102 protein-coding genes, 1 pseudogene, 1 riboswitch and 1 other annotated feature (2 of these 105 cut by a window edge) are annotated in these 115343 nt (G+C 43.6%); of the genes and pseudogenes, 40 read left to right on the top strand and 63 right to left on the bottom strand.

Annotated features, from left to right (window positions below):
* Window positions 1-3682: the beginning of a DUF11 domain-containing protein gene (locus tag OCV24_RS05730; RefSeq protein ID WP_150878288.1), read on the bottom strand. 6713 nt of this gene lie to the left of the window's left edge; only the first 3682 of its 10395 coding nucleotides appear in the window; the start codon lies at window positions 3680-3682; the stop codon falls past the left edge of the window.
* A 309-nt stretch (window positions 3683-3991) separates the two neighbouring features.
* Here OCV24_RS05730 and OCV24_RS05725 point away from each other — a divergent pair, with 309 nt between their 5' ends.
* A complete protein-coding gene (locus OCV24_RS05725) occupies window positions 3992-5851 on the top strand; it encodes a helix-turn-helix domain-containing protein (RefSeq protein WP_150878249.1) in 1860 nt (619 codons plus the stop codon).
* Window positions 5852-6180: 329 nt separating this feature from the next.
* Here OCV24_RS05725 and OCV24_RS05720 read toward each other — a convergent pair whose 3' ends face one another.
* Both OCV24_RS05720 and OCV24_RS05715 read right to left on the bottom strand, forming a co-directional pair.
* A complete protein-coding gene (locus OCV24_RS05720; protein ID WP_150878247.1) occupies window positions 6181-8772 on the bottom strand; it encodes an Ig-like domain-containing protein in 2592 nt (863 codons plus the stop codon).
* A gap of 8 nt (window positions 8773-8780) precedes the next feature.
* Window positions 8781-11174, bottom strand: coding sequence for a DUF1566 domain-containing protein (locus tag OCV24_RS05715; RefSeq protein ID WP_150878245.1), 2394 nt, complete (start codon window positions 11172-11174; stop codon window positions 8781-8783).
* Between the two features lie 222 nt (window positions 11175-11396).
* Here OCV24_RS05715 and OCV24_RS05710 point away from each other — a divergent pair, with 222 nt between their 5' ends.
* Together OCV24_RS05710 and OCV24_RS05705 are read left to right on the top strand one after the other, a co-directional pair.
* A complete protein-coding gene (locus OCV24_RS05710) occupies window positions 11397-12020 on the top strand; it encodes an HD-GYP domain-containing protein (protein ID WP_150878243.1) in 624 nt (207 codons plus the stop codon).
* A gap of 35 nt (window positions 12021-12055) precedes the next feature.
* Window positions 12056-12286 (top strand): annotated as a pseudogene (locus OCV24_RS05705) (isochorismatase); the annotation flags it as partial.
* A gap of 207 nt (window positions 12287-12493) precedes the next feature.
* Here the strand turns inward: OCV24_RS05705 and proX are convergent.
* The 6 genes from proX to OCV24_RS05675 all read right to left on the bottom strand — a co-directional run bounded on the left by proX (window position 12494) and on the right by OCV24_RS05675 (window position 20192).
* Window positions 12494-13501 (bottom strand): glycine betaine/L-proline ABC transporter substrate-binding protein ProX, encoded by a 1008-nt coding sequence (proX, locus tag OCV24_RS05700; RefSeq protein ID WP_017057124.1) that lies wholly within the window; start codon window positions 13499-13501, stop codon window positions 12494-12496.
* Window positions 13494-14597 (bottom strand): glycine betaine/L-proline ABC transporter permease ProW, encoded by a 1104-nt coding sequence (gene proW / locus OCV24_RS05695; protein WP_150878241.1) that lies wholly within the window; start codon window positions 14595-14597, stop codon window positions 13494-13496. Before proW ends, proX begins: the two co-directional genes overlap by 8 nt.
* A 3-nt stretch (window positions 14598-14600) precedes the next feature.
* Window positions 14601-15788 (bottom strand): glycine betaine/L-proline ABC transporter ATP-binding protein ProV, encoded by a 1188-nt coding sequence (proV, locus tag OCV24_RS05690; RefSeq protein ID WP_046223847.1) that lies wholly within the window; start codon window positions 15786-15788, stop codon window positions 14601-14603.
* Between the two features lie 483 nt (window positions 15789-16271).
* Window positions 16272-16484, bottom strand: a complete 213-nt coding sequence (locus OCV24_RS05685) for a TIGR02450 family Trp-rich protein (protein WP_150878239.1) — start codon at window positions 16482-16484, stop codon at window positions 16272-16274.
* Window positions 16485-16627: 143 nt separating this feature from the next.
* The gene (locus OCV24_RS05680) at window positions 16628-19075 is read right to left on the bottom strand and encodes a molybdopterin guanine dinucleotide-containing S/N-oxide reductase (protein ID WP_150878237.1); all 2448 of its coding nucleotides are present in this window, start codon (window positions 19073-19075) and stop codon (window positions 16628-16630) included.
* A gap of 22 nt (window positions 19076-19097) precedes the next feature.
* Complete coding sequence (locus OCV24_RS05675; RefSeq protein WP_150878235.1) at window positions 19098-20192, bottom strand: NapC/NirT family cytochrome c; 1095 nt, start codon at window positions 20190-20192, stop codon at window positions 19098-19100.
* A 307-nt stretch (window positions 20193-20499) separates the two neighbouring features.
* On the opposite strand from OCV24_RS05675, the gene OCV24_RS05670 reads away from it, so the two are divergent.
* Entirely contained in the window at window positions 20500-20775 is a 276-nt protein-coding gene (locus tag OCV24_RS05670) for a nitrogenase-stabilizing/protective protein NifW (protein ID WP_137025435.1), read from the top strand.
* Between the two features lie 134 nt (window positions 20776-20909).
* Window positions 20910-22034, top strand: a complete 1125-nt coding sequence (locus tag OCV24_RS05665; RefSeq protein WP_048614453.1) for a M14 family metallopeptidase — start codon at window positions 20910-20912, stop codon at window positions 22032-22034.
* A gap of 158 nt (window positions 22035-22192) precedes the next feature.
* Here OCV24_RS05665 and OCV24_RS05660 read toward each other — a convergent pair whose 3' ends face one another.
* Window positions 22193-22549, bottom strand: a complete 357-nt coding sequence (locus OCV24_RS05660) for a hypothetical protein (RefSeq protein ID WP_017057118.1) — start codon at window positions 22547-22549, stop codon at window positions 22193-22195.
* A 313-nt stretch (window positions 22550-22862) separates the two neighbouring features.
* Between OCV24_RS05660 and OCV24_RS05655 the strand changes: the two genes are divergently transcribed.
* From OCV24_RS05655 to OCV24_RS05645, 3 genes are all read left to right on the top strand, one after another.
* Window positions 22863-24101, top strand: coding sequence for a DEAD/DEAH box helicase (locus OCV24_RS05655; RefSeq protein WP_077680585.1), 1239 nt, complete (start codon window positions 22863-22865; stop codon window positions 24099-24101).
* A 232-nt stretch (window positions 24102-24333) separates the two neighbouring features.
* Complete coding sequence (locus OCV24_RS05650) at window positions 24334-24555, top strand: hypothetical protein (protein WP_017057116.1); 222 nt, start codon at window positions 24334-24336, stop codon at window positions 24553-24555.
* A gap of 127 nt (window positions 24556-24682) precedes the next feature.
* Window positions 24683-24985 (top strand): thiamine-binding protein, encoded by a 303-nt coding sequence (locus OCV24_RS05645; RefSeq protein WP_017057115.1) that lies wholly within the window; start codon window positions 24683-24685, stop codon window positions 24983-24985.
* A gap of 57 nt (window positions 24986-25042) precedes the next feature.
* Here OCV24_RS05645 and OCV24_RS05640 read toward each other — a convergent pair whose 3' ends face one another.
* Window positions 25043-25210, bottom strand: coding sequence for a hypothetical protein (locus tag OCV24_RS05640; protein ID WP_017057114.1), 168 nt, complete (start codon window positions 25208-25210; stop codon window positions 25043-25045).
* 109 nt (window positions 25211-25319) lie between these two features.
* On the bottom strand, window positions 25320-25583 hold the full coding sequence (locus OCV24_RS05635) for a DUF1289 domain-containing protein (protein ID WP_017057113.1): 264 nt from the start codon (window positions 25581-25583) through the stop codon (window positions 25320-25322).
* A 187-nt stretch (window positions 25584-25770) separates the two neighbouring features.
* Here OCV24_RS05635 and OCV24_RS05630 point away from each other — a divergent pair, with 187 nt between their 5' ends.
* The 5 genes from OCV24_RS05630 (at window position 25771) to OCV24_RS05610 (ending at window position 30696) form a co-directional block, all read left to right on the top strand.
* Window positions 25771-26217, top strand: coding sequence for an META domain-containing protein (locus tag OCV24_RS05630; RefSeq protein ID WP_017057112.1), 447 nt, complete (start codon window positions 25771-25773; stop codon window positions 26215-26217).
* 383 nt (window positions 26218-26600) lie between these two features.
* Entirely contained in the window at window positions 26601-27767 is a 1167-nt protein-coding gene (locus OCV24_RS05625) for an ABC transporter substrate-binding protein (RefSeq protein WP_146443734.1), read from the top strand.
* A gap of 5 nt (window positions 27768-27772) precedes the next feature.
* Window positions 27773-29473 (top strand): ABC transporter permease, encoded by a 1701-nt coding sequence (locus tag OCV24_RS05620; RefSeq protein ID WP_137025440.1) that lies wholly within the window; start codon window positions 27773-27775, stop codon window positions 29471-29473.
* The gene (locus OCV24_RS05615; protein ID WP_050621884.1) at window positions 29439-30089 is read left to right on the top strand and encodes an ATP-binding cassette domain-containing protein; all 651 of its coding nucleotides are present in this window, start codon (window positions 29439-29441) and stop codon (window positions 30087-30089) included. The genes OCV24_RS05620 and OCV24_RS05615 overlap by 35 nt, the downstream gene beginning before the upstream one ends.
* The gene (locus OCV24_RS05610; RefSeq protein WP_048617663.1) at window positions 30079-30696 is read left to right on the top strand and encodes a CDP-alcohol phosphatidyltransferase family protein; all 618 of its coding nucleotides are present in this window, start codon (window positions 30079-30081) and stop codon (window positions 30694-30696) included. Before OCV24_RS05615 ends, OCV24_RS05610 begins: the two co-directional genes overlap by 11 nt.
* An 81-nt stretch (window positions 30697-30777) precedes the next feature.
* Here the strand turns inward: OCV24_RS05610 and OCV24_RS05605 are convergent, their stop codons facing one another.
* From OCV24_RS05605 to OCV24_RS05595, 3 genes are all read right to left on the bottom strand, one after another.
* Window positions 30778-31731, bottom strand: coding sequence for a class I SAM-dependent methyltransferase (locus OCV24_RS05605; RefSeq protein ID WP_050621882.1), 954 nt, complete (start codon window positions 31729-31731; stop codon window positions 30778-30780).
* Window positions 31732-31739: 8 nt separating this feature from the next.
* On the bottom strand, window positions 31740-32438 hold the full coding sequence (locus OCV24_RS05600) for a TIGR01621 family pseudouridine synthase (protein ID WP_017057106.1): 699 nt from the start codon (window positions 32436-32438) through the stop codon (window positions 31740-31742).
* Between the two features lie 274 nt (window positions 32439-32712).
* Window positions 32713-34146 (bottom strand): sodium-dependent transporter, encoded by a 1434-nt coding sequence (locus tag OCV24_RS05595; protein WP_077680592.1) that lies wholly within the window; start codon window positions 34144-34146, stop codon window positions 32713-32715.
* Window positions 34147-34513: 367 nt separating this feature from the next.
* Here OCV24_RS05595 and cls point away from each other — a divergent pair, with 367 nt between their 5' ends.
* Both cls and OCV24_RS05585 read left to right on the top strand, forming a co-directional pair.
* Window positions 34514-35968 carry a cardiolipin synthase gene (cls, locus tag OCV24_RS05590; RefSeq protein ID WP_077680593.1) on the top strand — a complete coding sequence of 485 codons (1455 nt, stop codon included), beginning with the start codon at window positions 34514-34516 and terminating at the stop codon, window positions 35966-35968.
* A 175-nt stretch (window positions 35969-36143) separates the two neighbouring features.
* Window positions 36144-37328 carry a cystathionine beta-lyase gene (locus OCV24_RS05585; RefSeq protein WP_017057103.1) on the top strand — a complete coding sequence of 395 codons (1185 nt, stop codon included), beginning with the start codon at window positions 36144-36146 and terminating at the stop codon, window positions 37326-37328.
* Window positions 37329-37434: 106 nt separating this feature from the next.
* Here OCV24_RS05585 and OCV24_RS05580 read toward each other — a convergent pair whose 3' ends face one another.
* From OCV24_RS05580 to pspA, 7 genes are all read right to left on the bottom strand, one after another.
* A complete protein-coding gene (locus tag OCV24_RS05580; RefSeq protein ID WP_017057102.1) occupies window positions 37435-38001 on the bottom strand; it encodes a DNA-3-methyladenine glycosylase I in 567 nt (188 codons plus the stop codon).
* Window positions 38002-38078: 77 nt separating this feature from the next.
* Entirely contained in the window at window positions 38079-41189 is a 3111-nt protein-coding gene (locus OCV24_RS05575; protein WP_150878233.1) for an efflux RND transporter permease subunit, read from the bottom strand.
* Window positions 41182-42267 carry an efflux RND transporter periplasmic adaptor subunit gene (locus OCV24_RS05570; protein WP_136980508.1) on the bottom strand — a complete coding sequence of 362 codons (1086 nt, stop codon included), beginning with the start codon at window positions 42265-42267 and terminating at the stop codon, window positions 41182-41184. Before OCV24_RS05570 ends, OCV24_RS05575 begins: the two co-directional genes overlap by 8 nt.
* A gap of 1 nt (window position 42268) precedes the next feature.
* Entirely contained in the window at window positions 42269-43303 is a 1035-nt protein-coding gene (locus OCV24_RS05565) for an efflux RND transporter periplasmic adaptor subunit (RefSeq protein WP_136996643.1), read from the bottom strand.
* Between the two features lie 157 nt (window positions 43304-43460).
* Complete coding sequence (gene pspC, locus OCV24_RS05560; RefSeq protein ID WP_136996640.1) at window positions 43461-43847, bottom strand: envelope stress response membrane protein PspC; 387 nt, start codon at window positions 43845-43847, stop codon at window positions 43461-43463.
* A complete protein-coding gene (pspB, locus tag OCV24_RS05555; RefSeq protein ID WP_017057097.1) occupies window positions 43840-44073 on the bottom strand; it encodes an envelope stress response membrane protein PspB in 234 nt (77 codons plus the stop codon). Before pspB ends, pspC begins: the two co-directional genes overlap by 8 nt.
* A 14-nt stretch (window positions 44074-44087) precedes the next feature.
* Window positions 44088-44759: a phage shock protein PspA gene (gene pspA, locus OCV24_RS05550; protein ID WP_060468009.1), complete on the bottom strand. Its 672-nt coding sequence runs from the start codon at window positions 44757-44759 to the stop codon at window positions 44088-44090.
* A gap of 272 nt (window positions 44760-45031) precedes the next feature.
* On the opposite strand from pspA, the gene pspF reads away from it, so the two are divergent.
* The 7 genes from pspF to OCV24_RS05515 all read left to right on the top strand — a co-directional run bounded on the left by pspF (window position 45032) and on the right by OCV24_RS05515 (window position 52277).
* Window positions 45032-46054: a phage shock protein operon transcriptional activator gene (gene pspF / locus OCV24_RS05545; RefSeq protein ID WP_150878231.1), complete on the top strand. Its 1023-nt coding sequence runs from the start codon at window positions 45032-45034 to the stop codon at window positions 46052-46054.
* Window positions 46055-46156: 102 nt separating this feature from the next.
* Window positions 46157-47779, top strand: coding sequence for an ABC transporter substrate-binding protein SapA (gene sapA, locus OCV24_RS05540; protein ID WP_046223828.1), 1623 nt, complete (start codon window positions 46157-46159; stop codon window positions 47777-47779).
* A complete protein-coding gene (locus OCV24_RS05535; RefSeq protein ID WP_046223827.1) occupies window positions 47779-48741 on the top strand; it encodes an ABC transporter permease in 963 nt (320 codons plus the stop codon). The genes sapA and OCV24_RS05535 overlap by 1 nt, the downstream gene beginning before the upstream one ends.
* Window positions 48728-49615: a putrescine export ABC transporter permease SapC gene (gene sapC, locus OCV24_RS05530; RefSeq protein ID WP_017057092.1), complete on the top strand. Its 888-nt coding sequence runs from the start codon at window positions 48728-48730 to the stop codon at window positions 49613-49615. Before OCV24_RS05535 ends, sapC begins: the two co-directional genes overlap by 14 nt.
* The gene (locus OCV24_RS05525; RefSeq protein WP_017057091.1) at window positions 49615-50616 is read left to right on the top strand and encodes a peptide ABC transporter ATP-binding protein; all 1002 of its coding nucleotides are present in this window, start codon (window positions 49615-49617) and stop codon (window positions 50614-50616) included. Before sapC ends, OCV24_RS05525 begins: the two co-directional genes overlap by 1 nt.
* A complete protein-coding gene (locus OCV24_RS05520) occupies window positions 50613-51395 on the top strand; it encodes a peptide ABC transporter ATP-binding protein (RefSeq protein ID WP_017057090.1) in 783 nt (260 codons plus the stop codon). The genes OCV24_RS05525 and OCV24_RS05520 overlap by 4 nt, the downstream gene beginning before the upstream one ends.
* A gap of 81 nt (window positions 51396-51476) precedes the next feature.
* Entirely contained in the window at window positions 51477-52277 is an 801-nt protein-coding gene (locus tag OCV24_RS05515; RefSeq protein ID WP_372219902.1) for a DUF2927 domain-containing protein, read from the top strand.
* A gap of 98 nt (window positions 52278-52375) precedes the next feature.
* On the opposite strand, the gene OCV24_RS05510 is transcribed toward OCV24_RS05515, so the two are convergent.
* Together OCV24_RS05510 and OCV24_RS05505 are read right to left on the bottom strand one after the other, a co-directional pair.
* Window positions 52376-52765, bottom strand: coding sequence for a DUF2750 domain-containing protein (locus OCV24_RS05510; protein WP_150878229.1), 390 nt, complete (start codon window positions 52763-52765; stop codon window positions 52376-52378).
* A 149-nt stretch (window positions 52766-52914) separates the two neighbouring features.
* Window positions 52915-53820 (bottom strand): manganese-dependent inorganic pyrophosphatase, encoded by a 906-nt coding sequence (locus OCV24_RS05505; RefSeq protein WP_017057087.1) that lies wholly within the window; start codon window positions 53818-53820, stop codon window positions 52915-52917.
* A 201-nt stretch (window positions 53821-54021) separates the two neighbouring features.
* Here OCV24_RS05505 and OCV24_RS05500 point away from each other — a divergent pair, with 201 nt between their 5' ends.
* Complete coding sequence (locus OCV24_RS05500) at window positions 54022-55236, top strand: putative manganese transporter (protein ID WP_017057086.1); 1215 nt, start codon at window positions 54022-54024, stop codon at window positions 55234-55236.
* A 291-nt stretch (window positions 55237-55527) separates the two neighbouring features.
* Here OCV24_RS05500 and torA read toward each other — a convergent pair whose 3' ends face one another.
* From torA to torE, 3 genes are read right to left on the bottom strand one after another with little or no spacing between them, the layout of a single operon-like run.
* A complete protein-coding gene (gene torA / locus OCV24_RS05495; RefSeq protein WP_102507180.1) occupies window positions 55528-57990 on the bottom strand; it encodes a trimethylamine-N-oxide reductase TorA in 2463 nt (820 codons plus the stop codon).
* 24 nt (window positions 57991-58014) lie between these two features.
* Window positions 58015-59196 carry a pentaheme c-type cytochrome TorC gene (gene torC / locus OCV24_RS05490; protein WP_017057084.1) on the bottom strand — a complete coding sequence of 394 codons (1182 nt, stop codon included), beginning with the start codon at window positions 59194-59196 and terminating at the stop codon, window positions 58015-58017.
* A 49-nt stretch (window positions 59197-59245) separates the two neighbouring features.
* A complete protein-coding gene (gene torE / locus OCV24_RS05485) occupies window positions 59246-59428 on the bottom strand; it encodes a trimethylamine N-oxide reductase system protein TorE (RefSeq protein WP_017057083.1) in 183 nt (60 codons plus the stop codon).
* Between the two features lie 435 nt (window positions 59429-59863).
* Between torE and OCV24_RS05480 the strand changes: the two genes are divergently transcribed.
* Window positions 59864-60658, top strand: a complete 795-nt coding sequence (locus OCV24_RS05480; RefSeq protein WP_150878226.1) for an ABC transporter permease — start codon at window positions 59864-59866, stop codon at window positions 60656-60658.
* A gap of 287 nt (window positions 60659-60945) precedes the next feature.
* Here OCV24_RS05480 and OCV24_RS05475 read toward each other — a convergent pair whose 3' ends face one another.
* On the bottom strand, window positions 60946-62253 hold the full coding sequence (locus OCV24_RS05475) for an ATPase (protein ID WP_102507182.1): 1308 nt from the start codon (window positions 62251-62253) through the stop codon (window positions 60946-60948).
* 256 nt (window positions 62254-62509) lie between these two features.
* Here OCV24_RS05475 and OCV24_RS05470 point away from each other — a divergent pair, with 256 nt between their 5' ends.
* The 3 genes from OCV24_RS05470 (at window position 62510) to OCV24_RS05460 (ending at window position 64446) form a co-directional block, all read left to right on the top strand.
* Window positions 62510-62740 (top strand): TIGR02647 family protein, encoded by a 231-nt coding sequence (locus OCV24_RS05470; protein WP_010440041.1) that lies wholly within the window; start codon window positions 62510-62512, stop codon window positions 62738-62740.
* 193 nt (window positions 62741-62933) lie between these two features.
* Window positions 62934-63788 carry an NAD(P)H-binding protein gene (locus OCV24_RS05465; RefSeq protein WP_150878224.1) on the top strand — a complete coding sequence of 285 codons (855 nt, stop codon included), beginning with the start codon at window positions 62934-62936 and terminating at the stop codon, window positions 63786-63788.
* Complete coding sequence (locus OCV24_RS05460) at window positions 63781-64446, top strand: YdcF family protein (RefSeq protein WP_150878222.1); 666 nt, start codon at window positions 63781-63783, stop codon at window positions 64444-64446. The genes OCV24_RS05465 and OCV24_RS05460 overlap by 8 nt, the downstream gene beginning before the upstream one ends.
* A 182-nt stretch (window positions 64447-64628) precedes the next feature.
* Here the strand turns inward: OCV24_RS05460 and OCV24_RS05455 are convergent, their stop codons facing one another.
* Together OCV24_RS05455 and cysS are read right to left on the bottom strand one after the other, a co-directional pair.
* Window positions 64629-65207 (bottom strand): thymidine kinase, encoded by a 579-nt coding sequence (locus tag OCV24_RS05455; RefSeq protein WP_017057078.1) that lies wholly within the window; start codon window positions 65205-65207, stop codon window positions 64629-64631.
* Between the two features lie 85 nt (window positions 65208-65292).
* Window positions 65293-66678 carry a cysteine--tRNA ligase gene (gene cysS / locus OCV24_RS05450; protein WP_017057077.1) on the bottom strand — a complete coding sequence of 462 codons (1386 nt, stop codon included), beginning with the start codon at window positions 66676-66678 and terminating at the stop codon, window positions 65293-65295.
* A gap of 191 nt (window positions 66679-66869) precedes the next feature.
* Here cysS and OCV24_RS05445 point away from each other — a divergent pair, with 191 nt between their 5' ends.
* The 4 genes from OCV24_RS05445 (at window position 66870) to OCV24_RS05430 (ending at window position 70202) form a co-directional block, all read left to right on the top strand.
* Window positions 66870-67364, top strand: coding sequence for a peptidylprolyl isomerase (locus OCV24_RS05445; protein WP_017057076.1), 495 nt, complete (start codon window positions 66870-66872; stop codon window positions 67362-67364).
* Between the two features lie 134 nt (window positions 67365-67498).
* Window positions 67499-68245: a UDP-2,3-diacylglucosamine diphosphatase gene (gene lpxH / locus OCV24_RS05440; protein WP_077680607.1), complete on the top strand. Its 747-nt coding sequence runs from the start codon at window positions 67499-67501 to the stop codon at window positions 68243-68245.
* 111 nt (window positions 68246-68356) lie between these two features.
* Complete coding sequence (locus OCV24_RS05435; RefSeq protein WP_029627081.1) at window positions 68357-69574, top strand: EAL and HDOD domain-containing protein; 1218 nt, start codon at window positions 68357-68359, stop codon at window positions 69572-69574.
* Window positions 69575-69689: 115 nt separating this feature from the next.
* Window positions 69690-70202 carry a YchJ family protein gene (locus tag OCV24_RS05430; protein ID WP_017057073.1) on the top strand — a complete coding sequence of 171 codons (513 nt, stop codon included), beginning with the start codon at window positions 69690-69692 and terminating at the stop codon, window positions 70200-70202.
* A 147-nt stretch (window positions 70203-70349) separates the two neighbouring features.
* Here the strand turns inward: OCV24_RS05430 and hisIE are convergent, their stop codons facing one another.
* The 9 genes from hisIE to OCV24_RS05385 all read right to left on the bottom strand — a co-directional run bounded on the left by hisIE (window position 70350) and on the right by OCV24_RS05385 (window position 79606).
* A complete protein-coding gene (gene hisIE, locus OCV24_RS05425) occupies window positions 70350-71000 on the bottom strand; it encodes a bifunctional phosphoribosyl-AMP cyclohydrolase/phosphoribosyl-ATP diphosphatase HisIE (protein ID WP_017057072.1) in 651 nt (216 codons plus the stop codon).
* A complete protein-coding gene (gene hisF, locus OCV24_RS05420) occupies window positions 70997-71770 on the bottom strand; it encodes an imidazole glycerol phosphate synthase subunit HisF (RefSeq protein ID WP_017057071.1) in 774 nt (257 codons plus the stop codon). Before hisF ends, hisIE begins: the two co-directional genes overlap by 4 nt.
* Entirely contained in the window at window positions 71752-72489 is a 738-nt protein-coding gene (hisA, locus tag OCV24_RS05415) for a 1-(5-phosphoribosyl)-5-[(5-phosphoribosylamino)methylideneamino]imidazole-4-carboxamide isomerase (RefSeq protein ID WP_017057070.1), read from the bottom strand. The genes hisF and hisA overlap by 19 nt, the downstream gene beginning before the upstream one ends.
* A 43-nt stretch (window positions 72490-72532) precedes the next feature.
* Window positions 72533-73147, bottom strand: coding sequence for an imidazole glycerol phosphate synthase subunit HisH (gene hisH, locus OCV24_RS05410; RefSeq protein WP_017057069.1), 615 nt, complete (start codon window positions 73145-73147; stop codon window positions 72533-72535).
* 24 nt (window positions 73148-73171) lie between these two features.
* On the bottom strand, window positions 73172-74260 hold the full coding sequence (gene hisB / locus OCV24_RS05405; protein WP_077680609.1) for a bifunctional histidinol-phosphatase/imidazoleglycerol-phosphate dehydratase HisB: 1089 nt from the start codon (window positions 74258-74260) through the stop codon (window positions 73172-73174).
* 127 nt (window positions 74261-74387) lie between these two features.
* Window positions 74388-75428 carry a histidinol-phosphate transaminase gene (gene hisC / locus OCV24_RS05400; protein WP_046223813.1) on the bottom strand — a complete coding sequence of 347 codons (1041 nt, stop codon included), beginning with the start codon at window positions 75426-75428 and terminating at the stop codon, window positions 74388-74390.
* A 9-nt stretch (window positions 75429-75437) separates the two neighbouring features.
* Window positions 75438-76739, bottom strand: a complete 1302-nt coding sequence (hisD, locus tag OCV24_RS05395) for a histidinol dehydrogenase (RefSeq protein ID WP_046223812.1) — start codon at window positions 76737-76739, stop codon at window positions 75438-75440.
* Window positions 76739-77635, bottom strand: a complete 897-nt coding sequence (gene hisG / locus OCV24_RS05390) for an ATP phosphoribosyltransferase (protein ID WP_046223811.1) — start codon at window positions 77633-77635, stop codon at window positions 76739-76741. Before hisG ends, hisD begins: the two co-directional genes overlap by 1 nt.
* A 53-nt stretch (window positions 77636-77688) precedes the next feature.
* Window positions 77689-77824: a sequence feature (His leader region), on the bottom strand.
* A gap of 189 nt (window positions 77825-78013) precedes the next feature.
* Window positions 78014-79606, bottom strand: coding sequence for a Na+/H+ antiporter NhaC family protein (locus OCV24_RS05385; protein ID WP_146443720.1), 1593 nt, complete (start codon window positions 79604-79606; stop codon window positions 78014-78016).
* Window positions 79607-79718: 112 nt separating this feature from the next.
* A riboswitch (Lysine riboswitch) is annotated at window positions 79719-79896 on the bottom strand.
* Window positions 79897-80258: 362 nt separating this feature from the next.
* On the opposite strand from OCV24_RS05385, the gene OCV24_RS05380 reads away from it, so the two are divergent.
* Window positions 80259-80669 (top strand): H-NS family histone-like protein, encoded by a 411-nt coding sequence (locus OCV24_RS05380; protein WP_017057063.1) that lies wholly within the window; start codon window positions 80259-80261, stop codon window positions 80667-80669.
* A gap of 171 nt (window positions 80670-80840) precedes the next feature.
* Here OCV24_RS05380 and OCV24_RS05375 read toward each other — a convergent pair whose 3' ends face one another.
* Window positions 80841-82145: an inosine/guanosine kinase gene (locus OCV24_RS05375; protein ID WP_017057062.1), complete on the bottom strand. Its 1305-nt coding sequence runs from the start codon at window positions 82143-82145 to the stop codon at window positions 80841-80843.
* Between the two features lie 102 nt (window positions 82146-82247).
* The gene (locus OCV24_RS05370; protein WP_010439986.1) at window positions 82248-82517 is read right to left on the bottom strand and encodes a hypothetical protein; all 270 of its coding nucleotides are present in this window, start codon (window positions 82515-82517) and stop codon (window positions 82248-82250) included.
* A 204-nt stretch (window positions 82518-82721) separates the two neighbouring features.
* On the opposite strand from OCV24_RS05370, the gene mnmA reads away from it, so the two are divergent.
* The 3 genes from mnmA (at window position 82722) to purB (ending at window position 86033) form a co-directional block, all read left to right on the top strand.
* Window positions 82722-83858, top strand: coding sequence for a tRNA 2-thiouridine(34) synthase MnmA (gene mnmA / locus OCV24_RS05365; protein ID WP_046223809.1), 1137 nt, complete (start codon window positions 82722-82724; stop codon window positions 83856-83858).
* A 43-nt stretch (window positions 83859-83901) separates the two neighbouring features.
* Window positions 83902-84519, top strand: a complete 618-nt coding sequence (hflD, locus tag OCV24_RS05360) for a high frequency lysogenization protein HflD (protein ID WP_017057060.1) — start codon at window positions 83902-83904, stop codon at window positions 84517-84519.
* Between the two features lie 143 nt (window positions 84520-84662).
* Window positions 84663-86033 (top strand): adenylosuccinate lyase, encoded by a 1371-nt coding sequence (purB, locus tag OCV24_RS05355; RefSeq protein ID WP_150878220.1) that lies wholly within the window; start codon window positions 84663-84665, stop codon window positions 86031-86033.
* Window positions 86034-86344: 311 nt separating this feature from the next.
* On the opposite strand, the gene htpX is transcribed toward purB, so the two are convergent.
* On the bottom strand, window positions 86345-87208 hold the full coding sequence (gene htpX / locus OCV24_RS05350) for a protease HtpX (protein ID WP_029627079.1): 864 nt from the start codon (window positions 87206-87208) through the stop codon (window positions 86345-86347).
* Window positions 87209-87486: 278 nt separating this feature from the next.
* Here htpX and OCV24_RS05345 point away from each other — a divergent pair, with 278 nt between their 5' ends.
* Window positions 87487-87654 (top strand): hypothetical protein, encoded by a 168-nt coding sequence (locus tag OCV24_RS05345; RefSeq protein WP_167514258.1) that lies wholly within the window; start codon window positions 87487-87489, stop codon window positions 87652-87654.
* Between the two features lie 84 nt (window positions 87655-87738).
* Here the strand turns inward: OCV24_RS05345 and bioD are convergent, their stop codons facing one another.
* From bioD to bioB, 4 genes are read right to left on the bottom strand one after another with little or no spacing between them, the layout of a single operon-like run.
* Window positions 87739-88422: a dethiobiotin synthase gene (gene bioD, locus OCV24_RS05340; protein ID WP_150878218.1), complete on the bottom strand. Its 684-nt coding sequence runs from the start codon at window positions 88420-88422 to the stop codon at window positions 87739-87741.
* The gene (gene bioC / locus OCV24_RS05335) at window positions 88419-89222 is read right to left on the bottom strand and encodes a malonyl-ACP O-methyltransferase BioC (protein WP_136996596.1); all 804 of its coding nucleotides are present in this window, start codon (window positions 89220-89222) and stop codon (window positions 88419-88421) included. The genes bioD and bioC overlap by 4 nt, the downstream gene beginning before the upstream one ends.
* Window positions 89223-90434, bottom strand: a complete 1212-nt coding sequence (bioF, locus tag OCV24_RS05330; RefSeq protein WP_150878286.1) for an 8-amino-7-oxononanoate synthase — start codon at window positions 90432-90434, stop codon at window positions 89223-89225.
* Entirely contained in the window at window positions 90421-91473 is a 1053-nt protein-coding gene (gene bioB, locus OCV24_RS05325; RefSeq protein ID WP_150878216.1) for a biotin synthase BioB, read from the bottom strand. The genes bioF and bioB overlap by 14 nt, the downstream gene beginning before the upstream one ends.
* A gap of 159 nt (window positions 91474-91632) precedes the next feature.
* Here bioB and bioA point away from each other — a divergent pair, with 159 nt between their 5' ends.
* Complete coding sequence (bioA, locus tag OCV24_RS05320) at window positions 91633-92910, top strand: adenosylmethionine--8-amino-7-oxononanoate transaminase (RefSeq protein ID WP_150878214.1); 1278 nt, start codon at window positions 91633-91635, stop codon at window positions 92908-92910.
* 101 nt (window positions 92911-93011) lie between these two features.
* Here the strand turns inward: bioA and serS are convergent, their stop codons facing one another.
* From serS to lrp, 5 genes are all read right to left on the bottom strand, one after another.
* Entirely contained in the window at window positions 93012-94319 is a 1308-nt protein-coding gene (serS, locus tag OCV24_RS05315; protein ID WP_137007240.1) for a serine--tRNA ligase, read from the bottom strand.
* Between the two features lie 142 nt (window positions 94320-94461).
* Window positions 94462-95817, bottom strand: a complete 1356-nt coding sequence (locus OCV24_RS05310) for a replication-associated recombination protein A (RefSeq protein ID WP_241908847.1) — start codon at window positions 95815-95817, stop codon at window positions 94462-94464.
* Between the two features lie 64 nt (window positions 95818-95881).
* Window positions 95882-96478 (bottom strand): outer membrane lipoprotein chaperone LolA, encoded by a 597-nt coding sequence (gene lolA, locus OCV24_RS05305; RefSeq protein ID WP_046223800.1) that lies wholly within the window; start codon window positions 96476-96478, stop codon window positions 95882-95884.
* A 75-nt stretch (window positions 96479-96553) separates the two neighbouring features.
* Complete coding sequence (locus OCV24_RS05300) at window positions 96554-99604, bottom strand: DNA translocase FtsK (RefSeq protein WP_150878212.1); 3051 nt, start codon at window positions 99602-99604, stop codon at window positions 96554-96556.
* A 163-nt stretch (window positions 99605-99767) separates the two neighbouring features.
* Complete coding sequence (lrp, locus tag OCV24_RS05295) at window positions 99768-100262, bottom strand: leucine-responsive transcriptional regulator Lrp (protein WP_017057048.1); 495 nt, start codon at window positions 100260-100262, stop codon at window positions 99768-99770.
* 156 nt (window positions 100263-100418) lie between these two features.
* Between lrp and ald the strand changes: the two genes are divergently transcribed.
* Complete coding sequence (gene ald, locus OCV24_RS05290; RefSeq protein WP_017057047.1) at window positions 100419-101543, top strand: alanine dehydrogenase; 1125 nt, start codon at window positions 100419-100421, stop codon at window positions 101541-101543.
* A 157-nt stretch (window positions 101544-101700) separates the two neighbouring features.
* Here the strand turns inward: ald and OCV24_RS05285 are convergent, their stop codons facing one another.
* Window positions 101701-102903, bottom strand: coding sequence for a methyltransferase (locus OCV24_RS05285; RefSeq protein ID WP_077680617.1), 1203 nt, complete (start codon window positions 102901-102903; stop codon window positions 101701-101703).
* A 148-nt stretch (window positions 102904-103051) separates the two neighbouring features.
* On the bottom strand, window positions 103052-104026 hold the full coding sequence (gene cysB / locus OCV24_RS05280) for an HTH-type transcriptional regulator CysB (protein WP_046223797.1): 975 nt from the start codon (window positions 104024-104026) through the stop codon (window positions 103052-103054).
* A 323-nt stretch (window positions 104027-104349) separates the two neighbouring features.
* Between cysB and OCV24_RS05275 the strand changes: the two genes are divergently transcribed.
* Both OCV24_RS05275 and miaE read left to right on the top strand, forming a co-directional pair.
* A complete protein-coding gene (locus OCV24_RS05275) occupies window positions 104350-105114 on the top strand; it encodes a hypothetical protein (protein ID WP_046223796.1) in 765 nt (254 codons plus the stop codon).
* A gap of 143 nt (window positions 105115-105257) precedes the next feature.
* A complete protein-coding gene (gene miaE / locus OCV24_RS05270; protein ID WP_150878210.1) occupies window positions 105258-106013 on the top strand; it encodes a tRNA isopentenyl-2-thiomethyl-A-37 hydroxylase MiaE in 756 nt (251 codons plus the stop codon).
* A gap of 107 nt (window positions 106014-106120) precedes the next feature.
* On the opposite strand, the gene pyrF is transcribed toward miaE, so the two are convergent.
* The 10 genes from pyrF to msbA all read right to left on the bottom strand — a co-directional run.
* Window positions 106121-106816 (bottom strand): orotidine-5'-phosphate decarboxylase, encoded by a 696-nt coding sequence (gene pyrF / locus OCV24_RS05265; protein WP_077680620.1) that lies wholly within the window; start codon window positions 106814-106816, stop codon window positions 106121-106123.
* A 130-nt stretch (window positions 106817-106946) separates the two neighbouring features.
* Complete coding sequence (lapB, locus tag OCV24_RS05260; protein WP_017057040.1) at window positions 106947-108122, bottom strand: lipopolysaccharide assembly protein LapB; 1176 nt, start codon at window positions 108120-108122, stop codon at window positions 106947-106949.
* Window positions 108123-108133: 11 nt separating this feature from the next.
* Window positions 108134-108406 carry a LapA family protein gene (locus OCV24_RS05255; protein ID WP_102506276.1) on the bottom strand — a complete coding sequence of 91 codons (273 nt, stop codon included), beginning with the start codon at window positions 108404-108406 and terminating at the stop codon, window positions 108134-108136.
* A gap of 129 nt (window positions 108407-108535) precedes the next feature.
* Entirely contained in the window at window positions 108536-108820 is a 285-nt protein-coding gene (gene ihfB, locus OCV24_RS05250) for an integration host factor subunit beta (protein WP_010439923.1), read from the bottom strand.
* Between the two features lie 121 nt (window positions 108821-108941).
* Window positions 108942-110612, bottom strand: a complete 1671-nt coding sequence (gene rpsA, locus OCV24_RS05245) for a 30S ribosomal protein S1 (RefSeq protein ID WP_017057038.1) — start codon at window positions 110610-110612, stop codon at window positions 108942-108944.
* Between the two features lie 106 nt (window positions 110613-110718).
* Complete coding sequence (gene cmk / locus OCV24_RS05240) at window positions 110719-111399, bottom strand: (d)CMP kinase (protein ID WP_017057037.1); 681 nt, start codon at window positions 111397-111399, stop codon at window positions 110719-110721.
* A 275-nt stretch (window positions 111400-111674) separates the two neighbouring features.
* Window positions 111675-112421, bottom strand: a complete 747-nt coding sequence (kdsB, locus tag OCV24_RS05235; protein WP_017057036.1) for a 3-deoxy-manno-octulosonate cytidylyltransferase — start codon at window positions 112419-112421, stop codon at window positions 111675-111677.
* On the bottom strand, window positions 112421-112600 hold the full coding sequence (locus tag OCV24_RS05230; protein ID WP_004736429.1) for a Trm112 family protein: 180 nt from the start codon (window positions 112598-112600) through the stop codon (window positions 112421-112423). Before OCV24_RS05230 ends, kdsB begins: the two co-directional genes overlap by 1 nt.
* On the bottom strand, window positions 112581-113588 hold the full coding sequence (lpxK, locus tag OCV24_RS05225; protein ID WP_102506277.1) for a tetraacyldisaccharide 4'-kinase: 1008 nt from the start codon (window positions 113586-113588) through the stop codon (window positions 112581-112583). Before lpxK ends, OCV24_RS05230 begins: the two co-directional genes overlap by 20 nt.
* A gap of 15 nt (window positions 113589-113603) precedes the next feature.
* Window positions 113604-115343, bottom strand: partial view of a lipid A ABC transporter ATP-binding protein/permease MsbA gene (msbA, locus tag OCV24_RS05220; RefSeq protein WP_017057034.1) — the 3' portion only. Its footprint extends 9 nt past the window's final position; 1740 of the gene's 1749 nt are visible here — the last part of the coding sequence; its start codon lies off the right edge, out of view; its stop codon occupies window positions 113604-113606.

Here is a 115343-nt window from a genome sequence, read left to right as displayed (position 1 = left end):
GATTACCTGAATTACCATCTTGTAGCTCCACTGATATGTCGTTAATCAGTTCGTTAACGTCAACGTTATTTCGATAACCGTGTCCGTCTTGAGAGTTGTACTTGATGGTATAAGTCAACTGATCGCCCGGAGAGTAGCGGTTAATGTTAGTTGTGCGAACAACGCCGCCACTGTTATGTACCTGATGGTTTTCAGCCACGGCACGTTTGGCATACTCACAATCGTCAGTACAACCGGTATTATCGTCATGAATCAGCACTGCTTCGTTGCGGATTATGCCGCCGTCTCTGTCAGCGACACCGTTAGATACCGCATTGTCTTTGACATGCGCCTTAATACGCACCGTGACAAAGTCTTTGGCCGGAATTGAAACTGGGAACTCCACATCTTCAGTCGTTTGAGGGCCGAAACCAGAGCCAGTATCAACAGACCAATAGTCAAACGGGTTTTGATTAAGAACATCTTCTACTTCACCATCTTTATCATTCGCTAGCGTAGTAGTGATCTCACTCAATCGATCCATGAAGATAAGGTCAGTTTCGTCGGTATCACCGTTGTTACCAATTATGATGGTGTAAGTAAGGTCTTCACCCGGTGTGTAACGAACTACATCGGTTGTTTTCGACAGAGACACATTGATGTGATAAGCACTGTTCGAGTTGTCTATCTGCGCAGAAGAGCTGTGGTCACGGTCTGTAATAGGATCGTAAACATCAACACGGTTCGATACTTGTTCTTCTTCATAGTCAGACTTAACAATGCCGCTCACCTCATAGTGAACCCACCCTCCGGGAGTAATATCAACGTCGGTATCGATATCAGTGTCGTTAGCAATGTCACCGTAACGAGAACCCGGTTTATCGATGTTGGTCGAACCTACAATTGTCCAGCTATCAAAGAAATTAAGTGCTGAAATGCTATCTTGTACCGTTGCGTCATTTGCGTAGCCGATGCCTCGGTTATAGATATAAATATCGAACGTAGCACGCTCACCTACAACAAAGTCGGAGTTTCGAGCGGTCTTAGCAACCACAAGATTCGGTTCGCTAGGATAGGTGCGTACCGTATCCGATAAGTTAGTATCTGGTCCCGTCACTGTTGCTGTATTGGTGAATGCTCCCCAAAGAATCTCACTGTCTACAGTGCGATCGAGTGTCCCAACAATGGTATAAATAATCGTCGCACCTGGCGGGATCTGAGCGGTGGCATCCAGATCATTGTTATCCGAAAACGATCCAGGGTCAGTCACGGCTTTCACCCACGGAGAGTCTGCTTCTCTTTCTGCACTGATCGTCCACGAAGAGAACACGGGCTTGGTTTCACCCGGCTCGTGAAGTAACTCAGCTTCTATGGTGCTGATTTCATCTTTGACATTGATGTTAGAGGCGAAACCGTTCCCTTCTGGGTTAGTAATACTGATCGTATAAGTGACAGTATTGGTGGCGTCGGTATACGCGTTTTGTTCGTTATGACCATCAACACGCTTATCCAATACTAAGTAGTAATCTCGTGGGTATGAGCCTCTGTCGGAATAAAGCACGCTGTCTACCGTCACTTCATTACGAATTTCATCATCGGCAATGGGGTTTACGACCGCTGCAATGCTATAAACGATCCTATCGTGTGGGGCCAACTTAGCCTTCTCGTCCAAGATAAGTTTATTGCTTTGGTTACCTTCAATTTGACCAGTAAAACCGGGATCACTGTTTGTCGAAATTGAGCCGTCAGAGGCATAGGATTTCGCAGTAATAACCCAGCTCAAATACGCTTTCGCCGGTGTATCGTTAATAGACTGAGTCATGACCGAGACTAAATCATCATAAACCGGTACATCAATCGCGTAGCCATCACCGTTATTCTCTACCGTGATGTCGTAGTTCAGGGTGCCGCCAGCTGAGTAGTAACGCGAATCCACTTCCTTTTGGACTTTTAATTTCGAGTTTGGCATTTGAACGCCAGAGCCCGATTCGCCTAAATTATCCCCTAAGCACAAACCCGCATCGGTACCATCATCAACAATCTGCCCCACACTGGTGTCTGCCACTTTTGCGGTCAGCTTATAATGAACGTAGCCCTCAGGTGCGAGGTCGACTTTCAAATTGATGTCGTTTGTAGTCCAAGTATTGTAATTAAATGAACCATAGTTCGATCCATCGCCACTTCTATCGGCGACTTCTAGCTTCCACTCGGAAAATGCTGAAGCGTTAGAGCCATCCGCTTGCTCTGTCACGATACAAGCAAATTTATCGACAACTTCGATATCGTTGGCGAAAAACTCTGTGTCCTTGTTAGAAATAACAATGTCATAGACCACTTCGTTATCACCGGCTATCCCCGGAACATAAGTAGTATCTTTGGTGTTCTTATTACGTGTAATTTGACTTGATGACGTCGTCAGAACGTCTTTCGAATCGAGAATATTAGCCAAAGCATCGCCAGAATCAGCGAGGCCATCAGCATCAACCACTCGGGCAACAACTTGGGGAATTTGACCAATAGACACAGGGCTAACGTCCACTACAACGGAATAAACAATCTGCTCACCGGGATAGATAGACACTTTGTCTTCTAGTGACTTGTTGGACTCTTTTCCAGATGCATTGAGTTCAGAAAGGCTATTAGAACCGATCGAGGTCACTTCATTGGTCCAAAAATCGTAAGGATTACCAACCGTGTCAGTTGCGTTCTTTTCGTTGCTGACATCGTTACCTAGATCGGTTTCAAGATCCGCAAGAAACTGCTGAACCGAATAATGGTAAGCAATACCGGAGTTTGCTTGATTGGCAACCGTGACCGTATAGGAAAACTCATCGTCGACTAGGTAGTTATCCGATTGGTTCAAGGTATGTGTCAGGGTGATACTAGGCTCAGTGGGTGGAGTGATAACCTCATCAACTGTGACCAAGTCATCGCGTGTTTCAGCAGTTATGTCGTCATTAACAATGTCGCCGACTAAATTGTCGGCAACGGTCGCTTGAATTTCGTAAGTCACTGACCCGCCGATATCAATCGACGCATCACTTACTGCTAAGTCTCCTGATTCGGCGAAGGTACCTGGATCGCTCTTACTGCCTTCAATCTTGCTGACTGAGTTAACGTTGCCAGTAAAGGCTTGTTGCAAAGCCCCTTCAATATTGAGTGCCTTTATGTCTGAAAGGACACTTTGAACGTCGAGCGTCTGAATAAACGTATCACCAGTGTTAGAAACCTTAATCTTATAGGTGAGTTTGTTATTAAGTTGATAGTTCGTCTTATCGACCGAAACAACAACATCATGTTGGTACACACCACGCTGAATGGATTCTGTATTTGATTCAACAGCATCCAAAAGCCCAGTGCTCGCACTTGCGACATTATCAATCGTACCAGCTGCGTCAGCAGAAACGGTGGCGACCATGTTATAGGTCACTGACCCACCAGCCGCAATACGCACACCTGATGCATCTAAGTTTCCGAAGCGACTGTAATCACCTGGAGATGAAAGTAAGGAGGATTGCGCCTGAGTCGAGACTTGCGAGAATGCGCTGACATTATTTCCTTGATCATTTGTCGTTAAGATATTTAACAGCTCATCTTTAACGTCCAAGTCAACAATGGTTTTGTCCGACTCATTCGTTAAAATAAGCGTATAGAGCACCTGTTGATCGTTGTCGTAAGACGAACTGTTAACAGAGAGATCCATTACTAGGCCGGTAGTGCCCGCATAAGAACCGAATGGAAACAATAAAATGGATAAGAAAAAGGCAAGGCTGTATCTGAACATTAACGCGTACTTCACAGTAGATTGACAAGTCTCTAGACAAGATGCCATAGATTTGACGCCACTAATTTGGCATTACAATTTTTAAGGACATGCGCAACATACAGTTCAAACAATCCGAACAATTAACATCCGTAAAAAACAAATTACTGAAGATGTTAAATAGAGAATCTGATGTTTAAATTAAAATCGACTACATTCAGTTTATTATCAAGAGGTTAGTGTTTTAAGATGAGTGAATTCTCGCAGTTACTACGTAACTTAAGAAAGGAATTTCAATTTACACAAACGGAATTCGCGATCTACTTAAACCACCTAGATGATGAGTTCAAGGCGGTTGATGTCGTAACGATAAACCGCTGGGAAAACAGTAAGGTAAAGCCTAGTGTTTATAAAGCACTCAAGATTTTGCAGTACCTTGGGGGAGATTTGTATAGTCTAATAAGAAGCTTTAAGTCTGACCCAAAAGACACATTGATCGAGCTGTTTTTAAGCGAATTCCATGGCTCATTTCAAAGTCGAATTTCAGCTCTATCAAGCCTGAATGAACAACAAGGCGACCGCAACTTTAAGTCACTGCCTTTAATGTCAGAGCCGTGTGACACTGGCGTTATCGACAGAATCAAACTACTTTCTAAATTCACGAAAGTCGATATTTCGCCACTGGACCAAATTGATTTATATCTCTATTGCTGTGAGAAAAAAGCACATGGTCACAAGCTCATCAATACAGATGGTGACATTGTGAGTCACAACGTAGGCTTTTTCTTTGAAGAAAATCAATTTGAGCGATTTAAAAATCAAGAATTAGACCTAAAAATGGCCTGCTCTTTAAATTCAAACAAAAGTATAAACTATTTTAATGTAAGCTCGCACTCAGAAACAAAGCATCATGTGATTGAACATATATTTTCAGAGTTGAAGTTACTTTCTCAGAGTAAAAACATAAAGAAATATTCTGTTTTAGTAAAAGATCCTAATATGATAAAATTCTTGAAAGAATTGGGATTTGAAGTGTTCAAATTTTCAACACCCTCTATCAAAAGTTCTAATATTAAATTCAAAAATAAACATTATAGTTACTGCATATTAACCATTGATAAAATAAACTACCTAACTAATCGAAATGTTATGTCATTACTCAAAGATGAATATTCTACCATAATTAAATTTCCACATTTACTGCGCGAATCGCGCAATAAATTAAACTTAACGCAGAAGGATTTTGCATCATACATTAACCATTTAGATGATGGATTCAGATCTGTAGATGCTGTAACAATAAACCGGTGGGAGAATAGCAAAGTAAAACCAAGCAATTACAGAGCCCTAAAGCTATTGGATTGCCTTGGTCTGGATTTGTATACAACGTTGAAGTCTTTTGATTCAGAAGATAGCGAAGACAGAGCATTACTTGAAGACTTCCTTCATGAAAGATTCTTTTCATTTCAAAGCCGAATATCTTCTATCACTAACGGAGATATAGATAAAGGAAACAAATTTCAGATCATGCCATTAATGACAGATCAGAATGACAAAACAATAATAGATAGAATAAAGCTAATTTCACAGTATACCAATGTTGATCCTTCTGCACTTGATACTATCGATCTGTTTCTCTATTGCAGTGAAAAAAAGGCGCATGGCAGAAAAATGGTCAATGTTAATGGCGATATTGTTAGTCATAGCCTAGGTTTTTTCTTCAACGAAGAGGTATTCGAGCAATACCAAAATAAGCATCTACATATTAAGCAAGCCTGCTCTTTAGATTCTAATCATAACTTAAACTACATTGTGTTTAGCGGTCACTCTGAGAAGCGTGAACAATCTATTGCGAACCTGATTTCCGATATGAAGCTTCTTGCAAGAAATACTAAGATTAAAAAGTATTCCATGATCATAAAGAACCCAAGTGCATTGGAACTTATGAAGAACATCGGATTTGAAATATGGAAGTTTTCAGAACCAACAGAAGAAAAGTCGAACATCACCTTCAAAAACAAAAACTACCGCTATTGCGTACTAACTATCGACAAGATTGAATTACTTAGCAATAAACATATTATTTCTTTTATTAGTAAATATGGTTAATTTTTAGTAACCACTATTAATAAAAAGCCACCGTATAAACGGTGGCTTTTAAATTTAAAAACAACTATCAGGCTTGCTTATTATCAACCTAAAGAGCCGGAGTTATTATTGATAGATAGACAACGGAACGATAAAAACTACGATATTCCATAAATATTTTAATTTAGTTCATAAGCTCACTAACTTAGTACTATTTTTTGCACTAAAACAATTTGCCAACTAAAGTGCTCTACAAAATTTTTAAGAATTTAGAAATGGAATAGAAATTACTTTCAACTAACTGATAGCACTTTGTTATATTATTCAAAGTGCTATTAGACTAAATTATTTTAATTAATCGTAGATAATTCACAAATAGGTACCCCATGCTCGTTGGTCTGATTAGGTTTTAATGTAAGATAAGTATCATACATAGTACTATCATAGATTCCTGATGAAGTTACCCAAGCGGTTACTTGCTCAATCGAACCGAATGTACCGTCAATAATATAGTAATCATCTTCTACACTATTATCTAATTTTGCGCCGAACGCATTACAGAATAAACTCGAATCACTCTCCCCAACATAGGGGTTTTTGGATTGAGCCCCATAAGTGTAAACTAACTCACCGATAGAGCTGTTAACAACTTCGACTTCGTACCCGATACAAACTGTATTACCTGATCTATTTGAGATTGCCGTTTTATAGCACCAATCACCGGCAATAACACTTCCCTCAACGAAGGCACTATATAAAAACCCATTTAGGTCAAGCTCTGATGATAGAATTGACGTTCCGGGATTCTGCCCTGTAGCAACCGCTTGTTCTCCTTGATATTCGATAGATATAACAGATGAGTTTGATGTCAAAAAAGCAGCTCCGCCATCTAAAACGTTCCATGTAACACCGTTATCTACGGAATATATAATATTAATCTCTTGCTTTTCGCCAACTTGCATAACCCAACCACCAGAGATTTCAGTTAAAGGAATCACACTTATTTGAGTATAACTGTCTGTATACCCTTTAAATGAAGCTGTAATGGTAACTTCCCCCTCGGCTAAAATATGCACAGTATTTTGCACTATTTCAGCGATACTGTTATCACTTGAACTATATTCAACAAAATCATTGTTAACGAAAGACTCTTCTCCCTCTAGATTAACGCTCACCACATTTAGCTCTACTATGTGACCAGGAATTTTGGTTGTAGACTCCAAGACCGTTTTATCTGCTATACGAATGCCGGTTATCTCAGCGCTTTTGTAAACGACACTGTCAACCGAGTGTGAACTGGTATATGCGGAGATAACTTCATTGACCAACGCATTGTCGACGTATGTATCTTGTACCTCACCAGAAGTATCAGCAATTAGCTCAATTTCACTTGCTCCGTTTGAGAAAACGCCATATTGATTTTCGGAAATCATCTTAACATCTTGATAAGGGGCAATATCGCCATCAGGATCGACCACCACACCTACAACGTCAGATTTAGCACCAATTATGTCGTTGAGTGTAAGTTCTGTATTGAAGTCGTTGATCACCTCGCTATCTAAAAGCACGCACGTTACAAAAGCTGATTGAGACTCTTTCTCCAATTCATTCATAGAACCAGTAGTAGCGTGAAAGCCTCTACCAGTGCTAGCTGATAACATATCGGCACTCCAATACTCCGACCCTGCTGGCCAATTTTGAGAATGAAAAAGGTTTCCATAACTATTCAGTAACAACTCCCACTCACGTGTAATAGGCAAACGCCCATTTCTAGAGGCACAATAGTTTTGTGCTTGTTCAAGGTTCATTGTGACAACTTCTGAGTACTTGGGACCTGTAAGACCGTCTTGCGCTTGGTAAGTTGTGTAAGCAGTATTTGTGTAATCAGCTAACACCTTACTTGCAGGTGCCGTAAAAGTAATATCAGTACCTATCGTTGGATCGTAGATCGTAATATCTTCCCAATCTTGTACGAGGCTGAAGTCAGGTTCGACTTCAATATAAACCTGTCCAACCGCATAGCCACCGCGTCCGTCTGTTACCGTATAAGCGACTTCATGTGGCCCCGCTTCTGGTGACTGAAACGTAAAAGTATGCTCTGTTGTTGAGGTGATTTCCGTTTCTGCGTTGTAAGCACGTACAGAATCTAAGATCACGCTGTCTTCAACGTCCGATACATAGTCAGTTAAATCGATTTCAACCGACATATCTTTGGCAAGTTTGCCTTCTCGAATATAGTCAGTTGCGACCGGGGGCGTATTTCCAGTATCAGAAACCGCTACGTCAATGTTTCCAAGCTTAGTTGAAACTCCATCACTCATTGAATACATAATTCGTGTTACGCCAATGTTTGTCGGAGTATATGTGACCGAATTATTGAACGAATCGACCTCTACAGAACCTGACCCTAATAAGGTAACCTCTTCCGACAACACATATATCGAGGTGTCTAAATCACTTTCTAGCTCTACGGACAAATCAATAGTCACTGGCGATTCAATGTTGGTCGTTGCTGACAAATTCGGCAATGTATTGTCTTCAGCTGTTTCTGAAACAGACACTCTTGCTAAAGATGAAGCTTGCGCAATGTACTGACTTTGTTCAACGGGCTCGACTGTATATTCAAATTGGCACTCACCTACTTGCTCCGACAAGATCGAAAACGTCATACCTTCTAATGAGGTTACCTTGCAAGTTGGCTGATTGTTGACTTCTTTCACTGAAGTCAAACTTAAATCAACATCAGAATCAGCTTGGACAATGACTTGAGATTGAACATCGACAAGCGCTTTTGACTGAACCACAACAGCTTCAATGAATATCTCTGATGGCATAGATGGCTGAATAGGCTGAGAACTCACATCAGAACCACCAGAGCCTCCACCACAAGCTGTCAACGCAGAAATACCTAGGGCTATCACACCTAAATTTAATACTTTCATAGTCATTCCTAATACGCAGCCATATCTAATTCAGTTATTCGATAATTCTTAGACGAATAGGCGTTTTTACCTCCGATCGACAACCAATATGGTTCAGAAAGATCAACATCACTTGTGATATCGAAATAGCCAGATGATTTCTCTGGCCTTTGGTCTGTAAGCGACGTGTAAACATAAACTCGTTGCCCCCGTTTATCGAACCAATAGAAACGATCTGAATCACGCAAGTTCATGTTTTGCGAGCTCGAAACCAGTCCCCCTTCAAATAAGGATACGGGCATCGAGCCATACAAATTCACATTCAAGCCAAATGCAGATGGCTCATTTTCAGGGTAAGGCCTTGTATTGCCAGTTTTAATTATCCCATCTTGCTCCCATGTAGACTGATCAATTCCAAGCTGATGAATTAAAACTGCAAACTCACCTTTTGACGAACTACTATCGCTTTGAATACGGAACCTTATCGTGAAATTTTCTCCTAAAAAAGGCAGTTTATGTATATGGAACAGCTTGCTATTACTAACATTTGGCATCAACATAAGTCCATCAGCATCGGGGGTATATATTTCTCGATCCCAATATTCATCACTGCTCCAAAGGGACGGGTTTGTCACATCTATTGCCAAAGCATCATCCACTGGAACAAAAGGCAGTAGGTAATCTTGCGAGCTCACTCTAGTCGCAACCACTTCGTCACTAAACGAAATATCAAAATATGCTTCCTCTAACAAACCAACATCATTAACAGTCGCTACAGTAACCGGCTCGCGATTTAAAAAGACACCACGCTCATTCATAGACTCCAATTCAACGTCCGCAAAAGGCGCTACATTGCCATCAGGGTCGCGAATTTGAACTTCATATTCATATCGGTTTGATACTCGCTCTTTCACTGAAACATCCGCAGAAAAATCCCTAACACTCGAATTACTTAAATCAACACACGTTGTGTACATACCAACGATCTTTGATTGATTGCCGATAGCCCCGTCATTCAAATGAATAGTGGCAGCGTTTGTTTCGTTGACATTTTCCGCTGTCCAATACTTCTTACTTGTTGGCCAATTATGGTTGGTGAATGCGCTGGTTTCGTTGGTAATGAGCGTTTCAAGCTCTCGTTGTAGAGGCAAACGGCCGCCTCTCACTTTGCAGTACTGACGAGCTTGGCTAAGTGTTTGAGTGACGATTTCTGCGTCTTTCAAACCTTGTGTGCCATTTTCGATATATGCGCCTGTGTAAGAGGCATTGATGTAATCGGCGTACACTTTGGTCATTGGTGCGAAAAAGCGAATGTCTGAGCTAATCACAGGATCATGAGTGACTATATCTTCCCAATCCTGAATCAAAGAGAAATCCGGTTCGACTTCTATACGCGCCACGCCAGTCGTATAGCCCCCCATGTGATCGCTTACTGTGTATGCCACATCGTGTGGACCAGGTTGGGTAGACGAAAATTCAAACTTTGTATTGGTGACATCGGCAGGATCGTAAAGTGATGTTGTCGAGTTGAAGTCCTGTACACCAACAAGTTGTACGTCATCTAGGTCTACGTCTGATATATGCTCTTTCACATCCACGACAACACTCTCACCCACTTGCGCGAGAGCATCGTGAGCAAAATCTGTTACATCAGGTGCTGTATTATAGGTCTCTTCTGAAGTCGCAATTGACAGCGAACCTTGTTGAATCGACTCACCGTTTTGGTAGTTGTAATAGACCTCAGTTTGACCTTTGGCTGTTGGCGTAAATTCAATTCGATGTTCGCCAGAGACACGGGCTGTACCTGAACCAAGGCTAACAACACTATCTTGCAAAACAAAGTCATCACCGGGTAACGATGAACCAAGTTCATTTTCAAGATCAATAATAACCACCAGTGATTCGATGGTTGATGTGGTGATGCGTGGAAGTGTTTTCGATGCGTAGGTCTGCCCCATCGCAACACGAGCATACGAGGTTGCCATTGAAGTGCCGGTTTCAGTTGCGACTTCATACTCAAACAAACAGTCGTTAACGTCAGACGAATAGACCTTAAAGCTACTTTCACTAATACCTTGAACTTGGCAAGTGTCATCAGACAAAGCGCGAACATTTGTGACAACAAAATCTTGGTTATTCGATGTGTGAACATGCTCTGTAAGGTCAATAGTGAAGCTTTTATCTACTAATGAGTTATCTTGAATATCTTGCGCACTAATAGAGGCTGATCCTACTGGAGATACAACGATATCTTGCTCTCCGCCGGAGTTTGACTCACCACCACAACCTACTAGCAATACCGCTAAACTGACTGAAGTAAAAACATTTAGTGTCGAATTCCGTTTCAACAAATCACTGTTGAATAGATACATTAAAAGCACTCTGATTAATGAAGTAGAGCTGTATTGTGGACTTTGTCTCACTTCTACTCCATTAAATAGCTATGATTCATTATTAAAAATTAAACCATTGAAAATTAAAGTTATTAATTAAAAATTCATTCCCCTTCAAACATCTAAATTTTTCTAAACCTCGATATTAAATTTGAGAAAGATTGTTTAATAAACATTCAATCACATTAAGTTAACTCCTCCATTCATCGTCTCCATACTGCCGGACTCACTTACATTGATACGGCAAACGTTATGAACCAAACCAAAATTGACCACGTGTACACATTGGCTCCGCAGCACAAGCATTCACTAGATGCTCTCAAGTTATTACAGCCTATGCGCCATCATTCAATGGAAACCTATGAACACACATTACGAGTTTGTTTACTGTCATATTCATTTGGGCAGTACCTAAAGTTTGGTCGTGAACAGTTGGAATTGATTTTCGATTCTGCTCTTGTTCACGATTTAGGGAAGTTAGAAACCCCCAAGAGCATACTTCACAAAAATGGCAAATTAACACCGATAGAACGCCAGCTGATGAACAAGCATGTTGAAGGGACTTACATGATGAGCAAGCAAGCTCCCGAGCTAGAATTCGCTTCGATTTTGGGTTCGTTGCACCATGAACGATGGGATGGAAATGGATACCCATTACGACTGAAAGGCTCAGAAATTCCACTGATTGGGCAAGTTCTTGCAATAGCGGACACATGGGATGCAATGACCTCAACAAGGGCCTATCGAACAGGAATGCCAGCAAAAAAAGCACTTCGTATTCTATTTGATGAGAGATTACAGGGACAATTCAACCCATTTTTGATCGACAAGTTTATCTGCTTTATTGCCAACACTTCTCGAACGGAAGACGCATAATAAGTCGCAAATAATTAAATGCAAAGAGCTAGGATTTTGAAGATCGTGAAGCTATTCAAGCATTTTGGCAAAACATCATCGACCAAAGCTTCAAAGACGTTGATTACACAGACGTAAAATGGAAAGAACACCCAGAAAGCAGTTACATTCTTACGGTTAGTTGAACTAAGTGTTTGGTGTTGTGCATCGTGAGCACTGGGGCAATTGAAGCAGATGACTGTGCTCGCTTAGTAAGCGACGACTTCGAAGTTCAAAACGAACGCTAGGGCTATAATTAAAAGTTGGAAGCTCACAATTCAAGAATCAAAACAGAAAACAAAAAGCCAGCAATCCAAATTGGACTACTGGCTTGTAATGCTCACTCTTGTCGTCTTTCACTTCATTTGAAGTGTGACTCAGTGATTCTACGCAATCACTAAACACACTAGTCATTTCCAATTAAAGTGTCAGTCCGCTCTTGAACAAACATAAATCTACAGTGCTGCTTTCTTCGCTTCTTCAATCCAAGCATCGAATGTATTTTGGTTCGCTTTAATCCAACCATTTACGTGCGCTTCGATATCAGCAGAGCTGTTTTTACCCTTGCTCATCATCATGTTCTGTGCACTTACATCATTGATGTTAAGTTTGATGATTTCGAAAAGCTTAGCCGCAGATGGATTATTTTTAGCAAACTCTTTATTCGCGATAATACGCATTGAGTTCATTTGGAAGCCATAGTTCTTACCGTTAGATAACGTAGTATCAACATCAGAACGATCACCAGGAAGTGAAGAGAATGGAACTTCTAGCCAAACTACATCTTCATTTGGAACCAATACACCACTCACCCAATACGGTGTCCACGTGTAGTATAGAATTGATTCTCCCTTTTGGTAGCGCGAAATGGTATCAGCAATGATGGCTGCGTAGTTACCTTGATTATGAGTAACCGTGTCATCCAGTTTAAATGCTGACAGTTGGTGCTCAATAACCGTCTCACAGCCCCAACCTGGGTTACAGCCCGTTAGATCAGCTTTACCATCTCCATTTGCATCAAACAGTTTCGCAATTTTTGGATCGGTTAGTTGACCAATATTCGTAATGTTATACTTCTCTGCCGTTTTCTTATCAATCAAGTAGCCCTGAGCTGCACCGCTTACATATTGGCCTTCACGATAAAACTTATCATCGCCACCTGCCATTTTGTATTTATCATCATGAAGTGGAAACCAGCCTACTGATAGGAATGTGGCGTCACCTTTTGCGATCGAGGTGTAACCTACGTTGTAGTCCACTTCTTGCGTCGATTTCACGTCATAGCCAAGTTCTTCTAAAGCACGATTAACGATCAAAGTTTGGAATGTTTCTTCCGCTACAGACGATTGAACAGGTTGAACGGAGACACCTTCACCCGGTAAGCTTGCTGCCCACACATTTGTTGATACGGCTAATGTAGAAACGATGCTAACAGCGAATTTGCTCTTCCATGAATTATTCATTAGTGTTTTTCCTTGATTGTAGTTTTGATTGGTTACCGCGATTTAAAGCATTAAGTAAAATGGAAACAGGTCCCATACGGTACCAGCGTAGTTTTGTATCACCTGCATTAGCCCCTAAAACTTGAGTAATTCGATCAAGTAGGATTGCAAGAATAACAATGCCTAGGCCACCGACAGCAGCAAGCCCCATATCTAAACGACCGATACCTCTCAGTACCATTTGGCCTAAGCCGCCTACTGCGATCATTGACGCTATAACAACCATAGACAGAGACAACATAAGTGTTTGGTTTACACCTGCCATTATGGTTGGTAAGGCAAGCGGCAGTTGAATGCGATAAAGCATTTGCTTTTTATTGGCACCGAATGAATGTCCCGCTTCAATCAATTCTTCCGGTACTTGTTGGATACCCAAGATGGTCAAACGTACCACTGGTGGCAGTGCAAATATGATAGTAACCACCACGCCCGGAACGTTACCGATACCAAACAACATTACGATAGGTACCAAATAAACAAAGGCCGGAGTAGTTTGCATCGCATCGAGAATTGGACGCACAAATTTAGCGGCAGTATTACTTCGGGCCAACCATATACCCATTGGTAAGCCGATCAATAAACAGAAGAATACCGATGTCATCACCAGTGAAAGAGTGGTCATCGCTTCAGACCAAGCGCCAATCAAGCCAATAAAAGTAAGGGATACTGCAGTCACAACACCAAGCTTGAGGTTTGAAAACTGCCATGCAACCAAAAACAAAATGATCAGCATGAATGGTGCAGGTGTAGACACAAGTGCCGTTTCAAATGAACTTAAAATGAAATCGATAGGTATACGTACTGCCTGAAATAACGGTCGCCCATGTTCAACTAGCCAATTCAATCCAGATTCAACCCAATTATCAACTGGCAACACTGCTTCCACGAATGGGTTCAGTGGATCAAAAGGTGCAGTCTCTACTGTTTCGCTGCTTAGCCAATCAGCCGATGGTGATGTATCACTTGCTTGACCCCATGGGTCACTTGCAGGTTGAGCTGATGGTTCTGATTTAGTGGATTGTGACCACGGGTCATTATCTATTTGTTCTGACGACATGCTCTACCCCTTATCCAATGTTTGTAGCAGTCGTGATTTAGTTACCACGCCAAAGTAAGTACCTTTATCGTCGACAACAGGAACGGAGTAAGGAACACCGCCAACAAGGCCAAGTACGTCGTTGATTGGTAAATCCGGGTTAAGAGTTAAGCCATCATCTAATTGAGCACTAACTAATGACTTATTTTCTTTGTGCGCTTTACGAAGAGATTCAACAGAAACAATGCCGGAGTAGTGACTGCTCTTCTCAATAACGATGCCGTATTCACGGTCGTTATCCATCAATATCTGTAATGCGGAGGCTGGGCCGTCATGTTCTGACTTCTTAAATACCGCCGCAGGTTTCTTGCGAGCAATATCTTTGACGGTCAATGCACTCGCCACATTAACACCTCGGAAAAAGGCTTCAACATAGTCATTAGCAGGGCTATTTAAGATCTCATCTGGTGTACCAACTTGAACCACCTCACCATTTTGCATAATCGCAATTCGATCCCCGATTCTCATTGCCTCATCAAGATCATGAGAAATAAAAACAATCGTACGCTTGTCGTCATTTTGCAGTCGAATTAACTCGTCTTGCATTTCAGTACGAATCAAAGGGTCGAGTGCAGAAAACGCTTCGTCCATTAATAAAATGTCAGGGTCACAGGCGAGAGCACGAGCCAAACCAACGCGCTGTTTCATCCCACCAGACAATTCATCCGGATAAGATTCTGAATATGGGCCAAGGCCTACTCGTTCTAGTGCTGTAAATGCAGACTGTTTGCGTATATCGGCTTCAACACCTGCGAGCTCAAGGCCAAAAGCTGCGTTCTCGATCACCGTCATATGTGGCATCAAGGCGAAATTTTGGAAAACCATAGAGATGTTATTACGGCGAACTTCGCGGAGTCTATCTTCTGAGATGTGGGCAATATCTTTGCCTCGAAGAAGCACATTGCCCTTGGTAGGTTCAATCAAGCGGTTAAGAAGGCGTACTAGGGTTGATTTGCCAGATCCTGACAGTCCCATTATGACGAAAATTTCACCTTCTTGAATACTCAAAGAAACATCGTTAACACCGATCGTTAGCCCTGTCTCTTCGAAAACTTTGTCTTTATCCGCACCTTCATCAATCATTGAAAAAGCACGATCAGTGTCTTCACCAAACACCTTGTACAGTCCCTTAACTTCCAGTATGGGATCCATGTAATCTAATCCTTTCTTAGTTTTTTTAAGCTTAAAAACGGCTATTTAAGATTAAAAGTAGTTTATTTAAACCCGGAAAACAATTAGCACTCTAAGCAATTGCCTAGTGAGAATCAAGAGATTCTATACTGTAAAAAACCCTACTAAGACTATAATTAGTCATAAAAAAACCGATCGAACATCAACTAAATACAATATAAAACATTGATATTTATACAAATTAAAAAACAACATAAACCTTAGGAATTTTGTGTCAATTGCTGACAGATTATTGAATAATTATTTAAAACTTGAGTGAACAATAGAGTCAACGAACCAATAACAAATAAAATAGTTCGTGTACAAATCATTAGGATACAAACTATTTATCAAAATTTCAGAACAAGAGATTCACTTTGTTCAATGGGTAAATCAAAGGCAGACTCAAACAAGGCCACGGCTCTCCATAAACTGCTAAAACAAGCTTGGAGTAACTGGTAGCCCCTACTTCCAACCTGCAAGCCAATGTTCCTTGTCGGTTAGATCCCTCCAGTTGATGTCTTCCTCTCGTTTCGTCATCACCGCTTCTATCGAACAACGAATGACCTCCCCTTCTTCAAATTCTACTTCTGTGACCATAAAGTGCTTTTCTTTGTTCACAGGGCTAACGGCTGTCCATTTGCTACGAAATAACTTCTTTGGGTTGATCCGATTCATGGGATTCTCTCTTGCTTTGATGTCGTTGATTATTATGAGTTGTCTACTCGACACACAGTAATAGTCTTTCCACCGCAAAAAAGATCATAAAAAAAGCCAGCGGCTAGGCTGGCTTCGTTCAATTAGCTATTTCTCGTTAAAGATTAGCCATTTTTAGGTGGATCAAATGCCGTCAGTTCTAATACTGGGCCTGTGTATTTTTCAATTTTCACAAGCGCTGAGTTCGCTGCACAACCATTTGCCAAACGAGAGGTCGGAATATCCAACGTAAGTACGTTACAGCCGCCGTTTTTACATAGGCCTGTATCTTTATCTAAATCTGGCCAACCGCCTTCATGGATACATACAGAGCCTTGTTTGATGCCGTCCGTCACTAATGCACCAACCAATACTTGACCACGACCATTGTGTGCACGAACCAAATCACCCGTTTTAATACCACGCGCTTTTGCGTCTTCAGGGTGAATTGAAATCGGCTCGCGGTCTGCGATCGCGTACTCTTCACGAATCTTGGCGTAGTTGAACTGACTGTGTAGACGGTGCGCTGCGTGCGCTGTCATCAATTGCAGTTCACCATCTTTAGCATTACCTGTGTACTCTGTTGGCTCTAACCAAGTAGGATGCGCTGGACAATCGTCTAGTTGGTAACCTTCAATCGTTCTTGAAAAAATCTCGAACTTGCCACTCGGTGTACCTAGTGGGTTCATGATTGGATTCTCACGAAAATCAGCGTAACGAACAAACTGTGCGTTCTTCTCGTTCCACTTCATCTCAATCAACTGATTATCTTCCCAGAATTTGCTGAAGTTAGGCATTGCGATGCGCTGACCACGGCCACCTTGCTGTGCTGTTTTGTAGAAACCGTACAGCCATTCCATTTCGGTCTTGCCTTCGGTGTACACTTCACGACCGCCTGGAGCAAGCAACTCAGCCATATCCGCAAACACATCGAAGTCATTGCGCGCTTCGCCTTGAGGTTCAACAGCTTTCTTCATTGGCACTAAGTGTTGGTTACTATAGTCCCCCGTCATCGTCATATCATTACGTTCAAACGATGTAGTAATTGGCAATACAATATCCGCGTGTTTAGCTGCTGCTGTCCAGTAAGGTTCTGAGATAACAACCAGCTCAGGTTTTTGCCACGCTTTAATCAAGCGATTGGTATCTTGGTGGTGAGTAAAGTTCGCACCGCCTGCCCACCAGATCATTTTGATCTCAGGGAACGTTAGGTTGTGGCCATTGTGATGGTAGCTTGAACCCGGATTTTCTAGCGCTTCAACAATACGCGCGACAGGGAATGCGTTCACAGCTCCTGAAACTGCCCAGTCGTTACCCGCCGAAGAACCACCGCCAAGCGACGCTGAAATCGCAGGAAGTACGCCTGCATCACGAGCAGGGTTGCCGCCGTTTGAGTAGTGGTAAGAAAGACCGAAACCACCACCAGGTAAACCAACTTGACCTAGCATTGTCGCTAGCGTAACCAACATCCAGTGACGTTGTTCTCCGTATTGTTGACGCTGCATACCCCAGCCAGACATCAGCATAGTGCGGTTCTTACTGAAGATATCCGCCAGTAGTTTCAGTTGCTTCACTGGCACACCACAGATCTCAGACGCCCACTCAGCCGATTTTTCAACGCCGTCTTCTTTACCCATTAGGTAAGCTTCGAATACGTCATAACCTGTTGTGTATTTGCCCAAGAATTCTTTGTCGTGTTTACCCTGCTTCACTAATGTGTGCGCAATACCCATCATCATGGCTACGTCAGTCATTGGGTGCGGAGCAATCCACTCAGCGTTGTCGCCAAAGAACTCGATAGTCTCAGAACGCATTGGATCAATCGCGATCACTGTCTTGCCCGATTTCTTCAACTGGTGGAAGAATTCAAGACCCGCACAGTCCGTTGAGCTCCAAGCGATCTTCAAGGTATTGATTGGGTTTAGACCCCAAAGTACCACCACATCACTGTGCTCAAGGATTATTGGGTAAGTCGTTTGTTGTTCATACACTTCAATCGAACCCACCACGTGCGGCATGATGACCTGAGCAGCACCTGTTGAGTAATCACCTAAGTGACCAGAGTAACCACCAGCCATGCTCATGTAACGTTGTAGAAGTGTTTGCGCTTTATGTAGCACACCGCTTGAACGCCAACCGTAAGAGCCTGCGAATACCGATTCTGCACCGTGCTCTTTACGAATACGTGAATGTTGTTGGTGAATCAGTTTGTACACTTCATCCCAAGAGATGCGAACAAACTCATCGCTACCACGTACACCTTCAGGTGCAGATGGGTTAGCCAAGTAGCCTTTACGAACCATAGGGTATATAACACGCGCTTTGGTATGTACTTGGTCAGGGCCTGTAATTTGTAGGCTGTTTGGAACTGTTTGTGCCAGTGCATTCGTTGTAGACACTAACTTGCCATCTTTCACTTCACACAGCATTGGTCCCATACGGCCTGATGTTAGAACACCAGAACCGCGCTTGTCAGAAGCTATTGCGCTCATCGGTGTCAAGGATGTGAATGCCAACGCACCAGCAGTGATACCTGTGCCTTTCATAAATCCACGACGGGTCATATTAGTCATAATTTTATCCTTCTAATTCTCTTTAGTGACCAACAACGTCTTTCGCGTGATTTTGGAAGTACTTAGTCAACAGCTCAAGGTTTCGCTCAGAAATGTCGGTACGGTCGCCCATACTTTTCGCAACAGGTCCCCAAGCATTCACAGTGAAGTGATTTGAAGGAATCTTCGCGTGACAAGTTGCACAGTAAACATTGTCCAACTCTTCTGCATAAGACCAGATTGGGTCTAGGGTATCGACAACTGGGTCAGTAATGTCACCCGTTAACGCCACTGAACGCCACTCGTTACCATAAGCATCGGCTTTGTATTCACCAGTAGTCAGTGCTTCTTGACCTTTGTCTGTCAGTGTCGCAACGATTGCACGTTGACCTTCACCGAAGTAAAGCACTTGTTCTGCACCTTTCATTTGGAACGCATTCAGAGTCACCGTACGGTTGTCGCCTTCAGCTTTAACGACTTCAAGTTCAGCCGTTGGGTTTACGCTACCAAACTCGCCCATTGCGATATCGGTTACTGGGTAAACCACTTTCGCATCTGCTGGCGTGTTTTGGGTGAAGGCGATCAGGGTATCGAAGGCTTTGCTGTCTAACTGAGCTTCAGGGGCAAAGTGCGCTACGCCTTTATGACAATCGATACACGTTTGGTTGTTCTCTTTACCGTAAGCGTGCATTTTCGCCGCATCACGAGATTGCTCGAACTCTTCCATTGCATCGAATTCGTGACAAGAGCGACACGTCGCTGAGTCATTCTCACGGAATTGAGCCCATACTGTTTCAGCCATCTCTTCACGGTGTGCTTCGTATTTCTCAGGCGTGTCGATCTTACCTGTGATGAATTCGTGGTAGATGTCTTTAGACGCTCTTACTTTGGTGATCACGTAGTCAATCGGATCCGTTGGAATGTGGCAATCGGCACATTCGGCTCGAATGCCTGTTGCGTTACTGAAGTGGACTGAACCTTGATACTCTTTGTGGGGGGCTTCCATCGTGTGGCAAGAAACACAAAACTCAGTGCTCGATGTATAGTGCATAACAGCAGCAGATCCCCCTAAGGTTAACCAGCCAATACCTATACCGACCGCCGCTATTAGTGCGATATAACGTTTTTTTATTGTCATAATTCTTAATCATCTTCAACAATTGGTTACAATTAAGATCAGAATAGTACTTTAGGGGTAGATCAGTTTGATTTGGATCATAAATCGCATTCTGAGGAACAAAAATTGAACCTTTATGAGAACCCAAGGTCACTTCACGAAATTATTCCCCACCAGATACAATCACCCACCAAATAATAAGTGACAATTTAATATCTATTATTGATTAATCTAACATCAACGAGACAAAACGGCTTTCTAAGTCAAAGAAGTAAACTGTAAATCTATTACAATATCGGCTATCTATTTTTCATAAACTCCTCACTCAATGAACCAAACAGAATTCCAACAAAAAATGGCGAGTTTCACCTCGATTGAACAAGCGCTTGATTACTTCGAAATTGGGTTTGATAGCAAGTTCATCGACCAAAATAGAGTCGAGCTTGTGAAACACTTTAATGGTTATCTGATCCTGTCAAAACCCGATGATTGGTTCTCTGGACGAAGAGCGCTAAAAAACGCTTATTGTAAGGTTCAACGCAGCAAGTTAGATCGCCACACACGTTCTGCCTGTCGTGGGTGTACAACTTGTCAGCGTCGATAGATAGGAGTACTGCTCAAAATAGAGAACTAAAAAGTAGATAGTTGAAATAACATCTCATTACGATTTAGTTAGTGGTTTGCTCGAAAAAAAGTGTGCTAGTCTTACGGCAACTCAACTACGAGATAAAAACTACAATGAAAATTTTCAGCAATTTCGAAAGCGGCAACATTCACGTCGTTTCAGCAGATTCACCACAAAACATTCAACTGACTATCCCAGCAGACTACCAAACTGAAATCTCTCAGTGGTTTCACTTCCGCTTAGAAAGTGAAGCTCAACAAGCTCACCACTTTGAAATCGGTCAATTGGCAACATCTGCCTACCCTGAAGGCTGGAAAGATTACGATGTGGTTGCATCGTATGACCGTGAAGAGTGGTTCCGTATCCCATCTCAGTTCGATGGCGATACATTAAGCTTCGATATCATCCCTGAACACGATTCAATGTACTTCGCGTACTTCGCACCTTACTCATACGATCGTCACCAAGATCTTCTGCACAGTGCTCAAACGCACCCAGCTTGTAAGCTTGAAACTTTGGGCCACACGCTAGACAACAATGACATCACTTTGCTAACCATTGGTGAGCCAAGTGAAGAGAAGAAAAATATCTGGGTTATTGGTCGCCAACACCCGGGCGAGACGATGGCTGAATGGCTGATCGAAGGTCTGCTACAACGCCTGCTTGATGAAACAGATACAGTCGGTCGCTCTCTTCTAGACAGCGTTGTGTTCCGCGTTGTACCAAACATGAACCCAGATGGCAGCATCCGCGGTCACCTGCGTACTAACGCGATTGGCGTAAACCTGAACCGCGAATGGCAATCACCTTCTATGGAGCGCAGCCCAGAGGTATTCCTTGTTCGCGAGCGTATGCTAGAAACGGGCGTTGACCTATGTCTAGACATTCACGGCGACGAAGCGATTCCATATAACTTTGTCGCGGGTAGCGAAGGCACGCCTTCATACAACGAGCGTATTGCTAAACTAGAGAATCACTTCAAGCAAGCACTACTGACGATCACACCAGAGTTCCAAGATGAATTTGGTTACGATAAAGACGAACCGGGCAAAGCGAATATGACGGTTGGCACAAACTGGATCGGTGAGCAGTTCAAGTGTTTAGCTTACACCGTCGAGATGCCATTTAAAGATCACATCAGTCACGCTGACGAACTTTACGGCTGGTCTCCAGAGCGAAGTGTCGCGTTTGGTCACGACATGCTAGCCGCGGTTTGGGCAACAGTAGACGAGTTATAAGGCGAACTAAGCTCATTAGCTTTACCTGTATCGCCTTTGGTTTATAAGAATCTGGGCTATAGATAGGAAAAAGCCCAGCACTTGTGAAAGTGCTGGGCTTTTTAACCTCTGTTTAGAATGAGCGATTTGCGCCTTAAGGAATCTAACGTCCGTGACTTTTAAGCCACTCTCAGGCTTGCAAAAAATACTGGGTATCTTTGCCTAATATGCCTTTGTTCAGACACCATATCTTTGAAGCTTGGTCCTTGTGATAACTGGACAATCACTTCATCGCCTTCTTGTCTCAGCACTGCACCACTAATATCAATAGTATTGTTATCATGCAGTCTTAAGCTGCCCGCCATAGAGAAACCTCGATAAACAGGGATGATGTTACGCATCATCAGGCGTACACCCTTTTCAGACACTTCACTGACATGAAAAAGCTCATCCTTAATTCGCATCACCGGACGTGCCTTTTGAGGGTACTTTAAGCGGTAATATTTGCGTTTCTGGGTGAATGACTCTTCACGCATTGGTGACTCCCTGTCTCTGTTTATTCGGTCAAGCAATAGACTTTATCTTCAATTGGGTTTTAAGTTACACATTCACTCAATTAATAGCTAATTATTATATCGGCCTGAGAATATAATACTTTAGGTATTTAATCCGAGCACTAAGTATGAGCTCAATACTGTACAAAAATCTATACTGAACTGTTAGTTGACTATATTCCTAGAACATTTTTTATTTTGTTTTCGATATGCTTGTCATTATGGTTACAAAACTGATTCTCTAACATTTGCAGCCCTGTTAGACTCCACCTCCCTTTTGATACTTGGTTCATTTATGTCATTTGCTAGCCTAACCCTTAACGCAAAAACCGTCTCCGCGCTCCCATCTCAATTCAATAAGCCAACAGAGATACAACAAGCGGTAATTCCTACAATTATTGCGGGGAAAGACGTACTTGCATTGGCTCAAACGGGCAGCGGTAAAACATTGGCATTCGGCTTACCTTTACTGAATAACATCAACCAAGATGTACATGAACTGCAAACACTGATCATTGTTCCAACCCGTGAACTTGCATCTCAAGTGACCAAATCTTTAGAGCCGATCGCGACAACGCTCAATATCAAATTGGTAACGCTAACGGGCGGCGTGAATACTGATGATCAACAGCAACAATTGTCGACTAAACCACAATTAGCCATCGCCACACCAGGCCGTCTACTTGCTTTAATTAAAAGTGGTGAACTGGATGCAGCCCAGTGTTCATCATTGGTTCTTGATGAAGCCGATCGCCTGATCGACATGGGCTTTTGGCCAGATATTCAAGCGATTACTGCAGCACTACCGAGCAAACGTCAGTCACTGTTGTTCTCTGCGACACTTCCGCCCGAATTAGTAGATCAGGCTGAAGAGCTTCTTTCAAATCCAGTTAAAGTCACGACACACCAAGAAAACAGCGTGGTCGCGGCTATTGAAGAAACCCTGTATTTAGTGAACAAAGGCAGTAAAGCTCAAGCGCTCATCGCCCTACTCAATCAACACACATGGCCGCAAGTATTGGTATTTATTGGCGCAAAAGACAATGCCGATGCATTAACCAAACGATTGAATAAAGCCAAAATCAGTGTGAGTGCGTTACATGGAAATAAGAGCCAAGAAGAACGAGAGCAAGCTTTAGAAAGTTTCAAAAATGGCGAGACTCGTGTGCTTATCGCAACCGACGTGATGGCTCGAGGCATCCATATTGATCAGTTACCTGTCGTAATTAACTTCGAATTACCCTCTCACTCAGCAACTTACGTACACCGCGTTGGTCGCACAGCAAGAGCAGGAAGTACTGGCTGCGCGATCTCTCTGGTTAGCCACAGCGAAACAGACTACCTCAATGCAATTCGCACCCTAACCAATAAGCCGTTGGTGCTGCAACCATTAGAAGGTTTCCCGGTTACCGACAAACCTGCATCTGAAGCGACCGCTCGCAAGCGTCCACCTAAAGATAAAATGGCCAATCGAAGAACAGCCAAAAAGAAGAGCATTAAGCAATTTAAAGGCAAGCCAAGTTCTTCGAAATAAGCAAAGAAAGTCGATTAGCCCAGTTTTTACTGGGCTTTTTTATATGCAACAAAACATAAATTCACACCCAAACACCTCCCTAAAGATGCCAACTTAAATGACACTTTTGTGAATTATGATGCCAACGTATTGATTCTTGGTTGCTCAAAAAAAATACTCTTAAATCACGTTGACGCCCCTATATCTGGCAACTAGATTTTTCTATTAGTGTCTACAACAGGAGGTCATTGAAATGAAACGTGCTAGCTCTACATATCGATTACAACTGATTAAGGAAGTGGCAACCCGCCGAGATCGTCAACGTTCCAATGACCCGATGGCAAACTACATACAAACCCTAATAGATAATAAAGATGATTGTGATACTTCGGTTGAACGCAACCAGAGGTTCAGTGGCAGTCATTTTGATGAGCACATAGGTGGTTGGGTAAGTGACCACTGGGGTAACAAGTAGGACAACGAGAGTAATCCAACCAGCATAACCGCTGTAGAATTCGTCTCCGCATTAACCTATCATCTGCAACAATTCCCTATCCTAGAGTAAGCAGAAAGTGTCTGAGTTAAAAAGAGAAAAAGAAGTAATGGTTGCCTTCCAAGTGATACCTCGCGTTAAAGAAGGTAACAACTTCGAAGTGGTTGATAAAGCCATTGAAGTGGTGAAAGCTGCCGATGTACCTTTCCAAATCGGTGCGATGGAAACCACGATGAAAGGTGAACTCAACCAATTACTCGATATAATTAAACAAGCAGAACAAGCTTGCTACGATGCAGGGGCTGTAGAAGTGATCACGAACATTAAGATTCACAGTAAAACCACCGAGGCCGATGATACATTTTGCACGTACCATCGTGGTGTAACGAAAGCGAATCACATGTTTGTTTAATATCATTTTTGTTTCCGAAAACTGAGCTTTAAGAAAGACTCTGAAAAACCTGTGGTGTTACTGGAAAGGCATGTCTGAGAGGTGAGAAAGGATTTCCATTCGTTCTTCTTCTGACATCGAATGCCAATCACGCGGAGCAACTTCAGGGTCATCTTTTGCCCCGATCGGTTTTCGGTCCAGTGCTTTGACTGGCTCTTTTTTGAGTTTTACGTTCTTTTTATTCATACCGACACCACTCCTTCAGGTACAAAGGTACCTACCTTAATATTACACCCCAACCATTATGTAAAGTAATAGTTACTTCGGAGTTAAATGAAATCTTAATACTTCCTCTTTAGCCAAAAAGATCTCCTTGGGGACTTGTGTTTCCCTCTTCATCGACCTGCTTACCAACCAAGTTTTTTTGCTTCATTATTTTTCGTCTATAGCGCTGACGACACAGCTTAATCACGTGCAATTGTTCTGACGGAGTCATCGACATCCAATTAAAGCGCTCTTCTCTTTTGCGCATACAACCATTGCAATAGCCTTTATCATCGCTTGAGCAAACCCCAACGCAAGGGCTTGGAACCTGGAAAAACTCTAACTGCTCCACCATGCCTCCTTACACATCAAAATCGAGCTTACTAATTAAAAAATAAGCGATTAATTTGTCGCCCAGCTCGTGAAATTCATACTAAACTATGACCTTATACTGACACATATAGTGTTTTGTAAACTATACTTTGAACCCATCAAGTTACACTTATTCGGTAACTTCGTTCTTTCCTTTGGAGCCTTATAATATGAAGTTTAGTTCAAAAAAATTACTAGCAGTAGCCGCTTTACCTATGATGCTAGCAGCATGCACAACAACAGGTGACAACGCGATGCAAGTAACACCAACCGATCTACAGCACCATAATTGGGAACTTGCGCAAATTGATGGCAAGGACATTGTGAAAAACGAAGACCAAGCAGCTCCTCGTCTAGAGATCGGCGAAAAGATGACGGCAAATGGCATGGCTGGTTGTAACAACTTCTTCGGTCAAGGCGAGCTGAAAGACGGTCAATTCCGTATCAAGCAAATGGGCATGACAATGAAAATGTGTCACGGCTCTGCGATGGAAATCGAACAATCGGTTTCTGCGACTCTAAGCGAGTGGAGCGACGTAACCCTAACAAACGATACGCTAGTACTGAAAAACGATGTACACACGCTAACGTACACAATTCGTGACTGGGTAAACTAATCCGTCATCGAAACCAAATACTGATTAAAGGAGCCTGATGGCTCCTTTTTTATTGCCAGCTTGCCCTCACTACTTCTTCAAAATTGACGCTCATCGCCGACTTTTCGTACCAACCTCCAATAAACCTCAAAAATCTCTCATTTAGATGCAATAAATTCAACGGTTCAGCGGTCTGTTGCTAGGATGGCAAAAGCCTAGAGTCTGTCGAGTTTTCGAGATGATTACATATCGAACAAAACTCAACCGCCAACTCCCTGCTTGTTCTCAAGTAATTGATTGAATTTACTGTTGAATTAGAATTTATTTCAGAAACAGATAGAATAACTATTAGGGAGTTTGAAAATACAATGCTCTTGCCCGTTCACTACCAAATGGAAAAGTTTATGAACAAGATAGTAAGTACGTTAGGAATCATGGCAACCGTTGCATACAGCGCAACCATTTCTGCTGATGAAGCAACATCCACCGACAGCTGGAACCAAATAGAACAGCAGGCAGAGGGAGAAACTGTCTACTTTCACGCTTGGGGCGGAAGCCAAGAGATCAATCGTTACCTACAGTGGGCAGGCAAGAAATTACAAAGTGACTACGGTGTCACGTTAAAGCATGTGAAAGTAACTGATATTGCGGAAACGACCACTCGACTGCTTGCTGAAAAAGCGGCAGGAAAGAACAGTGAAGGCAGCGTCGATATCGTCTGGATCAATGGCGAGAACTTCCGTTCGATGAAAGACAACGCGCTATTGTTTGGGCCATTTACAGAATCACTTCCAAATTGGCAGTATGTCGATAAATCTCTGCCGATTGATGTCGATTTCTCAGAGCCTACGGAAGGCTTAGAAGCACCGTGGGGCGTGGGACAACTGGTGTTCATTCACGACCAAGAGACGCTGCATAATCCACCACAATCATTCTCAGAGATGTTGAGCTACGCTCAGGCTTTCCCGAACCGTTTAAGCTACCCTCGTCCACCAGAATTTCATGGCACGAGCTTCATTAAGTCTCTACTGATTGAACTAACAAACAATAACCCTGCGCTGGCTCAGCCGGTTTCAGAAGGCAACTTCCAAGAAGTGACGGCACCACTGTGGGCATACTTAGATAAATTCCATAAAGTGGCTTGGCGCGGTGGCAAGCAATTCCCAGCAGGCACATCGGAAAGCATCCAACTCCTGGATGATGGTCAGATCGATCTCGCGATTACGTTCAATCCAAACTCTGTTTATTCAGCACAAGCAAGTGGTCGCCTAGCCGAAACCACTAAGGCTTATGCTCTAGAAAGCGGCGCACTATCTAACATTCACTTCCTTGCGATTCCTTGGAATGCCAATGCAACCGCAGGTGCTCAAGTGACCATTAACTTCTTACTGAGCCCAGAAGCACAGTCTCGCAAAGGTGACCTCAATGTCTGGGGCGATCCTTCGGTTCTGAGCAGCAAGTACCTCACTGGCAGCGCTAAAAACACCCAACAATTTAAATCGGTTGATGAACCACACCCTAGCTGGCAAAACGCGCTCGAGAAAGAGTGGCTTAAGCGATACGGTAACTAGTCTTCATGCTACGCGCTCTATATTTTGTTGTTATAGCTGTATGCATTCTCCCAACCATTCCTGGGGTAGCGGGAGTCGTGGCTTCGTCACTGAGTTTCATCCCGCCCCTTGGTTTAGAGAAGCCAACACTCAACGGCTTTAGCCAAGTCTTTCAATGGGAAGGGGCTTGGCACTCTATTGGCTTAAGCCTAGGTTCAGCGATTGCAAGCAGCTATATCGCCTGCTTCCTGACCTTTTGTATTCTTCAAGCCTCTTGGGGAAACAAGTTTTGGAGAAAGATTGAGTTAACGCTATCACCAATGCTTGCCATTCCACATGTGGCTTTCGCTATCGGCTTTGCTTTTTTGTTTAGTCCAACGGGGCTTGGCGCAAGAGCGGTACATCACTTGCTCGGCGAATCGGCCACCAGCTCTGAATTGGCGTTATTGGTAAAAGACCCATACGCGTTCGGCTTAATCATTATGCTCGCACTCAAAGAAGTACCCTTCTTGTTGCTGATGAGTATATCGATACTTCAACAAATCGATGTAGAACGTATCACCAAGGTCAGTGCATCACTCGGTTACAGCCGTGCTCAGATCTGGTGGAAATGTATTTTCCCACAATGGTTTACTAAGCTTCGATTCCCAATGCTGGCGGTACTCGCTTACAGTGTCTCGGTTGTCGATATTGCTCTGATCATTGGCCCAACCAACCCGCCGACCTTTGCCGTTTTGGTATGGCAATGGTTCAACGATCCTGACCTAAATCTACTTCCTCGAGCTGCTGCTGGTGCCATCGTTTTGTTTGGTTTAGCTTCGTTGATCATCGCCTTGGCGCGTTTAGTTGAATGGGCGGTTCTTAAGTACTTTCGAACTTGGCAGTATTCCGGAAGAACAGGGGCAAACCTTCCGGGGAAAACGGTATTCACAGTCCTTGCTAGTCTTTCACTGCTGATCATTCCATTGATGGTAATTTGGAGCGTTGCTCAGCGTTGGCGCTTCCCTGATTTACTGCCGAGCCGCTATAGCATGCGTTTCTGGGAGTTCGAATGGGATGGCATCATGAGTACTGTGGGTCAAAGCTTATGGATTGGTCTGATTGCGGCTTCAGTCGCTCTGTTACTTGCGCTGATTGCTCACGAATACAGAATCAAATACAAGTGGCAAGTTCCGGGCTTCATTATCGCTATCCCAATGTTAATACCTCAACTATCGGTATTGTTTGGTATGCAAGTCACGACCCTCTACATCGGCAGTAGTGCCTATGAGTTCTGGGTGATTTGGGCGCATGTTTTCTTTGCTTTCCCGTTTGTGTATCTGTCTTTGGACGGCCCGTGGAAAAGCTTCAATGATGGGTTGATTAAAGCCTCGCTGAGCCTAGGTAAATCGCCATTTCAGAGTTGGTATTCAATCAAACTGCCAATCTTACTTCCTGCTATCGCCTTTGCTTGGGCGGTCGGGATCAGCGTGAGTTTGGCTCAGTACTTGCCAACATTGATGCTCGGCGCAGGCCGCATTAGCACGATCACCACAGAAGCCGTTGCCCTAACCAGTGGTTTCGACCGCAGGGTAACAGCAATCTATGCCATTTGGCAGGCCCTATTGCCTCTGTTCTTTTTCTCTTTAGCGATATTAGTCAGCCGACTTCAACTTAGATATCGCCGTCTTACTTTTAAAGGTCTCCTAAGTAATGAGTCTGTACCTCAACGACCTCGCCATCCGTAAAACCGATGGGGATTCGCTGTTCTCAGCGCTAAACGTAACATTAGAATCTGGCCAAATACTGGCTTTGATGGGGCCGAGTGGCTGCGGAAAGTCGACCTTACTGGATGCGATTGCTGGTCACTTAAGTGAAGAGTTTTCGTATTCTGGCACCGTTGTGTTGAACGATATTCAGCTCGACGAGCTTCCATCACATCAGCGTGAAGTCGGTATTTTGTTTCAAGATGACTTGTTGTTTCCGCACCTCAAAGTATGGGAAAACTTGGCCTTTTCGTTACCGAACTCTGTTAAAGGTTCCGCTCGCCAACAGCAAGCAATGGCTGCACTAAAAGACATAGAGCTAACTCACTTAGCTGAATCTTTCCCGGATCAAATATCTGGCGGTCAACGCGCAAGAATAAGCTTAACTCGTATGTTGTTAGCCAAGCCTAAACTCGCCCTGCTTGACGAACCGTTCAGCAAACTGGACCAAGAGTTAAGAGCACAATTTCGCGATTGGGTCTTCGAACAGCTGACCAAAGCGAATATTCCCACATTAATGGTCACGCACGACGAAGCCGATGTACCTCAAGGGGCAGAAGTACTGTCTTGGCCATGGAGAAGTAACCATGCTGGATAAGTACTCCATCAAAGTCATTAAGTGGCCATTAAATCAATCGGCTAAGTTACTGAACCAATTGGGTATCACGGCCAATCAAACCACGTTATTCGGATTTCTGGTTGGGTGTTTAGCATTTCCAGCGCTAGCATTTCAGCAATACGAGTGGGCGTTAGGCTTCATTGTATTCAACAGAGTGTGTGATGGGCTTGATGGAGCCTTGGCTCGAATCCAAGGCATTAGTGATGCGGGTGGTTTCCTCGACATCAGCCTAGATTTCCTATTCTACTCGTTGATCCCTTTTGGATTTGTCATTGCCAACCCAGAACATAACGCCATTGCCGGTGCATTTTTGATCTTCTCTTTTATCGGCACAGGCAGCAGCTTTTTAGCGTTTGCTGTTATGGCAGGCAAGCGAGGCATCGAAAACCCAGTCTATAAGCATAAGTCTCTGTACTACATGTCAGGGCTAACCGAAGGCACTGAAACCATCGCTTGTTTCATCGCGTTCTGTATTTGGCCTCAACACTTTGCGGTTATCGCTTACACCTTTGGTGCAGCTTGTTGGCTAACCACGTTCATGCGTATTTATTTTGGGTTCCAGACGCTCAAGAATCAAACCACCTAGTATTAGTTCCGTATTCCTCATAAACAAAAACGCCGCTCAGATGAGCGGCGTTGTTATATTCTAGCTAATACTTAAACCTAATTAGGCATCTGCAGAAGCGTTAATTTTAAATCTCAGAACCTTCAAGCTTGAATCAAGGTCGACATCGACAAACTCAGGCGGGTTGTCCAGACGCTCAATGAACTCAACGCTTGGTGCTTCTTCTGCCATCGTCTCAATCAGGAAGTTTGGTGAGACTGCTGGTGAGTTCACACACGCAATCACCTCACCGCCTTCTGTTAGAAGCTCAGGCAAACGACGTAAGATCTTTTTGTAATCTTTAGTTAAAGCAAAGCTGCCTTTTTGGAACGAAGGCGGATCGATGATAACGAGCTCGTAAGGGCCACCCTTCTTGATTTTCCCCCACGACTTAAAGATATCGTAACCAAGGAAGTTAACCGAACGCATATCGTGATCATTCAGACGGTGGTTATCGCGGCCTTTATTTAGTGAGCCTCGAGACATATCCACGTTCATGCACTGGCGAGCGCCACCAGCGATCGCCGCGACAGAGAAGCCACAAGTGTATGCGAACAGGTTAAGAACATTCTTATCCTTAGCATTATCTTGTACCCACTGACGACCATTGCGCATGTCTAGGAACAGACCAAAGTTCTGATTACGGCCAATATCTAATTGGTACTTAAGACCGTGCTCAACCACAACCGGAGAATCATTCAACTCGCCCCATAGAACCTCTGAAGGCGCGCCATCGGCATAACGGTGTTGCAGAACAATGCTTGTGCCCTGCTTTGATTGCCAGATATCTTTGTTGGTGAGTTCAACCAATCCAGCTTTGAGAGATGACAAGAATTCATCGTCTACTTCTTTAAACACGTTAACCAGTAGTTGTCCATCAACCCAGTCACATGTCAGTTGCTCTAGACCAGGCCAAAACTTACCGCGGCCGTGGAAAATACGGCGTAGTTCGTTTGGTACTTCATTAAGTTGCTGTTCAATATGACTAAAAAACAGAGGTAAAGCTGATGCTTCCATTATTTCACTCACTTAGTGTTTAGCTTTGGCCAAGTTAATGACCAAGGTTCAAGCCAGTTGTCTAAACCGTTCGACACGGTTTCCTGATGCCACTTCTCACCCAAGGAGTTTAGGCTTCTTGGATCGCAAACATATTCGTAGGCCTGTGATTGATAGGTAAATCGAATCGCGAAGGCATGCAGATAACCTCTGTCAGCCTCACTCGACGGATTATAAATAGGGTCGCCAACAATGGCTGAGCCGATCGATTTCATCGCGACACGGATCTGATGAGTTCGCCCCGTATAGGGTTTACATAAAAGCAGACGTTCACCGGGTTCAGCCGTTGCTGATAAAAACTGAGTAATCGCCGGATTCTCTTTGGATGTCAGAAGTTTCCAACTTGAGCGTCTTGATCGCTCCATATCTCCAGAAATCAAACCCTGCTTTTTCTTTGGCTTCTTAGAACCAATCGCAAGGTAATATTTCTCTACTTCACGCTTTGCAAATAGCTGTGAAAGCTCGCTCGCCGCCAACGCATTTTTTGCTAGCAGTAGAATGCCCGAGGTCATTTTATCTAGTCGATGAACGAGATACAGCTTAGGCTCATTAATTGCCTTAGCAACTTCTTGAAGCAACATGGTATCGCCATCGTCTTTGTGGACGCTGACTCCAGGATGCTTATTGATAAGTAAAAAATCAGAGTGGTTCAGAAGAATATCGAACATGTAAAGGCTAGCTCCATTGTAGAGCGTGGAGTATACCGTGTCTGAACCCAGAATCCAGCTACGAAAAAGTCCAACGAACTCAATAAACTTTCTTTCTCACGAACAATTTCACACTAAACTTACCTAAATCAAAATGCTGATCAACTAATCGTTAATGGTATTTATACTAAGTACCAAGAGGGTAACTTTAGTTATTGTTATTAACGAATAGAGTCGTAAGCATAAAAAAACGGGAGCCTCAAGCTCCCGTTTATCCATTGACTTTAGCTTACGATTAGAATTTTTTAGAAATTACCGCAGAGCCAGCAATGATACCAATACCTAGTAGCATAATTGCCCCTTTACCGCTGTCGAAGCCAGAAGAGATACCCATAAACGCTACGATAGCGATAGCTACTGGGATGATGTACTTAACTAGCGTGTACCACAGACCGAACAATGGGAAAGAAACTTCACCGTCGTTAGTGATTTCTTTCTCTAGGTCAGCACGGTTTAGTCTCCAACCAGCAAAGATACATACCAACATACCGCCAACTGCCAGGAAGATCTTGTCAGTCAATAGGTCAAAGATATCGAATGCACCAGTATCAAACAGTGTTGGACCGAAGCCACCAAGTGATAAAGAAGCAAAGATACATAGAATAGCCATCACTGAACTTGCAGTCAGTACTGCTGTTACACGCTTCATGCCTTTTTCATCAATTAGGTAAGAAACCACAACTTCAAGTAGAGATACTGAAGAAGTCAGTGCCGCAACACTCAGACCAACGAAGAACATAAGAGCAAATAGAAGACCAACTACGCCGCCCATTTCAGCAAATAGCTGAGGAACAACCACGAATACTAGACCCGGACCAGCTGCAGGTTCCATACCGAATGCGAACATTGCAGGGAACATTGCAACACCAGCTAGGATAGCAACACCTGTATCCATTGCCGTAACCATAGCCGTAGTTTGAACTAGGTTTTCTTTCTTCTTAAGGTAAGAGCCGTAAGTCAACATACAACCCATACCAAGACTTAGTGAGAAGAATGCTTGACCTAGCGCTGCTAGAATTACACCGCTGTCTACTTTAGAGAAGTCAGGGCTGAATAGGAATTCAAGACCAGCCATCGCGCCCGGAAGCATGATACCTTTAATTGATACCACGATAAGGATGATGAAAAGAATTGGCATCAATATCTTACCCGCCTTCTCAATACCACCAGAGATACCTTTAATAACGATAACAACGTTAAGCAATAGATACAGGCCCATCCACATTAATGGTTGAACTGGGTTTGAGATAAAGCCGCCGAAGCTATCACCAATGGCTTCTGGTGCTTCAAGAAGACCACCAGCAATTTTACCAATGTATGCGATTGACCAACCACCTACAACTGGGTAAAAGCCCATGATCAATAGGCCGCTAAACACACCGATTACGCCGGCGAACGTCCAACGACGGTCTGTTGTTTTAAATGCACCTACTGCTGATCTTTGCGTATGACGGCCAATCGCAAATTCAGTCAACATGACACTGAAACCGATAAAGATGACAAAAAACAGGTAGATTGCAACGAATGCACCGCCGCCGCTTTCGCCTGCTGTGTAAGGGAATTTCCAAATGTTACCTAAGCCAACAGCAGAACCTGCTGCAGCCATTACGAATCCTAACTTCGAACCCCAGGTATCGCGAGGTGTTGTGGTTGTATTACTCGTAGCCACGTGTACTCCAAACTTTTGTGTTATGTGATGTTGTGTTTTGCTTTGGGTGGCGTCTTTAAAAGATAAGGTGTATAAATAAATTTACACAACTAAAAGATTTGATTGACGCTCGTTATATAGCAAGTAAACCAGTTTAAAAATAAAATTGGAAGCGCGAACCGTACATATTTCGTTACCAGTGTAAATTTTTATGGTTAAATAGTACGCTTTCGCTCAAAACAATCGCTTTCTTCTTAAGTTAACTAAAACTTAACAACTTTAACCTATTTACAGCTTTTGCTCTATTTTGTAAATAGTTGATTCCTTAAATTCCCATATTCTTAAAATAGCATTACTATCTAACTGTCTCTTTTTTCGAGTATTCAATGTGGAAAAGTTCTACCATTTTTTAACTTTGGCTTCTGTTGCTTTGTACTGGGTTCTTGTCGCCGGTGTAACTTTACGTATCGTACTAAAACGACGTTCTCTCAGTGTTTCTCTTTCCTGGCTCATGATTATTTACATACTTCCTATTGTTGGAGTCGCTTTTTACTTCCTTTTTGGTGAGCTGAATCTTGGTAAAAAGCGAGCTGAACGTGCGCACCGAATGTTTACTCCCTTTGGTGATTGGTTCCGCCAGTTAAATAATTGCCAACTTCACCAGCCCGGTAAAGTCGGCTCCCCAATCCACAAGATTGATGAACTTTGTAACAATAGGATGGGCATTCCTGCACTCAGTGGTAACACGCTTTCACTGCAAGCTTCTCCTAATGAGAGCTTACAATCAATTATCGAAGATATAGAAAATGCACAGACCAGCATTAAGATGGTTTTCTATATTTGGCACCCTGGTGGCCTGACCGATTCTGTAGCTTCAGCTCTTATCCGAGCAGCCAAACGCGGCGTCGATGTTAAGGTTTTGCTCGATTCAGCAGGTAGCCCTCGCTTCTTCAGGAGCCACTGGCTTCTAATGATGAAAAACGCGGGCGTCCAAGTTGTGCAAGCGTTGGAAGTGAGCCCATGGCGTATTTTTTTGCGACGCTTAGATTTAAGACAACACCGCAAAATCATCGTAATTGACGAATCCATTGCTTATACCGGTTCAATGAACATGGTTGACCCTATCCATTTCAAGCAGAGCTCAGGGGTGGGTCACTGGATCGACGTAATGGTCCGTATAACTGGCCCAACCGTTAACGTGCTGTCGGCAATCCATGGTTGGGATTGGGAAGTTGAAACGGGCGAACGAATTCTTCCAGACTTACCGAAATGTCCTGTTGAAGAAATAATGACTCATCATCCAGTTCAAGTTGTTCCATCAGGCCCGGGGATGCCTGAGTATTTAATCCTGCAAGTTCTAACTATTGCCATTAATCAGGCAAATAAATCTCTATGCATCACTACACCCTACTTTGTCCCTAGCGCAGACTTATTAGAGACACTTAAAATGACAGCTCAACGTGGTGTAAAGGTAGAACTGATCATTCCGCACAACAACGATTCATTAATGGTTAAATGGGCTTCTCGCGCCTTTTATACCGAACTGCTTGAAGCGGGAGTGAAAATTTATGAATTTTATGGTGGCCTTCTCCATACGAAGTCCGTCGTGGTTGATGAAGAATTCTGTTTGATCGGAACGGTCAATATTGACATGCGTAGTCTCTGGCTCAATTTTGAAGTCACACTTGCCGTCGATGATGTACACTTCACACGACAACTATCAGAATTACAAAAGTCTTACATAGAGTCGGCTCATCAAGTTGAGTTAGAAAGATGGGAAAAAAGAAGCCTACGTAACCGCTTCTTTGAAAGGTTGTTCTATTTGTTCAATCCACTGCTTTAATGAGCTCAAAGAGTCAGTAATAACTAACAACTAATCATTTCCTAACTACGCTCTTAACCGTTAGCCCTAAATCACGACAAAAATTAAAAAGTGTAAAAACTCCAGCCTCCCTCTTGATTTGGGGGCTGCTAGCGTGTTTTAAATAGAACATAATCATCGATAAGGAATTCACAGCATGTCCGAAAGCAAAACCACCAAGCTCATCACAGCAGGTCGTGATAAGAAGTGGACCAATGGCGTCGTAAACCCACCAGTTCAACGAGCTTCTACTGTCGTTTTCAACACAGTAGAAGAGAAACGTAAAGCGACCGTTAATCGCGCTAACAAGACTCTTTTCTACGGACGCCGCGGCACTACGACTCATTTCGCGTTTCAAGATGCAATGGTTGAAGTTGAAGGCGGTGCAGGCTGTGCTCTTTATCCTTGTGGTACAGCAGCAATCTCAAACGCAATCTTATCTTTTGTAGAAACAGGAGACCATATTCTCATGGTTGACACCTGTTACGAACCAACTCGTGATTTTTGCGAAACCATCATGAAAAAGATGGGTGTGGAAACAACTTACTATAAACCAACCATTGGCGAAGACATTAAAGATCTTATAAAGCCAAACACCAAAGTGCTTTTTACCGAGTCTCCGGGTTCGGTCACCATGGAAGTACAAGACATCCCAACACTAGCACGTATTGCTCACGAGCATGAAATCATCGTTATGCTAGACAACACTTGGGCAGCAGGCGTTAACTTCTCTCCGTTTGATTTCGGTGTTGATATCTCGATTCAAGCAGCGACCAAATACATCGTTGGCCATTCTGATGTAATGTTGGGGACCGCTGTTGCCAACGAAAAATGCTGGGAACAACTACGAGAACAGAGTTACTTGATGGGACAATGTGTCTCTCCAGATGACGCTTATCTTGGTCTTCGTGGTATTCGAACTCTTGATGTTCGACTACGCCAACACGCAGAAAGTAGCTTGAAAGTCGCAAAATGGTTAGAGACTCGTCCTGAAGTTGACCACGTTCGTCACCCGGCTCTAGAGACTTGCCCTGGCCATGAGTTCTTCAAACGAGATTTTACTGGTGGTAATGGCTTGTTCTCTTTTGTTTTAAAGAACTCAAACCCACAAGCAACGACGGCGCTGCTTGACGGCATGACCCACTTTAGCATGGGTTACTCATGGGGTGGATTTGAGAGTTTGATTCTAGCGAATGAACCAAGCAGCTTTAACAGCCTGAGAACCGTAGCAAATCCAAACTTAGAAGGAACTCTGATACGCGTTCATATCGGCTTAGAAGACGTCGATGACTTGATTGCAGATCTAGAGGGTGGCTTAGAACGTTACAGCGCTCTGGTTTAATTTCAAGAGTCATACCAATCGTATTATTCATATCAAAAAGGCAGGACTATCCTGCCTTTTCTATGTTCGATTGCCTCACAATTATTTCGTCAAAAGAAATAGCACTTTATTTATGAGGACAACCGACTAAGTGATCATTGACCATACCGGTCGCTTGCATGAACGCGTAACAGATTGTTTCCCCGACAAACTTAAAGCCTCTCTTTTTCAAAAACTTACTCATCGCTTTAGATTGCTCGGTAGAAGCGGGAACTTGAGACATCTCGGTCCATTGATTCACAATCACTTCGTTATCGACAAATTGCCATAAGGCATTTGAAAGAGAGCCGAACTCTTTCTGTAATTCAAGCGTTGCTCGCGCATTGTTGTATACCGAAGCAATCTTACCCTTATGCTTAACCACATCGAAGTTTTCAATGATATTCGCCACATTGTCTTCATTGAGTTCGGCTAGCTTGTTGAGATCATAGTTATCAAATGCGGCACGGTAGCCTTCGCGCTTTTTGAGTATCGTGATCCAACTCAGGCCAGCTTGTGCCCCCTCTAACGTAATGAATTCAAACAACACTTGGTCGTCGTAAACAGGTACGCCCCACTCAGCGTCGTGATATTCCCTTTCCAGTTCATGTTTAAGAGCCCATGCGCAGGTTCTATCCGATGTGTTCGCTGCCATTTTTGTATTCTCTTTTATCAATCGGTATATAAAAATAACGCCCCATTCAGGGGCACTATTTCAAAGGTTAATTGCCGTTAAGCCACTTTAATCTTATGGAATAGACGATACAACACAGGTACTACGATTAGCGTCAGTACAGTCGCAAAACCCAAACCAAACATAATAGTTACTGCCATTGGTTTGAAGAAGATATCTGGCAATAGCGGGATCATACCTAGAATAGTTGTGATCGCCGCCATGCATACCGGACGAACACGGCTTAATGCAGCGTCAACAACCGCTATGTACGGATCTTTACCTGACTTCATTTCAATCTCAATTTGATCCAGCAGCACAATACCGTTTTTGAGCAGCATTCCCGATAAACTCAAGAAACCTAACAGAGCCATAAAACCAAATGGTGTATTCAAGGCTAACAGGCCTGTCGTTACCCCTATTAACGCCAACGGAACCGTTAACCAAACAATTAAAGGCTCTTTCACTGAGTTAAATAAGAACACGGTAATCAAGAACATGAACAAATAGCCAAGAGGCATGGTTGTGAACAGTGACGCCTGTGCATCTGCTGACGATTCATATTCACCACCCCATTCCAATGAGTAACCCGGAGGCATCTCAATCGCTTCAATTTGTGGTTGTAATCGTTTTTGCAGAGTCGAAGCAGTTTCTTCACCCAACAAGTCATTATCGGCCATTACCGTTAGCATGCGCTTACGGTTCTTACGAATGATCAGTGGATCTTCCCATTCCAGCTCGTAGCCTAACGTGACTTGTTGCAATGGGATGTATTCATTTAATGCTGGGCTCCAGATCTTCATGCCTTCGATGTTACGAATGTCGACACGCTCACCTTCTGGTAAACGAGCCACAATCGGCATCAACGTTGTACCATCACGATACACACCAATCGACTTACCAGAGAAAGACATCGCGAGGAAATCATCAACGTCTGATTTTGTAATACCATAACGGCGTGCTTGGCTTTCATTGAACTGAGGTTTTAGCACCTTGGTTCTTTCACGCCAATCATGACGAATATTAAATGCACCTTCATCGGCATGCATTATATCCATCACTTGAGCTGCAATTGTACGTAATACCGTTGGATCAGAACCTACAATTCGTGCTTCAATTTTCGCTCCGCCACCAGGGCCCAATTCGATTTGTTTGAGTTTATAGTCAATTTCAGGAAACTGACCATTTACATGTTCACGGAAACGCAGCATCAACCCTTCAAGTACTTCGTAACTTTTCACACGAACCGTTATCTCGCCATAGGCGCTATAACTTTTCTCTGGTGAGTAAGTTAGCATGAAGCGTTGTAGACCTTTACCTGCCGTCGTCGTGATATGATCAACTTCCTCCTGTTTTGATAACCAACTTTCAAGAACTTTAAGCTTGGTGTTGGTTGCACGAATATCGCTCCCTTCCGGCATCCACACATCCACTTGGAACATTGGTGTGGTTGAAGATGGGAAGAAGGCCTGTTTCACAAAACCAAAACCATAAACACTCGCTCCCAAACCGATAATCAAAACGAGCATGGTGAGCCACGCACGCTTCATACAGAACTCAAGGAAGTTTTTATAGATAACAAAAACCATCCCGTTGTATGGGTCTTTGCCTTCGTTATCAGGATCAACCTTTTGACCTTTGAAGAACATGTCAGCAAAGAAAGGCGTAATTGAGATAGCAGTAAACCAACTCAGCATTAACGAGACAAGTAGCACCGTAAACAAGGTGCCACAGTATTCGCCAGTTGAATCTTCAGACAAGCCGATAGGAGCAAAAGCTGTGACTGCAATAACCGTTGCACCCAACAATGGCCATTTGGTTTGGGTAACGATATCGGTGGCGGCCTGCATCCGGGTTCGCCCCTTCTGCGTGCCGATCAATACTCCTTCCACCACCACAATGGCATTATCCACCAGCATCCCCAAGGCGATAACCAAAGCGCCTAATGAAATACGTTGAAGGTCGATCTTGAGGTATTGCATGAAAATGAAGGTACCGAAAACAGTCAACAGCAGTATTAAACCGATCAGAAGACCCGACCGTAGCCCCATGAAGAACAAGAGAACCACAATCACGATTGCAACCGCTTGCCCTAAACTGACTACAAAACCGCTTACCGACTTATCGACTTCTTTTGGTTGGTTATAAACCTCAGAAATGTCAATACCAACTGGCTGTTGATATTTAAGCTCTGCAAGCCGTCGATCAAAGGCTTCCCCCACCTCAACCACGTTCACGCCCTGCGCAAATGAGACACCAAGGTTGAGGGCGAGTTTACCGTTATAGCCAATGATATTACTCGGAACCTCAACATAACCACGAGTGACGTCAGCTACATCTTTTAAATAGATGAGGCCTTGAGCACCACCTTCCGTCAAAATTAAATCACCGAGTTGTTCAACATTCTGGAACTCACCCGTGGGATGAATTCGAATGTACTCATCACCAATCCTTACCGCACCCGCACTTGATACAATGTTTTGAGTCGATAAAAGATTAAATACCGTGCTCGGAGAGAGGCCCAAAGAGCTAATACGTTTCATCGATATCTCAATGAAGACTTGCTCTTGCTGTTGACCGGAAACAGAAACTTTACTGACCCCATCAACCAACTCCATCTCTCGCCTTAAATAATCAATGTAATCCAACAGCTCTTTGTAACTGTAGCCATCCCCCGTCACCGCCAGCAAAATACCGTAAACGTCACCGAAGTCATCGATGACTTGAGGATCATTAACGCCGGGTGGCAGTTCCACCTTAAGATCATTCACTTTTCGGCGAAGTTCATCCCATATTTGCGGAAGATAATCGGGACCATAGTTATTCTTCATCGTTACCGTTACCTGCGACAGGCCACGGCTTGAGATGGAGTTCACTTCATCCACATAAGTAAGCTGTTGAATCGCTTTCTCTAGCGGATAAGTCACTTCCTCTTCCACTTGCTGAGGGGTCGCCCCAGGGTATGAAGTCACGACCATCGCATCTTTGATAGTAAAGGCAGGATCTTCTAAACGACCCAATCCGAAAAATGCTGAGACACCACCAATAAGAAAGATCAAAGATAGCATCCAGCTAATGACTTTGTTACGTATAAAGTAAGAAGCAACACCTGTGATCTGATCATCACCCTGTTGATCGTCATTTTGGGGCTTGTTATTTACTTCACTCATTGTTCGTCTCCTGAGATAATACTTCCACTGTCATCCCATTTCGCAATCGCGATACGCCTGCAACAACAACATGCTGCCCCATTTCTAATCCTTTCATTATCTGCAATGTCTTCTGGTTTGCTTTTCCTAACACAACTTGCTGCTTCGAGACGGTGCTGTCATCATTAAGTACCCACACATAAGAGTTTTGACGAGTTAACTCATCACCATCGGCATTAAAGACAGCTTCGATTGGAATAAGGACGCCGGCTTTTAAATCCAAACCGATATCTCGCCCATTAGAAGTCACATCAACGGCCATACCATCAAGAATCAAATCATCTTTTGGCATAGGCAAAGCAAGTGTAACGGTGAAAGTCCCAGTGCTTGGGTCTGGTTCAGTCGTGAACTCCTTAATACTCGCAGTGTATTCATTACCACTAGGTACTCGAACCAAAGCTTCTACATTCGATAAAAGTTGTTCGCTTGGCTGGTTCACATAAATCTGGTCTGGTAGTTGGATAACCACTTCCACATTCTCAACACTGTGAATATTTACAACCTGTTGGCCAACCTGAATATTTTCATATTGATCAACACTGACTCGAGAGATAATCCCATCAACCGGGGCACGAAGCTTAGTGAACGATAACCGTAATTTAGCAAGCTCTAATTCCGAATAAGCAATCTGACGTTGCGCGGCGATTTCATCAAACTGCGATTTCGCTAATAGCCCTTTCTTCACGAGCGGACTCGAACGCCTATATTGGCTGTTGATTACCGTGTAACGCGCCTGAGCGTTGTCTACATCCAATTGGTAATCGGTAGGATCTAACTCAGCAATGATGTCTCCGGCTTTAACCCGCTCACCTTCTTTTACATCCAGCTTATTGATCTCTCCTGCGACACGAAAGCTAAGGCGGGCTTTCTCTGCAGCATTAGCCACCGCCGGGAAATAAAGCTTATCGCTAAAATCGATGACTGAAATCTCGACGGCTTTAACCAAGGGCGTGTTATCCACTTCTACCACTTGTTTATCTTCACAAGCCGTCAGTAAGGCTAAACACGACAGGCCGGCGGCCACTTTAAGTGTTTTCATGTTATAGCCCCCTTTCCTTAACCCACTCTCGAACCTTAACACCCGGTTCAAGACCATTAACGCCAGAAGTGACAATACGGTCTCCATCGTTCAGCCCAGAGACAATATGACGTTTTTCATCAATCACGATTGCCACATTCTCAACAATACCGTCATCATTAACACGCCACACTGACACATCATCACCATCGGTTATCATGGCAGAGGGTGGTATTTTGGTTGCCGCAGCGAGAGCAGACACGAGATTTACCGTGCCAGACATGCCCGGCAAAATACCGATATCGGTTGGTCTTTCCATCACCATCGTTACTTTATATGAACTTGTTTTCGGATCCGCTTCGGTATCAACCTCTTGGAAGGTTAAAGCGTAAGGGTTTTCAGGGAACGCATCAAATACCATGGTTGCGTCGGTTTCGAACCCAGAAGAAAAGCGCGAGATAAGTTGATCGGGTAATAGGAAAACGACTTTAAGAACCTGATTGGTTTGAATATTCATCACACCTTGTTTCGCAGCGATATATTCATGGTTTTCAGCTGGAATAATGGAAATTGTTCCATCGTAAGGCGCGACTAGGGTCGTGTAACGCAGGTTAGCTTTAGCTTGATTAAGAACAGCTTTAGCGGAATTGTGATTGGCTTTCGCTTGGTCGAAATCTTGTTCTGAAACCACGCGATCTTTACGTAATTTGATCGCACGTTGATACTGTACATCAGCAAGCTTAAAGTTGGCCCTCGCTTGTTTCTCTAACAACTGATATTCATCTGGATTTAGTGTTGCAAGTGCGTCGCCTTTAGTAACCTGTTGACCCGAAGTGACGTCAATAGTCTGAAGTAACCCGGGAACACGGAATGCAAGGACTGCTTTATTACCGGCTTCTGTGGTGGCAGGAAAGCTACGTTCAAAGGCATTATTGCCGACAGAGACAGTGAAGAGTTTGGCGGGCCTAGAATCAGGCTCAGGTACCGGAGGAAGCTCCTTACCACACCCAAACAACCATGCGATGGCTGTCAATAGGACTACGGAGGCTCTATACATTGGTAATCATCCATAATTATAAATATTGTTATAACATAGATTAATCACATGTAACTTACCAATTATCGTAAGATTTATTTAGACAAAATTATCAAAAATAATAATGGTTTAGGATCAGCAGTCCCAAACCATTATCTAATATTTTTAGGTTTTACTACTACATTCTCTTAAATGCGCGGTCGACTTTAAAAGTATCTGAGGTGACATAGGCTTCCATGTTGCGCACACTCGTCTCTAACTTCTGGAAATCACCTTCTAGAGTGCCCAATAAAGACTCGGCTGTTTGTCCTTTTTCCCAAGGTTTTTGCTTCAATGTATGTTCTTGCTTGGCTTTCATTTCATCGACATACTGGGACGGTTGTTTTTCAAGCATGAACGTCAAAGCTAAATACGCGAGTAAAACGAGGAAGCTGCCTCCAAGCAGTGCGGCAGAGATAACCAAGATACGAACCAACCACACTTCCAGGCCAAAGTAGTTCGCTAACCCTGCACACACACCAGACAATTTACCGTTGATTGGATCGCGATACAGTTCTTTACTCATAGTTTCGCCTCCAGTTAGGTGACTCCGAATCCAGTATTTTTTCTAGTGTTTTCACACGGTCTTGCATAGATTCAGCTTGAGCTGAAAGCTTGTGCAAGCGCTGAAGATCCGTTTCAGAAAGACCGTTACTGGACTTCTTCTTGCTGCGGTAATGTAAGAATAACCATAGCGGTGCCACGAAGATCAAGAAGACAATCAGTGGACCTGCAATTAGAAATGTTGACATAGACAACTCCTAAATTATTTATCGCGGTTTTCAACTTGTTGCTTCAGTTTCGCTAGCTCTTGTTCAATTTCATCTTGAGCTTGTAGCTCTGCAAATTCTTGGTCTAGAGATTTTGCATTGCCTGTTTTTGCGTAAACGTCTGCTTCAGCTTCTAATTCATCTACTTTACGCGAGAATTGCTCAAACTTCGCCATTGCTTCGTTGGTTTTGCTTGAATGCAGGTGTTTTTGAACATCACGACGATTACTCGCGGCATTATTACGAATCATTAAAGCTTGCTGCTTTGCGCGAGTCTCGGCAATTTTGGTTTCTAGCTTACCAATCTCGCTGGTTAGCTTTTCAATCGTTTCATGAACCAAAGTTTGTTCGGTATGTAGACTCTTAAGGATATCTTCCAGTTTTTGCTTTTCGATCAGCGCCGCTCTCGCCAAATCTTCACGTTGTTTAGTCAGTGCTAGCGTCGCTTTATTTTGCCAATCTACAATCTGCGTTTCGATAGCTTCAACTTTACGCGCTAGCTCCTTTTTGTCTGCAATGGCTTTTGCTGAGTTAGTGCGAACTTCAACCAACGTGTCTTCCATTTCTTGTATAATCAGGCGAATCATCTTTTCAGGATCTTCAGCCTTATCTAATAGTGCACTGATGTTTGAATTTACAATGTCTGCAAAGCGAGAAAAAATACCCATGAGGAACTCCTTAATTATAATGACGGCAAATGTGCTTTAAATCGTTGTTCGACTTCCAATCCACTTGCTCACAAATTTACGTTTATTATTAAACCTACTGTAAGTAATCCAAGTAGCGTGCCAACTCTTAAACTATTTATAATCAGTAAGTTACAATAAAATGGTGATTAATTCGAACCATGCTATGATGAATTTAGCCAAGTATTGGTATTTTTCACCACTACAGCCCTTATATGACCTCCACCAGCACTCAGCTCACACAAGGACCCGCTATGCAGCAGAATCTCATTGGTGAATCACCTAGCTTTCTCTCTGTTTTAGACAAAGTTTCTCAACTGGCACCAATCGAAAGACCCATCCTGATCATTGGAGAACGTGGTACTGGTAAAGAACTGATCGCTCAACGGCTCCATTATCTGTCTAAGCGCTGGGATCAACCGTTGATATCCCTAAACTGCTCAACACTCAGTGAAGGGTTGATTGACTCTGAATTATTTGGGCATGAATCGGGCTCTTTCACTGGCTCAAAAGGGCGTCATCAAGGACGCTTTGAAAGAGCCGAAGGCGGAACACTGTTTCTCGATGAATTAGCGACCACTCCCCTTGCCGTTCAAGAGAAGCTATTACGCGTTATCGAATACGGACAATATGAACGTGTTGGCGGTCAAAAGGCGCTCAGTGCTAATGTAAGATTGGTGTGTGCGACCAATGCAGACTTACCAGATATGGCATTAAAAGGCGACTTCAGACCGGATCTATTAGATAGACTAGCGTTTGATGTGATTACTATCCCACCGCTTCGTGAACGTAAAGAAGACATCACATTGCTGGCCGAATATTACGCCATCAAGATGTGTCGAGAATTAGAGCTAGAGCTATTTGTCGGCTTTACCACTTCAGCCGTTGAAACGTTGCTAGATTATTCTTGGCCGGGAAATGTTAGAGAACTCAAGAACGTCATTGAACGAGCAGTCTATCAACACGGTAAAAATCCATATCCTATTGAATCTTTGGTGTTTAACCCATTTAAACCAGTATGGCAAACTGAGCAGGTTTCAACTCAAGAAATTGGCAATGAGCCATCCAGCGACCATACTTCACCTGAAGAGCCATTTCCTCTGCCACTTGGCTACAAAGCGTGGCAAGAACAACAAGACATTAAGCTACTCAATCAAGCTTTAAAACAAAGTAAATTCAATCAAAAACAGGCTGCAGAATTACTTGGGCTGACCTACAACCAACTAAGAGGTATGGTAAGGAAGTACGCGATTGTCGGATCGGTTAACGACAAATAGCTGACCACACAGGATTATTATTTGGAGCAGAATAAATAAAATGTTAAATTATGCGGATCTTGAGGCTCTTCTAATGCCTCGTTTCGAAAAGTATTTCTTTTTATGAATGCACTAATAAAACTATCACTGAGCATCTGTACGCTGAGCTTTTTAGCTGGATGTGGTGAGAGTGTGGATCACGAGAAAATTCGAGAGAAAGGCTTCGTTTATTGCGGCCAAGGTAATCCTACTACCTTCAACCCACAGCTGGTTGATAGTGGAATTACGTCAGAGTCGCTGAGCCCTCAAATCTTCGACACACTGCTAACTCTCGACCCTATGACTTATCGACCAAAACAGAACTTAGCAACAAGTTGGTCTGTCGATAAAACGGGTATGGAATACACTTTCATATTGCGTCCAAACGTTTCGTTCCAAACCACAGATTGGTTTACCCCTACTCGAAGTATGAACGCACAAGATGTGGTTTTCAGTTTTAAGCGTGTTATTGATAGTTCGAACCCATTCCATTATGTGGGTGGCGGTCTATACCCATGGTTTGCAGGGATCGATTTCAAAAACTTAATTGTCGATATTACGGCTGTTGATGACCTAACAGTTAAATTCCAACTTAGCCGTCCAGACAATTCATTTCTCAATAATATAGCCACCAGCTATGCGGTGATTCACTCCAAAGAATATGCCAATAAGCTACTCGCTGCTGACGAGAAAAATGAAATCGATTCTAAACCGGTTGGCACCGGTCCATTCTACTTAGATGAATACCAAATCAACGACCTTGTACGCTTGAAAAAGAACAAACAGTACTGGAAGGGTGGCGTAAAAATGGACCAAGTAGTGTTCGACACATCACAACGTGGAACTGGCACACTCGCCAAACTTCTTCGTAATGAATGTGACGTGCTGAACTCGCCAATTTCTAGCCAAATCCCAATCATTCAAGCTAACGAAGAACTGGTGATTACAGCGACACCAGCGGTCAATGTCTCTTTCATTGCGCTTAATACTGAACACCCTGCACTAAGTGACTCACGAGTTCGCAAGGCGCTCAATTTAGCCATAAATCGTCAAAATATACTCGACTCTGTGTACTATGGTACGGGGACTAAAGCCTACGCGTTGTTACCACCAACATCTTGGGCTTATCAGAAAGACACGATTCAAGTTCGCTATGACCGCAATTATGCACTAGCTCTTCTTAGAGAAGCTGGAGTAGAACCAGGATTAGAGCTTTCAATGTGGGTACCGCTAGAACCAAGAGCTTACAACCCAAGTCCAAGAAAAACCGCAGAGCTAATCCAAGCGAACTTGGCCGATATTGGAATCGACCTCAAACTTTATACCGACGACCGTTTCGATCGTACTCAACTATCATCCATAGCATCAACAGACTTACTGCTTACAGGTTGGATAGGTAACACCGGTGACCCTGATAATTTTTTGCGCCCCCTCCTCTCTTGTAGCTCTGAACGCGCAGGCCTAAACGTCTCTATGTGGTGTAATTCGGATTTTGATTTCCTTCTCGACTTAGCCTTGGAAATAAATCAACAAAGGCACCGTGTGAACCTGTATCGACAAGCCCAAAACATATTGAACGAAGAAGTTCCTGTGATCCCTCTCGCACACGGCGTGCAATTCCGCGTCCACGACCGTTCACTGACCGGTTTCAAACAGAGCCCGTTCAACGCTCAACCTTTTGATCAAGTCAGAAGAGAGGTGAACTGATGTTTTGGTATACATTAAGACGTGTAAATTTATTTGTTATTACGCTTGCGATCCTGACTTTAGTGGGCTTTTCGCTACTTCGACTAGACCAAACTTCTCCTTGGGCAATTCAAGATTTCTGGCCCGGTTGGATTAGCTATATTACAGAGTTATCGACCCTTAATTTTGGCCTAAGTAAACACGGTGCACCTATCATCGATGAACTTGCCATCGTATTCCCAGCAACGTTAGAACTGTGTTTCTTTGCTTTCGTTCTGGCTCTATTTATTGGCATTCCTTTCGGCACCATCGCCGGTATGAGACAAGGTAAATTGGTCGATACTACCATCTCGTTTACCTCAATGGCAGGTTACTCTGCTCCTATATTTTGGGTCGCGTTGTTGATGATTATGGTGTTTTCACTGCATTTTGAAATATTCCCAGTCGGGGGGCGATACGATCTACTTTATGAGATTGAGCACGTAACAGGTTTTGCGATGATTGATACTTTCTTTGCAGAAGGTAAGTATCGAGCCCATGCCCTGCAAAGTGTTCTTGAACACATGGCTTTACCTTGTCTTGTTTTGGCATTAGCTCCGACGACTCAAGTTATCCGACTGATGAGATCATCTGTTGCAGAAGTGATGACACAAAACTATATCCGAGCAGCACGAATTAAAGGCCTTTCGACGAGAGAAATTGTCATGCAGCACGTATTAAGGAATGCAATCCCACCGATCATTCCAAAAGTCGGTGTTCAACTGTCGAGTATGTTAACACTCGCGATCATTACAGAGTCCATTTTTAACTGGCCGGGTATTGGTCGTTGGTTGTTAGATGCCCTATCCAACCAAGATTACGTTTCTATTCAAGCAGGCGTCATCGTGGTAGCAACCCTAGTTCTGACCGCTAATATTCTTTCAGATCTACTGGGAGCGATGATCAATCCTCTGGTAAGAAAGGAATGGTATGCTAACAAATAACATCTACCAAGAAGAACAAATTCCAACCCAGTTTGAGCGTTTCTGGCGAAGCTTTCGTGCGAATAACCTCTCGATGTTTGGCTTGTGGTGCTTAGCTTTGATCATTCTAGTGACAATTACTTCACCTTGGTTAGCGCCTCATGATGCTCAAGAGCAAACAGGTCATTTGTTGACCCCACCCTCTTGGGATCCTACAGGCACCGTTGAGTATTTCTTAGGTACTGATGACTTAGGACGAGATATCCTTTCGCGTCTCATCATTGGCTCACAGTTGACGTTTGGTGCCGCTGTTATTATTACCTTCATTGCTGCTGTGATCGGTTGTTTGATTGGTGTATTCGCGGGGATGACGCGCGGCCTCCTATCAAGTACTTTGAATCACTTGCTAGATACAGTGATGTCAATCCCATCTTTGCTACTCGCCATTATTTTCGTAGCATTCCTTGGCTTTGGTGAATTTAATATATTCCTCGCACTCTGTTTGGCACTGATACCACGCTTTATTCGCTCTGTTTACATTGCGGTGCATGCAGAGGTTGAGAAAGACTATATTCTGGCTTCTCGCCTTGATGGTGCGAACAACTTTTATCTATTATGGAATTCAATCGTTCCGAATATTCTTACCGTGGTTGCGCTTGAAATAACACTCGCATTGTCGGTAGCAATCCTCGACATCACAGCGCTCGGTTTTTTAGGCTTAGGAGCACAAGCTCCAAGCACTGAATGGGGGGCTATCTTAGGTGATTCAGTTGAGCTTATTTACTTAGCACCATGGACAGTAACCCTGCCTGGTTTAGCGATTATGTTTACTGTTATTGTTATTAACCTTGTAGGTGAAGGTGTTCGCCAAGCTTTAAACGCAGGAATCGAATAATGCCGTTACTTGATATTCGACATTTGACTATCGAAATTGAAACCCCTCAAGGGCTTGTTAAAGCAGTTGACCGCATGAGCCTTACTCTTAACGAAGGGGAAATTCGTGGTCTCGTAGGAGAGTCCGGCTCAGGTAAAAGTTTGGTTGCAAAAGCGATTGTTGGCGTTTGTAAAGAGAACTGGAAGGTATCTGCCGATCGAATGCGTCTTGGTAATATTGATCTCTTGCAACTGACGCCCAAAGAGCGGCGCAGGGTGATTGCACGCGATATCGCAATGATCTTTCAAGAGCCATCTTCTTGTCTCGACCCTTCGGAAAAAGTCGGTCGTCAACTTATCGAATCAATTCCTTCCCATTCATTTGAAGGAAAGTGGTGGCAAAGGTTTAAGTGGCGTAAGAAACAAGCTATCACCTTAATTCATAAAGTCGGTATCAAAGATCACTCTCGCTTGATGGACAGTTATTCCTATGAGCTTACCGATGGTCAGTGTCAAAAAGTGATGATAGCCATGGCGATTGCGGCTAAGCCAAAAATATTAATCGCTGATGAACCGACCAACGATTTAGACCCAATTACACAGTCTCAAATATTGCGCTTATTGAGCCGAATGAACCAGCTCAATAACACGACTATCGTGCTAATCGGCCATGATTTAACCACCATTACACAATGGGCAACTCGTATTACCGTCATGTACTGTGGCCAATCAGTCGAGTCTGCAGATACCCAGAAGTTACTAGATGCGCCTAAGCATCCCTATACGGTTGCTTTGCTTAAAGCGATGCCAGATTTCAACGATTGGATACCGCATAAAGAGAAGTTGCAATCACTACCGGGGTCTATCCCTCCACTACAGCATCTTCCTATCGGTTGCCGATTGGGCCCTCGTTGTCCCTACGCACAAAGGCAATGTGTTGAGATTCCTTACACCAAACGTATTAAAAGCCATAAGTTTAATTGTCATTTTCCTCTAAATATGGAGAAGAAAAAGAAATCATGAGTGCTTTATTAGAAGTCAATGAATTATCTAAAGACTTTACAACACGCTCCGGTCTTTTCCGTAAAAAGATTCACCAGGCAGTTAAACCTGTAAGTTTCACTCTTGAAGCTGGCCAAACCATTGGGTTTATCGGTCAAAATGGCTCTGGTAAATCAACATTGGCGCGAATGCTGGCAGGCATGGTTGAGCCAACAGGGGGCGAAATTCGTGTGAATGGTGAAAAGCTGGAGCACAAAGACTACTCAACTCGCTGTAAACTGATTCGAATGATCTTCCAAGATCCGAACACATCACTAAACCCGCGAATTCAGATTGGCCTCATTCTTGAAGGTCCGTTAAAAAGAAACACTAACATGCCGCCAGAAGCACGTATGCGCCGTGTGAGAGACACACTATTACGAGTTGGCCTCTTACCTGAACATGCTTATTTTTACCCACAAATGCTGGCTGCGGGTCAAAAACAGAGGGTTTGTTTGGCTCGAGCCTTGATACTTCAGCCATCCATCATTGTGGCAGATGAAGCGTTGAATGGTTTAGACATGGCCATGCGCTCTCAGATCATTAACCTATTCTTAGAGCTGCAAGAAGAAATGGGGGTATCGTTTGTGTACGTATCTCAGCACATAGGTATCATTAAACACATCACCGATAAGATCATCGTCATGCACGAAGGTAGTGTGGTTGAAGCTGGTGATACACATGAAGTCTTAACCAATCCAAGCCATCAGATCACACAAAGGTTAGTGGAAAGCCATTTCTTCAAAGCACCCAATCACTAGCTTATCGCCTAAGCTCCCATCTCTACCATAATTGAGAGGTGGGAGAACAGATTCAATATTGACCTCAATGAGGAGAAACACGTGCTGAGACGAACTTCAATTTTCGCACCACTCCTATTCTTGGTATTTCCCCTATTCACATTGCTTTCTTTCAACGTTGTCAGCACTCCGCTGACTTGGCTTGATAAAACGTTTGTCGAAAATGCATTTTACGATGTTGCGCTCCAACATGAATACTCCCAGGGTAATAAACCTCTCGCCAAATGGAAACAGCCAATCAACATATGGGTCGATCACCGAGTCGGCGATAAAGCACTGCATCAAGAGCTGACAGAGCTTCATATCCAACACTTATCTGAAGTCACCCAGCATCCGATAACAATCGTCAGTAAAGAGTCCGAAGCGAACGTTAAATGGATATACACGAGGCAGAGTCAGTGGGTATCTGAGGCGAAATCGGTGCTCAAGCTCAAATCAACTCAGCATTTAAATAGCGCCATCTGCACGGCGGGCTATCGAACCAATTCTAAAGGTGAGATTGTTTACGCTGGGGTTATTATTCCTGTTGATCAAGCAAGGTCACGGGGTAAGCTGGTCGCCTGTATCGTAGAAGAGATCACACAGGTTCTCGGCCTACCGAATGATTCAGATAAAGCCTACCCTTCTATTTTCAACGACCACACACCAGAAGACTTATTATCACCCTTAGATGTGGTGCTACTGCAACTACTGTATGAACCAGAATTGATAGCCGGAATGACAAAACCTGAAGTAAAACCGATCGTTCGAAAGATACTCAAGAGATACAGCAAAACAGGTGTGCTTCAGCAAGCTTCTAAAGCCGCACAGCAAGCACCGTTGTATCAGTTGATTGGGTATTGACGAAAATAAGTTGGAAGCAACTTAAATTGGATAATTGAATGATAGCGCTGCCTAAGAAAGGCAACGCTGACTTACGATGTTACTGTATTACGAAAGAACTAGCGCTTAGCAGCCTGCTTTTTCAATTCGAAGTCGAACTCATCAGGGAACAAGATAACACCCTCTTCTTGTTCGTTCGGGAATACCACCACAGCAAGTTCATCCTCCTCTAAACCGTTAGTCCAACGGCTATGCCATTTATTCAACGAGATAGACTCAGGTTTACATTCAGACCAATCCCCCGTAGCCCAAGACTCAGCAAACTCTTGATTTGGCCATACTGGAACACAGTCTTCGTCTTCTGTGTTTAGCATTACACAACCGTGTTCATCGGTTAAGATCCATACTTCACGGTTCGCTACGATTTCTTTCACACAGTATTTCAGGCGTTGCTCACCCGTATACTTATTAATTTCAGCGATTTCTTTATCGTCTAGCTGTGTAGTCATCTTAATTTCCTACTTTAGTCAGTAACTTTGCTCTCAAAGCTATTCTATGCCGAGTGCTTTTAACTTCAAACATTATCGATGAAGAAGAAAATCTACTTCAAAGAAAAACGCCTGCTAAAGTAGCAGGCGTTTATTATTAAGTAACTTGATTAAACAAGCTCACCTTGCAGCCAAGGCCAGCCTTGCTTCTTGCGGCTTAGTGTATTTTCCATCATCAATACGCCGTCTTTCTCGTGCTTAACCAATTTCTCAGCCCACTCACCTTTGTAAAGAAGGCGAGTTTGAGCAGTAGTGATATCTGTTAGCATTACTGCAGCGAACGCTAGACCGTCTTTCTCACAACGCTCTTCAAGATCAGCTTCTAAAGCTTCGATCATGCCGTCTACTTGCTCAAGAGTCGCAAGTTCAACTTGACCAACAACAACATCACGACCGTTGAATGGGTAGCCTTTAAGGTCTTTTTCTACTAGCTGTGCAGCAGATAGGCCTTCGATGTTTGTCTTAGCGATTAGAAGCGCTTTGATGAATGCATCAACGTCAGTTACGCCAGCGATTTCAGCAAGCTCAGCAACCGCGTCTTTGTCTTTTTGAGTACATGTTGGAGAAGCAAAACCAACTGTGTCTGAAAGAATTGCAGACATCATTAGTTTAGCGATTTGTTGAGAGATAGCGTGGCCTTCAATCTTGAACATGTTGAAAAGTACAGTGTTTGTACAACCAACAGGCCAGATCCAAGCTTCCATTGGGTTTACTGTCATCACGTCGCCTAGACGGTGGTGATCGACAATACCTACGATCTCTGCTTCAGCAACATCATCTGGTGCTTGTGCTAGATCTGAGTAGTCTACTAGCCAGATTTTCTCACCAGCAACAGAAGTACGAAGTTCTGGCATTTCAGCACCAGCGACTTCAAGAATGTGTTGAGTTTCGCGGTTGATCTCGCCTTGGCGAATTGGTGTCGCTTCCTCGCCACGAGCTTTAAGAAGCTCAGTTGCAACTAACGCACTACAAATACTGTCACTATCAGGGTTTTTGTGACCAACAACTAAAATCATGTTTCTTCCTATTACACTAACAATTATGACTCTACCTTTAGAGCCTCTCTTTATTAGCCATACTTTACCTCATTTTTTTAGATTGGTCATGTTTCGTGGGTTTAGCCAATAGTAACAATAGATAAAAAAACAACAAATGCAATTGATAATTATTATCATTCGTATATATTTATCTTAAGCCACTAATTTTGAGTAACACCTATGGATCGACTAATCTCTTTTTTGCCAAGCAGTAGCGCTGCGAAAACAACTCAGTTTTCACTGTCATTTAAGCGCCTGCTTTTGCCTATCTCACTTTCAGCTTTAGTCGCGGTTCCTGCCACGCGAGAATTGACGGTCACCACCTTGTCAGATGCTTTCTGGGCGGTGTCTTGTTATGTCGCTTTAACCTTGGCTATTTACCACTGGTTAAGCCTGTACATCAACAAAGATAACGTCTTCAATAAACTCGTCCATCAATCTCGTTCGAATCAAGTGGTGTTTGCTGCGCTAATGGGTGCATTACCTGGTTGTGGTGGTGCGATAGTCGTTACTACGCAATTTATATCCGGTAAGCTCGGGTTTGGTGCGGTTGTTGCCGTTCTTGTCTCCACCATGGGTGATGCCGCCTTCCTATTAATCGCGAGCGAACCTAAAACAGGTTTAGCCATGATGGCAATGGGCGTGATTGTCGGTACAGCGTCAGGCAGAGTCATTAACCTGTTCCATGCGGATGATTTTTTACGCCCAAAACAGGCTGAACAAAATGAAGCAGTTCTCAGTTGCTCATCTCAATCCCAAGACAAAGAAGCTGTTTCTAAAAAAGCGATCAACCTACAGGGCTACCTATGGTCTGTACTGATTATTCCTGGCGCTGCAGTGGCGCTACTTGGCTCTTTTCAAGTGGATGTGAATGAGTTGCTCGCTTTGCCCGAAATGTCGATGGAATGGGCAGGAACTATTTTGCTGATTAGCTCGATGTTTCTATGGGGACTGACTCGTGAAATTGAAGATTACAAATCAGTCGTAAGTGAAGACGAGAAATGTGTAGGCTCTCATCCACTACAAAAAACGGCTCAAGATACTAACTTCGTTACTGCATGGGTGGTGGTTGCCTTTCTTTTCTTTGAATTTGGCTCAGTGCTAGCAAATGTGGATTTTACGACGCTATTTTCAAGTTGGGGGATCATGCTCCCCCTGGCGGGCGTATTGATGGGATTGCTACCGGGCTGTGGGCCGCAATTATTGGTCACTAGCTTGTACCTTTCCGGCGCACTGCCACTTTCGGCTCAGGTAGGTAACGCCATTTCTAACGACGGTGACGCATTATTTCCTGCGATTGCGATGGCACCTAAAGCAGCGCTTGTCGCGACGGTGTACTCCAGTGTCCCCGCTTTGATTTGTGCATACGGTTATTGGTTTATGTTTGAGATCTAACTTGAGTAGATTTAACTCCATAGGCTTCTGTAAGGTCGGTACTTTGTATCGGCCTTTTTGTTTCCGTCAGCCTAAGTCTTTCCACAGTTTTTTTCCCTTCCCTCCTGCTTCACTGTTTCTACTACTGCTCTCAAACAGCACGTTACAGCCTGTATCAAAAACGCCCTCTATTAGCCCTGTACAATGCTTATTTAGAAACACCAACACAGACATCTAAAATACAAAAGCCCCTGTAAGAATTCTTACAGGGGCTTTAATTTAAGCTTTAATCTTGGTTCTTAGGTACAAGACTTAAGAAACTTCGATTGGACCACCGAATGAAGTTACTGGAGGCAGTTTGCCTTGGAACTTCTCGAAGTTAACCAAGCACGTGTTTGCTGACGTTGCTTGAGCAAGTTCAGACGTACCAATATCTTGAGTTAGTGTGTTTGGATCGCCGTATGTATCTAGCGCGCCCACTTTCTCGTTGATCGGACCGTACCAAGCACCTTCTTCGATACGAACAACACCAGGAGCATAGCTATCCATTAGAACAGCACCCGCTAGCAGTTGACCACGGTCGTTGAACACACGTACTACATCGCCATCTTTGATACCTTTCTTCTTAGCATCTACTGGGTTGATGTAGATTGGCTCACGGCCTTGTACCGCGTAAGTCGCACGCCACTCTTCAGACTCACACATCTGAGAGTGAAGACGCTTGTCTGGGTGACAAGATTGTAGCCAGTACGGGTGTTTGTCAGAGCCTGGACCACCGTGTGAACGTTCAGATTTCTCGAACCACATTGGGTGTTCTTGACAGTGCTCGTAACCCATGTTGCCAACAGTACGGCTTGTGATTTCGATGAAACCAGAAGGTGTACCTAGTGCGTTGATCTCTGGATCTTCACGGAATGAAGCGTGACGAGTCCATGGCTTCCCTTTACCGAAGTCTAGGAAACCTTTCTCCCAGAACTCAGCAAACTCAGGCATTTCGAAGCTGCCTTCATTTGAAGCGCGACATTCGTCGTACAGTGATTTAACCCACTGCATTTCGTCCATACCACGCGTATAATCGTCGTAACGACCCCAACGCTTAGTCAGGCTAGACATGATCTCGAAGTCAGTCTTAGACTGGAACAGAGGATCCACTAGCTTGTGCATCGCGATCAAACCACGACCAGAGTATGCGCCGTAACCATCAATATCGTTACGCTCCCACTGAGTACATGCTGGAAGCACGATGTCAGAGTGACGACAAGTTGCAGTCCAAGCGAAATCAACAGCCACTACAGTTTGTAGGCTCTTGAATGCTTTACGCATCTTGTTGCGATCTTGGTGGTGGTGCCACGGGTTGTTACCACTGAATACCATCATCTTAATATCTGGTAGCGTCACCGTAGAACCGTTCGCTTTGATCTTCTTACCAGGCTCTAACAAGCTATCTACCCAGCGAGCAACCGGAATTACGCGGCTGTAACCGTTGTAATCTGTATTGGTATGCTTAGGCGATTGACCTTGGTCGATGTTCAATGGGAATGAACCCGGAGCAGCGAAGCCAGTTGAAGATACACCGATACCAGAATAGTGGTGACCGTAAGAGATACCACCCCCTGGAAGACCAATTTGGCCAACCATTGCTGCAATAACGGCACACATCCAGTAAGGCTGCTCACCGTGTTCTTGACGTTGGATACTCCAACCAACAAGAATCTGTGTACGACCGTTAACCAGCATCTTAGCGAAATCACGAATTGAGTCCGCGCTTGCGCCACAGATAGCGGAAGCCCATTCTGGTGTCTTCTCAACTTTATCTTTCGTTTCACCTTGAACGTACTTGATAAAGTCTTCAAAACCTAGACAGTAAGTTTCGATGAACTTCTTGTCGTACAGGCCTTCGTTGTAAAGAACGTGAGCAACACCAAGCATGAACGCCACATCAGTTTGTGGGTTGATGTACATTTGCTCGTTTTCTAGATAACGACCTGTTTTGTTTTTAACAGGGTCAACAGAAACAACGTTGATCTCTTTCTTAGTAACTTTTTCTTTCAGCTGTTCTAGGTATGCGAACGACTCGTGAGTCTCACATGTCCAACCTACTTGCAGGTTTTTCACTGGATCGTTACCCCAAAGAACAATGTTGTCACTGTTTTCTAGGATGAGCTCCCAAGATGTCCCTTGTGCGTAAACTTCAGTCGAACCTAGCACGTAAGGCATGATCGTTTGACCAGCACCTGTTGAGTAGTCACCGATTTTCTTCACAGAGTAACCGTGAAGTGCCATTGCACGTTGCATGTGGTTAGTACAGCTGTGGAACTGGCCTGTTTGTCTCCAGCCAGTTTGACCTGTGTGAAGCGCCCATGGACCGTAATCTTTCTGTACGCGTTCTAGTTCACGGTAAACAAGGTCCAGTGCCTCGTCCCAAGTCACACGAATGAAGCGGTTGTTACCACGCGTGTCTGCGCTGTATTTGTGCTTCTTCAACCAATCTAGGCGAACCATTGGGTAACGCACACGAGATGGGCTGTAGATAATGCCTTTGATACCTTTCAACATCTCCGTTGGATGTTGATCGATTTCGAGAGGCTTAATTTCTTGTACTTTACCCGCATAAACACGAGCTCGGAATGCCCCCCAGTGAGAACCAGAGACTTTCCACGTACCATCAGTTTCTGCTGCTGAAGCCGACGCTGACGCCAATAAGCTTGGGCCAATAACGGATGCCGCACTTGTAGTAGCGACACCTTTCAGAAAACTTCTTCTTGTAATTGCCATTGTGTTACTCCAATTGACGTCTTATTAGTGATGGCCTTCAGAAAAATCTGATGAGTGCTTCTGTAGATACTTAAGAACAAGTGCTTCTGTATCTGTATCGAAGTTAACGAATGCGATCATACCATCTAGCATGCCTACCCAACTGTTAGCACTAAAGTGAGCTTCATCAGGTTGTGAGTGACAAGTTGAGCAGTTGGTTTGATACGCTTGACCAGCAGCGTTCCAGATTGGCCCGAAATCATCAACCATAGACTCTTTCTTCATCCAAAGTGCTAGGTTAACTTCCTCCCACGGCAGACCAGTAAGCTCATCTTCTTTCTTCTCACCAACAGTGATTACGTCACTTTGTGAGACATCTTTCGTCAAGATCGCGGTTGAGATGTTCATACCGAAGTCTTCTTGGATGACACGCCCGAAACCCTTGGCTTTACGCCAACCGTCGATTTGAATCTTGATCATGTCGCCTTTTTCATCGATCACGGCTACTTTACTAGCTGGGCTGAGCAGGCCCGCTTCAACTTCAGCCGTTTCATCCGTGTACATTGGAAGGTGACGGATTGAGATAACCTCATTACCTTCAGAATAAGACGTGCTACCCGCAACTTGCTCAAGCTCACCAACGATACCACTTGCCGATTCCATATCTAATGGAAGGTTGTGTGCAATACCTTTGTGACAATCAACACAGCTTTGATCACGCTCAGCGGCGTTCTTCATTTGGATGCGCGCTGTTGGGCGCATGTTATCGAAGTCCATCGAATCGTAGTTATGGCAGTTCTTACATTCTAGAGATTTGTTCGAAGAGAAACGATCCCATTCGTGTTTAGCCAGTTCGATACGGCGAGCTTCAAATTTTTCAGGGGTATCTAAGTCACCAAATACCTGAGCGAATACTTCTTTAGATGCTTGCATCTTACGAGCAATTTTTGCTGTCCATTCATGTGGAACGTGACAATCAGGACACGTGGCACGTACACCAGATGTGTTTTTCCAGTGAACTGTTTCTTGCAGTTCTACGTACACATTGTCGCGCATGGTGTGACAGCTTACACAGAATTCTTCTGTGTTGGTTGCTTCTAACGCAGTATTAAAACCACCCCAAAAAATAACACCGGCGATAAAGCCACCCATGGTTAGCACACCAAGACTGATGTGTACTGCTGGGCGAGTCATTGTGCGCCATAATTTCACTAAAAATGATTTCATGTTTAGCTCTCTTAAATATTGATTTCAAAAATGTTGTTACTAGAGGGCATTACATGCCGCCATGAGCACCAGGAGGTCCGAATACAAACACTTGCAATGCCCAAACTAAGAAGCCATAACCGCCTACAAAAGCCACACTTAATATTGGAAAGAGAACCACCGCGATGAAGAGGAAAGACTTCCACTCCAACGAGCGTTTTTCGCCAGTTTTAATTTTATTAACATCACTCATACATTCTGCCTATTTTGTATCTAGTAATTTCGAGTAGCCCATTCTAAGAAGCTAAAGTTATTACGTATCTAACAACAAATCTTAAACCATACATAAAGTAGGGTTCAATCAAATACCTCCTTATTAGCCTTACTAATCAATACTTTTTTGAGCTCATCCAAACTTGTTTTTAGTTAATCAAAGTTATTAAAAAGTATTAACAAATATGAAAAATTAAGCATGTGTTAGATTTGTTAAATACCAACAATTAAGAAACCAAATTATATGAACCGTTAACAAATTACCTACTAAGTGGTAGCTAAAAAATCCTAAAACGACCCATATTTTGTACTCTGGTTGTTAAATAATTGAGCGATTTTAATCGATAGATTTGAAGCTGAAATGCATCATTTGGCACTTTCAGATATGATGGAGATCTACTTAAAAGGAAGTATTATGCAAGACGTTATTGATATATCTTGGTGGCAGTTGTTGCTATTCAGTTTACTTCTCATACTACCCGTTGCCATCAATCAAAAGCTGAGACTCGGTCTAGGCAAAGAAGCTACTATTATTATTACTCGGATGGTTGTGCAGCTATTTCTTGTCGGTCTCTACTTAGAGTATTTGTTCACTTTAAACAGCTTGTGGATCAATTTGTTGTGGTTACTCGTTATGATCATAGTGGGAGCGATCTCGATTGTTGAAAAGTCGAAGCTACCTAAGAACCTACTTTTAGCACCGGTCATTGTGAGCCTTACGGTCACTTGTGTTCCTATTGTCTTGTTTATTTGCTTTTTCATCATTCAGCCGACACCTGTTTTCAACGCGCAATATCTTATCCCCATTGCAGGTATGTTACTGGGTAATAGTTTAAGTAGTAATATAGTGGCATTGCAGAATTTGTTTGGTGCTTTTGAAACGCAGAAATCAGAATATGAAGCGGCAATCGCATTAGGCGCGTCTCCAACCTATGCTGCTGCACCTTTTGTGCGCAATGCGATACAGAAAGCGATGTCTCCAATCATGGCCTCTATGGCGACCACAGGCTTAGTAACACTACCTGGAATGATGACAGGCCAGATTTTGGGTGGCGCTTCGCCAATGATCGCGATTAAATATCAACTGATGATCATGCTGGCGATTTTCGTGATGATGAGCTGCTCTCTGGCACTGGCTCTTCACCTTTCATTGAAGACTACTTTAACAAAAGAAGGTCAAGTCCTTGCTCAGGTAAAGCCAGAGCAATGACCTTCCCCTAATCAAGAAACTGGTTACTCACTGAATTTGATACAGGTTATCCACAGAAATTGTGGATAACCAAAAACACCACGATCCTTTTTTGTCCATTTTAACCACTGGAAAGATCATTGTTATTGAACCTTGCTTGATTTCAAAGACATATGTCCGCATCTTGATTAGCGCTGTTGAGTCTTTAAATGATCATTAGAGAGATAAAGAAGTAAGTTTTCCACAAATAAAAAAGCGCCATTAGGCGCTTTCAACTCAATCACAACAAATACACAAAATTAGTTATGCTAAACCGAAGGTTCAACCTCTTCTTCTGATGATTGCTCTAAAGCCGCATCTTTAAGGTTAGATTCAACATTAGAAGGTACTACGTCAGCATCGCTTTCATTGGCCATTTTACCACCTAAGCTTTTCAAACTGTCCACCAACTCTTCCAAGCTTTTTATATGATCATCACTTTTGGTAATCTGCTCATCTAACAGCTCATTATGTTTGGTCGCCTCAGACAGTTGTTGTACCTGCTGCTGATTCTGACTTTCTAACTTAGCTAACTGCTCGGTCAAAGCTTCGATCTCAGATTTTAACAACGAGGTCATGTCTAAGCTCTTTAGTGCTTTAACGCTCTCTACAATCTTCTGAGATTGTTGACGCAACCCAACATCGCGGTAATCTTCATCATTCACGACTTGTGAAATGCTTAACAGCTGATTCTCAGCATTCAAAACGGATTGTTCGAACTTATCCCCTTTCACGCTCGCAAGCATTTTTACTTCATGAGCGACACTGCGCACGTGGTTCAACTCAAACTCCGCAGCGTGAACCGCGTCTTCAATAATAGACTTTTCACGTGGGCTTGCTTTCACTTGATTTTCGGCCAACACGATTCGAGAAGTCGCTTTAGCAAACGTTAGTGGAACAACGTCATCAAAGTCTTCATCCTCTAAGAACTCTAATTCGTCCTTCAAAGGTTCGATGTATTTCTTATGCGCTACTTTTATTTCTAATAAGCGAGCATTATTGAGAAATTCCACCTGCGCTTCTTGAGCGTCTTCAAGTTCATCAACGAGTACGTATTCAAATAATTCGCTGTATTCTGAATACAACTTCTTATAGCGCGATGTAAACATGGTATCTGCACCAAGAAACTTAAGGTACTCCATTTGCGCTATCGAATCGGCAAGTACTCGATCAGCTTTTGTCTTTAATACTAAAATCGAGTCATAGTTTGATTTGATCAAAGCAATTTTTTCATCAAAAGCTTCGGCATACGTTAAACTCGAAAAAATCGAATAACTCTTAGTGAGCCGAGACTTGTCTTTCATTAGGTCCGCATAAATGCTTTCAGCATCATCCCATGCGTCTAACAGTTCATTGTAATTCTCTGGAGCATAGAGAGACAACTGTGCATAGTCTTCAAGCTTCGCTTCCCACTCGGAGTAAACGCTTTCGACAGAATGAAAAGAACGGATCTCGACTGTTGACCCATTATTGTTATTTGTGGTTTGATTCGCTTCTGTCTGCTCTGAAGGTGTACTCTGACACCCTGCGATAGCAAATAGCATACTAACAACTAATGCTACTTTATTCGCTCTCACTGATGCATATCCTTTTTTATACAATATTCGCTCAATGCAATATATTTCTAGCCTCAATATATTACAACCACTTAGCAATAAACATCACCGATGACTCAACCGAGCAAAAATAACCCAACATCACCAAAATAAACCCACCAATCGTCGATTAATTGTCCAATTTCGTGTCACTTATCAATTCTTTTTATTTACTATTGATTGAGCTGAGAATGCGCACTAAGGTGAAGATAGAGAACGTTATCAATATAGGTTAATTATGAAGTACAACGCTGAACATATTGCTGATTTAAACCTCCTTCTTCAATTTGATGTAAGTAGCGCCGCTACTGGGATTAAAGTTCATCAAGAGGCTGCTCAAGAAACTCAAGACGCCGTTAAGCGTCTATTCGAAAAGAATCTTTGTACTCAACCAGACGGCGGTTACCTAACTGATGAAGGTATTGAGATGGCTGAGCGCGCAGACAAGCTCATTCGCGTACTAAACTAAAGCTCCATTGTTCCAATAAAAACTCCACTTGCCTCGGCCGTGGAGTTTTTTCATTTTTGGGCAAAGGTTTGTTAGGCTTATACCAATCACAGTAATTGACTAAGCAACAATAGCGTACAAAATAGCCTGGTGACCCGTTAGTTACTACGGTTGATATCATTGTAAATCCATAACTTACAGTTGTGAGGAACACATGGCCTCTATATTTATAGTCGGTGCGGGATGGGTAGGTGCACCTTTATCTGAGCATCTAGAGAAACATGGTAACCGAGTGGTGGTTACGAAAACGACCCAAGTAGGAGCTGACGCGATTGGCCGTGAGCGTATTCCATGTGAAGTATTTAGGTTTGACTCATCACAGGCAGAGCAAACTGTCGGTCAACTTTATTCGCTGTTACTCGAAAATAATGCCGAGATTGTGATTGGTAGCTTCCCTCCTGGCTTTAGAAAAGGTGCAGGCCAACAGTATGCCGATTACTGGAAACAGCTAACCAAAGCTTGTCAGAAAGCAAACGTTAAGAAGCTCATTATGGTTAGCTCAACAACGGTGTACCCAACCAAACCTGGGGTATTAAAAGAGGAAGATGCCTCACTCACCCTTGCCATTTCAGACGACGAACAAACGTATTCGTTTTCCGATAACGCACGAGTTATGCTGCAAGCGGAACAATTGGTGATAGATTCCAGGATCGACTACACCATTTTACGTTTTAGTGGGTTGATTGGGCCTAGTCGTCATCCATCAAGGTTTGCAAGTAAACTGAAACAGGTCAGTACCCAAGCCCCAGCCAATATGCTTCACCTTGACGATGCTATCGGTGCTATCGACTTCGCCATTAACCACCTACACAATGAAGTAGTTAATGTGACCACCCCAAATACTGTAAGTAAGGCGGAGTTTTATGCCGCGGCACTGAAAAGCGCCAACAGCAGCGAGCCTCTACCACCAGTTGTCGATACACCCGACAAGCTGATCTCATCGAAAAAGGTTCTCGACTTAGGTTATTCGTTTAAATTCGAATCCACATTGGACGCACTTCATGACTGAACTATCTACAGCGAAGAAAGATCCCAGCATTAAACTACACCGCGCGATCGACACCCTTTGGAATTTTATGTCTATGGGTCACAAGGTAAAGCCTTCTGACTGTATTTTTGTTTTGTGCAGTAATGATACTCGTGTGGCTGAATACGCATCTGAGCTTTATCACAAAAAAATAGCACCTTATATCGTTTTTTCTGGTGGTGTGGGACGCTTTACCGAAGAGGTTTTTGATCTCTCAGAAGCAGAAACATTTGCGGATATCGCAAGAGATTGTGGCGTACCCGACTCAGATATTATTATTGAAAAGTACGCAACCAATACGGGTGAAAATGTACGCTTTACTTACGAGTTGCTCAAACAACGCGGGCTATCACCAAAGCGACTTACCTTGGTACAGAAACCCTTTATGGAGAAACGTACTTACGCTACTTTCAGTAAACAATGGCCTGACGAAGCTTCGGAACTCACTGTGACTTCACAATGGAGAAATTGGGACGATTATTATAATGAAGAACTGTCATTAGATATGGTGTTAGGCGCGTTAATTGCCGATTTTGAGAGAATAAAATTATACCCAATCCAGGGATTTCAGATTGAGATGCCTATTCCCAACGATGTTGACCACGCCTATCAAGCATTGAAGAAATTGGGCTTCGAATAATACCAATCACAGTAAGTGATCATAAATAGCGCAGGAGCAAAGCTGACATTTTCGAGTGTTTAGCAAGCTAAAGTGACCAGTTATTTACGACGATTGATATAAAGCAGAATTAGTAATTCAATAAGTAAAACGGTGGCTCTTGGCCACCGTTTTTAGTTTTAATCACACCGATTAAAGAGCCGCTATTTTCCTAACGCTTCTTTATAATGCTGACGGCAAGCAGAAACATATTGGTCATTACCACCAATGGAAACTTGGTCACCTTCAGCAATAGCCACCCCGTGTTCATCAGTACGAATCACCATGTTCGCTTTACGGCCACAGTGGCAAATCGTTTTTAGTTCTACAAGTTTATCGGCCCAAGATAATAAGTAACGACTACCTTCAAATAACTCCCCCAGAAAGTCAGTACGTAAACCGTAGCAAAGCACTGGGATATGCAGTTTATCGACCACTTCAGTTAATTGGTACACCTGCTCTTTCGATAAAAACTGACACTCATCGATCAATACACAGTGGCGTTTTTCTATTTCGTTTAGCTCTTGAACCGCATTAAACAAATTCGTGTCATTCATAAAAAGTTGAGCTTCAGATTGCAGACCAATTCGCGAGCTCACTTTACCAATGCCATAGCGGTCATCTAACGCTGCAGTAAAGATCACTGGCGTCATACCGCGCTCTTGATAGTTGAATGAAGATTGAAGAAGCGTTGTTGATTTACCCGCATTCATTGCCGAGTAATAAAAATACATCTGAGCCACAGAAATATTCCTGTTAGATAAAGGAGAAATAAAAGAGTTTTTGCTTAAAAAAAAGGGCTGACAATCAGCCCTCTCTAGATAGAATTTACTTACGACGCCATGTCGTCCCTTCTGGACCATCTTCCAGAACAATACCCAACTCGTTCAATTTATCACGTGCAAGGTCGGCGTTCGCCCAATCCTTAGAAGCACGGGAATCATTACGCAGTTTGATTAATGCTTCGATTTCAGCGACTTCCTCATCATTATCCACTGCATTACCTTTTAGGAAAGCTTCTGGGTCTTGGTGAAGAATACCAATGATGTCCGCTAATTCACGCATCAACGCACCAAGAGCGCTGGCTTTCTCGATACTTTCAGTCTTAATACGGTTAATGTCGCGAGCCATTTCGAACAATACTGAATACGCTTCAGGAGTGTTGAAATCATCGTTCATCGCTGTCGAGAATCGAGTTACATACTCTTCACCACCAGCAGGAGCTGCCGTTAAATCTAAGCCACGAAGTGACGTATATAAACGCTCTAGTGAAGCTCGTGCTTGGTTCAGATTATCTTCACTGTAATTGAGTTGGCTACGGTAGTGACCAGACATTAAGAAGTAACGAACCGTTTCAGCATCGTAATGTGCCAATACATCACGAATAGTGAAGAAGTTACCTAACGACTTAGACATCTTTTCTTTGTCTACCATCACCATACCACTGTGCATCCAAGTATTTACATACTGAGTGCCATGCGCACAGCAAGATTGCGCGATTTCATTTTCGTGGTGAGGAAATTGTAAATCTGAACCACCGCCGTGGATATCAAAATGATTACCAAGTATAGAAGAGTTCATTGCTGAACATTCAATGTGCCAACCTGGACGACCAGGCCCCCATGGAGATTCCCATGTAGGTTCACCTGGCTTAGACATTTTCCAAAGCACAAAGTCTAATGGGCTACGTTTTGCAGAATCAACGTCTACACGAGCGCCGGCTTGAAGCTGCTCAAGATCTTGCTTAGACAATTTGCCGTACTCGTCAAACTTCTTCACTTCAAACATCACATCACCGTTGCTTGCTACATAAGCAAAACCACGTTGAATTAGTTTTTCTACTAGCTCGACAATTTCAGTGATAAATTCTGTGGCACGAGGCTCAACATCTGGGCGTTTCATGTTCAAAGCATCAAAATCGGCATACATTTCATTGATCAGACGCTCAGTAAGAGAATCACAAGACTCACCGTTCTCGTTAGCACGCTTGATGATTTTGTCATCGATATCTGTGATGTTACGAACAAAGTTCAAATCGTAACCAAGGTAACGCAGGTAACGAGTTACGACGTCAAAAGAGACGAACGTACGGCCATGACCAATGTGACAGAGATCGTAGATGGTTACCCCACAGACATACATGCCGACTTTACCAGCTGTAATTGGTTTGAATTCCTCTTTCTGTCTTGTGAGTGTGTTATAAATTTTCAGCATGATCTCTATCTATATTTGTGTATTAATCAAAATAAGACAGTAAGTATATCAATTCATGCGTTATTAGGTAATCCCCCAAAGCAGTAATTAGCTTAAACAACCCCGTTAAGTGAATAATTTGGTGATTTGAAAGTCAGCCAACATGCGCTAGAATTCGAACTTCATATTAAAAAGACAGTAAGGTAACAATCATGATCATCCTTCACACAAATTTTGGTGACATCAAAGTTCAACTTAACGAAGAAAAAGCACCAGAAACAAGCGCAAACTTCCTACAGTATTGCCGTGACGGTTTCTACGACAACACACTATTCCACCGTGTTATCGATGGTTTCATGATTCAAGGCGGCGGTATGACTTCTGGCCTTAAAGAAAAAGCGACTCGCGCAACAATCAAGAACGAAGCAAACAATGGCCTAACTAACAAAGTAGGTACACTTGCAATGGCTCGTACTATGGAACCGCATTCAGCGAGCTCTCAGTTCTTTATCAACGTGAACGACAACTCTTTCCTTAACTTCCGTAGCGAAAGCTTAGACGGCTGGGGCTACTGTGTATTTGCTGAAGTTGTTGAAGGCATGGACATCGTAAACAAGATTAAAGGTGTGAGCACTGGCTCTATGGGCATGCACCAAGATGTACCTCTAGAAGAAGTGATCATCACTGGTACTACAATCGAAGCTTAATTCATCGCTTTCAGTTAGAGCGTGTTGATCTCCAATGAAATATGACCGAGAAAGCTCAACACGCCCTAATATTAATAATTGATGAGCCGATAAAATCAGGATATAGGGAGCGAATTGCTCCCTTTTTTGGACCTATGAAAACATATTTTATTTCAGATCTGCACCTTACTCCGTCAAGACAAGACATTACCGACTGCTTCCTAACATTTATGAAGAACGAAGCGATAGAAGCAGATGCTCTCTACGTCTTAGGTGACCTTTTCGAGTTCTGGATTGGTGACGACGACAAAAGTGAGTTCGCGATTTCCATACGCCAAGCGTTTATTGACCTAGTAAAAACGGGGGTACCTTGCTACTTCACTCAAGGTAACCGTGATTTCCTCGTCGGCAAAAAATTTGCCAAACAAACAGGCGTGCAACTTCTAAACGAAGTATCGACGATCGATATCTACGGACAAAAAGCAGTTGTGTTGCATGGTGATACCTTATGTACCGAAGATGTAAAGTATCTCGCCTTTAGAGAAAAAGTTCATCAACCTTGGTTACAATGGATCTTCAATAAAATTCCGTTTTTTATTAAAAAGAAGATCGTCTCTAAAGTTCAATCTGATATCAAAGATGACAAACAGACTAAATCTTTAGACATCATGGATGTGACGCAACAAGAAGTTGAAAGTGTGATGGAGCAAAACCACGTAAATTTAATGATACACGGACATACTCACCGCCCCGACATCCACACCTTTAATGCCAATAGCTGCACTAAAACACGTATAGTACTTGGTGATTGGTACACACAAGGCTCAGTTTTAGTCTTCACTCCAAAAGGTTTTGAACTACAGAATCGAGAGTTTGGCAATAGCTTTCAACATTACTCTTAAACTTTTACTTTGATTATAATTATCGATCAGACTTTCTAAGATTGTAGATGGTAATTTCTACCGAATTAGCTATCATTTCTCTATCAGAAATAAACCGAACACAGTACCAAGTTGAAATATTCATATGTAGCACGTCAACCAATACTCGACACAGACAAAAAAACCATAGGTTACGAGTTGCTATTCAGGGATGGTCCTAAGAACACTTTCCCTGAAGTAGAACCGGAGCTCGCTACTAGTCGTTTACTTTCAGATCACTTCTTGTCAACTCACTACAATACACTGGGTGATAGGCTTGGGTTCGTTAACTTTCCTTATGCAAGCTTGATTAACTTAGTTCCTACTTTGTTCCCCAAAGAAAGCCTCGTTGTAGAGGTGCTTGAAGACTGCGAACCAACAGACGAATTACTTGAAGCAATCAAGACTATCTATGATGCGGGCTACACCATCGCATTAGATGATTTTGTGCCAAGCAAAGCTTGGAAGCGTTTCTTACCCTACATATCGATTATCAAATTTGATATCCGCCAGATCTCAATTGAGAAAGCTTCGATGTTCATGACCTCGCTAAAAGGGTTGAATATCAAGTTTCTTGCTGAAAAAGTCGAGACTTACGATGAGTATCAAGAGGCGAATCAAGCAGGCTTTACCTATTTTCAAGGTTATTTCTTTAGTAAACCAGAAATGATTCAAACTCGAGCTCTAAATCCTGCCTTTTTAACTATCGTTCAGTTGTTAAAAGAAATAGCTCATGACCCCATTGATTTTAGTGAAGTAGAACGCTTGATAACCTTGGATGTGACACTTTCTTATAAGCTACTCACCTACGTGAACTCCGCCGGCGGTTCAGCAACGATGATTCGTTCATTCCGACAAGCGCTTATTTTTCTTGGAGAACAAAAGCTGCGGAAGTTTGTCTCACTTGTGGCGATTGCATCAGCGAAAGAAGATAAACCAGACTCACTTTATGGTTTAGCAGTACTGCGTGCTCGTCAGTGTGAACTATTGGTAGAAAAGATGAATGTAAAAGTCGAACCCGGACAAGCCTTTTTGACTGGTATGTTCTCCCTACTCGATTCACTATTTGACCAACCGTTGAAGCACGTTTTGGACTCAGTCCCCATTGATGAAGAGATCAAGCAGGCTTTGATACAAAGAAAAGGCGTGTTAGGAGCGATCATGGCAATGGTCATCGCTTATGAGCAGGCTGAGTGGGACGAAGCAACGCGTATTCGGAAACTGCTTAACTTAAGTGAAACTCAACTCGGCCAAGCTTATGATGAAGCCACAACTTGGGCTCAAGAACTGTTATCACCTCCATTAAAATAGTCGCCTCACAACTGCTTCGATAGAAACTAAACTTTGGTGAGTAGTCATTTCTTGTTAAACTTCAACGCATTCATTTATGGCCTCTTACTAGAGGCCATTTTTACAGGACCAGACTATGTCTTTATGCCCATGCGGTAGCCAAAACACTTACCAACAGTGCTGTGAATCGGCACACCTTGACCACAAAAATATTGAAACACCCGAGCAACTAATGCGCTCTCGTTATTCAGCGCACGTGTTGGGTTTGGTTGATTATGTCGTTGCTACCTACCACCCTAGCTGTAATGCAGAAGCACAAAGAGAAGGCATTGCCGAATCTATCAACAGTGGTTGGGCGGGCTTAGAAGTCATCAATACTGCTGCAGGTTCACACGAGAACGAAGGTTTCGTTGAGTTTAAAGCTTACTTCAACGACGGCGATTCACAATTTTGTATGCAAGAGCGATCACGTTTCGTTCGTGAAGGCGGTCTTTGGTACTACATTGATGGCACCTTCCCCGAACAGGAAGAAACCACGCAGCCGGAGGTAGATCCTCGCTTAAATCAAACGGTGGAGAGCTTTAAGATCGGTCGCAATGACCCTTGTATCTGTGGCAGTGGAAAAAAGTATAAAAAGTGCTGCGGGTAAGACCAACGTTTAAGGTAACAAAGCACTGAATGAGATCCTTTAAGTCACTAAGGCTCCTCGGAAAGGCCAGCTAAAAAGCCCCGTAAACATGGCTGTCTACGGGGCTTTTGTCTGCCTTCTAGGCAGTTCTATGACTCTAAAGAGAGCTTACTTATGGCGCTCTTTCAGCTTGTTGATAACGTCATCCATAGATAGACCTTGGTCTTGTAGCAATACAAGCAGGTGGTAAATCAAATCTGCTGATTCACACACTAATTCCGCCTTATCGCCCGACGTCGCCGCAAGCGCGACTTCAACGCCTTCTTCACCCACTTTTTGCGAAATACGCTTGGTGCCACGGGCATATAGACTGGCAGTATAAGAAGACTCAGGGTCTGCGTCCTTGCGGGCAGCCAGTAGCTGCTCAAGCTGATGAAGCCACACCATCTGAGATTCTTCTTGTTTATCTACATCCCAACATGTTGTTGTACCAGTATGACACGTTGGGCCAATGGGATTAACCTTGACCAGCAAGGTGTCATTGTCACAGTCCAAGGCAATATTTTGCAGCTTTAACACGTTGCCAGACGTTTCGCCTTTGGTCCACAAACGCTCTTTAGTACGAGAGAAGAAAGTAACGTGTCCCGTTTCACCGGTTTTCTCCAGTGCTGCTGGGTTCATGTATCCCATCATTAACACTTGGCTAGATTGGTAATCTTGAACAATGGCTGGCACTAAGCCATCGACTTTTTCCCAGTTAATACGCTCTGACAATGCGCCTACTGTTGTTTTTGATAAGCTTGCGGTTTCAAAACTCATAGTCGCACCTCTACATCTTGTTGTTTTAAGTATTGTTTAAGTTCACCAATATTGATGACTTGTTTGTGGAATACCGAAGCCGCTAGCGCCCCATCCACGTTTGTCTTCTTGTAGGCTTCAGCAAAGTGTTCCATCGCACCCGCACCACCAGACGCAATCAAAGGTACATTACACACTTCGCGTACCATGTTTAACTGATCAATATCGTAGCCATTACGAACACCATCTTGGTTCATCATGTTTAACACAATCTCACCTGCGCCACGCTTTTGTACTTCCTTCACCCAATCTTTGGTTTCCCACTTGGTTGCTTTAGTACGCGCTTCATCGCCAGTAAATTGGTAAACCTGATATTTACCGGTCTCTTTGTCGAAGTATGAGTCGATACCAACAACGATGCACTGCACGCCGAACTTATCAGCAAGGTCAGTGATCAACTGAGGGTTAGCTAGTGCAGGAGAGTTGATCGATACTTTATCAGCACCAAACTCAAGAATGCGCGCTGCATCTTCCGCTGATTTAATACCACCAGCCACACAGAAAGGAATATCGATCACTTCAGCTACGCGTTTTACCCAGCTCTTATCAACCACGCGACCGTCACTTGATGCGGTGATGTCATAAAATACCAGTTCATCAGCGCCCTCTTCCGCATAGCGCTGTGCTAACGGAACGATGTCGCCAATGATTTCGTGGTTACGGAACTGAACGCCCTTCACCACTTGTCCGTCACGGACATCCAAACAAGGGATTATTCGCTTTGCCAACATGCAAATGCCTCCTCTGCGGTAAACTTGCCATCAAGTAGCGCACGACCAACAATCACACCCGCAACGCCGCTGCCTTTAAGCGCTTCGATATCAGCTAGGCTGCCAATACCGCCCGATGATTGGAATTGCACTTGTGGATACTGCTTACAAAGGTCAACGTAAAGCTCTACGTTTGATCCTTCTAGCGTGCCATCACGTGAAATGTCGGTACACAGAACGTGTTTAAGACCAACCGTGAGGTAGTCTTCAATTAGCGCTTCAATGGTCACGCCTGAATCTTCTTGCCAACCTGAAATCGCCACTTTGCGTGTGCCGCTTTCGTCAATGTTGATGTCCAGAGCAAGCACGATTTTTTCCGCGCCGTACTTCTCCATCCAACCTTTCACCAACTCTGGTTGCTTAACTGCTGTAGAACCAACCACAACGCGCTGTGCGCCGGCTTCTAGCAGATCAACGACATCTTGTTCGTTACGCACGCCACCACCAATCTGGATGTTCGCAGGCGTACTAGCCAGTAGCTTAGCAATCAAGTCTAACTGACGAGCCGTTGTGTCTTTTGCGCCCGTTAAGTCAACAAGGTGCAGCCAACCAGCCCCAGCTTGGTGATACAGATTAAACTGCTCTACTGGGTCTACTTTGTATTCTGTTACTTGCCCGTAGTCTCCTTGGAATAAGCGAACTACTTGGCCTTCAATTAAATCTAACGCGGGAATAATCATTTACATTCCTTATAGGGCAACGTTAGCCGCTGCCTAATCCTTATTACAATTCCAAGAAGTTCTGAATCAGCTTAGAGCCAGCTTTCGAAGATCGTTCTGGGTGGAACTGAACACCATAATAATTGCCACTTTGAACCGCCGCAGTGAACGGATTACCGTAATCACATTGTGCGATTGTGTAGTCGCCCACAGGCATTGCGAAGCTATGAACAAAGTAGAAGTATTCGCCTTCTTCAATGTCTTTAAATAGAGGGTGATTAGGTGCTGCGGTGACGGTGTTCCAACCCATGTGTGGTAATGGCAAGTCGCCCGTTTCAAGTAAACGAACTTCACCATCACACAAGCCTAAACATTCAACTATTTCGTCGGCTTTTTGGCCTTTTTCTTGAGATAATTTGCCTAACAGCTGCATACCTAAACAGATACCTAGTAGAGGCTTCTCCACTTGCTTCACAAGAGAAACAAGGTCGCGCTCTTGTAGGTTCTTCATTGCCTCACTTGCAGTTCCGACTCCGGGTAGGAATAGCTTGTCGGCGGCAAGTACCACTTCTGGTTCTTTTGAAATTTCAACTGTATAGCCTAAACGCTCAATGGCAAATTTCACCGAAGAAACGTTGGCACAACCAGTATCAATAATGACAATTTTTTGATCTTTCATTGTTTTTCCTTGCTAACGTTAGCCTTACAGAACGCCTTTGCTGCTTGGCAACTCGTTACCTTCAACTTTAATTGCTTGGCGAAGAGTACGACCAAACGCTTTAAATAGGCTCTCAATGATGTGGTGATCATTATTGCCATTAGAAGAAAGGTGTAACGTACAAGCCAGTGTATCGGTTAGAGAACGGAAGAAGTGAACCACCATCTCAGTTGAAAGATCACCCACTTGCTCGCGGCTAAACTTAGCATCAAATTTTAGGTACGGACGACCAGATAGGTCTAACGCACACTGAGCCAAACATTCATCCATTGGTAGGCTGAAACCGAAACGGCCAATGCCACGCTTTTCACCTAACGCATCTTTAAGTGCTTGGCCTAATGCAAGTGCGGTGTCTTCCACAGTGTGGTGATCATCAATATGTAGGTCACCCTTCACAGTTAGGTTCATTTGGAAACCGCCATGGGTAGCGATTTGATCAAGCATGTGATCAAAAAAGCCCATGCCCGTATCGATCTTGTTGCCACCAGTTTCATCAAGGTTTACTGCCACCTTGATATCGGTTTCTTTAGTGGTACGAACTACTTCAGCAACACGAGCGTTAACCGTTAGATCTTTAACGATTTGTGGCCAGTTAAGCGTGCCTTCCGTTTCTGCATCCGGGCCATATTGAATACCGCGAATTGCCATGTTCTCAGCAAGTTGAAGATCTGTCACTCGGTCACCAATCACGGCTGACTTTTGGAAGTCTACTTTACCGCCCTGTAGGTACTCTTTAACCATACCCAACTTAGGCTTGCGGCAAGAACAGTTGTCTTCATCAAAGTGAGGGCAAATAAGAACATCGTCAAACTTAACGCCTTGAGATTCGAAGAACTCCATCATCATATTGTGTGGTGCATCGAAATCTTCTTGTGGGTAGCTATCGGTACCTAGACCATCTTGGTTAGTGACCATCACTAAGCGGTAGCCTGCATCTTGCAACGCTAACAAGCTAGGAATCACGAGCGGTTCGAATTTTAGTTTGTCTAAACGGTCTACTTGAAAATCGACTGGCGGCTCAACAATTAAGGTGCCATCACGGTCTATAAAAAGTATTTTCTGTTGTTTACTCACTTGAACTTCCTTTTAATTTTAAATCTGGTGGCCTAGCTAAAATCAACCGCTAGCCCAAATGTCTGATTCATTTGCCAGTCATGTTGATTAAACACAACTGACCAATGTGATTACTGGTAAGCGTTCGTTACTGAAAAAAGTTACGAATGAATCCGAGTGTCTTTTCGCACTCTTCGCGGTTACCAATACTAATGCGAACACAATCTTCGATTGGCGAGTTACGTAAGATAATGCCAGTGTCCCAAGCCGCTTTGAATAGCTCATCGCCATTCGGGAATTTAACCAATAAGTAGTTACCCCAACCATCAAAGACCGTCACTTGAGGTATACTCAATAAACCCGCTTGCAAATACGCTCGGTTAGCACTTAGATCCAAAACTTGGTACTTCGCTCTTGCAAGCCCATGTTCCGAAAGTGCTTGAACAGCAATATCAGCAACAGGGATTGGCACAGGGTATGGCGCAATCACTTTCAATAGAACATCGATCAGTTCTTGATTTGCTAAAGTAAAGCCACAGCGTAAACCGGCTAATGCGAAAGCTTTAGAAAGAGTACGTAGAATCGCAAGGTTCGGGTATTGTTCAAGTAAATCGACGGTTGACGCTTCCGGGCAAAAGTCGATATACGCTTCATCCATTACAACAATCGCTTTGTCTTGCGTCATTTCAAGCAGCTTTATGATGTCTTTTCGATTAACCAAATTGCCGGTTGGGTTATTTGGACTGCAAACAAACACGACTTTTACGTTGTCTAGTTGCGCTTCAATAGCAGGAAGATCCAATTGCCATTCAGACGTCAAAGGCGCGATTTTACGTTCAACACCAATGGTTTCCGCACTCACTGCGTACATGCCGTAAGTCGGAGGACAGTAAAGGATCGCATCTTCGTTCGGCTCACAGAAAGCTCGAATCAAAAGTTCAATACCTTCGTCAGCACCACGTGTTGTCAGTGTTTGCTCCGGCGTTACACCTGCATATTGAGCGTAAGCATCAATCAACTCTTTTGGCTGACATTCGCTGTAGCGGTTAAGACGAGATAGGTTTATGTTGTACTCGTTATCAAATGGAGATTCGTTGGCATTCAACCATATATCTCCGCTGCCACCAATTCGTCTTGCAGACAAGTAAGGTGTAAGAGCCTGAACTGTTTTTCTTGCTAACTTTTCCATGCCCTGCCCTTAATTCTCTTTATTTAATTTTTCAACTCGGATAGTCACAGCACGCTTGTGAGCATCCAAACCTTCGGCTTCAGCCATCGTCACGACTGTTGGTGCTAAGCCTTTCAAGCCATCGGCTGTTAGTTCTTGTACTGTCATACGTTTAGAGAAATCCGCTAAACCTAAGCTCGAATACGTTTTGGTGTAACCGTAAGTCGGTAGTACGTGGTTTGTGCCAGATGCATAATCACCTGCAGATTCCGGAGACCAGTCACCCAGGAAGATAGAACCCGCGTTATCCAACAATGGCAGCAATTCACGTGGGTTCTTGGTCTGAACAATCAAGTGCTCAGGCCCGTAGAAGTTCGAAATTGCGATAGCTTGAGTGATTGATTCTGAGATGATAATCAAGCTAGATGCCAAGGCTTGCTGAGCGATATTAGCGCGAGACAACTCTTTCAGTTGTTTCTGCACCGCATCCGTTACTTGGTCTGCAACCACTGGAGATGGTGTTACCAGGACAACCTGAGAATCAGGACCATGTTCCGCTTGGCTCAATAGATCCGCAGCAATAAAGTCTGCATCAGCGGTTTCATCGGCAATCACTAACACTTCTGATGGACCGGCAGGCATATCAATCGCCGCACCACGAAAATCATTACTCACTTGACGCTTCGCTTCCGTTACGTAGGCATTACCTGGGCCGAAAATCTTATCAACTTTAGCAACACTCTCAGTACCGTAAGCCATTGCAGCAACGGCTTGACCACCACCGACATTGTAAACTTCGTCGATTTTACAAAGCTTAGCAACGTACAATATTTCATCAGCGATTGGCGGAGGCGAACAAAGTACAACTTTGCGGCAACCTGCAATTTGAGCGGGTACACCTAGCATAAGAACCGTTGAAGGAAGTGGTGCACTGCCACCTGGAATATAAAGGCCAACAGTATTAATTGCACGCGTCACCTGCTCACATACAACACCAGGCTGTGTCTCAACCTTAATAGGCTGTGGCTTTTGAGCTTCGTGGAACTTCGCAATATTGCTATAAGCTTGTTCTAGCGCTTGCTTCATTTCTGGTGTTAGACGAGCACACGCCTCTTCGATCTCACCCGAGCTAACTCGAATCGATTCTGGAGTCACACCATCAAACTTTGCAGTCAGCTCTCTAAGCGCGGCATCACCTTCATTTCGTACTTTTGCAATAACATCAGAAACAGTCGCTGTGATGTTTGCACCTTCAGTAATAGCTGGACGCTCTAATACCGAGTCTTGCTGTGATTCACTTAAAGATTGCCAAACAACGGTTCTCATCATCACTACCCCATCATTTTTTCGATTGGTAATACTAGAATCGAGCTTGCACCCAACTCTTTAAGCTGTTCCATAGTTTCCCAGAACAAGTTCTCAGTACTGACTAGGTGAACGGCAACTTTGTCTTTGTCTGTAGATAGAGGAAGAACAGTAGGATCTTCAGCCCCAGGCAATAGCGCTTTAATTTGCTCTAGTTGAGACGTTGGTGCGTGAAGCATGATGTACTTCGACTCTTTCGCTTGCTGAACACCCTGCATACGAGTCAGTAGTTTTTCAATCAATGCGGTTTTGTCTGCGTCGAAATCACCAACACGTTGAATCAGTGTTGCTTTAGATTGGAAGATAGCCTCTGCTTCTTTTAGGCCATTCGCTTCTAGCGTTGCGCCAGTAGAAACTAAATCGGCGATAGCGTCAGCTAAACCTGCGCGAGGAGCAACTTCAACCGAGCCTGTTAGCATACAAGTGCTGAATTCAACACCCTGATCGTCCATGTAGGCTTTAAGCAGGTGTGGGTAAGTGGTCGCAATACGCTTGCCCGCGAGATCTTGTGGGCCGTTGTATTCTTCGTCTTTATTGATAGCGATAGAAAGACGGCAATCACCGAAATCTAAACGACGTAGTGTGCGAAACTCTGATGGCTCTTTTAGAGCAACACGGTCTAGACGAACTTCTTCTAGTTCGTTTTCACCAATGAAGCCTAAATCAACCACACCGTCCATGATAAGACCTGGTATGTCGTCATCACGAACAAGCAACAAGTCGATTGGCATATTTAGTGAGTGAACCACTAAGCGCTCACCCATGATGTTAAATTTAACACCACATTTTTTTAGTAGCTCTTGGCACTCTTTACTTAAGCGACCTTTCTTTTGTATTGCGATTCTTAGGCGTTGTGTCTGCATTGCTGTATCCCTGTGCAAATATTTGAATTTATTGATTATTTAAAAGCGCTAAAACTAAAAAACCCTCGGAAGACTTTGTCGTCCCGAGGGTTTAAATCTAAATTTTCTGACTTAACCTCCGGGAGAATTCTTGCTCCCGGGTATACGTAAATCTCCCCGAAAGACTAGATAGGGTGATGATGGTGATGAATGTTCATTACTAATTTACGCATACTTAATCGGCTCTTAGGTTGTTTGCTGACTTGTATCCACACTAACTAAGCTGACATCCTTTTTCAACTATTAATTTTAACTTTTTTCACTAAATTTCAAATTCATTCAGCAGGCACAAAAAAGGGAAACGACAGTCTCCCTTTTCATTATTAAATCAAGTGCAGATTAGCTTTTGCACTTCGCCATTTTACTACGAGAGAAATAAGCTAATACAAAACATACAGAAACAAATGCTAGAGATGCAGAGCTAAATGCAATAGCAATCGATGCAGTCATACCTAGGGTAATGAAACCGATACACGACACGAATGCCACAGACAATGCGTAAGGAAGCTGAGTTGCAACGTGATCAATATGGTTACAACGAGCCCCTGTCGAAGAAAGAATCGTTGTATCTGAGATTGGAGAACAATGGTCACCAAATACAGAACCAGCCAGAACCGCACTGAGCATCGGCAGAATTAGCGCGATATCAGATGCTGCAGACATATCACCCGCGATAGGTAACATGATACCGAACGTACCCCAAGAGGTACCTGTTGAGAATGCCATCAGGCCAGCAAGAAGAAACAGGATAACAGGTAGCCAGTGGTAGTCGATGTTGCCCGTCGCTAGAGATGATAAGTACGAACCTGTTTTCATGTCGCCGATTACAGAACCGATTGTCCATGCAAACACAAGAATCAAGATAGCGCCAAACATTGAGCTTGCACCAATCCACATCGTTCTTGCAATGTCAGACATCGATAGCTTCTGCTTGAACACGGTTGCTAACGCAAACAACAGGCCAATAATACCACCATAAACAAGAGACTTACCTACATCAGTGTTTTCGAATGCACCTAGAAGGTTGAATGCTTGGCCATCAGCAGCCAGCGATTGGCCGCCTGTGTACAGCATTGCGGCAACGGTCGCTACAATTAACGATACGATTGGCATCACTAGATCAGATACAGAACCATTATCGCTTTCTTTAATATCTAGCTCTTCGTTTAGATCGTGAGCTTGCTTTTGATCGTTGTCTCCGTCAAAACCGCGGCCTTGAGATGCTTCAATTTCATGTTCACGCATTTTACCTACGTCTAAGCCGAACCATGCAACGGCAAACACCATAAGAAGTGCAAATACCGCATAGAAGTTCATTGGAATAAGACGAACGTAAGCACCCAGCGCAGAATACTCTGTCACACCGTGTGTTACTAAGATGCCACCAATAATAGTAATGATGTACGCACCCCAGCTAGAAGCTGGCATGATCACACACATTGGAGCCGCAGTAGAATCAAGAATATAAGCAAGCTTAGCGCGCGATACGTAGAAACGGTCTGTGACAGGGCGAGAGATAGCACCTACCGCTAAGCTATTGAAGTAATCATCAACAAAGATGAATACACCTAGGAAAGCAGCAAGTAGTTTTGAACCACGTTTGCTCTTAACACGGGATTGAGCCCACTCGGCGAATGCACGAGTACCGCCAGACAGTGTTAACAGTGCAGTTGTCATTCCAAGAATAATTAGGAATGCAATAATACTCATGTTCCATGTATTAATACCACCATCTTCTATGAAAACTCCTGAAGCTTTGGTAAACACGTAGCTAGCTGCGTTCCCTACTGAATAGTCAGCAAGTAAAATAGCCCCCATAGCGATACCAACCCCCAAAGAAACCAATACACGACGGGTAACAATAGCAAGACTTAAAGCCACAAGTGGAGGAAGCAAAGATAAAGGTGATGTTGCGAAATCTATTAAATTCATGATCTTCAAGAACCAGTTTTTTATTTGGCTAGAGATCTACTGCAGATAAACTTGATACGATTTATCAAGCTCATGTTGAACTAAGCGAAAGGGAAGTGAACACTTCACCCAACCCTACAGTAGCGCTCCATAGTTTAAAATTAAGACTATGGCAGTGTTGTACCTATTGAGCACAACCCCAGCAAATTGCTTAGATATACAATTTACTTCGGCAATTACACCTTTCATTCTCGTTCATTGGCATCACCCCAACGATAACTACTCTTCATAATTGCACCTCTACGTGCGATAACATCATTAACCATTGAAACCAGAGTTTAACAATAAATTAACTGAAGCATCGCATCAGGTAGCCGCAATTGTACCCATCAAAAGCAACAATGCAACATATCATTCCGAGAAAAATAGGGTTTTGTTAGTAACGTAATACTAGAAAATAATCAACATAAGGTTGCTGCTCTACAAGTCACATATCTATTTTTAGATACTCTAATGATTATTAGAAATTCAATAGAGGAATGTATCTCTTCATTTTCAACTATTCATCTCACTTTTATATTTAAATAACCTTTACTAGAAATACTATTTGTTTTATTCCTGTGCTCTGTTTATTATTAGCAGGATTATTTGGTTTACCTTGATGGGAAATATCATGTCTGAATTAACAAAAACTTTATTAAATATCCGCAGCCTTCGTGCATTCTCACGTGAATTAACTCTTGAGCAACTTGAAGAAGCGCTAGACAAGCTAACTATTGTTGTACAAGAGCGTCAAGAATCTGAAGCTGAAGAACGTGCTGCTAAAGCAGAACAAGAAGCTAAGCTTTCTGCTATCGCTGAACAAATTGCAAAAGACGGAATTGATGTTGCCGATCTTATTGCAGCTCTTTCTGGTGAAGCAAAATCTAAAACAACTAAAGCTAAACGCGCTCCTCGCCCAGCGAAATACAAATACGTAGACGCAAACGGCAACGAGAAAACTTGGACAGGTCAAGGCCGTACGCCTTCAGCTATCCAAGAGCAACTAGATGCTGGTAAATCTCTAGAAGAGTTTGCAATCTAGCTAAACCTTCAATGGGTGACTCACCACACACTCAGCAATTGAATTAATATTACAGTCGACCAAAGTATTATTTACGGCTTCAATATATTCAGAAATAAAAAAGGCTTCTTTCGAAGCCTTTTTTTATATTTCAAATTCATCACTAGAAATGGATTTGATAAGTAAAGCGTATTATCTTTCCCAGTAAGCTTCTTCTAGACTATCTTCTCTTTCAGGAAGACCACGAGATAAACGTGGTGAGTGTTGAACTAACACTTCATAACTAGCACGGTTTGAATATTTACAAACTTGTGAGAAAGAAGAGTACGTCAAGAATGAATGTTGGTGCTTACTCGAATTTGGTACATTTTCTTTATGGTATTTATTTGCCGCCATATCATGTAATAGAGCAGACAACGCCGCATCACCAGCACCATTGGTATTTTTGATCGTTTCTGGGCCACCCATGTAAGGGGCAATATGAGAATAGATCTTAGTCGGGTTCTCACATAAATCTTTATGCGCAGGACGGCTAAATTCAAAACGGTTGAATTCTGCAATTGAACCAGGAAGTAAAGGCAGTGATGTTTCACGCTTTGCTGCATCTTCAGTGTAACCCGCCATGAATAGGCCAACAGGGCCAGCCGTACAGAGAACTAAGTCCACCCACTCTAGCGCTTTGTCTGAGGCAGCAAGCGGATCACTTTCACCGGTTAGGGCTTCCGCTTCATCTTCGTTCATTGCAACAACCGTTACGTGTTGCTCTAAGAAGTCTTTCCAAAATTCAGGATCATCTTGAATAACGAACTTTGTACCTAACGTTAAAACAACGGGCACATCATATTTTTTCGCATATTCAATAGCTTTCATTGTTGCTTCAGGCATAGGATCGCCTGGCTTACAACGAACTAAATATGCTGTTAATACTAAAGCAGAAGCACTTTTGAAAATTTTCTCTGGAATACTTTCTGGATTTAATTGGTTCATCTGACCTTCGCTGATTGCGAAAGTACGTTCACCATCTTCTGTAATTAATGCAAAGCAGCGACCAATTGCGCCATCTACCCCTTGTAAGTGGTTCAGATCCATTCTGCTTGATGTATTACATAAATAACGGTAACCATAGCTACCAATCTTAATATCTTGACTCATTACACCAAGCAGTGTTGAGCGATCATCCGCCAGTACGGAATAATTGTGTAATGTATTACCTATTGTGCCACCAGCGTACTCATTGGTAATTAGGCAATGTTCTTTTAATTCTTGATATAAAGACTCAGCGGCTTCGTCACCGATAACCAATGAATGCCCTTTACTTAAACCATACTTCTCAATAAGTTCGGAACTCACTTTTGCTTCAATATCCACCAAGGTTTGGTCAATACCGATAATATGAGTGCGTGACATTCTTTTACTACTTTGAGCTTGGCTCACTAGAGGGTCACGTGCGTGAACCGGAAAGTAATGCTTTGATTTACGTTGTCCAGGGAATTTCATAGGGCTAGTCTAAGTCAAGGGGAAATAGGTGGCGGATTCTACCGCGCTATATTTAACGCGGCAATCTTTCAAACTATAGCAAACGTTTGCCGAACTATTTTTTTATTCGCCTTCCATAAAGCTTAGATCAGGCAGCATTCCTAAATGCTCTGCATAACGCTTTTGATTAAACTCTGCACCGTTCTTCATTACATCAAACACTTCAATAGCCAATGCACATGCCATCGCCGCAATCGCCTCTTCACGAGGAGTGCCTGTCATCATTAAACGCATTAGCGTCTCTTTTACTTTTACAGGTTCGCCATCTTCAAGCTGATTTTCAATAATCTCAATCAACTCTTCTTCTTGCATAAATTCATTTTGTTCAGACATTTTTTATCTCAGGTCTTGGATTTCGAGCGACTATGCCACATATACTTCTGACATCCTAGCGACTCACCTCGCTCTCATGCAATTCTCTAACAAAGTCAGCGCACTATTTTGTGCAAATGAAACTGTGATTCCGGTCTCGGATCTGTCACGGCGTTTCTCTTTCTGTTAGAATCTGCGACCAAGTAATAGTAACGGTGTTTAGACATGTCAGATATCAGCTCTGGAAACAGCGAAAAGAAAGTAATTGTCGGTATGTCCGGCGGTGTAGATTCGTCAGTATCGGCGTATCTTCTTCAGCAACAAGGCTATCAGGTAGAAGGCCTTTTCATGAAAAACTGGGAAGAAGATGATAACGAAGAGTACTGCACGGCAGCTGAAGATCTTGCTGATGCTCAAGCGGTATGTGACAAATTAGGTATCCACCTTCACACTATCAACTTTGCTGCAGAATATTGGGACAACGTATTCGAATACTTCCTTGAAGAATACAAAGCAGGTCGTACTCCTAACCCTGATATCCTTTGTAACAAAGAAATCAAATTCAAAGCATTCTTAGAGTTTGCGGATGAAGTGCTAGACGCAGATTATATAGCGATGGGTCACTACGTTCGTCGTACTTTCCCTACTCAAGAAGAGCTAGATGCTGGCATTAAGCCAGCAATGCTACGTGGCCTAGACAGCAACAAAGACCAAAGCTATTTCCTATATACGCTTAGTTCAGATCAAGTAGCACGCAGCCTATTCCCTGTTGGTGAATTAGAGAAGCCTGAAGTGCGACGCATTGCGGAAGAACAAGACTTGATCACCGCGAAGAAGAAAGATTCAACAGGTATCTGCTTTATTGGTGAACGTAAGTTTACAGAGTTCCTTGGCAAATACCTACCAGCACAACCGGGTAACATAGAAACACCAGAAGGCCAAGTGATTGGTCAACACCAAGGCTTGATGTACCACACGCTAGGTCAGCGTAAAGGCCTACATATCGGCGGCACCAAAGGTGGTGGCGGTAATGAAGAACCATGGTTTGTTGGTGAAAAAGACCTTAAGCGTAATGTACTGATCGCAGTACAAGGCAAAGACCACCCGCTTCTGAAATCAGAAGGTTTGATCGCATCTCAGCTTCATTGGGTAAATCGCACACCAATTACTGAAGTTATGACATGCACGGTAAAAACACGTTACCGTCAAACCGATATTCCTTGTACAATCATCCCAATTGATGATGAGAACATTAAGGTTATCTTTGATGAGCCACAAATTGCTGTGACCCCAGGCCAATCAGCGGTATTCTACCAAGGCGAAGTATGTCTTGGTGGTGGTATCATCGAAAAGCGCATCTAATCAATCAAACGACAAACGATAGAAGACAACTAGGAGTTACTACGTGGCTAATACACTTTATGACCGTACTATTGCTTTCGCCGGAATTTGCCAAGCTGTGGCTTTGGTTCAACAAGTAGCGAAAGACGGCCATTGTGATAAAGATGCCTTCGAAGCTTCACTCAGTGCCATTGTAAATACCAACCCAGCGAATACCGTGGGTGTGTTTGGCCGAGAAGCTAACCTAAAGCTTGGCCTAGAGTGCTTAGTTAAAGGTATCGATAGTACTCCAGCGGGTAGCGATATCACTCGTTACATCATCAGCTTAATGGCGCTTGAGCGTAAGCTATCTTCTCGCAACGATTCTATGTCTCAGCTTGGTGACCGCATTCAAACTGCAGAACGTCAAACGGAGCACTTTGATCTATTTGACGAGCAAATGATCAGCAACCTTGCGAGCATCTACCTAGATGTAGTGAGCCCAATCGGCCCGCGCATTCAGGTTTCTGGTACGCCGGCTGTACTTCAACAGACGTCGAGCCAACATAAGGTTCGTGCACTGCTTCTATCAGGAATTCGAAGCGCTGTTCTTTGGCGCCAGGTTGGTGGTAAACGCCGCCATCTTATCTTCGGTCGCAAGAAGATGATCGAGCAGGCTCAAATCCTACTAGCTCGAATGTAATTTATTAGCTCGCGCCTCGTCGCGAGCTTGTTTTTTATATCAACACAACTCTCACGCAAACGATTGCGCAATGTGCGTGACAATTGAGATTGTTACTGGTATAAACCTCTCAAAATTTAGAAAACTCAATTCAGGAGAACACCATGGAACTGTCAGCATTGACTGCTGTTTCACCAGTAGACGGCCGTTACGGAAGTAAGACTATTGCATTACGCAGCATCTTTAGTGAGTTTGGACTACTAAAGTACCGCTCTATCGTTGAAATTCGTTGGTTACAAAAGCTTGCAGCAACTGATGCAATCAAAGAAGTACCAGCGTTCAGTGCAGAAGCTAACCAGTTTCTTGATGAACTAGCCGCTAACTTCAGCGAAGAAGACGCTCTGCGTATCAAAGAAATTGAGCGCACGACAAACCACGACGTTAAAGCGGTTGAATACTTCTTGAAAGAGAAAGTTGCTGGCGTTCCTGAGCTTCACGCAGTTAACGAATTCATTCACTTTGCATGTACTTCTGAAGACATCAACAACACATCTCACGCGCTTATGCTTAAAGAAGCTCGTGACACAGTGATTCTTCCGGAAATTCGCAACGTAATTGAGGCTATCAAAGCACTTGCGAACGAGTACCGTGATATTCCTCTATTATCTCGTACACACGGTCAGCCAGCTTCTCCTTCTACGATGGGCAAAGAGATGGCTAACGTTGCATACCGCATGGAACGTCAATACAAGCAAATCGAAAGCGTTGAGATCCTAGCGAAAATCAACGGTGCTGTAGGTAACTACAACGCTCACCTTTCTGCATACCCTGAAGTTGAATGGCACCAGTTCAGCGAAGAGTTCATCACTGAATCTCTTGGCGTAACTTGGAACCCGTACACAACTCAAATCGAACCTCACGATTACATCGCTGAGCTATTCGACGCTGTTGCTCGTTTCAACACAATACTTCTAGACTTCGACCGTGACGTTTGGGGTTACATCGCTCTTGGTCACTTCAAGCAGAAGACTATTGCTGGCGAAATCGGTTCTTCGACAATGCCGCATAAAGTTAATCCAATTGACTTCGAAAACTCTGAAGGCAATCTTGGTCTAGCTAACGCAGTATTTAGCCACCTTGCACAAAAGCTTCCAGTTTCTCGCTGGCAACGTGACCTAACTGACTCTACGGTTCTTCGTAACCTAGGTGTTGGTGTTGGCTACGCAATCATTGCATACACTTCAACTCTGAAAGGTATTAGCAAGCTAGAAGTTAATCGTGAAGCGCTACTTGCTGAACTAGATAAGAACTGGGAAGTACTGGCTGAACCAGTACAAACAGTAATGCGTCGTTACGGTATCGAGAAGCCATACGAGAAGCTAAAAGAGCTAACTCGTGGTAAGCGTGTAGATGGCGAAGGCATGCGTGCATTCATCAACGGTCTTGAAATCCCTGCAGACGAGAAAGTTCGCCTGAAAGAGATGACACCAGCGAACTACATCGGTCAAGCAATCGAGCTAACTGACAAGCTGTAAGATTCGAATTTCGAATTACAGAATAGACTAAGGCTTCCCATGTGGAAGCCTTTTTTTTGAGCGAAACAAAGTGTACTGAGCAAGAGCTGCAATCAAAAAAACACAAAGTCCCCCTTCTAATCACCCTACTTATATCAGTTCATGAGGTATCACCCATTAAATATCGTAGCCCTCAGTCACCAGTACCCCTCAATTACCAAACACATACCCCTCGGATACTTACTGTCTTAAACACCAAGATCAAAAAAGGCCTCCCGAGGGAAGCCTTTCAAAGGTATCTTATCGACTAGCGACGACAGAATACCTAGCGACTACATGTTACGTAGAGACGCAATACGCTTATCTAGTGGTGGATGGCTCATTAGAAGTTCTGTTAGAGACTTTTTACCGTTGATACCAAATGCCATCATAGAACCTTCTAGTTGTGGCTCGTGGCTCACCTTTAGACGCTCTAGCGCTGCAATCATCTTCTCTTTACCCACTAGGTTTGCTGCACCTGCATCAGCATGGAATTCACGATGACGGCTGTACCACATCGTAATGAAGCTTGCTAAGAAACCAAATACCAACTCCAGCACCATAGATACACCGAAGTACACCATCATATTGCTGCCACCCTCTTCTTCGCTGTCATTTGACGCAACAATGTTGGCGATGAAACGAGATAAGAAGATAACGAACGTGTTCACAACCCCCTGCATTAACGTCATGGTCACCATATCGCCGTTCGCGATGTGGCTAACTTCATGCGCTAATACCGCTTCAGCTTCATCACGCGTCATGTTGTGTAGCAAGCCTGTTGATACCGCTACCAATGAATCGTCACGCTTAGCACCTGTCGCGAATGCGTTGATGTCTGGTGAGTCGTAGATCGCCACTGTTGGCATACCAATACCAACTTGTTGAGCTTGACGGCTTACCGTCTCCATCAACCAATGTTCTGTTTCATTACGCGGACTTTCAATGACCATGCCGCCTACAGAGCGCAGCGCCATTTTCTTTGACATCATTAATGAAATGAATGAGCCGCCAAAACCAAATACCGCAGCCATCACCAATAAGCCTGAGAGACTTCCTGGTTGCATACCTGTGACTGCGTATACAATATTAAGAACAACACTTAGTACCAATACAACCGCAAGGTTGGTTGCAAGGAACAACATTACTCGCTTCATTACTTATCTCCGCATCAAAGCTATTTTTGTAAACTTATTGTTATAGATACAAGGCAGAGAGCAATATATTCCAACCTTGAAGACTTATACTTACTTATACATATAGTCTTAGATTAAGAAAACAAGGTTAAGCATTAAATTGCAACATTTGATTACGAAGCTGCATTCGGATTACTCGCATTCTATTAGACCTAAGTCGTATGGTATCGATATAACAATCCGTTTACAGTGGCTTCAGATGATTTATTGGCTTGTCCATGTACAACAAGGGAACAATCATGGTTGAAGGTACTAACACTCAAATGGCTATTGATTTACTGTGCTGTCACCTAGGGATTACTGAAGAAGAAGCAAAGAAACAGATCGGTATTCTTACGCCACAAGCAGCGCAGACCAATATAACAGAGACACAACAAGCACTAATGGGACTGACAAAAGAGTATTAATCCCAAGCTTAACTCTACACAGGCTTAAAATAGCAAAAGGGCTGCAATCGCAGCCCTTTTCTTGTTTCACGTATAACTTGAGAATTAAAGTTCAAGCAATGGCTGTACATTAATGTACTTACCAATATTCTTAGACTTCGCTTTTGGTACGTAAGGGATCTCACCTAACTTTGGCGCACCAAGCTTATCTTCAAGCATCGCAATAATATCTGCGTAGTGTTCAGTGCCTGGGTTAATGCGGTTTGCTACCCAACCGACTAGATTTAGACCATCTGCACGAATCGCTTCTGCGGTTAATAGAGCGTGGCTCAAACAACCCAGCTTAATACCTACCGTTAATACAACTGGAAGCTGCTCTTTCTTAATCCAGCTAGACAAGTATTCGTCATCTGAAACCGGTACACGCCAACCACCAGCACCTTCAACTAAAACGATGTCAGAGTTCTGCTTATGCTGTTCTAGCTTCGCTGATAATACCGCTTCATCAATCACGACACCGTCATGCTTCGCGGCGATGTGAGGCGATGATGGTAGCAACAACGCGTATGGGTTGACGTCTTCGTAAGCAATATCTTGCGTCGCCGCTTCTCGAAGATGCAGCGCATCGCTATTACGTAAACCTTCAGGGTATTTCTCACACCCTGCAGCAACTGGCTTATAACCAATTGTCGATAAATCTTGTGCGGCCAAAGCTTGAAGAATCGCTTTTGAAACCACAGTTTTTCCCACTTCGGTATCCGTACCTGCAATGAATAATGCATCAATCATAATTGAATAACCCCTAAACAAACTTGATATGTTGCTGGTAAGAAACCTTGATGGTTTTTAAACTCTCGATATTCCCGTTCAACAAGCTGTAACATGCGACGACTTGTTAAACCTTGTGAGCGACCACTTACGTGATTAGCGCCGATACCTTTAAGGTCGCGCATCAGTTCAAACGCAGTGTCGTACCAAACAGTGATGGTGGGCAAGTCTAGTTGATGAGCCGCACAGCTAGATTGCGCTAACGCAATTTTTACCTGATTGATTGTGATAAAATGGTTAACGTGTTGATGTGCGTCAATTTTTGACCATGACTTTTTCAGTTCAAACAGTGACCCATCAAGCAAAGTTGAGAAAATAACACGCCCACCAGCCGCTGTAACACGCTTCATCTCTCTCAAAGGCGACGACAAGTCGTCACACCATTGCAACGCAAGGCTAGAGAAAACGATGTCAAAACACCCATCTTCAAACGGCAATTGTTCAGCATCGGCTTGTTGGTATAAAGAGACAGATGCACCACACCGCTTCTCTGCTGTTGCTAACATTCCAACAGAAAGATCAGCGCAAACCACTTCGGCGCCTCGTTTTACAAGTTGCCCTGAGAAATAGCCAGTACCACAACCTAGATCCAGCACCTTGAAACCTGACAGATCGCTGGGTAGTTTATCCAGTAATCGGTGGCCAACATCGCGCTGAAATTCAGCGTGTTTATCATAGGTTGTTGCTGCTTTACCAAAGGCTTCGGCAATCGCACTCTTATCTTGGCCGACGTAATTATGCACTACTGCTTCTTGTGACATTTACTGAGCCTCTTTATTTGATTCAAAGCTTGGATAGATATGCGATTTAATGCCTGAGCCGATGTTTCGTTCAATGGCTTGATGCAACGACCTGGTTAATTGAAGTATCTGTTTTTGGCTATGGTTAGCCGTTAACGTGATTCGTAATCGAGCGGTTCCAGCAGGAATGGTTGGCGGCCTTATTGCGGTCACCCAAACTTGGTTTTGCTTTAACTCTTCAGCTATCGACAACGCAGCTTGGGCTTCGCCGATTAAAAACGGCTTAATCGGAGTCTGAGTATCCACAAAGCCTTTCAAACCATTTACCTGCTCTGTATAGAGAGCCCCTAACTCAGTCAGCTTTTCTCGGCGCCACTCTTGCGTCTGAATCATCTGACACGCATGAGACAAAGCCACCGCTTGTGAAGGTGGCATCGCCGTCGAATACACATGATGACGCGCAAACTGAGTTAAGTAATCCCCCACTTCTGACGAACAAAGAATCGCAGCACCAGAAAGGCCAAATGCTTTACCAAAGGTCACCACCAAGATATCAGGTGAGATTTGTGCGGCGTTGCAGCTCCCTGCCCCTTTATCACCTAATACGCCAATACCGTGGGCATCATCAATCGCCAACCAACTGTCGTATTGATTAGTCAGGCTAGAGATATATTCGAGAGGCGCTTGGTCACCATCCATGCTGAATACGCCTTCAGTGACGACTAACGATTGTGGAGACCGACCTAATAACGACTCTAGATGTTGTGTATCGTTGTGCTTAAAGCGTTTCATTGTTGCAGGACAAAGCATCCCCGCTTCCATCAAAGAGGCGTGGTTAAATTTGTCTTGCAACAGAGAGTCGCCTTTTTCGAGCAGAGAAAACAACAAGGCTTGGTTCGCACTGAAACCAGAACTAAAGAGAATGGCACGTTCAAAACCCAACCATTCACAAAGTTGAGCTTCTAAATTTCGATGAGCAGGACTAAAACCCGTGACCATTGGCGATGCCGCACTGCCAGCACCATACTGAGAAAGTCCCGCTTGCCAAGCCTCCACCAATTCAGGATCGCTCGCCAAGCCTAGGTAATCATTACTCGAAAAATTAATGAAGCTAGAACCTTCGCTAGTAAGCAAAGGACCATTACTGCTTTCGAGTACCTTGAGTTGACGAGTTAGCCCCTGTTCGCGGCGTTGAACAAGGGCATCTTTGATACGAGATTTAAACAGTGGCATCGTAGAACATGTCATCTTTCGTTGGACGAGCAGCAACGCGCTCCACCACTTGATCTAACAGTTCGTTTTCTTGAATTTCATCAGGCTTCTGAGCCACTTGTTGGCTGTTGATACCTAACTTCTTAAACAGCTGCATATCCGTGTCTTCATCTGGGTTTGGCGTAGTCAGTAACTTACAACCGTAGAAGATAGAGTTCGCGCCAGCCATGAAGCACATCGCTTGCATCTGTTCATTCATATTCTCGCGACCTGCAGATAGACGAACCGCAGACATTGGCATCATGATACGAGCAATCGCAATCAACTTAATGAAGTCAAAAGGTTCAACATCATCGACGTTTTCCATCGGTGTGCCTTTCACTTTCACGAGCATGTTGATTGGCACACTCTCAGGGTGTACCGGAAGGTTCGCTAGCTCTACCAGCAGGCCTGCACGGTCATTGGTACTTTCGCCCATACCAATAATGCCACCAGAACAGATCTTCATACCGGCATCACGCACGTGAGATAGCGTATCTAAACGATCTTGGTAAGTACGAGTGGTGATGATGCTGCCGTAGAACTCAGGAGACGTATCAAGGTTGTGGTTGTAGTAATCCAAACCTGCATCCGCTAACTCGCCAGCTTGATCGGGGGTTAACATGCCTAGTGTCATACAAGTTTCTAGACCCATACCTTTCACACCTTTGATCATATCAGTCAGGTGAGGCATATCGCGTTCTTTCGGGTTTTTCCATGCCGCGCCCATACAGAAACGAGTCGAGCCTGCGTTCTTGGCTTTTTGCGCCGCATCCAAAACACGCTCTACTTCCATTAGGCGTTCTTTGTCGACATCCGTTCGGTAGTGAGCACTTTGAGGGCAGTACTTACAGTCTTCAGGACAAGCACCGGTCTTAATCGATAGAAGCGTACTCACCTGCACGTGGTTGTGCTCTTGGTACTGTCTATGAACCACTTGAGCTTCAAACATTAAATCCATAAACGGTTTTTCAAGCAGCGCTGTTACTTCAGCGACTGTCCAGTCATGACGAACTTCCACGTGTCGATCCTTTTTTATTATTTGATGTTTCATCTCTATCAATAGAGATTGCATTTATGCTTGGCTAGTCTACCGACAAGCTTTAGACTGTCAATACATTGATAATATCAAAAGTTTACATCTGATTATTTTTTAATCACACCAGGAATGGAAGTTACTATGGATCTCGCCTTTGATCGCCAGCATATCTGGCATCCCTACACATCAACGTTAACACCTCTGACCTGCTATCCAGTCACCAACGCAGACGGTGTTTACCTAGAATTAGAAGGCGGAAAACGAATTATTGATGGTATGTCATCTTGGTGGTCAACCATCCACGGCTACAATCACCCTGAGCTAAATGCTGCAGCTCACAGCCAAATCGATAAGGTTTCACACGTTATGTTTGGTGGCATCACCCACCAACCCGCTATCGATCTATGTAAGAAGCTTTTGAATCTCGCGCCAAGTAATCTTGAGCATGTATTTTTGGCCGATTCAGGTTCAGTAGCCGTAGAAGTGAGCCTCAAGATGGCACTGCAATATTGGCACGCTAAAGGACAACCTCGCTCAAAGTTCCTAACACTAAGAGATGGTTACCACGGGGATACCTTTGCGGCGATGTCAGTGACCGACCCTGACAACTCGATGCACAGCCTCTACAAAGGCTTTTTACCGGAGCACATTTTCGCTGACTCGCCAAAAACAGGCTTTTGGGATCAATGGGACGCGAACGACATCAACAGCTTTCGAGAAAAGCTGGCAACACACCATCAAGAAGTCGCAGCCGTGATCTTAGAGCCTATCGTTCAAGGGGCTGGCGGCATGCGCATCTACCACCCTGAGTTCCTAAAACAGGTTCGCTTACTGTGTGATGAATTCAATGTATTGCTGATCTTGGATGAGATTGCGACCGGATTTGGCCGCACAGGGAAACTGTTCGCTTGTGAGCATGCCGATGTTCAACCGGACATCTTATGCGTAGGCAAGGCTTTAACTGGTGGTTATATGACATTGTCAGCAACGCTTGCGAGTAAAGAAGTTGCTGACACAGTATGTGGCGGTGAAGCGGGCTGCTTTATGCACGGACCAACCTTTATGGGCAACCCATTGGCTTGCGCAGTCGGTGCGGCAAGTTTATCCATCATCGAGCAAGGCCATTGGAAAAATCAGACTCAACAGATTGAACAGCTTTTCTCTGAGTTGCTACCACCGTTACGAGGGCATGATCTCGTCAAAAACGTTCGCTGGTTGGGCGCTATTGGCGTCGTTGAAACCCACACGCCTGTCGATATGGAAACCATTCAAGCGCACTTTGTAGAGCAAGGCGTTTGGATCCGCCCATTTGGTAAGTTGATTTATATGATGCCTCCTTTCATTAGCAAGCCTGAGCACATCGAACAACTTGTTTGCGCCATTGATAGCGCATTAAAAAATAGCCACTGCTTTACTTAACTCATGCAGGTCGCGTCTTATACGTCTACCTTTATCTTATCGCAAATAAAAAACCCAGCCGAATGGCTGGGTTACAGAATTAATAGGGCTCTAGGAGCTAACTAACCAATGTGCGTTACGCCGCCCATGTATGGCTGAAGTACTGCTGGGATAGCAATACGGCCGTCAGCTTCTTGGTTGTTCTCAAGAATAGCAACCATAGTACGACCTACAGCAAGACCAGAACCGTTTAGTGTGTGCACAAGTTCAGGTTTCTTCTCACCTTTACGACGGAAACGAGCTTGCATACGACGCGCTTGGAAATCCCACATGTTTGAACAAGAAGAAATCTCACGGTAAGTCTCTTGTGCTGGAACCCATACTTCTAAGTCGTAAGTTTTCGCAGAACCGAAGCCCATGTCGCCCGTACATAGAATCACTTTACGGTAAGGAAGTTCTAGAAGTTGAAGTACTTTCTCAGCGTGACCTGTTAGCTCTTCAAGCGCTGCCATTGAGTCTTCTGGCTTGGTGATTTGTACTAATTCAACTTTGTCGAATTGGTGCATACGGATAAGGCCACGAGTGTCACGACCGTAAGAACCCGCTTCAGAACGGAAACATGGTGTGTGAGCTGTCATCTTAAGTGGCAGTTCAGCTTCGTCAGTAATCGTGTCACGAACCATGTTCGTTACCGGTACTTCCGCAGTAGGGATAAGCGATAGAGTCTTAAGAGGAACATCACTCACTTGTTCAGTCAGCGGACTTGTGTGGAATAAGTCTTCGCCGAACTTAGGAAGTTGACCAGTACCGTATAGGCTATCGTGGTTCACTAGGTACGGTACGTACATTTCTGTGTAGCCGTGCTCATCAGTGTGAAGATCCAGCATGAACTGAGCAATAGCACGGTGCAGACGTGCAAATTTGCCTTTCATCACGATGAAACGAGAACCCGAGATTTTAACTGCGCTAGCAAAATCAAGACCGCCAGACATTTCGCCAAGATCCACATGATCTTTCACTTCGAAGTCGTAAGTCTTAGGTTGACCCCAACGAGAAACTTCTACGTTGTCGTCTTCGTCTTTACCATCTGGCACTTCTACGTCAGGAAGGTTAGGAATAGACATGGTGATCGTTTCTAGCTCAGATTGAAGGTCAGCCAATGCGACTTTAGCTTGGTCTAGTTCTGCGCCTAAGTTGCCTACTTCTGCAAGGATACGCTCAGCTTCTTCATGGTCGCCTTTTGCTTTCGCTTGACCAATGGACTTCGATCGAGAGTTACGTAACGCTTGTAGCTCTTCAGTTTTCATCTGAAGGGACTTACGTTTTTCTTCAAGTTCACGAATTGTCTCTACATCAAGGGCGAAACCTCGACGTGCTAATTTTGCCGCTGTTTCATCCAGCTCAGCTCGAAGTAATTTAGAATCCAGCATTGCTAATCCTATGCTTTAGTTATTTGAATATTCAGTAGTTTGCTACTGAATCACTGCTAAACCCCTAAAATTGGTGCTATTTCGACCAATTTATAACGATTTAATTGAATTTTTATGACTAGGTAACGATATCCAAAAAAGACTACTTTTCATAGCGTTTTTGTGGGCTTTTTGCGTCCAAATCCGCCAGATAATCTAGCTTCTCGCCAATCTTGGTCTCTAAGCCTCGTTTTGTTGGGAAATAGTATTGCTTCTCTCCCATTTCAGGAGGCAAATACTTTTCGCCAGCGGCGTAGGCTCCCGGTTCGTCATGAGCATAACGATATTCTTGCCCATAGCCCATGTCCTTCATCAAAGTTGTCGGTGCATTTCGTAAATGATGAGGCACTTCATATTCAGGAAGGTTGTGCGCATCGGTTAACGCTTGTTTCCAAGCGGTGTAAACGGCGTTACTCTTTGGTGCACACGCTAAATAGACAACCGCTTGAGCAATCGCACGTTCCCCTTCCGCAGGGCCAATGCGAGTAAAGCAGTCCCAAGCTGACATCGCTACCTGCATGGCCCTTGGATCAGCATTACCGATATCTTCAGAAGCAATCGCCAGTAAACGTCTTACGATATACAGAGGGTCACAGCCCGCGGCAATCATTCGCGCCGACCAATACAGCGCGGCATCGGGATTAGAGCCACGAATTGACTTATGAACGGCAGAGATTAGGTCGTACCAAATATCGCCCTTGTTATCGAAACGAGCGACTTTCTCACCAGCTACCTCAGCTAACAACTGCAACGTTATCGCTTTCTCGCCTTTGTCGTTGTCTTCTGCCATGTCATACAGCAGCTCAAGATAGTTGAGCGACATACGTGCGTCACCGTTGACCAGTTCAGCAAGGCGATCTAAGACGTTATCGGCAAAATTGGCAGACACATCACCCAACCCACGCTGTTTATCTTCGATAGCTTGGCGAATAACGAGGGAGATATCCTCAGTATTGAGAGAAGTCAGTTTGTAGACTCGCGCACGCGACAACAAAGCGTTATTCAATTCAAAAGAAGGGTTTTCTGTAGTCGCGCCGATAAACGTAACCGTGCCATCTTCGATATGAGGTAAGAACGCATCTTGCTGACTTTTGTTAAAGCGATGGACTTCGTCCACAAACAGAATTGTTCTACGCCCGGCTTGCTTGTTTTCACGCGCTTTTTCAATCGCAATTCGAATATCTTTTACGCCCGAGGTTACCGCTGATACGCGTTCAACCTCTGCGCTCGCATAGTTCGCAGCCACTTCCGCTAACGTGGTTTTACCGGTGCCAGGAGGACCCCATAAAATCATCGAGTGAATATGGCCCGCTTCCAACGCTCTGCGAAGCGGTTTACCTGGACCCAATATATGCTGCTGACCGATATACTGTTCAACAGTTTCAGGTCTCATACGAGCAGCAAGGGGACGAAAATCTTCGTCCCCTGCAAAATCTAAGCTGTAATTACTCAATTGCAATCTCTTGATTCGTTGATGGCATCAATGCCTATCGACTTACTACCAAACGATCTGTCAGTTTGGATCAATTTCTTTGGTCGTCGACCTCGACACCTTGTGGCGCCACAAAAGTAAAGCGGTCTGCTGCTGGCTTACCTAAGTCAACATTACTAAAGGTAAACTCCCCTTTCTGACCATCTTGTTCAATCACATTAAAGCCCTGAACAATGCCCTTTTGGGTGATATTAATCTGGAAATCACCCTGATTAGAATCCACAGCCGTTGGCGTTAACGTAAATTGATTACCAGTTTGCGCGACGTTGTAGTTATCCCAATCGCTTTCTTGGTTACGAGTAAGCAGGACGAAAGGTGTTTGTGATGTCGCTTGCTCTTGCCAGTAAATGCTCACTTGCTCAATGAACGGGCTGTAATACCACAAGCTTTGACCATCAGATACCAACAAGTTTTCATCAGGGAACGTGGTCTCCCAGCGGAACAAGCTTGGGCGTGCAATCTCTACCGTGCCCTCACCTTCCATAACAACATCACCATCAGGGCTAGTGACGACTTGTTTAAAGTCAGCACTAAAGCCAGCGTTCAATGCCAAGCGGCTACTCAACTCTTCTTTCGGAGAAGCAAACACTGAGAAGCTCATAAATAAAAGTGCGAATACTTTTTTCATCAATAATCCTGTTAAAACATAAGTCTGTCATATTTTCGATTTGACCGACTTAATGGGTATGAGTTCCTAGTGGAACTAATTTTTTGGTGGTGCTGGCGCTAAGACCTCTCGATTACCATTATGGCCTGGAGCACTTACAATACCTTGCGCTTCAAGTTGCTCGACAATACGTGCGGCGCGGTTATAGCCGATCTTGAATCGACGCTGAACACCCGAAACGGAACCTCGACGTGAATGAACCACGTGCTCGACAACTTGATCAAACAAAGGGTCAACTTCTTCATCGCCTTCCATTTTTTCACCCGGTAATAGTGCTTCTGGGGTTTGGTCGCCGTTAGTAATCTCTTCAATATAATTCGGCTTGCCACGTGCTTTCCAGTTATTCACAACCGCATGCACATCATCATCTGATGCAAAGGCACCATGTACACGAATGGTATGACTAGAACCTGGTGGTAAGTAAAGCATATCACCCATACCAAGTAGCGACTCCGCACCACCTTGGTCAAGAATGGTTCTAGAATCCGTTTTAGTCGATACGGTAAAAGCAACACGTGTTGGTATATTGGCTTTGATAAGACCTGTAATTACGTCTACAGATGGACGTTGAGTTGCAAGAATCAAATGGACACCGGCTGCTCGCGCTTTTTGTGCCAAACGAGCAATCAGCTCTTCTACTTTCTTGCCCACGACCATGATTAGATCAGCAAATTCATCAACGATCACCACAATGTAGGGCAGCTTTTCAAGCAATGGTGCTTCAGGGTCCATGCTGTCCCCCGGCTTCCATAATGGATCATGAATTGGGTGACCCGCATCAGCAGCCATCTTAAGCTTATCGTTGTAGCCTTTAATGTTACGAACACCAAGCGCCGACATCAGCTTGTAACGACGTTCCATTTCGCCGACACACCAACGAAGGGCGTTAGACGCATCTTTCATGTCAGTCACAACTTCAGACAATAGATGTGGAATACCTTCATATATAGACAATTCCAACATTTTTGGGTCAATCATGATGAAACGAACGTCTTCAGGTGATGCCTTGTAAAGCATACTCAAGATCATCACGTTCACACCTACAGACTTACCAGAACCAGTAGTACCCGCAACAAGAACGTGTGGCATTTTCGATAGGTCAGCAATAACCGCTTCACCTGCGATATCTTGCCCGAGGACTACGGTCGTTGGTGATTTCGCTTCTTGGAACTGAGTACTGCTCACCACATCTGAGAAGAATACCGTTTGACGACTCATGTTCGGTAATTCCAAGCCTACATAAGGCTTACCCGGAATAACCTCCACGACACGTACTGCCAATGCAGACAGCGAACGTGCTAAGTCCATTGAAAGTCCTGAGATACGGCTTACTTTCACACCGGGAGCCAAGTCTAGCTCAAATCGAGTAATCACTGGACCAGGGAAAATATCAACTACATCAGCTTTGATCTTGTAGTCCGCTAGTTTCGATTCAACCAGACGAGCAATCGCTTCTAGAGCGTCGCGGTCGATAAAGGTTTCACGTTTTTCAGGGTGGAACAACAATTCAAGTGTTGGCAACGGCTCTGCTGGCTTTGGCAAGTTCACATCTTGCTGAACTAAAAACGGATTTTGGGCCGCTGCCATATTAGCCTGTGCTTTAGACACTTTGCTTTGAAACGCAGCAACATCTTGGTCTTCATGTAAAGGCTCTTCTTCTGTCACTTCTTCCCAAGGAAGATCAACGATAGGATCTTGCCTTTGCTCTATTGAACTCGTAAGTTCAGACTGCTCTTGTCCATTAGACAAAGACTCAGATTGTTCTGTGTTTTCGTCTTCTGCTCGTTCAACATCAAACTTTGAATTCTGTTCAAAGAACGGATTTTCAGTCATATCAATAGGTGGCTCTTGCGCTGAAAACGCTTGTGACATTTCTCTTTTCTCATCCACTGATGTCGCATTATCGACGTCAATATCACTAGCAGCACTAACTTGTGACTGATCACTCTGCGCATATTCTTGGTATGAGATTTGAGATTCGAGTGCATCCACCTGATCATGTTCAGCAAGATCATCTTCATACATAGCGGCACTTTCTAACTGTTCTATAGTCGCATTCAACTGTTTTGAACGCTCTACACCCTCTTCCAATAACTCATTTGTATCTTGATAGACGGGGGGAACAAGGGGCTGCTCTACAGGGACTCTCTCATTGTGAGCTGATGTTTTTTGTTCATTTGAGGAGGCAACCGTCTTATTAGGAGCCTCTACAGGCATGTGGATATTGTAATGGCGCCTCGGCAATGCAGTATCGTCTAACGTGCTTGTAGCAGTCTCTGAAGGCTCAGCTGTCGCAGGGAAACTCATTGCAGGATCAAAAGCGGTTTGATCTGCGTCTTCAGTAAAAGATATATCCCGGTAAGTAGGCTCTTGATGACGCGTTTCAAGTCGATCTCGGTCTTCCGACTCCTTCAACTCAGGTTCTAGCAGTTCTTGATCTTGTCCGCGTGCTCGATTGACTGCAGACGTAAAAAGTTTGAGCGCGCCTTCGCCTAGCCATTCAACAATACTTAGCCAAGAAATACCCGTTAATAAAGTAAAGCCAGCCCCCCATAAGAACAGGAGAACAAGTGTGCTACCAAGAATATTCAGAGTTGGAAGTGCAAGGCTACTTAGTACATCACCAACCACACCACCTGATGAAAAATACCAAATGTCGTCAAAATTGATATCCGCTAGGCCACAACTAGTAAGAATCAGCACAGTGAGCCCAAGTAAGCGAGATCCCCATAACATGAGGTCTATCTGTTCGTCTTCATTACGTTTTCGGAACAGCACCCATGCAGTAACCGTTACCAATATAGGTATCGGGTAGGCCAGAGAGCCAAATATAAAGAAAAGTGTATCCGCTAACCATGCACCTAGATAGCCACCCGCATTTTGAATGTCACCACCCCATGCCGTTTGTGACCATGATGGGTCTGCAGGACTAAAAGTTAATAACGCCACGGCAAGTAGAATAGAGAAGAGAACACCCAGTATGAGGCTGCACTCTTTTAGACGTTGAGAACCACTTAAACGAGGAGACTGAGGCTCTTCACTCGTTTTAATGATAGTTTCTACTTTATTACTGCTCTGCTTGAACATAAACCAACTTAATAATTGAACGAGATAAAAACACATCGAGCGGACCAAGCCGCTCGTTTCAATGAAACTACTGTTGATTTAACCATATCAAACCAAAAAACCCAATTCCAGAAAGCAAGAAAGCGGAACAAAAGTCCGCTTTCTTTCATTTCATCAATTATGATTAACGAGTCTTAATCACAAGTTGATTAGTTTGTTTCACTTCTTCCATTACCACGTAAGTTCTAGTGTCGTTTACGCCTGGTAGACGCAGCAACGTATCACCTAATAACTTACGGTAAGCACCCATATCGGATACTCGAGTTTTTAGAAGGTAGTCAAAATCACCCGACACTAAATGACATTCTTGGATATCATCAAGTTTCTGAACAGCAGTGTTGAATTGCTCGAACACATCTGGAGCACCACGGTTCAACGTAATTTCAACAAACACTAAAAGTGAAGCATCGAGGTACTGTGGGTTCAGCAACGCTGTGTACCCATTAATGTAACCTTGACGTTCTAAACGGCGAACTCGCTCAAGACATGGAGTTGGAGAAAGTCCTACTCTTTTCGAGAGTTCAACGTTTGAGATACGACCGTCTTTTTGCAACTCATTAAGAATGTTGCGGTCAATACGATCTAGTTCCTTGGACGGCTTCTTATAATTGTCTGCCATTTTTTATTCCACCTTATTACTTCCTTGCAAAAAAATATACTACAACTTTTTAATATTCAGTATCAAATTTTATTTAAACCCATCTATACTAGCTATTAATTCGACAGAATTACCCTACACATAGATAAAACAACCAAAATAAAATAAGGAATCAGGATGATCATTGGCGTACCTAAGGAAATCAAAAACCACGAATACCGCGTTGGTATGACCCCAGCTAGCGTGAGAGAACTCATTTCACACGGCCACCAAGTTTTTGTAGAAACCAATGCCGGTAATGGTATCGGTTTTTCAGACGATGATTACATCGCTGTAGGCGCATCCATTCTTCCTACTGCTGCTGACGTTTTCGCGAAAGCAGAGATGATTATAAAGGTTAAAGAACCTCAAGCTGTCGAGCGAGCGATGCTTCGCGAGGGGCAAATATTATTTACCTATTTACACCTTGCACCAGATTTTCCACAAACTGAAGAGCTTATCAAGAGCAAAGCTGTCTGTGTAGCCTATGAGACTGTAACAGATAATATGGGTCGCTTGCCACTATTAGCACCAATGTCTGAAGTTGCTGGTCGCATGTCTATTCAAGCGGGTGCACAAACATTAGAGAAATCTAATGGTGGTTGTGGCCTTCTTCTTGGTGGCGTTCCGGGTGTTGAGCCCGCGAAAGTTGTTGTTGTTGGCGGTGGTGTTGTTGGTGCTAACGCAGCACGTATGGCTGTTGGCCTTCGCGCTGATGTTACAATCCTTGACCGTAACCTAGATACACTTCGTCGCTTGGATGAAGAATTTCAAGGCCGCGCAAAAGTGGTTTATTCTACTGAAGACGCTATCGAGAAGCATGTTCTAGAAGCTGACCTAGTGATTGGTGCTGTACTGATCCCAGGCGCAGCGGCTCCTAAACTGGTTACTAAAGAGCATATCGCTAAGATGAAGCCAGGTTCAGCAGTTGTTGACGTTGCAATAGACCAAGGTGGTTGTTTCGAGACTTCTCACGCAACCACTCACGCAGACCCAACTTACATCGTTGATGACGTAGTTCACTACTGTGTTGCAAACATGCCTGGTGCCGTTGCTCGTACTTCTACTTCCGCGCTAAACAATGCAACACTTCCTTACATTGTTAAACTAGCAAACAAAGGCTACCGCGAAGCACTTCTGTCTGATGAAGGTTTCTTAGAAGGACTAAACGTCATTCACGGTAAAGTGACTTGTAAAGAAGTTGCAGAGAGCTTTGACCTGGAATACGTAGACCCAGCAGAAGCTATCGCAATGTTTAACTAATGATGTAGTGACTAACTGAGCGTAAATTTTCTCGTTGAAGAGTTCAGTTAATCCACACATTAAAAGCCAGTCCGACATTTCTCGAACTGGCTTTTTTGTATCTGTAACACTATTTTTCAACAGCGATGATAAACGCCCTGTCTGAAACTCGTGTGATTTATCGGTCGTTCTTAACACCATGAATCAACAAGTTTCGAGGCGTGACACTGCGTTCGCAAAACTCTTCGAGAGTTACTTCATAGCCTTGCTCTTGCAAGTAAATAGCTCGATCCAAAGCTAACCATACCTCCAATGGTCGCCTAAAAACTTGTTGAACTAAGCTCAGTTTCTCCATTTCCCAGAAAAGCGTCTCGCCTTGAACCAGATATGATTCAAAGTCGATACCCGAACAAAGTGAGATATTTTTCACTTCGGCCGCCCATAGGCAAAATGACTCAAACCCCTCGGATAACTCTGATTTTTTAATACTCGGTACCGGGATGTATTCATTGATACTACGTTCAGCCTTGAGCAGTTGGCTAAAACCCAAACGATAACTCATCTCTAACTGACGGTGCCTCTTTACCCTTTCTCCACCTGTAACGGTTTCTTGAAGTGGGATTCGTAAATCACTCTTGCTCAATGTCAAATCAGAACTTTTCGCAACCGACGACATCGCTTGGTAGTTTTCATTACGAATAAGATGGTAGCAACAAGGGGAGATAGTGACGGCTGGTAGCCCATGTGACACAGATTTTTTCACTAACTCAACATGCAGGTCGCCACAGGCATGCAGTGCTACAGCGTGTTGGTCTGTATTAAAGACATCATCTGCACTTTCAGAAAGCGCATCACCTTGAACAAAGGTCATGTCTAGGCGTTGTGCATCTGCAATCTTTTGTCCGCTTTCACACAGCGATTGCTGCCACTCGAAACTGGTGACTTTTTGCTTCGATTGTTGAGATAAGATTCGACCGAGAAAACCCTTTCCAGAACACCACTCCAACCACTCTTTGCCATGATGGTGTTCAAGCAAAGCTTCACCCATCGAAACAATCTGTTGTAGCTTTCTTCCCGGAATGCCATCTTCGGTACCTCGTGGAAGCGTTAGCCCTTTATGTGCTGTGAAAGTGAACTGAATATTTTGATTCGCTTCCTCTAATTCGGGAAGAAAACCAATAAGCTCTTCAACCAAAGCTTGAGGCTGCTCTTTAAGAATCTGAATATTCTCGATACTCAAGCTATTCAGCCAATCAACAAGCGGCCGATTCACATCAACCCAAGGTCGTTGCTGGGTTTGGCATAGGTGGAAAGATTCTGAACGCCAGTAAACTTGGTGCTCTAACAAGAATGAGTCGAGTATTTTAAATCGTGAATGCATGCTTCCCCCTATGGTGCGAGGATTGTAGGGGTAAGAAACAGAAATGGAAAGGGTCGATATAAAAGAGAACAGCAAAGAAAGATCGAAATCAGAAAGAAAACGGCCTGTATCTACAGGCCGAATAAGAATCTAGATTTGCACGATGAGATTAACGAACAGGTAGCTCAATATCTTTAAACATCTCTTCAATCTCATCATTCGATTTAAGAGAGATAGCCTGCTCGACAACAGGGCGCGTTAGGTGAGGCGCAAAACGCTCCATGAAATCAAACATGTAAGAACGTAGGAAGGTACCTTTTCTAAAGCCGATGCTTGTGGTACTTGCACCAAACAGATGGCTGGCATCAATGGCCACCAAATCAGTATCTTGTTCTTGGTCGATGGCCATACTTGCAATAACACCAACACCAATCCCCATTCGAACATAAGTCTTAATCACATCAGCATCAGTGGCTGTAAATACCACTCGAGGTGTTAAGCCAACTTTATTGAATGCTGTATCAAGCTCAGAACGACCAGTAAAACCAAATACATAGGTAACCAGAGAGTAAGCAGCAAGATCTTCGATAGTGATATTTCGTTTTTTCGCCAGAGGATGATCTTTAGTAACAACTATTGAACGGTTCCAATGGTAACAAGGCAGCATAATCGCATCTTGGTAAAGATGAAGCGCTTCCGTTGCAATTGCAAAATTAGCCGTCCCCTTAGCAACCGCTTCCGACATTTGGCTAGGCGTACCTTGGTGCATGTGAAGTGATACTTTTGGGTAACGCGCAGTGAAACCTTTAATCACATCAGGCAGAGCATAACGAGCTTGAGTATGTGTTGTTGAAATATTCAATGTCCCCATCTCAGGATGAGTGTGTTCACCCGCAACGGATTTAATACTTTCAACACGGGCTAAGATCTCTTGAGAGATACGAATAATATCTTCACCAGCTTGGGTAACCTGCGTTAAATGTTTACCGCTACGTTCAAAGATCTGAATCCCTAACTCATCTTCCAATAATCTAACTTGTTTACTAATACCCGGTTGAGATGTGTACAAACTCTCTGCTGTCGCAGAAACATTTAGGTTATGGTTTACAACCTCAACAATGTACTTCAGTTGCTGTAACTTCATATTAAACCCCGTAATCCTTTACTCATTTCTGTGATAACTTATTTGTAAAGGGAGCGTTATAGTCTCGTGTAATATAATTAATAGTTATAACGCCTCAAGCCCTAAAATGACAGAAATATTGAGTTTTTATAGGTTAAAAAAACAATAATACCAATAACGCTTTGCAACCTACTCCTCATTCTCATACATTAGTTAGTAAGTTTTGATTGCCGATTACGCTCAACAAGAGATAATGATAAATTGCAATTTACGAGTGCCGATACGCCATGGAATCGTGTATCCTTTCTAGTTAGCTATAAAAAACAACAAGCAGACACAAATATATGAATATTGGTTTAATCATTGCCTTAGTAGCCGTTCTTTTGGTATTAGTTTTAGGCTACAACATCATGCTTCAATATAAAGTTAAGGTAGAAACAGCAAAGAAGCAGGAAGCTTCTCGTTATCTAACCATTATTGACGGAACAGAAGAGTTGATTGGCAATGCTCATCACATGCCTTTTAGCCAAGATCTTCTTGTATGCTTAAATAATCGAATTCTTGATGCGTTGGAAAACATGTATCAACTCGACCCAAAAAATAAGCAACTTGCTCAACGCATCGAAAGCGTAAAACAACAAATCACTCAGCTCAAAGAGAACTATCAAGGTGGCGAGAGCACTACTTTTCGAGTTCCAAGCAGTGACAAGCAGGCGATCATGATGCTCAAATTAGTTAAGCGCCTTCGTGATACGGTGCGTAACGAGCACAATAAAGGCCGCTTCGAGACTCAGGCTTATGTAGTAGAAAACGCCCGTCTAGAAACGATTCAAATTCGAATCAACATCGAGAACGTTATTAAACGTGCAAATGACTCTATCTCTCGTGGACAACCAGGAACGGCAATACAGTTACTACGTAAAGGTATAGATGCACTAGCGACCAAAAACGATTCATATTCTAATCAAGCAAAAGAAAAGCTTCAGCAGATGCTGAACGACCTTGATCAGAAGCGCCTAGATAAAAGCGCACAAGATTTACAGCAAATAGAATCTAAAGAGCGTGATGACGATATGGATGCCCTCTTCGGTCAGAAGAAAAAGTGGTAAGAGTTTAACTAAAATGCTTAAAGGCCACTTTATTTCTAGTAAATAGGTGGCCTTTTTTGTGCCTATCGAATTTCTTTTCCCCGTATAGGGAGATCTCTTCAGCTGTGATAGGATCGCGTATTATCAACAAACTTTACTAGACCATGTATCAAGAATTATTAGCTCCAATTCACTCTTTTCTTAAAGCTGACACGCCAGATTCATGGATCGATGAAGCCAAAAAGCCAGAAAACCTTCACATCATTCTACGTGATCACATGCTTTGTGAGCTTAAAGCGGCTCAGAGCGCTCTGTTCCTTATCCGTAAGTACGCTGTTGATAAAGAGAGTGCAAAACAACTGAATGAGTGGATCCTACCATACGAGCAGTTTGCTTATCGTCGTATCGGAGATCTAGAGTCACTTCGTGGTAAAAGCAACGTATCAAAACAAATCACAGCGAAAGATGGCTGCAATTATGGTGCAAACCTGATCGAGAAAATGGTGTTACTGATCAAAGAAGAGCTGCATCACTTCTACCAAGTACTGGAATTGATGGAAAAGAAAGGCGTCACTTACCAACCGATTGAAGCGGGTCGTTACGCTAAGGGCTTGATCAAACAGGTTAAGACTTACGAGCCAGATGCTCTGGTCGATAAACTTATAATCGGCGCCTTCATTGAAGCTCGTTCTTGTGAACGCTTCGCGAAACTTGCTCCTTTCTTAGAAGAAGACATAGAGAAGTTTTACGTATCTTTGCTTCGCTCAGAAGCGCGCCACTATCAAGACTACCTTGAGCTAGCAGAGCAGATCGCAGGCAAAGATATCTCCGAGCGTATTGCTCACTTCGCGCAAGTAGAAGCTAACCTTATTACTTCAGAAGACAGTGACTTTAAGTTTCATAGTGGTGCGCCGATATAAGTTAAGCCAAGCCAATCTAGCCCAAACGAATTCTGCTTCTCGAAGACAAACAAGAAGGCCAGCAATCGCTGGTCTTCTTTATTCGTATCGCTAGCTATAAGAGAAACTTAAGCTAGGGTAGCGTTAATCTCAGCAAGAACCGCTGCAGGGTCTACAGCTTGAGTAATTGGGCGGCCGATAACAAGATAGTCAGAACCTGATTCAATCGCCTTCGAAGGTGTCATGATACGCTTCTGGTCCCCAATATCGGCACCTACAGGACGAATACCAGGAGTCACTAGCTTAAACTCCTGACCAAGAGCACCTTTGAGCAAAGAAGCCTCTTGTGCTGAACATACAACACCGTCTAGGCCAGAGTTTTTAGTAAGAGAAGCCAATCGCATTACTTGCTGTTGTGGTTCTAGGTCTAAACCGATACCCGCTAGATCAGACTGCTCCATGCTGGTGAGTACCGTCACACCGATTAACAACGGACGATCTTTACCATATGGTTCTAAAATTTCACGCGAAGCCGTCATCATACGCTCACCGCCACTTGCGTGTACATTCACCATCCAAACGCCTAATTCAGCGGCAGCACGCACTGCTTTTGAACATGTGTTAGGGATGTCGTGGAATTTAAGGTCTAAGAATACTGAGAAACCACGCTTATGTAATTCACGAACAAACTCAGGGCCAAACAAGGTAAACATCTCTTTGCCGACTTTTAAGCGGCAAGATGCTGGGTCAATACGATCAACAAAGGTTAACGCATCCGCTTGGTTGTCATAATCCAAGGCTACAATGATTTTTTGGTCGTTCATTTCATCTCCTAACGCAGTTAACTTTCTACAAAATATTTACTCACCTACACATAGCGGGTAATAAATAACAGTCATAAAAATGCAGCCCGAAAGCTGCAATTAAAAATTTGGTCTTAAAATGACCACAAATCTATTCACCATCAAGTCCACGAATAGGCTTGATCGTCCCCCACCCTTTACATGAAGGGCAGTGCCAGTACATTGAGTGCGTTGAGAAGCCACACTGATGGCAACGATAATGCGGCTTAAGCTTCAATTGTTCACCCACCATAGACTGTAGAGTAGTTAAGCTTTCTTTCGCTCGGCCTTCTTCTGCTTCTGCTAGGTGGTAATCGATTAATCGATAAAAACCTTTCATTGTTGGGTTTTTGACAAGTTGCTTAGTCAGTAGTTCTTGGGCTGACCCAACATCTTCATGGTGAGCAACCAACTGAGCAAGCATCAGTTCAGCGGATACTCCAGCTTTCTTCTGAATACAAGCTTTAAGGAACTCGACCAATTGAGCTTCCCGTCCAAGCTTGTGGTAACACTCTGCAAGGGTTGGCAATACCTCACTAATAAAGTCGATATCTTGCTCGAGAACCGACTCCAGACAAGTAATTGTCTTTTGATAATCTTCGTTTGCTAAATGGAATTTGCCTAAAGCAATGCTAGCACGAACACATTTAGGGTCTTCAGATAGAGCCTTCTTAAAGTGTTGAAGTACCTTAGCGCGATTACCATCAGCTTGTTCTTGCATAGCAAGCTCACACCAAAAATGCGCAACGGTCGCACGCATCTTCATTTTCTTCTTACCGAGTTTCACTAAGATATTTCCGTAATGGATAGCTTTGTGCCATTCTCGTGTTTGCTGATAAATAGCAACCAATTGCTGTAGAGCACCCTCTTTATGATCGGGTTCTTCGACAAGCTGTTCAAAGATCTTCTCGGCGCGGTCGAGAAAACCAGAGACCATATAGTCTTTAGCTAACTGTTGTAGTGCGAGGTTTTTCTGATCGAGAGTAAGCCCCGAACGAGAGATAAGATTTTGGTGAATACGAATAGCACGATCGACTTCCCCCCTTGAACGGAACAAATTGCCCAAAGCCAAGTGCGTATCGATGGTTTCATTGTCTACTTGAAGTAGCTCGATAAAGTGATCTACCGCTTTGTCAGATTGGTCCGACAACAGTAGATTCAAACCCGTCACATACTGACGGGAGATCTGGTGTGATTGTTTCTGTTTTTCTTGCTGAGCATTACGATTACCCATATACCAACCATAAGCAGCGGCAATTGGTAAAAGTAAGAACAGTAACTCTAACATCAAATATAGCCTTAAGCTTTAGTAGCAGCAGCTACCTGCTTTGATTGCTTATTAAGCTGCTTTTTCAAGCGATGAATTTTCAGCTGAGATCGCATGTGTATATTACCAAAGACTAACCAAGCAAGGCCAAAGCCTGAAACGAAGACCACACCTAATAAGCTGGATAAGTGGAAGTCACCTTGTGCTAGCAGATAATTGAAGTTCACAGTGGTTTGGTTCTGAGAGCCTAAAGCCAGTGCAATTAGGAAAAGTGCGATAACGGCGACTATTTTTATAATTTTCATAGTTCATCACTCATTGGTTGGTTAGCTGTACGATTATGCAGGAAAATTGCTAATCAGACCACCATATTATGGTCATAAAAAAGCGGCATACATTGTAGTATGCCGCTTTTCTTAATTCCGATAAATGGGCTACAATCCTGAATTTACTCTTTCACGTAGCTCTTTACCTGGTTTAAAGTGAGGAACGTATTTACCTTCCAATTCTACCTTGTCGCCAGTCTTTGGATTACGTCCAACACGAGGTTCACGGTAGTGAAGAGAAAAGCTACCAAAACCGCGAATTTCGATTCGATCACCACTTTCTAATGTTGAAGCCATATGCTCTAAAATGTCTTTTACAGCGTCTTCAATTTCTTTAGCAGAAAGGTGCGTTTGCTCAGCGCACAGTCTTTCAATCAATTCAGACTTAGTCATAGTTACCCTCGTTGGTTTTCTTTTTAGAAATTATAGACCTATCGGAAAAATAAGCAAAAAAAAAGGAGCCTTACGGCTCCTTTCTTGGCTATATAGCTATAATTCTCTTAATGAGAAGCTATTATTCGCCTTTAGCAGCTTTGAATGCGTCTGCCATTGCGTTACCGAACGCGCCTTCATCAGACTTGTTCAGTGAAGCCATTGCTTCTTGCTCATCAGCTTCATCTTTAGCTTTGATAGATAGGTTGATTACGCGGTTCTTACGGTCTACACCAGTGAACTTCGCTTCAACGCTATCGCCAACGCTTAGGATTAGAGATGCATCTTCGATACGGTCACGAGAAACTTCAGAAGCACGTAGGTAGCCTTCAACGCCTTCGATTAGCTCGATAGTAGCGCCTTTAGCGTCAACTGCAGTAACAGTACCGTTTACAAGAACACCTTTCTTGTTGTCAGCAACGTAAGCGTTGAACGGGTCGTTTTCCATTTGCTTAACGCCAAGAGAAATACGCTCACGCTCTGCATCTACTGCTAGAACAACAGCAGAGATTTCGTCGCCTTTCTTGTATTCACGTACAGCTTCTTCGCCTGCAGCGTTCCAAGAAATATCAGATAGGTGTACTAGACCGTCGATACCGCCTTCTAGACCGATGAAGATACCAAAGTCAGTGATAGACTTGATCTTACCAGTAACTTTGTCGCCCTTAGCTTGCATTTCTGCAAATGACTGCCATGGGTTAGCTTTACACTGTTTCAGACCTAGAGAGATACGACGACGTTCTTCGTCGATATCAAGAACCATAACCTCAACTTCGTCGCCAACATTAACAACTTTAGAAGGGTGGATGTTCTTGTTAGTCCAATCCATTTCAGAAACGTGTACTAGACCTTCAACGCCTTCTTCGATTTCAACGAAGCAGCCGTAGTCAGTTAGGTTTGTAACACGACCAGAAAGCTTGTGACCTTCTGGGTAACGCTTAGCGATTGCTACCCATGGATCTTCGCCTAGTTGCTTAAGACCTAGAGAAACACGAGTGCGCTCACGATCGAACTTAAGAACTTTAACTAGGATTTCGTCACCAACGTTAACGATCTCTGATGGGTGCTTAACACGCTTCCAAGCCATATCTGTGATATGTAGAAGACCGTCAACACCGCCAAGATCAACGAATGCACCGTAGTCAGTAAGGTTCTTAACGATACCTTTAACTTCAGTACCTTCTTGTAGAGTTTCAAGAAGTTCGTCACGCTCAACACTGTTTTCAGATTCGATAACAGCACGACGAGAAACAACAACGTTGTTACGCTTCTGGTCTAGCTTGATTACTTTGAACTCTAGCTCTTTGTTTTCTAGGTGAGCAGTGTCACGGATAGGACGTACGTCTACTAGAGAACCTGGAAGGAAAGCACGGATACCGTTAAGTTCAACAGTGAAACCGCCTTTAACTTTACCGTTGATGATACCAACAACAGTTTCAGCTTCTTCGCAAGCTTTCTCAAGTACGATCCAAGCTTCGTGGCGCTTAGCTTTCTCACGAGAAAGTTGAGTCTCACCGAAACCATCTTCAACAGCGTCTAGAGCTACGTCTACTTCAGCACCAACTTCAACTTCAAGTTCGCCAGCAGCATTCTTGAATTGTTCAGCAGGGATAGCAGATTCAGACTTAAGACCAGCATCTACAAGAACGAAACCGTTCTCGATAGCTACTACAGTACCTTTAACGATGCTGCCTTGTTGGAATTCAGTTTCAGATAGAAACTCTTCAAAGAGTTGAGCAAAAGATTCAGTCATTATTTAATCTTCAATAATTAAACGTCCATGGGTATCCTACCGCATGGGGTTGATAAATTCGCCGGTCATCATCCTTGCGACCAACGTTCTTACTCGCTCGGTGAAATTACCCAGCCAGCTTCGATTCAATATAGTGTAGTGCTTTTTCTACTACTTGCTCGATGTTCATCGAGGTAGAATCTAGCACAAGCGCATCCTCAGCTGGGCGTAATGGCGCAACTGGGCGATTACGATCTCGATCGTCTCGCTCTTGGATCTCGCTCAAAAGGTCGTCAAATTTAACATCTAACCCCTTCTGTTGCAACTGTTTAAGGCGGCGACTCGCACGCTCTTCAGCACTTGCATCTAAAAATATTTTGGCTTCAGCTTCAGGAAACACGACCGTTCCCATGTCACGTCCATCAGCAACCAGACCTGGTGCTGAGCTGAATGCGCGTTGACGACGAAGTAAAGCTTCACGAACGCGAGGTAAAGCAGCCACTTTTGAAGCCGCCATGCCAGTCTCTTCTTTACGAAGCTCACCAGATACGTCTTCACCTTCTAAGATAACCTTAACCAAATCACCTTCCGCAATAAACTGCACATCTAAGTGAGTTGCAAGCGGTACTAAAGCTTCTTCTGATTCAGTATCGACACCGTGGTGAATTGCAGCTAAAGCCAGTACGCGATAGATCGCACCTGAGTCTAGAAGATGAAAGCCTAGCTTATCTGCTAGTAACATACACAGGGTACCTTTACCTGCACCACTTGGTCCATCAACCGTAATCACTGGGCTTTGAGAAGGCATCTTTTACTCCACGTTTTGTCGTAAATTTTATTCTGTACTAGCGATTCGCTACTACTTTATAGGCGGCATATTATAGAGAAAAATTGGAAGTCGAGCGAGGTAAATCTCATATAATTCAGAGTGGATGATGCATTAGCAAATACAATCGACTCAATATCCGCCAGCTTAGGCGAGTAGACACGTGCACATTTTCTATCGGCATAAAAAAGCCTCGCAATAAGCAAGGCTCATGATTTTGCATTTAGTAGAGCAAAGAAGTAGTGGCTCGAAGAAATTTAACCAATAATAGCGCGAACCGCTTCTAAGTCTTCTAGAGTATCCACCCCTGCAGAAGGCGCTTCCATTGCAACGTCTACGTGAATTTTCTCACCGTACCACAGTACTCGTAGTTGCTCTAGACACTCAATACGTTCAAGGGTACTTGGTTCCCAATTGATGTAAGTATTGATAAAGCCCGCACGGTAAGCGTAGATACCGATATGACGCAGTAAAGGAGATTCCGCAGCTGTACCATTGTTCGCGTAGGCATCGCGATCCCAAGGAATCGTCGCACGACTAAAATACAGTGCATAACCGTCTTTATCCGTCACCACTTTTACAGCGTTAGGATTAAATACTTCATCAGCGTGAGTAATTTCTACACCTAGTGTTGCCATTGGTGCTGTGCTATTCGCCAGGTTATTTGCAACCTGATTAATAATTGCAGGTGGGATAAGAGGCTCATCACCTTGAACATTTACGATAATATGGTCATCGGGAATGTTCATCACTTCAATCACTTCAGCTAAACGCTCTGTACCCGAGTCATGATTCGGTGATGTCATACAAACAGTGGCACCAAATGCTTTAACCGCTTTTTCAACTCGAGCGTCGTCGGTAGCGATAATAACGTTATCGGCACCCGCTTTCATTGACTGTTCATATACCCATTGAATCATCGGCTTTCCACCAATGTCAGCAAGTGGCTTCCCCGGTAAACGGCTCGATTGATATCTTGCAGGTATGACAACCGTATAAGACATTACTTACCCTCATCCATAGAAACGGTGCGAGCTTCAGGTTCTAAAAGAACAGGAATACCCTCTTTAATTGGGTAAGCAAGGCGATCAATTTTACAAACAAGCTCTTGCTTATCCTTGTCAAAAGTTAGTTTACCTTTACATACAGGACAAGCAACGATCTCAAGCAGACGGTGATCCATAGTATTCCATAACCTCTTTTATTCTTTTTAAAATTTGCTGTTGCGAGTCTTCATCAAACTGCGCAGAAACTGGAAGATACCACCAGTTGTCTTGAGCATATTCTTCGCATTTTACAGCGTCTTTTTCTGTCATAATCATATTCATACCTTTCTTTGCTAAGGCATGAAGTTCATCTTTATCAAAATCTTGATGATCGGAGAAGCCTTGAGTGAAAACCACATCACCATCAAGCTCGTCTAATGTTTTAAAAAAGCGTGGCGGATGGCCTATTCCTGCAAAAGCCACCAGCTTCGGTAATTCTGCTACTGACTTTTTCTGTCCAGTCTTTAGATTAACCGCTTCACTAGGCAACAAAGACATTGAGAACTCTCGCCCTTGGGCCTTTCCACCATTGTTAATCAAGAAATCGACATAATCTAAACGTGATACTGGCTCTCGCAATGGACCCAGTGGAATTAGGCTTTCATTACCGAAACGTCTTGCACCGTCAATAACTGAAAACTCAATATCGCGTTCAAGCGCATAATGTTGCAATCCATCATCAGTGATAATGACATTAACACCTTCACTCAGCAAAGCCTTCACTGCGTTCACACGTACAGGGTCAACCGCAACAGGGCAACCGGTTCGCTTGCGGATCAAACGAGGCTCGTCACCCGAATGTTCGGCTGGCGTATTTTCATCTAGCACGAGTGGATAGTTTGGCGCTTTAGCCCCATAACCTCGAGACACCACACCAGGTTTAAAGCCATTGGCTTGCAGCATCTCAACTAGCCAGATCACAACAGGTGTTTTGCCATTACCGCCAGCGGTTATGTTACCAACAACAATCACTGGTAGAGCTGGTCGATAGGTCTCTTTTTTACCAGATAAGTACGCATCACGACGTTGGCCACTGATCATTTTGAACAGCAGGCTCAATGGCCACAACAGTGGCCAAAGAAGATATTTCAACGGATGATTGTTAAACCAAATCTTTTCGATCACAACAACGACCTAATCTTATCCACTGAACTGAATTCGATGAAGCTGCGCGTAAGCACCATCATGTTCAATAAGTTCTGCGTGCGCGCCTCTTTCTACAATTTGGCCATCATCAACCACTAAGATCTCATCGGCTTGCTCGATAGTTGATAGACGGTGAGCAATCACCAAAACAGTCTTATCTTTTTGTAGCTCTTCCAATGCAGACTGGATCGCTCTTTCTGATTCAGTATCCAATGCAGAAGTCGCCTCATCAAGAATCAGCACAGGTGCATCTCTTAATAGAGCACGGGCAATCGCAATACGCTGTCTTTGTCCACCAGAAAGGCTCGCGCCGTTTTCGCCAACAACGGTATCGATGCCATTTTCCATGCCTTCGATAAACTCACTTGCATGAGCAAGCTTAGCTGCATGTTCGATCTGCTCGCGGGAGTATTGCTCTTCTGCCGCATAAGCGATGTTGTTCGCCACCGTGTCGTTAAATAGGTGAACATTTTGAGAAACAAGAGCAAAGTGCTCACGTAGGTTTCTCAATTCGTAATCACGAATATCGTGTCCATCAAGCTCGATAGAGCCCGAATCTACGTCATAGAAACGAGTAAACAGGTTAGCGATGGTACTCTTGCCCGAACCAGACCGGCCAACAAGAGCGACCGTCTTACCTTTCGGAATATTGAAGCTCACCTTATCAAGTGCTGGTTTCTCTGCACCATCATAAGTAAACGTCACTTCTTTTACTGCGACTTCACCGGTTACGGTTTCAGGTTTCAACGTGCCTTTGTTTTGTTCTGTATCTAGATCCATTAAACCAAATAGCGTGGTACTTGCCGCCATACCGCGTTGGAACTCAGACGTTACGTTGGTTAACGCTTTTAACGGACGCATTAAACCAAACATCGCAGAGAACACAACCGTAAACGTACCTGGCGTTAGCTCGGCTTTAATAGAATCGACACTCGCAAGAACAAGAACCACCACAATTGCAACCGAAGCGATCATCTGAATGATTGGGTTGGCTGCTGCTTGAGCCGTTATCAACTTCATGCTTTGTTGGCGCATTTGGTTGCTCACCTTATCAAAGCGATGCTTTTCTAAATCCTGACCACCGTAAGTAAGAACCACCTTGTGACCTTTCAACATTTGCTCAGCCGAAGAAGCAACATGGCCCATGCTGGTCTGCATGTTTTTCGATATTTTCCTGAATCGCTTCGAGACGATACCGATCGCCCACGCCACAAGGGGGGCGACAGCAAACAACACCAAAGACAACTGCCAACTATTCCAGAACATCAGTGTCAACAAGCCAATAATACTTGCACCTTCACGTACAATACTAACTAAAGCCTTGCTCGTTGCGGCAGACACTTGCTCTGAGTCATAAGTAATTCGAGATAGCAATGCGCCCGTCTGCTCTTTATCGAAGAAAGAAACTGGCATATGCATGAAATGACTAAATATTTTACGACGAATTTCCATAACCACGTTGCCAGAAACCCAGCTCAAGCAATAGGTTGAAACGAAACCGCTGACACCACGAATAAACATCATGGCAAAAACAATGAAAGGAAGTGTACGTAGAAAATCAGACTCAGCGCTGCCAAATCCTTCATCAAGTAAAGGTTTTAGCAAGGAAATCATATAGGTATCAGAGACGGCATTAATAATAAGCGCAATAACCGCAACACCGAGGCCAGCCTTATATAGTCGAATATAAGTCCAAAGTCTTTTAAACGTGACCCAGGTGGTTTCATCTGTTTG

It is taken from the genome of Vibrio kanaloae (assembly GCF_024347535.1).
GTDB classification, from domain to species: domain Bacteria; phylum Pseudomonadota; class Gammaproteobacteria; order Enterobacterales; family Vibrionaceae; genus Vibrio; species Vibrio kanaloae.
The sequence above is the reverse complement of the archived record's forward strand: the minus strand, read 5'-3'. Positions and strand labels throughout refer to the sequence as shown.

Bases quoted from the DNA above. Each gene is read 5' to 3' on its own strand.
- OCV24_RS05615 (WP_050621884.1), top strand. From the start codon at position 29,439: ATGAGTCTGTACCTCAACGACCTCGCCATCCGTAAAACCGATGGGGAT.
- hisIE (WP_017057072.1), bottom strand. From the start codon at position 71,000: ATGAGTTTTGAAACCGCAAGCTTATCAAAAACAACAGTAGGCGCATTG.
- purB (WP_150878220.1), top strand. From the start codon at position 84,663: ATGGAACTGTCAGCATTGACTGCTGTTTCACCAGTAGACGGCCGTTAC.
- OCV24_RS05255 (WP_102506276.1), bottom strand. From the start codon at position 108,406: ATGAAAATTATAAAAATAGTCGCCGTTATCGCACTTTTCCTAATTGCA.
- OCV24_RS05610 (WP_048617663.1), top strand. From the start codon at position 30,079: ATGCTGGATAAGTACTCCATCAAAGTCATTAAGTGGCCATTAAATCAA.
- OCV24_RS05370 (WP_010439986.1), bottom strand. From the start codon at position 82,517: ATGTCTGAACAAAATGAATTTATGCAAGAAGAAGAGTTGATTGAGATT.
- OCV24_RS05635 (WP_017057113.1), bottom strand. From the start codon at position 25,583: ATGGTGGAGCAGTTAGAGTTTTTCCAGGTTCCAAGCCCTTGCGTTGGG.
- OCV24_RS05620 (WP_137025440.1), top strand. From the start codon at position 27,773: ATGCTACGCGCTCTATATTTTGTTGTTATAGCTGTATGCATTCTCCCA.
- OCV24_RS05580 (WP_017057102.1), bottom strand. From the start codon at position 38,001: ATGGCAGCGAACACATCGGATAGAACCTGCGCATGGGCTCTTAAACAT.
- OCV24_RS05500 (WP_017057086.1), top strand. From the start codon at position 54,022: ATGGATCGACTAATCTCTTTTTTGCCAAGCAGTAGCGCTGCGAAAACA.
- OCV24_RS05675 (WP_150878235.1), bottom strand. From the start codon at position 20,192: ATGACAATAAAAAAACGTTATATCGCACTAATAGCGGCGGTCGGTATA.
- OCV24_RS05680 (WP_150878237.1), bottom strand. From the start codon at position 19,075: ATGACTAATATGACCCGTCGTGGATTTATGAAAGGCACAGGTATCACT.
- OCV24_RS05375 (WP_017057062.1), bottom strand. From the start codon at position 82,145: ATGAAATTCCCTGGACAACGTAAATCAAAGCATTACTTTCCGGTTCAC.
- hisG (WP_046223811.1), bottom strand. From the start codon at position 77,635: ATGCAGACACAACGCCTAAGAATCGCAATACAAAAGAAAGGTCGCTTA.
- OCV24_RS05285 (WP_077680617.1), bottom strand. From the start codon at position 102,903: ATGCATTCACGATTTAAAATACTCGACTCATTCTTGTTAGAGCACCAA.
- rpsA (WP_017057038.1), bottom strand. From the start codon at position 110,612: ATGACTGAATCTTTTGCTCAACTCTTTGAAGAGTTTCTATCTGAAACT.
- miaE (WP_150878210.1), top strand. From the start codon at position 105,258: ATGTATCAAGAATTATTAGCTCCAATTCACTCTTTTCTTAAAGCTGAC.
- htpX (WP_029627079.1), bottom strand. From the start codon at position 87,208: ATGAAGCGAGTAATGTTGTTCCTTGCAACCAACCTTGCGGTTGTATTG.
- OCV24_RS05385 (WP_146443720.1), bottom strand. From the start codon at position 79,606: ATGAATTTAATAGATTTCGCAACATCACCTTTATCTTTGCTTCCTCCA.
- OCV24_RS05565 (WP_136996643.1), bottom strand. From the start codon at position 43,303: ATGTATAGAGCCTCCGTAGTCCTATTGACAGCCATCGCATGGTTGTTT.
- OCV24_RS05720 (WP_150878247.1), bottom strand. From the start codon at position 8,772: ATGAAAGTATTAAATTTAGGTGTGATAGCCCTAGGTATTTCTGCGTTG.
- OCV24_RS05460 (WP_150878222.1), top strand. From the start codon at position 63,781: ATGACTGAACTATCTACAGCGAAGAAAGATCCCAGCATTAAACTACAC.
- sapC (WP_017057092.1), top strand. From the start codon at position 48,728: ATGCTAACAAATAACATCTACCAAGAAGAACAAATTCCAACCCAGTTT.
- OCV24_RS05685 (WP_150878239.1), bottom strand. From the start codon at position 16,484: ATGAATCGGATCAACCCAAAGAAGTTATTTCGTAGCAAATGGACAGCC.
- cysS (WP_017057077.1), bottom strand. From the start codon at position 66,678: ATGCTGAAAATTTATAACACACTCACAAGACAGAAAGAGGAATTCAAA.
- lrp (WP_017057048.1), bottom strand. From the start codon at position 100,262: ATGGCAGACAATTATAAGAAGCCGTCCAAGGAACTAGATCGTATTGAC.
- bioA (WP_150878214.1), top strand. From the start codon at position 91,633: ATGGATCTCGCCTTTGATCGCCAGCATATCTGGCATCCCTACACATCA.
- OCV24_RS05480 (WP_150878226.1), top strand. From the start codon at position 59,864: ATGCAAGACGTTATTGATATATCTTGGTGGCAGTTGTTGCTATTCAGT.
- OCV24_RS05585 (WP_017057103.1), top strand. From the start codon at position 36,144: ATGTCCGAAAGCAAAACCACCAAGCTCATCACAGCAGGTCGTGATAAG.
- torC (WP_017057084.1), bottom strand. From the start codon at position 59,196: ATGAAATCATTTTTAGTGAAATTATGGCGCACAATGACTCGCCCAGCA.
- proW (WP_150878241.1), bottom strand. From the start codon at position 14,597: ATGTCGTCAGAACAAATAGATAATGACCCGTGGTCACAATCCACTAAA.
- OCV24_RS05670 (WP_137025435.1), top strand. From the start codon at position 20,500: ATGAACCAAACAGAATTCCAACAAAAAATGGCGAGTTTCACCTCGATT.
- proX (WP_017057124.1), bottom strand. From the start codon at position 13,501: ATGAATAATTCATGGAAGAGCAAATTCGCTGTTAGCATCGTTTCTACA.
- hisH (WP_017057069.1), bottom strand. From the start codon at position 73,147: ATGAAAGATCAAAAAATTGTCATTATTGATACTGGTTGTGCCAACGTT.
- mnmA (WP_046223809.1), top strand. From the start codon at position 82,722: ATGTCAGATATCAGCTCTGGAAACAGCGAAAAGAAAGTAATTGTCGGT.
- OCV24_RS05605 (WP_050621882.1), bottom strand. From the start codon at position 31,731: ATGGAAGCATCAGCTTTACCTCTGTTTTTTAGTCATATTGAACAGCAA.
- OCV24_RS05520 (WP_017057090.1), top strand. From the start codon at position 50,613: ATGAGTGCTTTATTAGAAGTCAATGAATTATCTAAAGACTTTACAACA.
- torA (WP_102507180.1), bottom strand. From the start codon at position 57,990: ATGGCAATTACAAGAAGAAGTTTTCTGAAAGGTGTCGCTACTACAAGT.
- OCV24_RS05505 (WP_017057087.1), bottom strand. From the start codon at position 53,820: ATGATTTTAGTTGTTGGTCACAAAAACCCTGATAGTGACAGTATTTGT.
- OCV24_RS05725 (WP_150878249.1), top strand. From the start codon at position 3,992: ATGAGTGAATTCTCGCAGTTACTACGTAACTTAAGAAAGGAATTTCAA.
- OCV24_RS05430 (WP_017057073.1), top strand. From the start codon at position 69,690: ATGTCTTTATGCCCATGCGGTAGCCAAAACACTTACCAACAGTGCTGT.
- bioC (WP_136996596.1), bottom strand. From the start codon at position 89,222: ATGTCACAAGAAGCAGTAGTGCATAATTACGTCGGCCAAGATAAGAGT.
- proV (WP_046223847.1), bottom strand. From the start codon at position 15,788: ATGGATCCCATACTGGAAGTTAAGGGACTGTACAAGGTGTTTGGTGAA.
- lpxH (WP_077680607.1), top strand. From the start codon at position 67,499: ATGAAAACATATTTTATTTCAGATCTGCACCTTACTCCGTCAAGACAA.
- OCV24_RS05650 (WP_017057116.1), top strand. From the start codon at position 24,334: ATGAAACGTGCTAGCTCTACATATCGATTACAACTGATTAAGGAAGTG.
- cysB (WP_046223797.1), bottom strand. From the start codon at position 104,026: ATGAAGTTACAGCAACTGAAGTACATTGTTGAGGTTGTAAACCATAAC.
- OCV24_RS05380 (WP_017057063.1), top strand. From the start codon at position 80,259: ATGTCTGAATTAACAAAAACTTTATTAAATATCCGCAGCCTTCGTGCA.
- OCV24_RS05275 (WP_046223796.1), top strand. From the start codon at position 104,350: ATGAATATTGGTTTAATCATTGCCTTAGTAGCCGTTCTTTTGGTATTA.
- OCV24_RS05510 (WP_150878229.1), bottom strand. From the start codon at position 52,765: ATGACTACACAGCTAGACGATAAAGAAATCGCTGAAATTAATAAGTAT.
- OCV24_RS05645 (WP_017057115.1), top strand. From the start codon at position 24,683: ATGGTTGCCTTCCAAGTGATACCTCGCGTTAAAGAAGGTAACAACTTC.
- bioD (WP_150878218.1), bottom strand. From the start codon at position 88,422: ATGATTGATGCATTATTCATTGCAGGTACGGATACCGAAGTGGGAAAA.
- OCV24_RS05665 (WP_048614453.1), top strand. From the start codon at position 20,910: ATGAAAATTTTCAGCAATTTCGAAAGCGGCAACATTCACGTCGTTTCA.
- bioF (WP_150878286.1), bottom strand. From the start codon at position 90,434: ATGCCACTGTTTAAATCTCGTATCAAAGATGCCCTTGTTCAACGCCGC.
- OCV24_RS05660 (WP_017057118.1), bottom strand. From the start codon at position 22,549: ATGCGTGAAGAGTCATTCACCCAGAAACGCAAATATTACCGCTTAAAG.
- pspC (WP_136996640.1), bottom strand. From the start codon at position 43,847: ATGAGTAAAGAACTGTATCGCGATCCAATCAACGGTAAATTGTCTGGT.
- OCV24_RS05570 (WP_136980508.1), bottom strand. From the start codon at position 42,267: ATGAAAACACTTAAAGTGGCCGCCGGCCTGTCGTGTTTAGCCTTACTG.
- OCV24_RS05465 (WP_150878224.1), top strand. From the start codon at position 62,934: ATGGCCTCTATATTTATAGTCGGTGCGGGATGGGTAGGTGCACCTTTA.
- OCV24_RS05345 (WP_167514258.1), top strand. From the start codon at position 87,487: ATGGTTGAAGGTACTAACACTCAAATGGCTATTGATTTACTGTGCTGT.
- pspA (WP_060468009.1), bottom strand. From the start codon at position 44,759: ATGGGTATTTTTTCTCGCTTTGCAGACATTGTAAATTCAAACATCAGT.
- hisC (WP_046223813.1), bottom strand. From the start codon at position 75,428: ATGGAAAAGTTAGCAAGAAAAACAGTTCAGGCTCTTACACCTTACTTG.
- OCV24_RS05640 (WP_017057114.1), bottom strand. From the start codon at position 25,210: ATGAATAAAAAGAACGTAAAACTCAAAAAAGAGCCAGTCAAAGCACTG.
- torE (WP_017057083.1), bottom strand. From the start codon at position 59,428: ATGAGTGATGTTAATAAAATTAAAACTGGCGAAAAACGCTCGTTGGAG.
- OCV24_RS05710 (WP_150878243.1), top strand. From the start codon at position 11,397: ATGAACCAAACCAAAATTGACCACGTGTACACATTGGCTCCGCAGCAC.
- OCV24_RS05600 (WP_017057106.1), bottom strand. From the start codon at position 32,438: ATGTTCGATATTCTTCTGAACCACTCTGATTTTTTACTTATCAATAAG.
- hisA (WP_017057070.1), bottom strand. From the start codon at position 72,489: ATGATTATTCCCGCGTTAGATTTAATTGAAGGCCAAGTAGTTCGCTTA.
- OCV24_RS05230 (WP_004736429.1), bottom strand. From the start codon at position 112,600: ATGGATCACCGTCTGCTTGAGATCGTTGCTTGTCCTGTATGTAAAGGT.
- cmk (WP_017057037.1), bottom strand. From the start codon at position 111,399: ATGCCTTCTCAAAGCCCAGTGATTACGGTTGATGGACCAAGTGGTGCA.
- lapB (WP_017057040.1), bottom strand. From the start codon at position 108,122: ATGTTAGAGTTACTGTTCTTACTTTTACCAATTGCCGCTGCTTATGGT.
- ald (WP_017057047.1), top strand. From the start codon at position 100,419: ATGATCATTGGCGTACCTAAGGAAATCAAAAACCACGAATACCGCGTT.
- OCV24_RS05470 (WP_010440041.1), top strand. From the start codon at position 62,510: ATGAAGTACAACGCTGAACATATTGCTGATTTAAACCTCCTTCTTCAA.
- hisF (WP_017057071.1), bottom strand. From the start codon at position 71,770: ATGTTGGCAAAGCGAATAATCCCTTGTTTGGATGTCCGTGACGGACAA.
- pspB (WP_017057097.1), bottom strand. From the start codon at position 44,073: ATGTCAACATTTCTAATTGCAGGTCCACTGATTGTCTTCTTGATCTTC.
- OCV24_RS05300 (WP_150878212.1), bottom strand. From the start codon at position 99,604: ATGTTCAAGCAGAGCAGTAATAAAGTAGAAACTATCATTAAAACGAGT.
- serS (WP_137007240.1), bottom strand. From the start codon at position 94,319: ATGCTGGATTCTAAATTACTTCGAGCTGAGCTGGATGAAACAGCGGCA.
- OCV24_RS05445 (WP_017057076.1), top strand. From the start codon at position 66,870: ATGATCATCCTTCACACAAATTTTGGTGACATCAAAGTTCAACTTAAC.
- lolA (WP_046223800.1), bottom strand. From the start codon at position 96,478: ATGAAAAAAGTATTCGCACTTTTATTTATGAGCTTCTCAGTGTTTGCT.
- OCV24_RS05575 (WP_150878233.1), bottom strand. From the start codon at position 41,189: ATGAGTGAAGTAAATAACAAGCCCCAAAATGACGATCAACAGGGTGAT.
- OCV24_RS05655 (WP_077680585.1), top strand. From the start codon at position 22,863: ATGTCATTTGCTAGCCTAACCCTTAACGCAAAAACCGTCTCCGCGCTC.
- pspF (WP_150878231.1), top strand. From the start codon at position 45,032: ATGCAGCAGAATCTCATTGGTGAATCACCTAGCTTTCTCTCTGTTTTA.
- OCV24_RS05535 (WP_046223827.1), top strand. From the start codon at position 47,779: ATGTTTTGGTATACATTAAGACGTGTAAATTTATTTGTTATTACGCTT.
- ihfB (WP_010439923.1), bottom strand. From the start codon at position 108,820: ATGACTAAGTCTGAATTGATTGAAAGACTGTGCGCTGAGCAAACGCAC.
- OCV24_RS05525 (WP_017057091.1), top strand. From the start codon at position 49,615: ATGCCGTTACTTGATATTCGACATTTGACTATCGAAATTGAAACCCCT.
- OCV24_RS05625 (WP_146443734.1), top strand. From the start codon at position 26,601: ATGAACAAGATAGTAAGTACGTTAGGAATCATGGCAACCGTTGCATAC.
- OCV24_RS05630 (WP_017057112.1), top strand. From the start codon at position 25,771: ATGAAGTTTAGTTCAAAAAAATTACTAGCAGTAGCCGCTTTACCTATG.
- kdsB (WP_017057036.1), bottom strand. From the start codon at position 112,421: ATGTCTTATACGGTTGTCATACCTGCAAGATATCAATCGAGCCGTTTA.
- sapA (WP_046223828.1), top strand. From the start codon at position 46,157: ATGAATGCACTAATAAAACTATCACTGAGCATCTGTACGCTGAGCTTT.
- pyrF (WP_077680620.1), bottom strand. From the start codon at position 106,816: ATGAACGACCAAAAAATCATTGTAGCCTTGGATTATGACAACCAAGCG.